We start from the raw sequence: 115,343 nt of genomic DNA, 5'->3' as shown, positions 1-115,343 counted from the left end.
CTATGTGTGCTTGTATTGCTGGATAAGAAGGATCGTTATGGTTATGAACTCGTTCAAGAGATTTCAAACCAAATTGAAATCTCCGAAGGATCTGTTTATCCATTATTAAGAAGGTTAACGAAAGAAGAGTATTTTACAAACTATTTACAGGAATCTCTTGAAGGTCCACCGAGAAAGTATTATAAGCTCACAGATAAAGGTCGTACATACCTATATCAACTAGTTGAGGAATGGAATGAATTCTCTAAAGGAGTCAATCAATTAATTAAGGAGGGAATTTCTCATGAATAAAAGTAAATTTTTATTAGTCTTAGGTGTAAATTTACAAAGTCTTCCAAAAAAATGAGAAAGAGGAAATATTGCAAGATTATGAAGAATATTTTTCAATGGATGTAATGGAAGGAAAGACAGAAGGTCAGATTGTAAAATCACTGGGGTCACCAAAACAACTATCTAAAGAATTACTAGCAGATTATTTTATTACAAAAGGAGAAGAAACCTCATCCACTAGAAATGTATTCCAAGCAATTTGGGCAGTAATTGGTCTTAGTTTTGTCAATCTATTGCTTGTGCTCGGTCCATTTCTTGGGCTTGTTGCACTTTTATTAGCAGGGTGGGTAACTGGTTTAGCCGGGATTGTCAGTCCGTTATTAGTATTTTCTAGCGCTATTGTGAATACCGGTACTTTTGAATGGTTTGATGTTTTCTTTTCAATGATATTATGTGGAGTTGGTTTATTCATCTCGGTTGGTATTTATTATGGAACAGTTAACATAAAAAGGGGATTCCTTCGTTACTTAAAATTTAATTTGTCAATAGTGAAAGGTGGTAATCAATATGATTAAAAAGTTATCTTTAATTGCTGTCCTTGTAATTATTATAGGCGTAATAGGAATTGTTGTAACTTATAGTTTAATGAATAATAAAATTACCATAGATGAAAAAAGGTTAATCAAAAATGAGCATATTACTTCCATAGAAATTGATGTAGATAATACAGATGTGGAATTCATCAGCATACCTAGTTCCGATGAAGCTAGAGTCGAATTAGTTGGTAAAGGTGTAGATAGCATATTGAATGAATTTTCAGTGAAAGACGAAGGAGAAACACTTGCTATATCCTTGCTGCCCGATAATAGTAAGTGGTTTAACTTTAACCTTTATGTTCCAACTATAAAATTGAAAATTTATATTCCAGAAAAAACGTATAGCAATGTGAATGTAAATGGATCTTCGTCTGATGTATTTTGGCAAAGTCTTAAAGCTGAATCAATTGGAATTTCAACTGACAGTGGCGATATAAATGTTAAGAAGATCAATTCTGAGGATGTAAATTTAAGAACAGTATCTGGTGATGTTACCATAGAAAATTTACAAGGAAGAATTAAAACTATAACAGATAGTGGTGATGTTTTAATAACAAATAACGAAATTCTAGATTCAATAAATGCTAAAACGGGTAGTGGCGACATTAATATTAGATCAAAGAAGGAGCCGACAGACGTTGAATTTGAAGTGAATACATCATCAGGTGATGTGAATTTATTTAATAAGTATCAAAACAACGCTAAGACAGGAAAAGGAGCTATACTAATCCAATTAGAAACTAATAGTGGCGATATTTCTGCTACCAAAAATTAAACAATGAAAATGAGCACGGAGAAAAGTGGTGGTAATTTTATAATTATTTTTCTTCCTCAATATAAAACAAAATCTTCTTTTCCGATATAACATATTTTGCTGAACGTTATTCAACAATCGGGCGCGATTCTTCAATAAGAAGATCGCGTTTTTCCGTTATAGGGCCATATTGTGGAATAAAATTTTTATTAAAGGAGGATTAACTTTTTGGTAAAAAAGATAAGTTTAGAAAATTTTGTTAATTAATTCAGAAAATTGAAACTTTGTGTTACCTTATCCGTATAACTAGTTAGGGACAATACCTATTCTTATTTAATTCAAAGGGGGAATTAAAATGCGAACTCAATACTCGCCTCGTCTAATCTTTTTAGTGCTCGCCATAGTAGCTCTTATCAGCATACCTGTTTTAGGAGCAATATTTCCTGTGTTCTATGTTCAAACATTTGTATTTGATAGATTGGCAATCATACTCTATCCGGAAGAAATCAATTTTAGACTAGTAATGGCTGCATGTTTTATTTTATTTATCGGATTAATGATTCCGGTAATTAAACAGAACAAACTCACTTTTAGCCTATCAAGTGTTATTATTGCAGGGGGACTCTTTGTTTTCTATTTATCGATTTTAAGTTATACATATATAGGAAAAGAAGAAGTGGTCTCAAATAAATTATTCGACGAAAAAAAATTTCAATGGTCTGAAATGCAAGAAGTAGTTCTCGAATATTATGTCGATGATATAGGTACGCATGAAGAATATATTTTTACTTCAGTTGGAGGAGATTCTATTCGAATTCCTTTAAACGATCAGTTCTTGCAAGAAGATAAAAGTGAAATTTATAGGGTAGCTAAACAATATAACGTGGAATTTATTGAACAGGAAAAAAAATAAAGTCCTTATACGAACTGCCCTTCAATTGCTAGATTATGTCTAATAATTGAAGGGCAGTTTTTATTAGTAAAGTTTTCTATGAACTATCTCACATGGAGTAAAGTTCTTATTAACATGACGTTCAACTAGGATTTACTTATTCAATAATCTGGGCGCGATTCTTCAATAAGAAGATCGCGTCTTTCCGTTTTAGGGCCATATTGCGGAATAAGTTTTTATGCAAAGTGAAATTATTTGGTATATCATTTAAAACAATAAAAATTATGTAGAAAGAGGTATATAATGAGCCTTTATCGTTATTTTGCTTCAAAAAAACCCTTACCGACTGTTATAGCTTTAGAAGAAAACCATTTTGGAGAACAGTTCGAAGTTCTTCCTTGCAGACAAAATCCTCCTATCGCGGCAGGAGGGCAAATTCAAAAGCCTAATATCTACAAAGTTAGAGGTAATAAAAATGAAACGTTTTTAAACCAACTTGTTGACTATATTAAGGACAATGTTGAAGAACAAAACCGAGTAGAATTTTGGTCAATATGGCACAGTGAAAAAGTGCCTTCTAGGAATATACATCGAATTAACCCACAACAAATAACGATTGAAGATTTAAGATTCTTAAATGAAAATGAAAATTGCTGTATTAAATTTTTCCCTAAAAATAACAAATAGCTTTATTGAAATGAGAAATAGGGATAAAATTTCCCAAAAACCGATTAAGCAGAAGTTTTATTTTCACTTATCTCGAACGACGGGGGAAAAACTTTAAGGCAAATGAAAAAGCACACCGAATGTTGCTTTGTAATAAAGTTCAATTAAAAATGCCTCACAAACCTTCTTTCAAAAAAGAAATATCTATTAGAAAGAAGGTTTGTTCATTTTCTAATTGTTTTGCTCAACAATCGCGCCCAGATTGTGGAATAAGGGGTGACACCTTATTATTGTTACCAAACGACGGTTTTGATTATATTACTTTCATCAATTGGTTTTAAAAATAAAAATGGATTATAATTCAAATAAATCTTGAGTTAGTTGGAGTCAGAAAATGAAAAATAAAAAAACAAAGAAGGAGAGGCATGACGGCCTTTTTAAAGAGTTGCTAGGGGATCTTACGAGTTCAATCTTATTTGAAGTGGCTTGGAACATTTTAATGTTTATTCCTAAAATGATTATTCGTTTAATAAAGAACATTTGATGAGTTAGATAGCGGAGGTGGTATTTAATTTGGAAAACAAAGAAATAATACTTAGTATTTTAAAAGAAATCAAGAATGGTACAACACCTGTTTATACATCATACAATTTAAGTTTAGATATGTGGGCAGAATTTATTGAATACTTAGATGATTTAAAGTACATTACAAATATTACTATCTACTGGTTTGGCAATGATGAATATTATGACGAAAGAGTACACTCTGTTGATCTAAGCAAAGCCAAATTAACACCTTTAGGAGAGAATTTTTTAGCCGAACAATTGAATTAAGCATACATAAAAAACTTAACGTTTCCGAAAGACACGATTGTTGTTGTATCAACATTCGTGCCTTTTCTTTTGAACATGAAGGTATTCTTTTATAACACTCTCCCTAAAAAAATCTTATTCAACAATATGGCCCGTTTGTTGAATAAGTGAAAACCTAAATTCATTCCCTACATTTTTTATCCACCTGTATTAAAAGACCACAGAGAGACATTGAAAAGAAATTTCAGCCAGCACCCATATCCCTTTAATTCCATCTTAAGTAACAATTAAAAAGCTTTCGATCTACAGCTTTTGATGCAATTTTTCCATAACTGTAATTTATGGCAAGTTATCCTAGTTTATTGCGATAAAGTTATTGTATTATATTTAAGTGTTGTAGGATGGCTAAAGCCCATTTATGAGAGCTGAAAGACTACAGAGTGGAGGGGAACCATGAAATTCTTCAAAAAGATGTCTAAATTTGAGCAAAGTAATTGGGGAAGTGGGGCCATGCTTGGCTTTTATACTTATATGTTGCTGCTTTTTATCAATTATATTTGTGGTTTAATATCGGAAAGTGAGCCCCTGACTTCAGGAATAATTTTTTGGTCTGGAATTTTAGTAGCCTTTGGATACGAGTTAGTACTAAATTTAAAGTCTAAGAAGGACATAAAAAATTAAACGGATAGGAGTCATTGCTTTAATAATCCATCGAAAAATCCTCTTATATTCAGATTCTTTTTCAGAAACCTACCATCGCGCTTTCCATAAAGTTTCAGGATATACATAAAAAATGGATAAATAGAATTCCAATAAAAATGCGTAAATCATTAATTTGAGAATATTTACGTATTTTTATTGTGCTTCTAAACTACAAATTAAAATTTTTTCCATATTTTTGGTTTAGATAGGTTTAATAGTTCGTTTTATTGTGTATTTACATAATATAAGCACTTTGTAAATTATTGTATTTGGTTGATATAAAAAATTAATAATAATGAGGAGAGATTCCCAATGAATAATATATTTGAAAAAGTAAATATCCGTAAAAATGTAGAGGTCCTTAGAAATGCTATGATTAAGTCTGGTATGGAAAATGGTTTAAACCATCCTACGACTGTTAGTTTAAGTCAAAAATTAGATAAGTTACTGAATGAATACACTGTAATTTTCAGCAATGAAGTTAGTGCCTAGCAGTTGTTACCTTACTTAATAGCAGGTGTTCATAATTAAATTAAAAGACATGAATGCTGTGTAAACACCAACTTTCGTGTCTTTTTTAAATGTTAGGGTTCATTTATTTATGGTAATATTAACTAAAAAACAGGTGAGGTAAATGGGATTCTTATTAAAACTTTTTAGAATTTTCTTCATTTTTGTAGTTCCGATGATAATCGTAGGGGCTGTTTTTAAGAATATCTATACATATATAGATATTGGTGCTGAAAAGTATAGTTGGATCAGTTTGATTGCAATTTTTATATTTATGTATGTATTGTATCGAAACAAATATCAATTTAATGGATGGGATGAGCGGAAACGGAAAGAAAAGTTATCAATAGGTATCTCATTAACCCTTATAACTCTTTCAGCAATTTTACTTTCGTTACCGTTCATTTTTAGCTATTTAAATATTTGAGGTTATAAAAAATATTTACAGAGAAAATAAAAACCGGTAAATGCTGTAGTAACAGTGTTTACCGGTTTTTTTGTAGCTGAATAAGGGAATTTAGAATTTTTCTTCCCGAGTAATCTTCTTCTCCTTTAATTGCACAATCATTTTACTAACTAATGTAGACAAGACTATAAACATAGTGATGGTAAAAATCCCCATAATTAAACCACTTACCCCAATATTGTAAAGTACACCTAAAAACATAAGAGACAAACCGCCTAAAATAGCTACGAGTATGCCTAACTTCTGACTACTATCCATATTCTCAACCTCATTCTTTTATATCCTTAAAATTTATGCTACACAAATATTATCATAAGACTTCTTTATTTACTAAAAAAAGGTAAAATAGTGTGTATTAGGATTTCCGCCATATTGGTGAAAATTGTTTTTTATATAAAATTTTCTTTATTTTTATTTAGCCACGTAATAGAAATTATTAAATCCTTCATATTGTACATCCTTTTAAACGAACTCACTGATTTGAAAAAAAGGGGGAGATTCCTTGCATCCAATAGAAATCATTCAAATATTGATAGCTAGTAGCATTGTAGTTCTTGCTTTTTTCATTTCTTTTTTTTCAAGGGGAAGCGAAGGAAAAATATTCAGTGGTTGGCTCTTTTTCTTATCGTGTCATTTAGCGTCATTTATTTCGTGCGTCCATTTTGGATCGATATGCAGATTGAAAAGAAAATGAGTTATATCCAGTTGCACTTGGAGAATAAATATCCTGATGAAACGTGGGAATTTCAAATTGTGCCTCATCGTGAAGCAGGCTATGAATCATCGAATCCGTATCTTATAGGGGTCGTATTTGAGAATGAACCACAGGTGGTATATAGCTATTTAGCTCGCAATAAATACGATATTACGATACAAGGATTTTCTACATCAGATCCCAATAGTGAATTTTTGCATCTGGAATAAAAATTATACGGATTTAAGTTGTTGGGATGAAAGTATAGATGAGGAGCATTCCTGTTAGAAGGATTTTCAGGGACTTGAAAACAAAAAAGCCCTCCTGTATGATGCTTGAGTATCAACGACTAAATTGACTCATTCATCTACGAGAGGACTATCTTAATGAATTCTAATACGAACCATAAAATTAATCAAGTTTCTGAAAATACACTCGTAATCGGCATTGACATTGCGAAGCACAAACATTTTGCCTGTGCTATTGATGATCGAGGCCGAGTGCTCCAAAAATCATTTCCTATTGCGCAGTCACGCATTGGATTTGAAAGCTTTTATGAGCGACTGCTTACGTTAAAAGATACCCATGAAAAACAGGAAATTCTAGTTGGTTTTGAGCCAACAGGACACTACTGGATGAACTTGGCGGCCTTTCTGACAAGCTACGGAATTCCATTCGTAATGGTCAACCCGATGCACGTCAATCGTTCCAAGGAGTTGGATGACAACCTTCAAACGAAGAATGACCAAAAAGACGCACTTGTCATCGCTCGCCTTATGCGCGACGGTCGCTTCAGCTATCCTCGATTTCTCGAAGGAATCGAAGCCGAGTTACGAAATGGTGCGACATTACGAACGAAAATCCAAGAAGATTTAAATGCCCTACAAAATCGCTTGATTCGTTGGTTAGATCGCTTCTTCCCGGAGTTTACACAAGTATTTAAAAGCTTCGGGAAAATGGCGTATGCGGTGCTCGAAATGACACCACTACCATCGGATATCAAAGGGAAAGCACCCGAAGAGCTACTATTCTTATACCGCCAGGTAGAAGGGATGAAAAGTCCCCAGCTACCAAAGGCAAAGCAATTAGTCGAGGTTTCGCAGAATTCAATCGGACTGACAGAAGGTTTAGTGATGGCCAAACTTGAAATCGCCACACTCCTTTCTCAAATGAAATTAATGCAAGCTCAGCTCGACGAATTAACGGCTCAATTAATCGAGCTTGCGAAACAAATGACGGATTATGAGTATTTGGCATCGGTACCGGGAATCGGGGACGTCACAATTGTCGATTTACTGTCAGAGGTTGGTTCTCTCACACAATATGCGCATCCACGCCAATTAATCAAACTAGCGGGACTCACATTGCGTGAAAACTCTTCTGGTCAGCAAAAGGGACAAAAACGGATTTCCAAACGAGGAAGACGCAAACTTCGCGCCCTCCTATTCCGAGTGATGATGCCGGTCATCTTGCATAATCCAGCCTTTAAGCAACTTCATGAATATTACACAACACGTACTAAAAACCCACTCCGCAAGAAGCAATCCATCGTTCTGCTTTGTGGGAAGTTACTAAAAGTTTTACATGCCTTGTGCAAAAAGAAAACCATGTTTAACGAACATCAAATGATAACCGATTTCGCCAGTCTTCAAACGGCTGCCTAAGCGTCACCACCGGAAGTCAAGACAAGAGGATGACACGGAGAAGCCGGCATTATTTATCCCATTCGACCGTTGAGTCATAGTCAAATGAGTCCCCTGAGGAGCATCGCCAGCCTCTGCCTTATGAATAGACCGAACGAAGGAATGTACGCGCACCAGACGCCTAGAGATATGGGAGGGTCCGTCATCATAAGCAACGCAGAGATCCAAAAGTGCATCGATATATCGCACAGGATCAGGAGAATTATTACCAGTTAATGGTTTCTCCTTTAGCGAAGCTTACAGTCAATATGTAAGAAAAATCAAGAATTACAAAATAACGATAGATGTACGAGTCGAAAAAAATATTTTTTGACGCTGAAAAATGGCGCAAGCCATTGATACATCAACATTTATAGAGGGAGGGAAAGTTATTAAAATAGTACATTCAGTTATAGGATTCTTCATTCTCATTGTCGGTATGTTTTTCTTTAGTATTACGGTAGAAGGCGAAATGGTTCAAACGATAGGATATAAACTTATGGGAATCGTATTTGTCACAATTGGGGCCTACTATGTATCTAAAGTAGCCAAGACTGGTTATAAGAAAAAGTAGTTGAGTAAGGGAACGAAGCATACTTGGCGTGACCTCATGAAAATGAGGAAACCTTAAGAATCACCCGCATAAGGAGGCAAATTGTGTATTTCAGACGATATGAGGAAGCAGAGAAGAACCTTGAACGAGCTAAGAAATTATTAAAGCGATTTGAAGTGTTGAGCCTTATCAATAAAGAGTTTACCTTGAATGAAATAGAAGGAATTTTTGAACGTAAGTACTTAGCGAAAGAAATAGAAAACGATCCTACATATATGGGGTTAATGAATGACCCAATGGTTAACGTAAATAACATTGTAAAAATGTATTCAATATCAGAACCGAATATATTAGAGGGGCTATATACTGAAGAAGAGCGTCAAACACAAAACGTATTGGCAAACGAAGAATTTATAGCAGAAACGGAAAGTGAATTATTATCCGTGAAAATTATGGAAGGGAAGTTAATTCGAATTGCACTAGAAAGCACAGATGGGCACAATTTGTCGGGATTTACCCAACAAGGTGAGTGCAAAAAAATTGCGGCAGAGTTGTTTGTAGTAGGAGCAAAAGTTACTGAAGAGGATATAGATATTAATGATGCCTGGTTTCAAGAATATCTAGAAGCATTAGTGTTATCAGGGTATCTATCTGATTTATAAATAAACTGTTTGAAATCCCATCATTATTTCTACAAGTGAACGATTTTCTTAAATAAGGGCATTCCATATTAAATGAATAATATGGAATGCCCTTTTTACATATACTGTCTTAATTTCCTGTTGACTAAGGATACATCTTTATCATTTTACTAATGTTGTTAAAATATTCCTATTTTTCTGTAAGCAAAATGATAATTAATAGTGCTCATGTATCTTTATTATGGTAAAGTTGAACAAATATAAATGAGGTGCTTACTTGGATATGCTTGCGAAAAAGAAATGCTTGGACGGTATACGGCTCCATAAAGTACGCACTAAGAAATTACAAATATTAATCGCTAAAACTACGAATATGAACGTTAAAAAGCATCTAACTAAAGGCTTAATCTGGCATATTAATTGCAAACGGGCATTACTCGAATTGCTGATCAATGAGAATTAATCTGCTAGAGGTTGCATTATAGGTAATTTTCATTTCCCCCCTCATTTCCTATAAATAATTTGAAGCGCTTGTTTAAAATTAGCAAGCGTAATTGTACCGAGTGAAGATATATCATTTTGAAAAAAATGTTGGACCATATATTTTTCAAGATGGTCAACGGAACTGATGTTAGCTTGTAAAACGAGTTGCATATAAGCCGTGAAAAATTCGACTGATTTATCGCCCGATTTGTGTATACGCATCAGTTTTGGTCACTAGCAAACAACTGGATTCTTGTTTCAATCGCATCGCGCACTGTTTGAAATACTAGCCATTTTTCTTTTTCAGTTCCACTCGCCTTTGCAGGATCATCAAATCCCCAATGTTCACGTTTTACATGCGGTGGTGTTACTGGGCATTTGTCAGCTGCATCACCGCACAGAGTCACAACAAGTGTTGCGTTATTTAAAATTTCTTGGTCGATGATATCCGAAGTTTGCTCTGAAATATCGATGCCTTTTTCTGCCATTGCTTTGACAGCATTTGGATTTAATCCATGTGCTTCAATCCCGGCACTTTTGATGTTCCAATCAGGTAAATACTTTTTGGCAAAACCTTCAGCCATTTGTGATCGACAAGAGTTGCCAGTACATAAGAAATATAATGTGTTTTTCATATAAAATTTTGCTCCATTCCTCAAAAGATAGATAGCGTGATATAAAGACCGACTAAAGTAAACAGTAAAATAGGAATCGTTAATAATATCCCTGTCCTGAAATACGTTCCCCATGAGATTTTAATGCCTTTCCCTGAAAGCACATAAAGCCACACAAGAGTTGCAAGAGATCCGATAGGCGTAATTTTTGGTCCTAGGTCAGAACCGATAACATTTGCATAAATAAGTGCTTCTCGTAATGTACCATTGGTAGTTGTTTCCGCAATTGCTAATGCATTGACCATCACAGTCGGCATATTGTTCATAACAGATGATAGAAGAGCTGCAATAAAGCCCATACCAACCGTTGCGACAAATAAACCTTGTTCTGCTGTCCATTCAATAAGGCGAGCGAGTACAGATGTCAAACCTGCATTCCCCAAGCCGTAAACGACAACATACATACCGATTGAGAAGAACACAATATTCCAAGGCGCACCTTTAACAACTGCTTTTGTATCGACAGCTCTACTTCGGCGTGCCATTACTAAAAAGAAGATTGCAATTACCCCTGCAACGAGTGAAACGGGGATGCCAATCCATTCGCTTGAAAAATAACCAATTACTAATAATGCGAGGATGAACCAAGATAACTTAAATAATTTCATGTCATTAATGGCAAGGCGCGGTTCCTTTAACATTGCTTCGTCATATACCCGTGGAATCGATTTATTGAAATAAAGGAGCAGCACAACAATAGTTGCCACAAGTGAGAATAAGTTAGGAATAAACATTCGTGAAGCATATTCAACAAAACCGATGTTAAAGAAGTCTGCAGAAACAATGTTCACTAAATTGCTGACGACAAATGGTAAGCTTGTCGTGTCAGCGATAAAGCCACTTGCCATAATAAATGGGAAAATCATTTTTTCACTGAATTGTAAGTTACGCACCATCGCCAATACGATCGGTGTCAAAATCAGTGCTGCTCCATCATTGGCAAACAATGCAGCGACAACAGCACCAAGTAAACTAACGTATACAAACATTTTGATACCACTGCCTTTTGCGGCACGTGCCATATGTAAGGCGGCCCATTCAAATAAACCGATCTCATCTAAAATCAATGAGATTAAAATAATGGCTATAAACGAGAGGGTAGCATTCCATGTAATGTTGATTACTGACCCAACATCAGAGAAGTCCACAATGCCTACAAGTAATGCAATGACAGCACCAGCCATGGCAGACCATCCAATATTCAGTCCTCTAGGCTGCCAAATAACGAAAATTAATGTGATGATAAAGAGAATACTTGCTAATACGAACATGAACTTCCTCCACAGCGACATCCATCATCAGCTTGTAATTCGTTAATCACAGCTTCGACAACAGGGGAAAGTTGTTCTGCAATTCGGTAATATTTCCACGTACCTTTTTTTCTTTCCAAAATAATGCCCGCATCTTTTAATTTTTTTAACTGTTGGCTCACAGCAGGCTGTGAAATACCAAGAACTTCAACAAAATCACAAACACATACTTCACCATTTTTCATACAAGCTAAAAGCGTAAGTCGATTTTTATCAGCCAAAGCTTTTAGTTGTTGTTCTAATAAATCCAAAGGAAACCCTCCAATAAATACATAAGTAATTGCTTATATAATATACATCAACATTGAATATAAGTAAATGCTTATGTATTAAAATCACCTTCATTTTGAAGAAGCTGTGAAGTGAAATTTAAAGGGGACGTAGTGAACAGCTATTTTCAAAAGTTATTCCAGAAGATTAATGAGGAAATTAAATGATAAAAAAGAAGCTCTAAAAGATAAGCAATACATCTAATGAAGATACTCAAAAGGTGCCGGCAAAAGCACCTTTTTTATTTTGTTGTTTTTTCAAAGGAAAAGTTCATGGCAAATTAAACAAAAGAAAAATAATATGTTAGGTTTTCTTACATTATTTCAATAAAATGATTGACTTGGAAAAAAATATCATTTATATTTGTCCTTAAGAAAGGAGGTTTCATAACATAACTATAAAAATTCATTAAAAATCATCTATAATTAATGAATTAATAAAAAAATCATATTTTTCTGTGTTAGATAATCTAACATAAAGTGGAGGCTGGTCAAATGAAAAAAGGTCAAAAACGTATGAATCAATTGTTAGCACCGATTTTAGCCGCATTATTATTTATTTCAATGTTTACTCCATCATCATTTGCACGTGCAGAAGAATTAGTCGAGAAAAAACCAGTAGTAACAGTTATTGCAACGGGTGGTACAATTGGCTCGTTAGGCACATCTCGAGTAAGTTATTTAAGTTATGGCCAATCTCGTATTGCCATTGAAGATATGGTTAAATATATTTCTCCGGAAGTTTTAGAATATGCAGACGTAAAAACAATTCAATTTGGAAACAGAGGATCAGGCTCTTACACAATCGATGAATTCCGTGAATTATCATTATTAATTGATGAAACATTAAAAACTTCTGATGGTGTTGTTGTAACGACAGGTACAGACACAATGGAAGAGTTCGCTTATTGGTTCGATCTAACAGTACAAAATCAAAAACCAGTTGTTTTAACAGGGGCGATGCGTCCTTGGGGGAATGCAAATGGCGATGTAACAATTGGTGGCGATGGCCCAATCAATTTATTAAATGCGATTAAATTAGCAGCTAGTCAAAACACATATTGTTACGGAACGGTATTAATGTTAAATGATGAAATTCATGCAGCACGTGAAGTAACAAAGACAAACACATACCGTACAGATACATTCCAAAGCGGTGAATATGGTATTTTAGGCTATATTGACGGGGACAACATTAACGTAGAACGTGCTCCAGCTCGTGTAAAAGCATGTAATACTGAAGCGTGGGCAACTCCTTTTGACTTAGCAGAAGTAAAAGATAAAGAATTACCACGTGTTGAAATCGCCTATACGTACCAAATGGCTGGTGGCGAAGTAATCGAAGCATTTGCTAATGCTGGTGTGAAAGGAATCGTAACAGCTGGAACAGGTGCAGGTGGAACTTCTTCTTTACAATCTGAAGCACGTAAAGCGGCAGCAGAAAAAGGCGTCGTTTTTGCTTCTACAAGCCGTGTAGGTTCGGGTGAAGTGTACGGTGGATCAGGTAATATTATTGCTGCAGGAGATTTACTAGCACAAAAAGCACGTTTATTGCTTTTATTAGGCTTAACATTCTCTGATGATACACAGCAAATTCGTACATGGTTTGAAACGATTGGTAACCGAAATTTTACAACGAAATAAAATTACAAGATGACTCCAATAAGTTGCTGGAGTCATCTTTTTTAGTGTTTAAAAACGAAACGCCTCACAACCCCGTATATTAATGTAGAAATTATCTAGCAAATATTTGTTATACTATTTTTGGAAGGAATGCCAACTTTGATATTCGTAGTATTAATAAGTTTAAGCGTAATTTTTTGTACCAACCTTTTAAAAATAATAAAATCAGTCCACTCTACTCATACATTTTGGCTGACGGCATCTTTTACGGTAATTGTTTGTAGTATTGCTTTAATTTCTATGATTGAATAATAAATTATAAAGTTTTGTAAGAAGGTGTGAAATTATGAAATTACCAAGACTTTCTCAAATACGTTTTCCCAAATTAATAGTCCACGCGCTGCTATTAATTATCATTTTGACAATCATGTCGATCATTACACAAGGCTTGATTAAATGGATATTTAATCTGAATTTCGCCCAAGTAGATGGACCTGCCAGTACTTTAGTTTTGATTTGGATGTTCTTTGCTGTTCAGAATAAAAAATATCAGAAAGACGTTTAACGCATAATTATATTATTAAAGTTTATAGCGGAAAGGTGAAAATACTATGCAAATTCGTTCAATGACCCGAAATGATATTACTAATATGGATATTTTAATGAATCAACTAGGCTATCCTTCTACCAATCAAAAAATCCAGGAAAGATTGGGTAAAATTTTGGATTTACCGAATTACGAAACGTTTGTTGCGGAGATGAATGGTGAACTAGTCGGTTTTGTAGGAATGTGTAAGCAAACTGCATATGAATTTGATGAGCCATATGTAAGAGTGTTGGCACTAGTAGTTCATGAAGATTATCGAAGAAAAAATATTGGACAGAAGCTTATGTCAGCAGTGGAAGATTGGGCAATAAAGAACGATTGTATAGCAATCACATTGAACAGCGGGAATCGAGAAGAACGAATCGCAGCGCATAATTTTTATAAAAAATTAGGGTATTTAGGAAAGAGTACAGGTTTTAGCAAAACTCTTAATAAATAACCCATCCAAAAAGGGGGGAAGGTTATTTTTACAAATAAATATATACGGGCTCTTGTATTTCCAAGTCTTTTGTTTATAAATATGACTATATTGGATATGTATAATGGTAACGGGATTCAATGGGGAGATAATCTTTTTCTCTTCTTATTTACATTAGTTTTTTACAACCTAATTTTGTATTTGCTTAAACGGTCTAAAGAAACACCCCCCTCAAAATAACGTTTTATTTGTGGAGTTATTACAGATCAAAGTGTACCCAGATTAAAGGTTGGCGATAAAAAATCGGTAAACGTTGTTGGGCAGCGTTTACCGTTTTTTTATGGGGATATTGGAGAATTTCACTCAAAAGGCTCCACTAATTTCTCTTCAGAAATTTTAAGGAATTCATTATATTGTTCATATCGTCTCTTTAAATTTATGTAGGCTTGTTCACGATCTTGAGTAGTGGATGCAGCTATATAATTTTTAATAAGATGAGAATAAGCTAGTACCGCATCATTATAAGGGACAAAATACTCTGCACGTATTTGAGGTTCTAATTGCAAACCTATTCCAGTGAAATTGAAAAAATCTCCAAACGTCTCATCTAAACGCTCTAGTTTTTCCATACGTTCTTCTTCATCATAGCGATCGGCTTCTTCATGAAAAGCAAGTATACGTTCTACCGGAATATTTATTCTACTCATTTCAAAATAAAGTAAACCGCGATAATCTTTAATTAATTGATTTTGTTGATATATCGTAAATATCATAAATAGTAGTATTAAACTAATAGGAATAAGCCATCTTTTTTTCACATCTCTACTCCTTTTACGAGAAAGTCTTTCGTTCGATTTTAACACTATACAGGGGAGAGAAGTAGAGAAGGCTATATTTTTTTGAAACTATCACTGCAATAAAACGTATTAGAACTAGAACTTTAGTTAAGCATTTGGAGAGGATATTTTTAATGAATACATATACATATAAACTGCCTTTAACAAAATCAAGTACGATAACGATTCAAATTTTAAATGACAAAAATGATCCGATTTATACAATGAAAAGAACATATAAAACAATTTTACATCAACTATTTGATTCGTGGATTGGTGAATATAAATTAATCTGTGAATATGAAGGTAGAAATCAAAATGGAGATTTAATTGTAAAATCGGGAATTAAGCATGCCTTGATTAAGCGATCTGAGTCAATTTTAGTAATGGGATCCGATGTATTCCGCGCACAAATAGAACATGGGGATATGATTACTCCAACTTACAATATAGCGGGTTCAGGTGTTCAATTGAAAGTTAAAATAGACTTTAACCAATACGTTCAATTTTATGAAAACGGAATAGTTATAGCCAAAATCCAACTCAATTTTTTAAACAAACAAAAGAGCGAGTTAGTAATAGAGGAGCTAGCAACCATTCAATGTCCATTATTCTACGCGATTTATGCTCAGATGTTTTATTTTGTAGGTGAATACTAAACCTAAACAAGTTAAAATTAAAATTTCAATTTAGGGATTATTTTGGAGCTAAAAAAGAGTCAAACATTTTTAAAAGCGTTTGTCTCTTTAATAAATTAACGAGTAAATTAAATCTACGTAAACTGTCTATAATTTTAATTCGTTGTTTCGTTTATAGAATTTGTTGTAAATCCCAATGATTCTAATAATGATGTGGGTGCTATTAAGTAATATAAGGAAATGGTTTTCAAAAAAAGTTAATTAAATCTGAAACTAATTTCCATTTTTTCCGTCAGTACAGCACACTACGGAAAAAGAGAGGAAGCTTGAGAATGAAAAAGAGACTATTTGCAGGATTGAGTGTACTAGTGCTGGCATGTACCTTGCCCATGACTAATACGTTTGCAGTAAGCGGAAAACAATTTTCAGATGTACCATCATCAAAGTACTTTGCCGAAGCAGTTTATGATTTGGCAGAACGGAATATTATTGGAGGCTATCCGGATGGTACATTCAAACCAGGAAACTCCATCACGAGAGGACAGGCAGCTGCAATAATTGCCAAACTGATTAAATTGGATACGGACAATGTGAAGAGTTCGGCATTTAAGGATGTAACGAAGGGGAACGGTTATTACAAAGCCATTGCAGCAATGGCAGAAAAAGGGATCATTAGAGGCTACGAGGATGGACGTTTCGGTCCGAACGATCCTATTACCCGTGGACAAATGGCTTCGATTCTTGTAAAAGCGTTCGATCTGCCACGCTATGACTTCTCATCGAATAAAAGTCCATTCCAAGATGTGAAAAGGGGAACAGGTCATGATCCAAATATTTTGAGCATCTACCGACTTGGCATAACGGGAGGAACATCTGCGGATAAATTCAGTCCGAATGTTTCCATAACAAGGGGTCAAGCGGCCAAAATGATGAAAGCTACAGAGGAAGCGAAATCACAGATTGTGACATTGCGGGCAAGCGACTACAAATGGGAGGAGTTTAAAATGTATGATTCCTATCAGGAGGATACGAATCTTTTCCATTCGGTTGCAGGGAGCAATGAACTAAATGGCAAAAAAGCAGATAAAATTCACTTAGTTCCGGTCAAAGAAGGGACGGGAACATTGCAGGCCGCTTTAGTGTATTCAGGGAATCCAGATAAGAAATACTATCGGAAATTTTATGTCCATGTCAAAGAAGTGAATGGCAAACTAAAGTTGACCCTAGAGGAGACGCAAGATTTTCTCACTACGCCAGCTATAATAGATGTAAAAGGTAAAAAAGATGTCCAAAACATTTCCCTTTCCACAATGGATGGAGAAAAGCTATCTGATAGTATAGCGTTCGAAAAATGTCCGACATACGGTTCATCCGATTGTTATAAGAGCGAAAGTACAAATGAATATAATACTGTTCAAATCGGAATTGATAAGCCAGGTCAATATATTGCCACTCTCCGCTTCGTTGATGGAGAAGAAGTTCGGTACGGGATTGAAGCGGTAAGTCTTACACCATCTTTCCGTTATAGTGTTCGAACACTAGAAGAAAAGCCAACTGCTACAATTGATTTTGGAACAGAAGACTATATGGGGAAGCATGTCCTACCAGCAGATTCAGATAAGATTGCCACGGTCACACGAGAAGGGGAAACCAACTTACTCCGCATTGAAGGAAAGAAATATGGACACTTTTCTATTAAGTTTCCGGATCATAAAAAGACCAATTTTATAGACGTTGGAGTAAAAGTCGGACAGATTGGCTCTATTATTAATGTCAATGCTTATAAAAATTATGAGGAGACATACTAACATAACCTCCAGAATGAAAGTTTAGGTATACATTCAAGAAGTACGAACGTTATTCAATCAACGTTCGTGCTTTGTTATGGACATTGGGTTATGCCCTCACTCCATTATTTTTTATTACCGTTAGCAAATCTATACGATAGAATTTCGCGATTTTCCTCTATGATTTCTTTATTTTTAGCGATCGTTTCCTTTATAGTTAAATGAATTTCATTATCGTAAATATCAAGGTGGTTTTTTAGTTTTGTATCTAAGTGAGGTACTGAAGTCTTATTCTTTTCCATATCAATTTAAACCTCCTTTTATAGGGATATAAATCTTTTCTTTAGAGACTACTGATTCCCTGTTCCATCATAATTTACTTTGCAAATCCTCTGAAAGCTTAAAGACCATAATGCGTTCTCCGGTTATTGTGCTCAAATCACTATAAAAACTGACCACTTCTATTCCTGTGATGCTTAGAATGGCTTCTTTTATTTCTTCCACACCTGATTCCACCAAGCTATTTCGCATTTTTTTGACTGACAATAGGCCCTCTTTATCTTGGCATACGGCATATTCAGCAGGTGTTAGAACCCCGCCTAACACCACAACTACCATATCTCGCAAAATATCCGATTTAACCGATACGGAACCGCGCCCTAAATAACTTTTCTCCCAATTCGTTAATACTTTACTGATTTCAGCTTCAAGAGCACCTTTTGTTTTATCCATCATGACTTCCATCCCTTCAATGAGTAATCGCGATACGTTTAATTTATAGTTTGTATTTCCTCTAGTTTTTTCCATAAGGTATATATAAATTTTATTTCTCTGCACCATTTCTAACAAGTCCAAAGCATTCATTTCTCTAAAAAACAAAAAAACCGACAATCTAAAATAATGGTTTCAAATATCAAACCATTTACTTTAAGAATTGTCGGTTTACTTTTAACTAACCTCTTTAAGGTCTTTTAAAATGTCTACCTACTGTTTATTATTCTAATTCCTTTTTGAATGGATAACCAATGTCCAAAATATTGACTACCAAACTAAGGATAAAAATTTACTTATAATATATAAAAATATTAATACTTCGTTAAATCTCTGTCAAGTTCAAGATAATTAATTTTATATGGAATGAAGAGCTATGAAAGGGTTCTCCGTAATAAGTATAAGTGCGGTTTTTTTCGTCTACGTTTATAATAAAAGAAAGGTGGTGATAACATGCTTGAAAAAAACATTGAAAAACAGCTAATTAATTTAATCCAAACTAAAATAAATCCGGATTTCATTATATTGTTTGGTTCATTTGCTAAGGGAACAAATCGTGATGATAGTGATATCGACTTAGCATATTTCAGCAAAGAGCAGTTATCATCTTACGAACGTTTTTTACTTGCAGGCGAGCTGGCCGAGATGGCTGGACGTGAAGTAGATCTAGTTGATATCAAGCAACTTGATACAGTGTTTACTATACAGATATTTTCACAAGGAATACCTATATATATTCAAGATGAAAATGAATTTACACGTCAAAAAATGCGCGCATATAGTATGTACGCAACGTTAAATGAGCAGCGTGCGGCCGTAATTGAAAGTATTAAAGAACGAGGAAGTGTTTTTGGCGATGAATGATATCATTTTAAATAAAACAGCTACAATTGAGCGTTGTGTCCATCGTATTCATGAAGTATATGAGGGGAATGCTGAGAATCTAAAAGATTTTACAAAGCAAGACAGTATTATTTTAAATATCCAACGCGCATGTGAAGCAAGTATAGATTTAGCCATGCATGTCGTAAGTGAAAGAAAACTTGGTGTCCCAAAAGCTAGTCGTGAAGGGTTTAAATTACTGCAAGAAGCAGGTTTAATAGAGGGACAATTAGCGAAAACACTTATGAATATGGTAGGTTTTCGCAATATTGCCGTTCATGACTACCAAGCACTAGAGCTTGAAATTTTAGAAGCAATTTTAGAAAAGCATATTAATGATTTCAAAGATTTCACAAAGGTAGTGTTACAACTTGAATCCTGAAGCAAAAACTGCAAAATATATAGAAAACTAGAAAACGAAGGAATCTAACATGGTTCCTTCGTTCTTTTTATAGATGCACTTATTTATGATACGCTTCACCGTAATAGCTCTAAATGAAACGTTGGATTTGCATTATGATTAAAGCAATTTGCCAATATATTTTTCAAAGCCTTTATAAGCATTCTTTTTGTGGCCACGCTTTACGAGCCATGCAAACAACTTGCGCTGCAACCAAAATGGAATACCTGCAACTAATGTATTTTGCATCGATAAAATTAAAGCAGTATGTGCGATATTTTTCGGATTACCTTTCGCATCACAAAGCCCATCATCAATTAAACCGTAATGAATGCGTACGGACTGCTCAAATTGACTTGGTGGTGTTAAACGTACTCGAAACACAACCGGCTTCTCATGATTATTTGTAAATGTATGTACGGTCTTTAATGTGACGAACTTTTTATCGCCCGGCTGTAATACATATTGTTCTTTTCCTAATGTCACCGTTAACTGACCTGAAACAACTTCAAACTCCTCTTCAAATTCATCGTGGCTATGTAATGGGGGACCATCCCCTTGTGGTGGCAAAGTAACTTCAATAGAGAGGTACTTCCCCTGTGTTTCCTCCGTTGTTTCTAAAAATGTAATTTGTTCACCGGTAATTTGGTGTCTTACGGTACGATCCATGTCTTTTATCCCCTATCCAAAATATTCATTATAATAACATAATTTTCTATTTAAAACACTTTTAATAATGAGCATTTTTATAGCAAAGGAACTTCCCTCACTAAAGGAAAGCATAGATAGTAGCAACCTCAATTTCTTGAAATTCCCAGCCTCCACGCAAGCAAGCGCTGTTTAACTTTGCCTGTTCGCGGGAAATTGAAGTACAAGAGTATTGGGGGAATTTCAATGAAAAAAGTTCAGAAGAAATGGGACAGCTGGAGTAGAAGGAAAAAGGTTATATACGTTCTTATACTTCTTTTCATTTTGCTATATATAGGGGTCATGTTATGGCATACATATAAACCGTTGCCAAAAGGTATTTCCTATGCAGGAGACTTGCATAGGACGGACAATATTGAAATGATTACGGATTTAACTTATGCGCAGGATATGGATGGTACGGATCGGAAACATGAGAATCATATATTTGATGAAGTGTATCGATTGATTGATGATGCCGAACAGTTTGTTGTGGTGGATTTCTTTTTGATGGATGGTTATTTTGATGAAGAAGAAGATTTCCCCCCAATCGCCGATAGCCTCTCTGATAAGCTTGCCGAGAAAAAGAAAAACAATCCGGATATGCCGGTTGTTTTCATTACCGATCCGCTAAATAAAGGTTACGGTTCCTATGAAACACCGTGGTTCAAGAAGATGCGTGAAGCAGGGGTGGAAATCATCTACTCCGATTTAGAACCACTGCGAGATTCCACACCGATTTATTCGGGCTTATACCGAATTTTTTTCCAATGGTTTAACCGCGACGGCGAAGGATGGATTGCGAACGCCATGTCGAGCAAAGCCCCAAATATGACTGCATCCTCCTATTTGGAACTGCTCAATGTGAAAGCCAATCACCGCAAAGCGGCCGTTTCGGAAAAGGAAGCGATTATCACATCATCAAACCCGCATGATGCAAGTGGTTTCCACGGAAATCTTGCATTGAAAGTGACGGGATCCGTTATAAACGATATTTTGGAGGCAGAAGAAGCGGTAACGCTCATGTCGGGTGGTCCGAAATTGCCGAGAGCTGAGATTCCCGAGCAAGAGGACGGTCAGTATACTGTGCAATATTTGACCGAGAGGAAAATTTTAGATGCCTTACTTGAAGATTTGGAGGCGACAAAAGAAGGGGATAAAATCTGGATTGGCATGTTCTTTGTTGCTGAGCGCGGCATTGTCAACGCTTTAACAGATGCAGTAAACCGGGGCGTGCAGGTAAATATGATTCTGGATCCAAATGAAAACTCCTTTGGTCAGAAAAAGTCCGGTTTGCCGAATCGACCGGTTGTCAACGAGCTGCTTGAAGATACAGATGAACAAATCAATATTCGCTGGTACAATACTGTCGTTGGCCAGTACCATACAAAAGTCATCTGGATTCAAACAGCGGAACAAACGATCATTTCAAACGGTTCTTCCAACTATACGGAACGAACATTGGATGATTACAATCTGGAAAATAACGTCCGCATACTCGCTCCGAATGATAGTGCGCTCGTCTTGGATATGGAACAATACTTCGAACGACTATGGAAAAATGAAGATGCGCTCTACACTTTGGATGTGCAAGAATTTCAGGATACCTTATCCTGGTGGCAGCGCTGGATTTACGCCGCTCAAAAAGCAATCAAAGTAACGACTTATTAATAGTAGAAAGCAACAAACGTCATGATGTTTGTTGCTTTTTTGTTAGGTCTTTATTTTTGATATAATAAGGAAAATAAAGGATATTTTAATGGGGAGGGATAGCGATTTCGAAGAAGAAAATATGGTTGCTATTAATAGTAGTAATTGCGGTAGTCTTAATCGTTTTATACAGTAAGCGCCAAATTGCTTTTATTGACGTCACTGAATTAAATACAACGACTATTGAGAGTGCTCAAACTTCATACCCGGAAGGATTGAATTGGCATAACCTTACTGCAGACGAACTTGAGCAACTGAGTGTACTATTGAATAGCCTGGAAGTGAGGAAGAAATTAATCCCTAACGTACAGGCGTTTAATGCTGATTCATATATCGTTATATATGCTAAAGAGCCGGAAACTACTTTTAGTATAAAATTTGATTACGAAAGAAATATAATCGGACTCATCGAAGGTCAGAAAACTATGGAACAGTATATTGTAGAAAGCGATTCAAAACTGTTTCAATTCGTTCAAAATCTCATTAATAACAATGTGAAGAAATTATAAAAGAGGGAGTCGAAAGGGCTTCCTCTTTTGCTTTAAGTAGGTGTACGATATCCCTTCTACTCCTCATTTTCAAACACCGTTATTTCCATTGCTGTAAATGTCAGCTTTTCAGACTCCACACTTGCTGTTGGCTCATCAAAATATACTGAAACGATATCATTAATATTTAATTCATCCAATGTTACTATTTCGCCAACCTGTGTTTTAATAATCGTTTCATCGGTTATTTTTATAACGCAAGAATACCCGATGTCATCTTTACTATGAGTGTTATTCGCTTTTTTCACAAAATCTGAACACCCAACATTGATGCGATTTTCTCCAATAGAACGGATTTCTCCGAAAAGAGAGGATTCATTGGAACAAGCCGTTAAAAGAAGGAAACTGACTATTAAAATTAAATTCTTCAATTAGCACCTCCATACACTCAGATAAGTATTTTTATTATCCTTCATTTTGTAATGAAAAGGAAACGTTATGGACAGGTAGTCACAGCATAGTAGGAAATAAAAAAACAGCGGGAAACTGCTCCCGCTGTTTTTTATAATTCTACCAATATAAAACATTGGTCATCGTGATTGTATTTACTATATATATTTTCTTTGTTTTCAAGTGCATGTTGAATGGTTTCTTTTGTTTTTGCTAATGGGTTCGAGATGGTGTCATTCAGCAAATGATTTAATGTGTTTAGCTCAAATGCTTCTGAAACACCGTCCGTATACATAAGAATTCTTGTCCCGGGTTTATAGCGCAATGTTCTTGACGTAAATTGAATGTTATCGAATGTTCCTAATGGCGGATTTGTTGTCTTTAGTTCATGCTGCACCCCGTTTTTTCCTTGCGCAATGGCAGGGGGGTGACCTGCATTAATATATTCAATCGTCTGTTCACTAATATCGATATTTAAGTAGATCGCTGTACAGTAATGCCAAGCGTCTTCATTATTTTGAAATAAGTTGTGCAGAAATTGGTCCAATTCTTTTAACACCATATCCGGTGCCACACCTTTGGAAATCAGTTTCTGGAACATCGATTGTAGCGACATCGTGATGAGCGCAGATGAAACACCGTGACCCATCACATCCAATAAAATAATCCCGTATTTTTGCGGTGTTATTTGATAAAATCCAAATATATCTCCGGATAAAGATTTGGATGCATGATAATAGGACAGGATCTGGATATTATCATTAATGATGTCTTTCGTTAATGCAGTTTCCTGAATTTTTTTGGCAATCTGTAAATCGCGTTCCGTTTCTCGCATGATTTTCGTATTGATTTGATTGGCCTGTTCGAGATCCTGTTGCTTTGTTTCTAATTCCAAAAGGGCCTGCTCTTTTTCCAAATAAGCATCTTCCATCATTTTTCTGGCGTTTATAAGCGCGTCTTCCAATGCACTGCGATTACGGATTGGAAAAATGACGCCGATGATCTGACCATTACCCTGGACCGATGCGTTTAATAAGATAGGAACTTCTTCTTTCATTACGGTTAGTAATGTCAGGAACATTTCCTCTACAGCGTGCTTCACTTTAATCAGCGGCACTAAATAAAGTTGACAAAAAATCTGAGAAGAAGGAGATAACAGCACATTAAAATGCTTTCCAATAAGATGCTCAGATGTATGATAGTGCAGCAAATTTAGCAATGTCTTGTTGATAGTAAGAATTTTACCTTCTGAAGATAAAGTGATAAACCCGCATGGAGCGTTTTCTATGAGTTCATCCATTTATATTGCCCACGCCCTCACCGATAAGGGGCACAGATTGCTCCAATAAATAATTTTTAATTAATTGAATTGTTTCCTCTGGGTCGCTCATATGTGGACAGTGACCAATCGCATTCATAAAGGCAATCGAACTGTTTGGCATATGCTCATGCAAGTACTCGCCAACTACCCTTGGCGCAATAACGTCTTCAGTACATTGTAAAATTAGGGACGGAACAGTTGCTTTCAAAATGTCTTTACGATTATCAGTAAAGAAACAAGCCTTTGCAAATGTATTCGCAAATAAAGGATCTGTTGAACAGAAACGATCCTCCAAATCTTTTGATACACTTGCTTTTGCAGTATTATTCAATAAAGTAATCGAGAAAGCATTCGCCCAACCGATATAGTTTTTTTCCATTAAATCCATTAAATTGAGTAAATCTTTCTTATCAAAACCACCGAAGTATGGAGGATCATTTAAATAACTTGGTGATGGAGCGATCATAATCATTTGTGAAAAATATTCTGGTTTCGATAGAGAAGCCAATAGACCGATCATACTGCTCACCGAATGGCCGACAAAAACAGCATCCTTTAAATCGAGAGCCTCACAAACATCTAATAGATCCTGTACGTAACCGGACAGTTCACCATATTTCTCAAGGTCAAAAGCTGAAATATCCGAGTTTCCAAACCCGACATAATCAAATAAAATTACTTGATAATCCTCTTCAAAAGCAGGGTAAACATCATTCCAAACTGTTTGGTCACACCCGAATCCAGCAGCAAATATTAATGATTTTTTACCTTTTCCACGAATATGTACGTTATTCCGTTTTACCGTTTTTTGGATCATGAACAACACTCCCTTCTTCTATTTCGAAAAAAATATTTTCATTCTATTAACTAGTAATTCTGGATGATATAAGAAGAGAAGTAAAGGGATAAGGTTTATTATCATAGGTTTATGATACTTTTTATACGTAAAATGATAAAATTCCTTTCATTTCATTCACGTATTAATACTTATTATTTGAATAAAATATCCATTTCTTTTTTAGAATGTGCTACATTATAAGAAAAAAGTGTTAATTAAGAGAGGGTAAACCAATAATGGGTTCGCAATTGACCATGTATATAACGCTTGTTTGTACGTCGGGAGTACTGAATTTGTACTTATGTCTCTATGCCTTTAGCAAACGTCATAAATATACGAATATCGCAAATTATTTTATTTTCTATACTGCAGCCATCAGCATCTACTGTTTTGCAACGGCTATGACTTTAATATCGACGACGCTCGAACAGATCAGCTTCTGGAATACCATTCTCTACATCGGAATGCCTACATCTGCCACATTGGGGTTACTTTATGTCATGAGCTATTTAGGCTTTAAGCTGACGGTCAGAAGAAGCATGTTCATCCTTCTTATTCCGTTTATTACGATTTTCATGGTAGCGACAAATCATTGGCATCATCTTCATTATCGAGTATTTGAACTGGATCCGAATTTAGGGGCGCCATTCGTTTATCAGGAGATTGGCCTTTGGTATATGGTACACGGTGTCTACACTTTTGCCAGTATGTTTATCGCCTTCTTGCTGTTGATTTCCCAGTGGAAGGAAACGGCGAAGGTATACCGTCCGCAATTGATCGCGTTAATGTTCGGCCAGCTTGTTCCGATAGTGACGGCGTTTCTTTATTTGAACGGATTGACTCCTGCTGGGGTGGATCCGGTACCGATGATTTTATGGGTTTCTTCATTATTATACTTGTGGGCGATCAGCACATCACGGCTGTTCCGGATTATGCCGATTGCGAAAGATACGATCTACAATAGTATTACGGACGGGGCCATTGTGTTGGATGCATCCTACCGACTTATCGAATTCAATCAGGCATCGAAAGCAATGCTGCCGAATCTGAACAAATCGATGTTCGGTCAAAACTTCGTGAAGTTTTGGAATGAACAGACAGGAGAGGAACTGCCATTCAAATTAACGACCGAACTTTCGGACGTTCAAGAAGTAAAGCTCTGTTCCGAACATGCGGACCGGGTTTATCAAGTTCGTATTACTTCATTGGAACAGGCGAGAAACAGTAAAGGTCTGTTGCTGGTTTTTACGGACATTACGGAGATTAAAAGATTGCAGGAAAAACTGGAGCAGCAGGCGTATTATGATGAGCTTACAAAGATTTACAATCGCCGCGCATTTTTACAGCAAAGTGAGCGGGATTTTCAGGAAGCGAAGGAAACAGGTTTACCTTTTACGGCTCTATTAATGGATATCGATCACTTTAAACGAGTGAATGATACGTACGGGCATCATATTGGCGACCAGTTGCTCGTGCACGTCGTAAATGCTTGCCAAACACGACTTTTGGAAAGCCATTTCTTCGCGCGGTACGGCGGGGAGGAATTCGTCATTGCGCTGAAGGGATTCACTGAAGCGGAAGGTGATATACTAGCCAACCAGCTTCGAACTGCCGTGGAGCAGACACCGCTTATGACCGAAGCAGGCAGTCTGACGGCTACGTTAAGTATTGGTGTCGCCGAAGTAGTGGACTGGACAGAGGAAACACTGTACCAGCTGCTGCATAAAGCAGATACCGCTTTATATGCGGCGAAAGAACAAGGACGTAACCGCGTGAAAGTATATGCGGCAAGTGATCGTGTAATTAGTTGATAGCGGAAAACCAGCATGGAGAAATTCGTGCCGGTTTTTTTATTTAGTGAAGGCAGGGCAATGTTTATAAGTAGGATTCCTTACTACCTTGAGTTGGGAGAATATGTTAGGATAGTGAAATAATCACTAAAAGAGGAGAGCGATTATGACACAGAATTCAAAGACGACTTCTATTAGTATTAGCTTAATTCTTGCTCAAACCGTGTTTATTGGATTTTTGATTAAAAATGTACAGCTATTGATTCATCAGCCGTCAATCGTTGCGAAATGTCTTGCGGGAAGTTCTTTTTTCATATTTTTGTTTCTGTTCATCGTCTCGTTATGGGCGACAATTAAATTATTTAAAGATAAAGATGCGTTGGAGCGTCATACATAAACAATGTAAAGCAGGGGGATTATGATGATTGGATATATTCTAACAGGGTTATTATTAATCTTTGCGATACGGAAATTTTATAAGCATAGAGCGGTTTTTAAACAGCTTTCAAAGAAGGAATGGCTTCAATTTGGCGTCAGTTTTTTAACGGCCTGGGCTGGAGCTGTATTCATCATTATAGGTGGCTCCAATATAACGGATAAGATTGAAATCACATGGTTAAAAAGCCTTTTGGAAATTGGAGTGATTTTGATTGGCTTGGCTTTGGCAGGAATCATTATGAGTAAATTCGTGCCGAAGAAAATAAAGGCGTTTTATTTGGAGAATTAGTGAAACGGGGAAAATTAAATTGGATGAAATGATTGGGTTTGCAGTAGTTGGGATGATTATTGCAGTGTTAATTTATGCTTTAATTAAACAAGTTAAAGAGACTAAGCAAAGCTTTAGCGGCGTGGGCAGTGCGTTGCGGAAACAAATGGCTAGAAAAAATATCGTGATGACTATAGCGTTGCTTGGAATTTTAGTATTTTACACATTAAATATCTTGAGTGTTATCTCCTCATCTATCCCGGTATCAAACAGCTTGACTGTACAGGGGACTTGGTTGAGTTTTCTAGTTTACTTTTTTGCAAGGATAGTCATGAAACCGGAGCTGGTGAATCAGCGTAGGAATTTAAGCCTTTATAAATAGGAGAGTGATGCGATGAGACAACGTTTTTCAAATTTAGACGAAGTTACTTCACTCGGGACATTTAAAGATGTCCTGAAATGGCAGCGATCAAAGCAAAAGAAAGTCGTCGATTACGAAGTGCCGCAATGTGAAAAAAAGAAAATTGCGTTTTTGCAAAGTAATCGTACCGAGCAGTCGATTACATGGATTGGCCACTCGACTTTTCTGATTCAAAAAGAAGGGCTCAATATGTTAACGGACCCAGTTTGGGCAAATTGGATGGGTGTAGCGAAACGGTTGACCGAACCGGGACTGCGGTTAGAGGAGTTACCGGATATTGATCTCATCCTCATATCGCATGCGCATTACGATCACCTGCACCTTCCGACGTTAAAAAAGCTGAAAAAACGAAACCCCAATGTATTATTCCTCATTCCGGAAGGACTCGGTTATTTGATGAAGCGTCATAGACTGCACAACTTTAAAGAGCTTTCATGGTATGACAAGCATGAAGCGAACACGCTTGAAATTCATTTCGTTCCTGCCCAGCACTGGACAAGGCGTATGCTTTGGGATACGAACACATCGCATTGGGGCGGCTTTGTGCTGCAAAAGGAATCGGATACGCAAAGTATTTATTACGCCGGAGACAGCGGCTATTTTAGAGGGTTCCAAGAAATCGGCGAACGCTTCAATATTCATACAGCTTTAATGCCGATAGGTGCCTATGAGCCGGAATGGTTTATGCATGCCTCTCATGTGACACCTGAAGAAGCGATCCAGGCATTCTGTGATGTCGGGGCAAAAGTGTTTATCCCGATGCATTACGGTGCGTACATGCTCGCAGATGATACACCGAAAGAAGCGATTGACCGGCTGCATGTACATTGGCAGCAGGCGGAATTGAAAAATGTGGAGCTGAAAACGTTGGCGATTGGGGAGACGTTTAAAAGCTGAATGAAAGACCCCTTGACGAAAAAATAGGTTCAAAGTAAAGTAATGTTAAATTCATCAAGCATTAGGTGCCCGTTACGGGAGAATAGGGAATAAAGTGAAAAGCTTTAGCGTAATCCCAACACTGTATGGAGGAGTTTCATAGCAAAACCCACTGGATGTCAATCTGGGAAGGGGCTATGGAACTGTGAATCTGAGCCAGGAGACCTGCCTAATACGCTTACTGTTTATAGACACTGGATATGTCTGTAGTTTATTTGTTATCGAATAAACTGCAGGCTATTTTTATGAAAACGAAAACCCCCTGCTATGCGGGGGGTTCTAAAAAGCTTTTAGCTATGGACAAAAAAAATACTCCAGTCGTACAATAAAATCAGGTCTGGTCAACCGATTACGTACGAAAGGAGTTCCAATATTGGATAATAAAAGTTTAGCACATACAACATGGAATTGTAAGTATCACATTGTGTTTGCGCCAAAATACAGAAGAAGAATGATCTATGGGAAAATAAAAGCAGATATCGGTAAAATACTACGTCAACTGTGTGAAAGAAAAGGCGTAGAGATTATTGAAGCCACAGCGTGTCCTGATCATATACATATGTTAGTCAGTATCCCACCGAAGCTTAGTGTATCTGCGTTTGTGGGTTATCTTAAAGGGAAAAGCAGTTTGATGATATTCGATCGGCATGCAAATTTGAAATATAAATATGGCAACCGAAAATTTTGGTGTCGAGGATATTATGTGGATACAGTAGGGCGAAACCGAAAAGTCATTCAGGAATATATAAAAAATCAATTGCAGGAAGATCTCCTAGAGGATCAAATGACGATGAAAGAATTCATTGACCCATTCACAGGAGAAGAACTAAATCGAAGAAAAAAATAAGTACACCGCTTTAGCGGTAGTCGGAAACGTAGTGCGGTTGGCAGACCTTTCAGAGCGTCTTTAGACGTGGGCCAGTAACCCAGCGTTTCACGCGCAGAGAAAACCACCAGTTCAACTGGTGGTTTTTATTTATTGTCAAAATTCATATTAATGGGGGAAACGAAACATGAAATTACTACAGCAAACAATTGAACAAATTCAAGAAATCGACCGAGAAATGGAAGACAAAGCACGCAAGTACCTAGACTCTTTAGCGAAGCCGCCTCAAAGTTTAGGAAAGCTTGAATCATTAGCAATGCAAATCGCTACAATTACCGGTGAACTTGCGCCGAAAATTGATAACAAAGCGATGATCGTCATGGCAGCAGACCATGGTGTATATGAGGAAGGGGTAACACCAAATCCGCAAAGTACAACGGTATTCCAAACACTATCCTTTCCGAAAGGGACGACAGGGATGTGTACGATTGCGAAAATAACGAACGCGAAAGTAATCCCGGTAGATATCGGGGTAAAAGAAGACTTGCCTCAAGACGCGGGAGTCATCATTAAAAAGGTGAAATACGGAACAGACAATATGGCAAAAGGTCCTGCAATGACGCGTGAAGAAGCGATTCGGGCAATTGAAGTCGGAATTGAAGTCGCGACAGAAGCTATTCAAAGCGGGGTCAATCTCATCGGTACCGGTGAAATGGGTATCGGCAATACGACGCCGAGCGCTGCGGTACTTTCGGTACTACATGGCTGTGACCCGCTGGAGGTAACAGGCTTCGGAGCTGGTGTTGGAACTGGCGGTATCGAGTATAAAGCCGAAGTTATTCGAAAAGCGATTGCGATGAATGAGCCGAATGCGGAGGATCCGATTGATGTTGTAGCAAAAGTAGGGGGACTGGAAATCTGCGGGATGGCGGGAATCTTCCTGGCAGCTGCCGCAAACCGTGTGCCGGTCGTAGTCGATGGGTATATTTCAACCGTTTCGGCATTGATCGCCTATAAACTGAATCCAAATGTAAAAGCGTATTTGATTCCTTCGCATTTATCGGAAGAGCCAGGTGCAAAAATTGCGGCCGAGCTTTTAGGACTGGAACCGATGTTGCATATGAATATGCGACTTGGTGAAGGCTCAGGTGCTGCACTGGCATTTCCGATTCTTGACGCGGCTTGTTCGATGATTACGAATATGGTCACGTTGGAAGAAGCAGCGGCACTTTTAATAGCTAAATAGAAAGGATTTATAAAGTAAATTTATAAAATAATTTTTAAGAATCGGGCTACATTAAAAGTAACAACTACTTTTGATGTAGCTTTTTTCTATGAATAAGGTTCTGCCATAAAATAAGTATATTTTTTCAGTCTATTCCATTTGATTTACCAGTAAAATACCAATAAGCGGAACTTTATCGTTTCTTCTGGTAAGGACAGTAATGATAAAGAAAAGCCCTGAACACAACGCGTAAATGTAATGTGCAACGAAAACATTACAGGCAGTGAATGAAGCTGATTTAATTTTACAGAAAATTCAGTTAAATTCAAGCGATTGTCCTGTCAAAACCCTTTACTCTGTAATATCCTATATTAACTAAATGTAAAAACATCTCCGAACTGTTAATAATCGCTAAAAAAGTGCTTATTTAATCGGTCTTGGAATAAAGTAACCGGTAAATAGGGTAAGGAAGGGTAAGACCAATAAAGAGGAGAGGCGGGAGGGGCATTAAAGGGAACGGGGTGATCACTATTTCTCCGTATGTGAAAGGTCGTTTTTGAATATATTCGAGAAAAGGATGAAGATAATATGAATCAAATTTTTAAAAAAGATGAGTTTATTATTATTCCTTTTTATAAAGGGCGAAAGCAGGAGTATATGGTCGTCAATACGAAGAAGGAATTTAAAAATGGACATACGCACTTGAAGTCATTTAAGATGGCCAAGTATTTGATCAATCTTGCGCGATGCCAAAAAATTAATTCCGGGTTAAGACCATATTTATTAACAAGCCTTACAAGAATATCAGCAGATCGTGAATATATTCAGAAATTGGAAGAGCTTCTAGCCGTGAAAAGAAGTAAAGGTTCCAAAGCGTCTTATTACAATAAAGCCATTTAATTTGTACCTAAGTATGGACAATAAAAATATAGACCGCTTTTTCAAGAAATTGAAAGAGCGGTTTTTTGCATGGAGCTCCTTAATTGAAACTCACATATGGAACTAAATCATTTTAAGTAATGCCTCTTCACCAATCATACCTTCTTCAATGCCGCATGCTCTTGCCTCGTATGTGATGGATTCCAGTGGAGCTTTAAGTAAGTCATCGATCGTTCGAACCCCAACTGCACGCCCGGCAATGATTTTCCGATCAGCCAATTTTTCATTCAACAGTCCGACATCGAGTGCACCACACATAATATACCCACGCTCATTCGAAATAGTCAGCAATGTTGTTTTAGGCAAATTAACCGTTACTGCAGTAAATAAATGACCTTGAAGATCAATCGTTTCCGTATAGACGATAACCTTCTCCCCCTTTCATATAAATCATATGAAACAATTGAAAAATGGTACTTGTTTTCGGGGAAATTGTGGGGGATGTTTTGAAATTTAGATGGGGAGGCTTAAGATTGGATTGAAAAACCTTTAATTTTCAAAGCTCTCCGCCAAACTCCCATGTTAAACTAATAAAAAACCACATCCAAAAGGAGGTCCTCCGATGCTAACCCGCCTAAAACAATCACTTACTTTCCGTCTTCTTATAACAATCAGCGGGATCGTATTTACGATTTGTGTGCTGTTTTTGTTGTTGATCAATCATTATTTGGATGAATCGGTACTGGAGGAGATGGGAGAAAAGGCGTTAACGAGCGCATACTTGATTGCTGAGCGGCCGGATGTCGTTGCTGCCTTTTCTACGGAAGATCCGTCTTCTATCCTTCAGCCGATTGCAGAGGATATACGAAAGCAGACCGGTGCGAGTTTCATCGTCATAGGGAATGAGCAAGGGATTCGCTACACCCATCCGAACCCTGAAAAGATTGGTCTGTCGATGGTCGGCGGGGATAATGATTCGGCGCTTATAAACAAAGAGTCCATTGTTTCTGTTACGACCGGTTCACTTGGGGAATCGATCCGCGGGAAAGTTCCGGTCCTCGTTGACGGCAATGTAGTCGGGGTAGTTTCGGTCGGATTTTTAACAAAAGATATACAAAGAACAATTGATACCGCCTTTTTCGGCTGGCTTCAAATCACGCTCCTGCTCGCGGTTTTCGGGATTGTCTGTGCGGTGCTGTTATCGCTTTATGTAAAAGATCAGCTGCTCGGTATGCAGCCGGCACAAATCGCCAAACTTTATTCGGCGTATCATACAATCCTCGAGGAAACGACAGATGGGGTCATCTTGACGACATTGAATAATGAAGTGGTAATCTCCAATTCACGTGCAAACGAACTCCTTTCACCACTGGCAGAAGGTATCTCATTACATAAGCTGTTACCGGAACGGCTCTTTAAAGAAGAGGTCATCCAGGCACTGGAAATTCCGTTACAGCAGCAGGAAATGATTATTTCCAAAACACCTTTGAAGCTCGAGAAGCAGCTCGGTTATTTATATATTTTACGGGCTAAGCTTGAGTACGAAACGGTGATTAATGAGCTGACACTGGTGAAGCAGCAGGCACGGATGCAGCGGGCAAAAACACATGAGTTTGCCAATAAATTGCACGTGATTCTAGGCTTGTTAAAGCAATCCCATATTGATGAGGCCATTGCTTTCATTAGGCAGGAGCAGCAAGATTCATCAAAACAGCAGCAGGCACTGGCCACACAGCCTTCAATATTGCTGCAGGCGTTACTCGAAGGGAAAATATCCGAAGCGAAAGAGCGCGGCATTACGATTATGATTGAAACAGAGGACGTCTTAATCGATTATAATGATGAAGAAGTGGATGCACTGCTGACCGCATTAGGGAATGTCCTGCAAAATGCGATGGATGCATTGGATCAAACAAATACACAAGACAAGCAAATTAAGCTGTTTATTCATCAATACCGCCATGAACTGATCATTGAAGTGCATGACAATGGACCAGGAATCGATGAAGAAACGGCAAATCATATATTTACCCTCGGGTATACAACAAAGGATGGGTATGATCGGGGTTACGGCCTGGCAATTAGTGAACAGGCACTTGAAAAAGTCGGAGGTTCCCTGTTGATAGAAGAAAGCGATTTAGGCGGGGCCTGCTTTTTAATTATTTTACAAAGGAAGTGATTCAATGGATATTTGGTTACTGGAAGATGATTTCCGCATTGCGGCGATTCATGCAGACTATATTAAAACGCTTTTGCCGAATGCACAAGTACAGCAATTTCTTACGGGTGCTTCTTTAAAGGAAGCACTCCAACAGCAAACACCACCAGCCATTCTGTTGATGGATTTATATATTCCGGATGTTAAAGGCTATGAACTGGTTGCCTATGTGCGGACACACTTCCCGAATATCCGTATCATTATGGTGACGGCAGCGGCCGAACGTAGTCATGTGGAAGCATTGTATGCATATGGGGTGTTCGACTATATTGTAAAACCGTTTGAGGAAGCGCGACTGCAAAAATCATTTCAGCGCTATCATCACATGCAATCTGCATTTCATAAGAAAACACACTTCTCGCAGCAAGATTTGGATGCGCTGTTTTACAGGCAAAATCATTCAACGGCTACTGAAAAAGTACTGCCGAAAGGAATCGATACGTTTACGCTTGAAAAGGTCATTCACTTATTTAATGAGCAAGAGTACACAAAATTAACGGCTTCACAGTTAAGCGAAGTCATCGGGACTAGCCGCTCCACAGCACGACGCTATTTGGAATATTTAGTGGAAATGAACATTCTGGAGACGAAGCTACTTTACGGTACAGTCGGCCGTCCGGAACGTAATTATGTGCTCCGTGAAACTTATGAACAAAATTAGCTTTATTGTTTTTATTAAATAAATGAGCACATTCTTCCACCTCCCATAGAATTGTCATAAGATTATAAGAATTCTAAGCAATGGGGGTTGTTGAATGTTAAGTATTATTGGGATTATTACGATTCTAGTTATCGTCGCGCTATTAATCAGCGGGCGTGTATCGCCAATTGTTGCAATGGTTCTTCCGCCGATCGTGGCGATGTTTGTTGCAGGTTATTCGTTTGATGATTTAGGGGTATTCTTCAATGATGGAATTAGTTCTGTAATCAGTGTTGCCATCATGTTTATTTTTGCAATTATCTTCTTCGGAATTATGCAGGATGTCGGTTTATTTGAACCAATTATCAATAAAATGGTAGCGCTCTCAAAAGGGAATGTCGTGCTTGTCGCGATTGTTACGGTTATTGTCGCGGTCATTGCACAGCTTGACGGTTCAGGTGCTTCTACATTCTTAATTTCGATTACGGCTTTATTGCCATTATATGTTCGTCTAGGAATGAACCCGTATTTACTTTTACTATTAGTCGGCGGTTCTGCGGCGATTATCAATATGATTCCATGGGGCGGTCCATTAGGGCGTGTCGCTTCTGTTCTTGAAACAGATGTAACAGAGCTATGGCATCCGTTAATTAAAATTCAGGTCATCGGTGTTGTGCTGATGCTGTTACTTGCAGTCTTTATGGGCTTCCGTGAAAAACGCCTTATAGCGAAACGAGCGCAAACAGGGGAAACGTTAAAATTTGATTTAAGCAACAGTATTTTAAATGCTGAAACAGATGATACATTAAAACGTCCAAAACTTATTTGGGCGAATGCGATTTTGGCCATTGTTGTTCTTGCGGTATTAATGTCGGGACTTTTACCGGCGGGCTTGGCATTCCTAATCGGTGTCGCGATTGCTTTACCATTGAACTACCGTACACCAAAAGAGCAGATGGGACGTATTCAGGCACACGCATCGAACGCATTGACGATGGCTTCGATCATTATTGCTGCAGGTCTGTTTTTAGGAATTTTAAACGGGACAGGCATGTTAACGGCTATCGCGAATAATGCCGTAAATATTTTACCAAGCTTCTTAGCACAGTACTTACATATTATCATTGGGGTACTGGGTGTACCGTTTGACTTGCTGTTAAGTACGGATGCGTATTACTTCGCATTGTTCCCGGTTGTTGACCAGATCGGTTTAACATACGGCATCGATTCATTATCGACTGCATATGCGATGATCATCGGTAACATCGTCGGTACATTCGTATCACCACTTGCACCAGCAGTATGGCTGGCACTTGGTCTATCAGGCCTGGAAATGGGTAAACACTTGAAGTTCTCATTCTTCTGGATGTGGGGATTGAGTATTGTACTATTATTCATCGCGATTTTAATGGGTGTTGTACAGATTTAAATAGAATAAAAATGAAAATGAAGCTTCTTTTATTAGGAGCTTCATTTTTTTATGTTTTTCAGGTTTATGCTAACATGTAACTAACAATGAGCAACGATCTAAAACAAAGAAGGTGGCATTTTGTCAGCAATCGAAATACTATCCTGGCCGTTCAAGCAAGAAAGCATCAACAAAATTAATAACAATGAACACTATCTGAACTACCCCGTCATCTATGTATTAAATGGCAATAAGGAAGCTTACATAGGGGAGACGGTGTATTTTAAAAGCCGGATGAAAGCTCATTTAAGTGCCCGAAAAAACGTCAGTCAGATTAACCTCATCAAGCATGAAAAGTTCAACCGTTCCGCAACCTTTCATTTAGAAACGAAGCTGATCAATTATTTTCTTGGTGATGAAAAATATACACTGCAAAACAAAAGTAAAACGGCGAGCGATTTTACGCACAATTATTACGACAAGCCGTATTATGATCAGCAGTTGTTTAAAGAAATCTGGCAGAGGCTGCACGAGCTAAAGCTGGTCGATCATGAACTGCATGTTATCGAAAACAAAGACATTTTTAAATTGTCGCCGTTTAAGGAACTATCGATCGAGCAGCTTGAACTGAAAGAAAAAGTGCTCGAATTTTGTGAGAAACAAGTAAGTGCCAATCCTGAAGAATACGGCAGTTTATTGGTCATTGAAGGCGAAGCAGGCGTAGGGAAAAGTGTTGTGTTAAGCTCGATTTTCAACACGATTCAGGAACGGGCGGAAGAAGCGTCGTCACCGCTTTATCAAACGGAAAATTACTTAGTCGTCAATCACGAAGAAATGTTCAAAACATATAAAGGGATTGCGAAACAGGTGAAGCATTTAAAGGCGAAAAACTTTGCGAAGCCGACTCCTTTAGTGAACTCGCTCCAAAAAGATAATAAAAAGGCAGACATCATTTTTGTGGATGAAGCGCATTTATTGCTTACAAAGCCGGATACGTATAATAACTTCCACGGCAACAATCACTTGGAGGAGCTATTAAAGTTAGCAAAAGTCGTCGTCATTATTTACGACCAAAATCAGGTGCTGAAACTGAAAAGCCTTTGGGGTGCAGCAACACTTGAACAATTAAAGAAACGAAGCACGTACACCGAAGAATATCAGTTAACGAACCAGTTCCGGATGCAGGCAAATGATGAGGTCATCAATTGGATCAATGCATTCAAAAACAAACAGCTGCTGCCGCTTCCTCATGATGAGAACTATGAATTCAAAGTGTTCGAGACAATGAAGGAAATGCATGACACAATAAAAATGCGCAATAGCGAATTCGGCTTGAGCCGGGTTGTTTCAACATTTGATTACTTGCATAAAAAAGATGGCGGGACGTATTATGTGAACGAATCCAATGGCGAATACAAGATGCCTTGGAATACGACAAGTACGAAATATACATGGGCGGAAAAACCGGAAACGGTGCATGAAGCAGGCTCGATTTATACGATTCAAGGGTTTGATTTAAATTACGTCGGTGTTGTGCTCGGACCGTCTGTTCAATATGATGCGGTACGAGACGAAATTGTCATCGACCCGAGCAAGTATATGGATAAAGGGGCCTACTCAGGTACAGAAGGCATTGCCGATGTGAACGAGGCGAAGGAAAAGATTGTACTGAACTCGCTTAATATTTTAATGAAGCGCGGCATTAAAGGGCTCTACATTTACGCTAGTGATGATGCATTACGAAATAAGTTGTTGGCCGGTCAAAATCGGGACAATAGGTAAATCATAGCCAGGTACACATAAGATTCCTCATGTACCTGGCTTTTTACCATTTTAATCGTAAATAACATTTTTCCCTTCATCACTTAACTTCTTTAAAGACGCAAGCATATGATCGATGACTTCATCGGAATGTCGCTCCCATGAACCTAACTCCGCGACTATTTTCAAAGGAGATTTCGAACGATAAGAGCGTGTTGGGTTTCCGGGGAATCTTTTGTCGGTAACGTTCGGGTCATTTTCGAATTCACCTAATGGTTCGACAATATAAATACGCTCTTTTGCTGATGATTTTGCCAACTCAGCACCCCATTTTGCAGCTTCCAATGTTGCCGTGAAATAAATATAATTAGATTTCTTATCTTGGTAGTTCGATAAATGTTGAGGCTCTAATAAATCCCCAATTTGCAGTTCTGCTTTCGTACCATGAAAAAAAGGACCTCGATCTAACACATCTGTTTGATCATTCATAGGACACACCCCTTTCGTTTTGTATATTTCAGTATAGTATGGAAATAGAAAAAGAGTAGTCTAAAAATAGGCACGTTAAAATGATATACTAATAGTAGAGAGTAATGAACGACATACATTTCACAGAAGTTTACATAGGGGAGTGACCGAGATGGAAACCGTATATTTTGCAGGGGGCTGTTTATGGGGTGTACAGGCGTTTATAAAAACATTGCCGGGTGTGACGTTTACAGAAGCGGGAAGAGCGAACGGAATGACAAACACTCTGGACGGCGATTATGACGGGTATGCCGAGTGTGTCAAAACCGAATTTGATCCGAATGTTGTATCGATGCAAGAACTGATGGGGTACTTCTTTGAAATTATCGATCCTTACAGTGTGAACAAACAAGGCGAAGATGTTGGCGAGAAATACCGAACGGGTGTTTACAGCGAAAACGAAGCGCACCTGATTGAAGCAAAAGCATTCATTACAGCGAGACCCGATGCTGACCGGATTGTAGTCGAAGTTCTGCCGCTCACAAACTATGTGAGAAGCGCAGAAGAGCATCAGGACCGGTTAACAAGATGTCCGGATGATTATTGCCATATTCCTGAATCGTTATTAACGAAATATAAATGAAAAATGAACCTTCCATCTCAAACTTGACTGGAAGGTTCATTTTTTTATTCTATGAAGCAAGGTCATTCAATCACATTCTTAACAAGTAAATTATTAATTTAACCATTTTGCGTCAAAATTTTACAGAATATTAACAACTTTATGATAATATAAAAGGGAGTTGGTTAGCCTTTGCTGATTGACCATAAATCGAATGTCTAGGAGGAGAAAAATGGTTAAAAATCGAAATGTACGTCTACTGTTTTCTTGGGTGCTTATTGTTTTCATTTTAATTCAGCCTCTTCAATCTACTGTCACGAATGCAGCTTCCGGGGACGGATCATCGTCGGCACCTTACTCGGTATCTCAGGCAATCAGCAATCAAAATAACTCCGTAAAAACTGTTCAAGGTTATATCGTAGGACAGCCTACAGCAACAACGACCGTCCTTACTAGCAATTTTCCAAATGACTATGCATTGGCTATAGCAGACAGTGCGAACGAAACGAATACCGCAAACATGATCTATGTACAAATACCAACTTCTTTCCGCTCTTCTTACGGCTTGAGATCCAATCCTTCGTTAATGGGGAAAAGCATTAAAATAACGGGGACATTGTCAGCTTACTTTTCTCATCCCGGATTAAAAAATGGTACAGCATTTACGTTACAGGAAGGAAATCCAACAACTCCTGATCCAACACCGGAACCGAATCCATCAACTGGCGGCTATTATGATGCGGCTATTGGAAAAACTGGTGCCGCTTTAAAAAGCGCTTTGCATAATATTATTGATGATCATACAGAAATTTCGTATGCGAATGTATGGACAGCTCTTCGCGAAACAGATGAAGACCCGAACAATCCGAACAATGTCATTCTTCTTTATACAGGCCGTTCTCAAAGTAAAACTACAAACGGCGGGAATGTGAATGACTGGAACCGCGAGCATGTTTGGGCAAAATCCCACGGCGGGTTTGGTACGTCAATGGGTGCAGGAACAGACTTGCATCATTTGCGTCCAACTGATGTGAGCGTTAATGGTACGAGAAGCAATCTTGATTTTGACAACGGCGGGAACGAGCATTCAGAAGCAGCCGGAAACTACTATGACTCGGATTCATGGGAGCCGAGAGACAGCGTAAAAGGCGATGTTGCACGTATGCTGTTTTATATGGCGGTTCGCTATGAAGGGGACAGCGGAGAAGTGGATTTGGAACTAAATAATAAAGTGAACAACGGCACGGCACCTTACCACGGGAAACTTTCGGTACTGCTTCAATGGCATAAACAAGACCCGGTCGACAATTTCGAACGGAACAGAAATGAAATTATTTATACAGATTACCAGCACAACCGCAATCCATTTATCGATCACCCAGAGTGGGCATCGGCTATTTGGGAATAAAATAACAAGAAATACTCCTCTTTAAGCATATATAAAGTAAAGGGGAGTATTTTTATGCTTCCTGTTATATAATTTATGGAAGGGAGTGTTATAAATGGGCGAAATAGACATAAGTAAAGAAGCGATCGAAAAGGATTTGGCGTTGATTAAAACGTGTTTAAGACTCATTAATCAAGCGGTGATTTTAAGGGAACGCAGTGGCGAAACCTTTACCCCTTCTGAAAATGAAGAATTACATATATTAATTTCTAAAATTGATAAGGACTTAAATGAACTTAAAGTGAACATAAATTATGATACAAGGTAAAGGGAGAGATTAGGAACGGTTTGAAATCCAGTCTTTTGCCTTAACGATGCCAACCAACTATAATGAAACGATAGATGGTTTTTAAAGGAGATTTTTTAATGAATACACGAATGAATACAAGATATAAAATTACACGTCATGACGAAGAAGGCAATCCAACGCTTAGCCTGCAGGAATGCCAAAACTTCTTTGCGACAAAATCGGATTTCGTATACCGAGATTTCTATAGTGTCACACAAGACGGTGTCAATATGAAAATTAACGGCCACTTCTTCATGTGGCAATATGAAGGCCAGGAAATACCATTCCGTTTTTACGAAAACGAGCTGTATGTTGCGGCGGCACACCGGGCAGTTATGGATAAAACGAAGGAAGTAGCGCGTGGTTTGGAAGCGAATTATATTGAAGGGTAATTTCTATTCAGACAGTTGGGACCGGTAATACGGGGCCGACTGTTTATTTTATTTTTGGAAAGAAGGTTTTATAAATGAATTTATTAATTTTAGGCGGAACTGGCCGGGTTGGAAGTCACATAGTTAAGACTGCACTTCAGGACGATCATCATGTAACGGTCCTCGTTCGTACACCGGAGAAAATTCAAATCAAGTATAACAATTTAACGGTTGTCCAAGGGAATGTGCTTAATAAAAGTGATATTGAGCAGGCGATACATGGGGCAGATATAGTGATGAGTGCACTAAATACTGATGGGGGAACGACGCTGACAGAAAGCATGCCGCTAATTATCGATGCGATGAAAAAGGGAGGCAATAAACGGATTATCTCAATCGGAACTGCCGGCATTTTGCAAAGTCGCGTAAGTCCTGAATTGTTGCGCTACCAGTCTAGTGAATCAAAGCGAAAAATCACTCGCGCTGCAGAAGAACATCATAAAGTATACGAGTTGCTGGAGCAGTCGGGACTTGACTGGACAATTGTCTGTCCTACCTATTTGCCTGATGGGGAACGGATCGGGAACTACCGGACAGAACGCGATTTTCTTCCGGTAGATGGAAGTCAAATTTCAGTCCCGGATACTGCACACTTTGCCTATAGTTTATTGCAAAGCGGCGACTTTATAAAAGCACGTGTAGGGATTGCGTACTAACCTAATTTGGCTGAAATCATTTTGAAAATACCGATGCCTGTAAGCTTCAATGTCATTTTTTCATTATGAGACAAGCTCTTCTCAACGTAAACAGACAGGTTGTCGATTTGGAATTCATTATAGTTGTGTACGTCTTTCGGCTTCCCTAAATGCGTCATCAATTCCTGGATGGGCGGGGCACAGCAAGCGTTCACCGAAATGGTTTTTACGGAAACAGGCTTGCCTTTAGTCTGCATCCATTTTTTCGTATTTGCATCGAGTTCGATTTGCATGAAAGGTTCCTCGCTTTCGTAGAAAAGTTCTAATATCACGGCTCAATGTTCTAATAAACTTAAAATGTTCTAATAAAACTGCGATCTTCTAATATATATGTACGATCTTCTAATAAGTGTTCCCGATGTTCAAATATGTGCGGCGGATGTTCTAATAAACCTCAGTGATGTTCTAATATAGCGAAAAATCTTCTAATATCCACCATATTCGATTCAAGTATCGCTGCTTCAATTTCTTCTAAGTTTAGGTTAAGATTAATTTGAGTCATATTAATTCCTCCTAATGTTTTGGTCGCACAATACATTTACCCAGGAATTGATATGACTTTTCACTTTTACACAATTATATATACATATTCAAAATCTTCTAATATCCACCATATCATAAATCCCAAAATATAAAAGAAACAAAAAACGAACGATTCGCACTCGTTCGTTTTAGGCTTTATGAAGACAAAATATTTTCAGCCAAAACGCGCTGCACCGCATAAATATTTGTCGCTTTGTTAAACTTCTTTTGCAGAGGAACACTATTGCCCGAAATCCAAATTTTCAGCTCTGCATCCAAATCGAATGTTCCGGCTGTTTCAATCGAAAAATTCGTAATGCTTTTATACGGAATGGACATGTACTCCGTTTTCTTGCCGGTCATCCCTTGCTTATCAACGAGGATCAAGCGTTTGTTTGTAAAAATAAACGTATCGCGAATTACTCTAAAAGCGTGCTGGACCACTTCATTACTCGTAATAATTTCGGCTACCTCTTTTTGAACATCTTCTGGCTTCAATTCACTTGCATTGCCCATCAACCCATCAAAAATACCCACTCTAATCACCTCATCTGTTTATCTCCAATATTTTTACCATTGCGTTAAAAGATATACTTAAAAACGATTGAGTTTATACCAAAATATTAATTTTGACAATTTTCTATTAAAATGAGTAAAAATATGTGAGTTGGGTATTAATGCTGTATACCAAATTTAAAGGAGGTATTCTATATGAATCACTTGAAAGCTTTGGTTATTAAATTTGTGATGATTGCGGCGGTTTTAGGTATTATTCTTGCAGGGATTTTTGATTTCGCATTTAGCGATACTTTAGTAATCAGTTTAGTGTTAACACTTTTGGCTTATGTTGTAGGGGATTTAGGAATTTTCCAAAATGCCGGTGCCCGCGCAGATCAGGATAAAAGAAATATCGTCGCAACGTTATCGGATGTACTTCTAGCAGCGATTGTTATTTACTTTATGGCACAAAGCTATTCTGAAAACAACGATAATATTGTAGCAGCTACCATTGTTTCGGCTGTAGTCATCGGTTTAGGGGAATGGTTCTTCCACAAATATATTGATAGACAAGTATTCGATAGTCCCCATGAAACAGATGCTCAAAGAGATTATTAATAGTTTCGTAATGGCGCTTTCCAATAAGGAGAGAGCTATTTTTGTACTAGATGTTTTTTACATAATGAACTAAGCATCACACATCCTAAAAAAGGAGGTGTAAAAAATGAAGGACAATCCGAAAAAAAATCAAGAGGAAGAAATGAAAATCCGGCAAGTAGAAGAAGTGTTTTGTTTTTCGCCGAATGACAGCAATGCGTTACTGGCCCATGCAGCGGAAGTTCAAACGACGGATGTGATTCCAATGGATGAGCTGAATGCATATGCCAAAGTCGACAGCACGACAACAACATTGAATAATTTGCACGAAGATAACACGTCCGCAATTTTAGATCGAAACGCACCAAGATAAGTGCCAATGAGAACATCAATTTGGAAAAAATTGATGCTCTTCAATTGATAGAGTGTACGATTTTAATTTAATTCAAAAAAAGAACACGGAAATTAATCCGTGTTCAATGTAATTATTTTCGAGTTGTCGTTGTTTCCCACATATCCTTCAGCCAAGCGTCAAACTGTGCGCCTTTTTCACCTTCATATGTGTTGTAAATATCGATACGCATTTTTTCTAATTTTACTTTGAAGTCTTCATACGTATGGTCCGCAGGCAAGCTTTTCTTAATGCGTTTGAAAATTTTGCGCAGGTCTTTGAACAATTCGCCTTTAGGTGCTTCCGACGGTTCAACTTGCTGACCCATTTTCTTTAACTGTTTCGCCGCAGCATCACGAACTTTCGTTACTAAATCCGCTTTCGCAACATATTCCAAAATTTTGATCGATTCATCCGCTTTAATTTTCGCTAATTCCTGTACTGCATCTAAACGTGCTTCCCAGTCTGCTGTACGATTTATGGCCTTCTTTAATTCACTGAAATTTTCAGGTAATTGTGGTGCTGTTTCTTGATTTTGTTGACTCATTATTTTGTCTCCTTTGTCATTGCCTTACTAGCAATGATCCGCTCCATCCATTATAGCATGAAAGCGAGGCAATTACTCGTTCTAGTGGATGCGCGGATACGATTGCAGTAAGGAAGATTTTCTAATAAAACGTTGCATTGTTCTAATATCCCGAAAAATGTTCTAATAAAAGTGAGATATTCTAATATAAATCCTATTTTTTCTAATAAGTGCCCCAACTATTCAAATAAAACACGCAAATGTTCTAATATCCCATTCAACTCTTCTAATAAGTACCCGAACTTTTCTAATAAAATCCCGGTCCGCTGCCGCACAATGTGAAAAACAATGCTTTCACCCCAAAAAAAAGCCCGACTAAACGAGATCTTCTAATAAACCCAGCCAATGTTCTAATAACCGGCGCAACTCTTCTAATAAGTACCCGAACTTTTCTAATAAAATCCCGCCGCGCTGCCGAACAACGTGAAAAACAATGCTTTCACCCCAAAAAAAGCCCGACTAAACGAAATCTTCTAATTAACCCCGCCAATATTCTAATAACCGACGCAATTCTTCTAATAAGTACCCGAACTTTTCTAATAAAATCCTACCCCGGCAACCGGCCAACGTGAAGATCAACGCTTGCCCTCAAAAAAGCGCCCGACTAACTTAGATTTTCTAATAAAATCCCGCCCCGCTGCCGCACAGCCTAAAAAATCCCGCGCACACACTCTAAAAAAGCACAACCTCAAACACGAAATCTCAACTCATTTCAGTTACACTCTTACTAAGCAATTGACAAAGGAGGAATTCGACCAATGTTTCAAAACAAAACCGTAATCATCACAGGGGCAGCGCAAGGAATCGGGCGCTCCGTAGCAACTCATTTTGCAAAAGCCGGTGCCAATGTGATCATCGCAGATATCGAACATGACTTAGGTGTCCAGCTGGCAGGCGAACTCCAAAAGGAAGGCTACTCCGCTATTTTTGCAGAGACCGATGTGCGCAGTGAAGAGAGCGTCCGTCAATTGATGGAAATGGCCGCAGCCCGTTTTGGAGAAATTCATATTTTGATCAATAATGCGGGGAAAGGGAAATGGATTTCACCGCTGGAATTATCGCTCGAAGACTGGGATGACATCATCAATACGAATTTGCGCAGTGTCTTTTTATGTTCGCGTGAAGCGGCAAAACGGATGAACAGCGGCGGGGCGATCATCAATCTTGCGTCAACGCGTGCGGTCATGTCCGAACCGAATTCAGAAGGCTATGCCGCATCAAAAGGCGGAATCCTGGCCTTGACTCATGCATTGGCAAGCTCATTCAGTGAGCTGAACATAACAGTAAACAGCATTTCACCGGGATGGATTGAAACAGGGGATTACGATGCCCTAAGACCCTCCGACCACAAACAGCATTTTTCAAACCGTGTCGGCAAACCGGATGATATTGCCCGCGCCTGTCTGTATTTAGCGAACCCGGAAAATGATTTTATTACCGGGACGGATCTGACAATCGATGGCGGAATGACGAAGAAAATGATTTACGAAGAATAGTAGAATGAATGGCGCTTTCCTGCAAGAAGGAACAGCGCCATTTTCCATTATAAATCGCACTTCTCGTTCTATCATCGTAATCTAATAGAGTTCTCAGTATTTTCTAATTTTGGGATGGTACATTTACAATTAATAAATTTTGGAGGGATGCCTAATGAAAATTGTAATTGTACCATCAGGGTTTAAAGAATGTTTGGACGCAGAGGATGTCGCATTAGCAATGGAACGTGGGGTAAGACGATTTGACCCGACCGTTGATTTGGAAGTAATACCAATGATTGATGGCGGGGAAGGGTTTGTGAAGACGATTGTTCGTTTAAAAAATGGAGAAATCGTATATAAAAAAGTAACCGGACCGGTCGGCAAAAAGATTAAAAGCTATTTTGGTATTTACACAGAAAACGGGAAACGGAATGCGGTTATTGAGATGGCGGCGGTGGCCGGTTTGAAGCTTGTTCCGCGTCATCAAAGAAATCCGTTGAAAACGACTACTTATGGTGTAGGGGAATTGATTGTTGCGGCAATTGATATGGGCATTGATAATATTCTGATTGGCTGCGGTGATTCGGGTACGTCGGACGGGGGTGCGGGAATGGCGCAAGCATTGGGCATTCGGTTTTTGGACGAAAATAAGCAAATCATCCATGTGAACGGCGGGGAAGACTTAATGGAAGTAGAATCTATTGATATGCAAAATGCAGATCCAAGGGTAAAGAACGTTTCAATCAATGTGGCATGTAACTGGAACAATATTTTATGCGGCGAAAAAGGGGTGGCGCATATATTTGGACCGCAAAAAGGAGCTACACCAAAACAGGTGGAACAATTAGCATCAGCGCTTGATCATTATGCGGATCTAATTGAACAGGCAACAAAAATGGATGTCCGTTCATTACCGGGCAGCGGGGCATCCGGCGGGTTAGGTGCGGGGCTAATTGCATTTGCGGGTGCCACATTGCATCAACGGTTCAATATCATCATGAAATATATCAATATAGAAGAAAAAATTCTGACGGCGGATATCGTATTAACAGCGGAAGGCAGTCTTGATTTTCAGACACCGAACGGGAAAATTCCTGCTGAAGTGGCACGCATTGCGAAAAAGAATCATATCCCGGTCATTGCGATTACAGGAACAATCGGAAAAGGCGCCAATCTGAACTATCATGCCGGGATTGATGCCTACAGCAGCATCATTCAAAAACCGATATCTTTGGAAAAGGCGATTAAAAAAGCACCGAAATGGATTGAGGAAAGTACGGAATCGGTTTTACGGAAAGTTTCAATTGGCATGGAAATAGCCAATAAAGAGAATAGAAAAGAAAGAGCGATTTAACATGCCTAGCAGAGTAGAAAGAAATAAAAAAAAGCAAAATCGCCTGAAAACAAAGATTCAATCGATGCCGAGAAAGACAGCGATCATTATTTCCATACACATTCTGATTCTGATTACGGTTATTTTCATACAAGATTTGGATTACAGTGCAAAAGTTGCTCTATTTGCATTCTTATGCGCGATGACATTATGGGTGACAACGAAATTTTCAGCAGGCTGGGTGGCGATGGCACTTATTGCATTTATAATTTTAATGAATGCAGCAGAGCCTGATTTATTGTACAGCTCATTATCCGAAAAAGTCGTGTGGCTCATGATCGGTGCGTTCATTATCGGGGAAGCCGTTAAAAAATCCGGGCTGGCCGAACGACTAACAATGTTCATCTTAAGTAAATCAAATAAAAAAGAGAATGTCGTGCTCGGGCTAAGTTCGGTATTGTTTGCATCGGCCTTCTTTATTCCTTCAACATCAGGGCGGGCAGCATTATCGATGCCGATCATAAAGCAAATAAGCGAAAAATTTACTTCCAAAGAACAAAGTGTTTTGGCGATTATCGCACCGGTCATTATTTTAATGAGTACATCGGCGACCTTAATCGGAGCAGGTTCCCATTTAATCGGCGTCGGTTTTCTCGAAAGTACGGCCGGTAAATCGATTTCCTACATCCAGTGGTTAATATGGGGAGTTCCGTTTGCACTTGTTGTAACATTGCTTTCATTAATCGTCATCAAATGGACATTGTGGCCGCGGGATAGTGCTGAGGAATTGGAAAGTGTTGAAACAACACCTTTAATAAAACCTTTAGAAAAAGATGAAAAAAAGACAATGATACTCATATTATTCTTAATCATCGGCTGGATGACGGAAAGCCTTCACGGGTTGGATATTGAACTGATTACAGTAATCGGTGCCATTCTTTTTATGATGCCGAACTTCGGGATTATCAGTTGGAAACAAGGAATGAATGCCGTTTCGTGGAATCTTGTAATGTTCGTTGCTGCAGCGACGGCGCTCGGTAAAGTATTGGTTGATACGGGGATTGTGGAATGGATGGAAAGTGAAATGATCAGCGTCCTGCATCTGTTTGTCGGTGCACCGGACTGGCTGATTGTACTAATGATCCTAACGATTACCGTGACAAGTCATCTATATATTACTTCCCATACGACTCGTGCCATTGTCTTCATTCCAGGACTGATTTTATTCAGTGAGTTAATCGGGGTCAACCCGTCAACTGTCGTGTTTTTAAGTCTGATCGGGATGAACTACTGTGTAACGGTGCCGGTCAGCTCGAAAGCATTGCTGCTGTTTTATGAGGAAGGGGATATTTCCTATGATGCGCGGAACCTCATAAAGCTTAGCGCCATTTTAATGCCCCTTTATATATTCATCATCATGCTGTTCTACTTTACTATTTGGCAATGGACAGGCATGCATTTATAAAGTCAGTGTCAATTTCCATTTAAGGAAATTGACAATTTTTTTCTGTATTTAACACGATTCCTAGCAATTATTAACTAATAGTTCTAAATTTAAAAATAGTTCAGAAAATAAAGATTGTTTTTATAATTACCCTGTTATAATATAAAACGTATTAAATAACTAGGGATTAATAGTGGAGGCAATTAGCATGAAAAAATTATTATCAATCGTTACATTATCAGCACTTGTTTTGGCAGCATGCGGTGGCGATAAAACAGAGGAAAACGCAAGCGAGGCAAAAAATAAATTAGAGGAAATCCAGGCAGACGGCAAAATTCAAATCGGTCTTGAAGGAACATTTCCTCCATTCAGCTTCCATGATGAATCAGGTGCACTAACTGGCTTTGAATATGAAATTGCCGATCAGATCGCAAAAGACCTTGGTGTTGAAGCAGAATATGTTGAAACAAAATGGGATTCTTTAATTGCAGGTTTAGATACAGATAAATACGATTTCGTTATTAACAACGTATCGATTACAGATGAGCGTAAAGAAAAGTACGACTTCTCAACGCCATATATGAAATCAGAAGCGGTAGTTGCAGTCCATACAGATAACACAGAAATTAAAGAGCCGGCTGACATGGACGGCAAAAAATCTTCACAAACAATTACAAGTAACTTTGCCCGCGATGCAGAAGCGCTTGGTGCAGAAGTAGTTGCTACAAATGATTTAATGAGTTCAATCGAGCTTGTTGTACAAGGCCGCGCAGATGGAACAATCCATGACCGTGTAACATTCCTGACATACTTGCAGGAACAGCCGGATACGAAATTGAAAGTGCTGGACGGTGCGATCAATTCAACTGATATCGCATTAATATTAAATAAAGAAAACGATGAGTTCCGTGAGAAGTTAAATGAAATTATTAAAGAACGTACAGAAGACGGTACATTCGAAGCAATTTCGGAAAAATATTTTGGTGAAAATGTTATTTCAAACAACTAATGGAAAGGTCGTTTCGACGGCCTTTTTTACGTGGATTTAACTATAGAAAGGAGTGTTAGTGGATGAGTAGAGAAATGGATATATTACTGAACTCGATCTGGCCGATTTTAAAAGCAGGACTTCTTGTTACCATTCCGCTATCGCTCATTGCCTTTGTCATAGCTTTAGTCATCGCAGTCGTGACGGCACTGGCTCGAATCTCGAACTACAAAGTATTACGCTGGATTTTCGGTACGTACGTCTGGGTATTTCGTGGAACACCATTATTGGTGACTTTGTTTATTGTATTCTTCGGTCTTCCGAAAGTGGGGATTACCCTTGATGCATGGACAGCGGCGATTATTACTTTCTCACTGAATACAGGTGCCTATGCATCCGAATCGATCCGGGCTTCGATTCTAGCCATTCCAAAAGGACAATGGGAAGCTGCAGAATCCCTCGGTATGACATATTGGCAAATGATGCGCAGAGTTATCGCACCACAGACCGTCCGAATTTCATTGCCGTCAGTAGCCAATGATTTTATCGATCTGGTAAAAGGAACATCTTTAGTTGCGAGTATCACACTGGCGGATCTATTCATGGTCGGGCAGCAAATTACCGCACGTACATATGAGCCGCTTATGATTTATTCACTTTGTGCGGTCATCTATTTAATCTTCATTAGTATACTGATGGTCATTCAAAGCCGCCTGGAAAAATACGCATCGAAGTATGTATAAGATTGTCAGGTGTAGCGCTAGAAGGGAGGGCTTATTATCGTACAATTTCAGCAAATGTCGAAGTTCTTTGGCGAGAACGAGGCATTGAAAAATATTAATTTAACATTTCATGAAGGCGAAACAACGGTTATTTTAGGTCCATCCGGTTCAGGGAAATCAACGCTGTTACGCTGCATCAATTTATTGGAGCGACCTGAGAAGGGAGTTTTGACAGTCGGCTACCAGACAGTTGAACTGAACAAACCGATTTCTCAGAAGAACCTGCTTTCAATTCGCCAAAATACGGCGATGGTATTCCAAAGCTTCAATCTGTTCCCGCATATGAAAGTGCTTGAAAATGTGATGGAAGGGCCGGTTACCGTTTTAAGGAAAGACAAAGCGGCTGCAAAACAAAAGGCACAGCAATTATTGGAGAAGGTTGGCCTGAGTCATAAAACAGACCAGTATCCATCGCAATTATCCGGCGGGCAGCAGCAGCGTGTCGCCATCGCAAGAGCATTGGCAATGGAGCCGCAGTTTTTGCTGTTCGATGAGCCGACGAGTGCACTGGATCCCGAGCTTGAGGGAGAAGTACTGAAGGTGCTGAAAGATTTAGCGGAAGAAGGCAAGTCGATGATTATCGTGACACATAACCTGAATTTTGCGCGCGAAGTGGCCGACCGGATTTTATTTCTGGAAAACGGTGAGATCGGCTATGACGGCATAACCGAAAACTTCTTTACAGCGAATAACAATGAACGGATTCAGCAATTTATAAAATCTATGCAATTTATCTAACTAGGGGGATTCAACATGACAACAGAGAAAACGAATGTAGAGAGCTTTGATTTAGACCATACGAAAGTAGTGGCACCATACGTACGACTTGCCGGTACGAAAACAGGAGCGAAAGGCGATGTCGTAACAAAATACGATATCCGCTTCAAACAGCCGAACAAAGCACATATGGAAATGCCGTCACTGCACTCTTTGGAGCATTTAATGGCCGACCGTATCCGCAACCATAGTGAAGATGTCGTTGATTTATCGCCAATGGGCTGCCAAACAGGCTTCTACCTGGCATTACTGAACTACAATGACTATGACGGTGTATTAACGATTATCGAAAATACCCTGCAGGATGTGCTGAAGGCAGATTCTGTTCCGGCATGCAATGAAGTCCAATGCGGCTGGGCGGCAAGCCATAGCTTGGAAGGCGCAAAAGCATTGGCTGAAGAATTTTTAGCCGGCCGCGCTGAGTGGCATATCGTGTTCGGTGAATAATTGATGAAGCAAGTCTCCTGTGAGGGCTATCTCGCAGGAGGCTTTTTTATGTGAAATATAACATTTTCGGCACCCCACCCCCCACCGTTAATGCAAAATTTAAATATTAAACGAAAGGCATCTTCTAGTTAGGAGATTCCATTTAAATTATAGGGGGAAAAGTTCGTAAACAAGGTTAAAATAGGCTAAATTGAAGTGGTGCAAATTTGAATTAAGAAGGGGAAGGGTACAATGAAAAGCGCAAAACCATTTTTAATGTTTCAAGGCGGTGTTGCAGAAGAAGCAATGAACTTCTACACATCCGTAATCGAGGACGCGGAAATTACGAGCATTGTCCGCTATGGAGCAAACGAAGGCGGAGACGAAGGAACAGTCATGCAAGCGACTTTTTCAATAAAAGGTCAGGAATTTATGTGCATTGACAGCAATTTGAAACATGAATTTGACTTCACCCCGTCGTTTTCTATTTTTATTACATGTGATACAGAAGAGGAAACCGACTATCTGTATGAAAAACTGCTTGAAGGCGGCCATCCGCTAATGCCAATCGGGGATTACGGTTTCAGTAAGAAGTTCGGCTGGCTCAATGACCGTTACGGCGTGTCGTGGCAGATTAATTTAGCTTAATGAAATGAGCCGGGTGTCATGCGTTGATTGATACCCGGCTCTTCATTTTCTAATAAAGGTCTGAGTTGTTCTAATATATTTTATAATCTTCTAATAAAAGTGAGATGTTCTAATATAAGTATCGGTTGTTCTAATAAGTCTGTCATATGTTCTAATATCGTCCGCAGATCTTCAAATATCCCGCCCGGAAGTTCTAATAAACGCTCAAATCTTCTAATAAAATCGGTAAGCCGGTGAAAACAGATCTCTATAAATAAATTGTTCTAATATAACCCGCAAAAGTTCTAATAACCGCACCAATTCTTCTAATAAAATCGATACAATAATACAAAAAATTCTCTAGCAAAAAATTGTTCTAATAACCCACCCAAATGTTCTAATAACCACCGAAAATCTTCTAATAAAACCGCCCCAACCTCAGCGACTCACCCCGCATTAAGCATCCCGCCAAACGCCCGGTTTTTCACCATCACTTTCAGCAAGCCATAGCCTAAAATTGCACCCGCAAACGAACTCATCATAAAGGCCGGGACAAAACCGAACAGCGCCGCTTCCTGACCTAAAAATAATATCGCAATCGGATAAGTAGCCATTGCACCAAGTAACCCTGTCCCGACCACTTCACCCAAAGCGGCAAACGCCAGCTTCTTCGTTTTCGCAAACAACAATGCCGCGAGAAGGGCACCAATCATGCTTCCAGGGTAAGCAAATAGACTGCCTGTCCCCATCAAGTTTCTTAACGTTGATGTAAGAAACGCCTGCAATACCGCATACCATGGACCGAGAAGTACGGCCGAGACGACATTGGCAAAATGCTGTATCGGAAAAATTTTCGCGAATCCTAATGGGATATACACCATACTGCTGAGAATCGTTGTAATCGCTGCTATAATCGCGGAGTATGTAAGCTTTCTCGTTTTATTCATTTCAACCATCCATCCTTTACATTAATTTTTGCAACAAAAAAACCACTTTCAATGAAGAAAGTGGTATCGTAGCCTATAAAAAAAATAAAAATAGGGAATCGACACTACTTTCCTACGCTAGTATTACCTAGATCAGGTGCAAAGGGTACTTCTCAGCCAAAAGGCGCCCCTAGTAGTTTGACGAGCAGATTATCTGCTTCCAATATTAGGTTAATTTCACAATAATCATAACATGACCACTTCACAATGCAAGCACTTTTTTGAAACTTACTCCCTTTGACCGAGTGCAATCACTGCTCATATCCGCCGCCATAATTAGCGGGCTGGGCGTGCTGCCAAGGGTTTGGCGGACCGATGAAAGTATTAGGTCGGACAGGTGCAACTGCCTGCTGCCACAGATTTTCATTCATGCCATAAGTATGGGCCATAATATTTGCCGGTGTCAGCTTAAGCAGGTCGGAACCTAAAATCACTTCAGGTGTCGGAGCATTAAAAATGGCAAGCAGATGCGTGTTGTTTTGCGTAGCAACTTCGTAATGCCACCACCCTTGAGGAACGTTCGCCACTTGACCGGGGCTAATCGGAAAATGCATCAGCTGTTTCGTAAAAGGATTCAAAATCGAAACAATCGCCCTTCCCGTGATACAGTAAACAAGTTCCGCCGCATTTTGATGGTAGTGCGGCTCAATGACATTATTGGCACTCAAATAAATATCAAGCAGCGATATATTATCCAGCGTATTCAACTGGTTGACACCCATTACATTAATAAAATTATGCTGGTCTTTAATGAACAACGGGTTTTTATTAAGATCGAATGTAAACTGCGGTTGCGCTGAAACATGATTCGGATTCAATCGTTCACCTCTTTTTTATTGTAGTTAAAGTATGCGATAATTTAACGGGGTGTGCCTATTGCCGATAGTAGCACGCCACTTAAAAATATGCATATAGCGCATTGATTAATGTAAAAATTAAAATAAACAGAGTAGCACCACATACAATAATTTCTGCAAAGTGGACGAGCATAACTCTTTCATCACTTAATTCAGCTTTATGAAAACCAAAGAAGTCCCCGTGACTGATAATATAAATAAACGTACTCACGACCATTAAGGAAGACATTAAAAATGAAATCGAAGGCAAAGAAGTAACGTAGCGCGGGTTGCCGCCTGTTTCCATATAGAGCGGAATATCCAATCCCTTGCTCAACACAAAACTGACAATGACCAGAATGTAGAGAATAAGCGAAATATTAAACGGATGTTTGCGGTAGTCGATCAGGTCAAGCATCACTTTTGTCTTCCCGTGATACTCCCAGTCCGCATCGTCTTCGGTTCTTTCACCTTTCAGCATGTAAATGATACCGGCTACTACAAGCCCCGAAAACAAATACCATTCCAGCATCGTAAAAAGCAGCAGCCAGCTATAAAATGGTGCGATTACAAGCGGGAGAATAACGAGGCCGATCACCCATTTATTAAAGGGCAGATTCGTCATGAGCCATTCGTTCAAAGCATCCCGTTTATCTTTCAGATGTACTTTTTCCGGCTGCAGGTAACTGAAGAGACGACTCATGACAAATGTGCCTCCTACAACCGCTAACCCGATTCCGAAAACAACATAGGAAGCTTTCGGATAATCTATGACATTTTCATAATTAAGGATGATCCAGTTCCCGCTTATAGCAGTGGTCAATATCCCGATAAACATCATATATAAAGAGAAGTTCCTCATTTCTCCACCTCCATTTGTTATATTCTACGACGACGACTGGAAATAGTTTTAAACAGAGTTCTAATTACGACCTGCATTGTTCTAATAAACAAAAAAATGTTCTAATAAAAGAGCGACTTTCTAATATACCAATGAGTTGTTCTAATAAACAGCAGACATCTTCAAATAATGCACCCCAATATTTTAATACCCGGCCAACATTTTCTAATAACCGCCCCAACTCTTCTAATAAAACCCCAAAACAAAAAGCGATCGCACAAATAGAAACGTCAACTCTTACTGTGCAGTCGCTTTTTTCAAAATCAGTTGCAGTATTTCATTGGCACAAATCGCATCCGCATCAGCAGTATGGTGGTTAAGAAGCGGGATGTGATATGTTTCGGCAATGACATTTAAATTATTCTTCGGGCTGTCCAAATATTTGCGTGCAAGCAGTACCGTACAGGCAGCCGGATTCGTTGGGCGAATGCCATTTCGGAAAAACTCGAGTGCGAGAAAGCTGTACCAGTCAAACCCGATATGGTGACTGACAATCGGCAAATCCGCTAAAAAATCTTTAAAGGAGCGAATGACAGGGGAGATCGTTTGCTCTTTTTTCACACGTTCATTTGTAATCCCATGAATATGAGAATTTTTGATTGGTTTTTCCGGATTCACAAACCGGTGAAAAAGATCCACCGCTTCTCCATTACGTATTTTTAGCGCAGCGATCTCCACGATTTTATCACCTCTGGCAGCTGAACCTCCCGTCGTTTCAATATCAACGACGACATATTCAGGCGCATGCTCCAACAGATCCACCATCTCCGCAACCTTTAACCGTGGACTGTACGTTGTAATAAACTTTCTTAAATACTGTACGGCGAGCTTCGTATTGTAATAATGGCCATAGCGCGTTCGGGCAATATAGCCGTGCTGTTCCAGTTCATCAATTGCTTCTGCCGGATAGCTCGCGGCCAATGCTTCATGTTTGGCAAAGCCCACAATCGAGCATGTAATCATGATGCGGATATGCAGCCGTTCGATGTCCATAAACTTCACCTCTTATTGGAACGTTTGTTCTATAATTGAACCATATATGAAGGGAATAATAAATAAAAAAGCTGACCATAACCCGAAAATTCAGCAATGGTCAGCCTGTCACTATTCAGAAAACGGATTTGGTACTGGCTGCAGACGCGCTCGGACTGTTACAAGCAGGGAACATTGAATGATTCTTGAACCGTTAAAGAGATTGTGTTCGCCTACTGTCGGTATTACCATATTCCTATCGTTCTCTTATCCAAGAAAGTAATTCTGGCAAAATATTTACACAATGATATCTCACTACAGGTCAGTAATGAATTAATAAGACTACATATAGAGGAGAGGAAGTTCATATTTATTCCTTTATTTGGATTTAATTAACGCAGTTTTCCTTATAAATTGTTCAAAAATACTGAATATTACTTCTCTAAATCAGCGCTAAACCAAAACTTAGGTCTTTCTGTTGGAATGTTTGAATGTCTCTTGACGTTGTAAAATGTTAGGCCTATCATTGCTAATAGAATCAATTGATAATGATTATCATTATTGATTGTTAATTCTAATAAGAAATCAAGCTGTCTTTACATAACTGTATACGTGAAAGGAAGTGTTGAAGTGAACTTTCAGGAGTTAAGAGGGAAAGTTGCACTTGTGACAGGTGGGGCCCAGGGAATTGGCGCAAGCCTTGTCAAAAGCTTGGCTACATTAGGAGTAAAAGTTGCTGCAATAGATTATAACGAGGAGAAATTGAGAAGCCATGTGAATGGTTTAATAGAGCAGGGCCACGAAGTTTTCGCCTATCCTGCAGATGTCGGGGATAGTAACGCCATTGATGCAGTTGTCGAGAAAGTGGAAAACGAAATCGGACCAATCGAAATGCTCGTCAATGTAGCAGGTACGTTGACTACAGGACCGGTTGGATCATGTACTGACTGTGACTGGGCAAGGGTTTTTTCAATTAATACGACAGGTGTGTTTTATGTTTCAAGAGCGGTAAGCCGTTATATGATTCAAAGAAATGCAGGTTCAATTGTAACAGTCGGATCCAATGCCGCTAGTGTACCGAGAATTTCGATGGCGGCCTATGCAGCATCAAAAGCGGCAACGGTCATGTTTACAAAATGTCTTGGTCTAGAGCTGGCAGAGCATAATATACGCTGCAATATCGTTTCACCGGGCTCGACGGATACGGACATGCAACGTTCGATGTGGTCCGATGATGATGGAGCTGAAGTTATGATTAAAGGAATGCCTGAAACGTATAAAGTAGGGATTCCGCTGAAAAAAATTGCACAACCGGACAATATTGTCGGCGCGATTCTGTTTTTCCTGTCCGAGTACTCAAGCCATATTACGATGAGCAACCTTGTCGTGGATGGCGGCGCGACATTGGGAGCGAGTTAAGTATGTCTTTCAAATTCAGAGCAGTGAAACGAAAAGGAGCGGTAATATGGTTAGCAAACAAAAGGCACTAATCGAACAAGAACTTTTAGATGAGTATGAAGTTGGTGACTTTTTCATTGAAACACCAAAAAGAACGATATTAGGCAAAGGTTCATTCATGCACGTGCCAGCGGGTGAAGCACGTCAAAACCAGATGGAAGGATTGTCCTATAGGGTGGCGAGCGCGTTGAAGAAGGCGAAAGAACAAGGACATCCACGACCTGTTGTAACGGGCGCGGTGCCATTTGATTACTATAAAAAGGCATGTTTACTTGTTCCGGAATCTATCCAAATCGCACCATCATTGCAGCAGGAGGAAAGGGCAGTGACCACTTCAGCATCTGTTACTGTGAATCGGCTCGTATCCAATCCATCACCAGAGCACTATAAGCAGGGTGTCATGCAAGGCATTGAAAGAATAAAATGCGGCGAACTCGATAAAATTGTGCTGGCACGTTCACTGGAAGTAAGTCTCAATGAGCCGATCGACCTTCCGCAGCTGTTACGAAATCTTGCGTATCAAAACAAACATGGATATACGTTTGCAGCGCCGATTGAAACCGGAAATCAAAAAGCTTCGCTCATCGGGGCTAGTCCGGAGCTGCTTGTTTCAAGACAAGGGATGTACGCCATTGCGAATCCATTAGCCGGCTCAAGACCTAGAAGTGAAGATCCGGTAGAGAACCAAAGACGTGAAGCGGAACTGCTTTCGTCACCAAAGGATTTACATGAGCATGCGGTCGTAGTGGAAGCGGTCGTCAAGGGATTGCGTCCATTACTAAAAACGATGGAAGTCCCGGAAAAACCGTCAGTCGTGTATACGGAAACGATGATGCATCTTTCGACTGTCATTAAAGGTGAGCTCCTGAAAGCGGATATCTCATCGTTGGATTTAGCTATTGCCCTGCAGCCTACACCAGCTGTTTGTGGCGCACCAACGGAAAAGGCAAGACAGGCAATCACAGAAATTGAACCGTTTGACCGAGGCTTCTTTACAGGCACAGTCGGTTGGTGTGATGCTGAAGGCGATGGGGAATGGGTTGTGACGATTCGCTGTGCAGAGGCAAATGGCGATTCATTGCGGTTATTTGCGGGAGCAGGCGTTATGGGCGAATCGAAGCCTGAAGAAGAATTGGCTGAGACAGGTGCGAAATTCCAGACAATGCTTCGCGCAATGGGCATCGATACAGAGCAACTGAAGGATATTTAAACGTTTAATTACATGAAATACAACAAGGTTTCATCAACAAAGAAAAAGGAGTGATTTAGATGGCTATTCCAGCGATCTCATCATATAAAATGCCAAAAGAAAGCAATCTTCCAAAAAATAAAGTAGGTTGGGAAGTCGATCCGAACAAGTCTGTCCTACTCATTCATGATATGCAGCAATACTTTATCGATTACTATGAGAAGGATTCATCATTAGTTCGTGAAATGATCGCCAACATAAAAGCAATCCGAAAACAATGCGATAAACTTGGCATTCCAGTTGTCTATACGGCACAATCGGGAAATCAAAAACCAGAAGACCGCGCATTACTGACTGATTTTTGGGGAACAGGACTAAAAGACGATCCGAACATTACAAAAGTGATCGATGAATTGGCGCCGGGCAAGGCCGATATCGTTTTGAAAAAATGGCGCTACAGTGCATTTAAGAAATCTAATTTACTGGAAATGATGAATGAACAAGGCCGAGATCAGTTAATCATTTGCGGGGTTTACGCCCATATCGGTTGCCTTATGACTGCTGGAGAGGCTTTCATGTCGGACATTAAGCCGTTTTTCATTGCCGATGCAGTAGCTGATTTTACACAAGCTGAGCACGAAATGGCGATCAACTATGTGGCAGGCCGCTGTGGGGCAGTTTATTCTACAGCCCAAATTATGGACCAGCTCAAGCGTGAGGCGTCTGCAGAAACAGAGCTCGTATAACAATGAACAGGTGGTGGAAATTTTCACTGCCTGTTTTTTGCATTTATGATAGAAGCAAGTTTTTTTGAAGAATAAACAGGGAATTGGTTACCGACAATGTTTTAGACAAAAGGAGATGAAGTAGATGACAAATTCGGTGCCAAAGGAAGAAGGAATTGACCACAGCCTGAATCTTATGAGAGAAGGCTATTTGTATATTTTAAATAGAAGACAAAGCTTTCATTCCGATCTGTTCGAAACACGATTGCTTGGAAAAAAGGCGGTCTGTATGGGCGGAAAGGAAGCGGCCGATCTTTTTTACGATAACAGTAAGTTTAAAAGGGCAGGTGTTGCACCAAACCGTGTTGCCGAAACATTATTCGGCAAAAAGGGTGTACAGACACTGGATGGAGATGCCCATAAGCACCGGAAAAAGATGTTTATGTCCATAATGTCCCAGGACCGACTTAGAAAACTGAATGAAATTGCCGCGAAGCAGTGGGACACGGCTTTAACTAAATGGCAGGGGATGGACGACGTTGTTCTTTACGAGGAAGCGCTGGAAATCATGTGCCGTACTGCCTGTGAGTGGGCGGGGGTACCGGTCGAAGAGAAGGACATGAAAAAGCTTGCCGACGATTTTAGAGCGATGTTTGAATCGGCAACGGCAATCGGACCATCGCACTGGGCTGGCAGACATGCACGAAACCGGGTGGAAAAGTGGATGGGGAACCTCATCGACCAAGTGCGCGAGGGGAAACTGAATCCTGAAGAAGGCACAGCACTGTATACATTTTCATGGCATCGTGATTTGGAAGGGAATCTTCTTGATCAGGAGGTCGCTTCTGTAGAAGTAATCAATATATTAAGGCCGATTGTAGCGATTGCGGTCTATATTACTTTTTCAGCATTGGCTGCCCACCATTATCCGGAAGAGCGGAAGAAGCTTCAAACCGGCAACGAAAAAAATACACAGATGTTTGTGCAGGAGGTGCGCCGCTTTTATCCATTCTTCCCTTTTGCCGCCGCGGAAGTGAAGGCAGATTTTACATGGAAGGATTATACGTTTGAAAAGGGTACATTAACTTTATTGGATTTATACGGAACGAATCATGATACGAATATTTGGGGGAATCCCGAAGTGTTTCAGCCGAGCCGTTTTGAAAACTGGGATGGCAGTCCGTTCAGCTTTATTCCGCAAGGGGGCGGCGATTACTATTTAGGCCATCGCTGTGCGGGGGAATGGGTGACGATTGAGATGATGAAAGTGAGTCTTGATTTCCTAGTTAACCAAATGTCATACGATGTTCCGGAACAGGATTTAAGCTACAGCAAAGTAAGCATCCCAAGCTTGCCTAAAAGCAAAGTGATGATTAAGAATGTCCAGCGAGTATAAGAGAAAAAGCCTGTAACCTTTTACTTGGCTACAGGCTTTTTAAATGCTAATTCGCTAAATCAATTTCTCCAACCTTTTCCTGAAAAACGTTTCAATTTGTGCCCATTGAACGTGTGTTACGGACTCCAGAGAATCCTCCAAACAGACAGCTGCACTGTAACCAGGTGCAAGGAAAAAAGGAATGGTACGGGCTTTTACACGTGAGGCGGGGTGATGAATCGATCCATCTTGCCGGATCGTTGCCTCCATTAAAGAAACGTGTAAACCAAACCCTTTATATTTCCCGTAACTTTCCTTAGCAGTCCAGAGGGAATAGAAAGCTTCCTGTTCAAGAAGCTTATAGAGATGATTCTCCTCTTCGCTCCACAATGCTTGAAAGAGGGAGAAATCCCTTGTTACCTGCTGCTCCACATCAATTCCAACCGGAAAATCACTAATGGCACATGCCACATAACTTCCGGAATGGGAGAGATTGAAGTGAAGGTCTTGTCCTAGTTGGTATTTACCGTTTGAATCTTTAGTAAAGCGAACTTCCGATAATTCCTTTTCGTAAGTCGTCATCAACATCATCTTCGTCAGTAAATGGGCGCAAACCGTCCGCAACTGATCTTCCGTTTTCCGCATGCGTCCAACACGCTCTACCACGTCGTTTTCCAAAAAGGGAAGATAACGTTGCCAATCAGCAGGCATCTCGTTGATCTTGCAATAGGCGATGGTTGTCATGCTTTTTCTCCCTTTAGAATAGTTGCCTGTTCTTTCGCAATTAAAGAACAGCCGAGTCCTGCCAAAAGCAGAACAACCGTAGCAACGAGGGCGTACTGATAAGAAAGAATCTCTGAAAAGTAGCGACCAGACACGGTTAATGTCGTCGCCACAAGTGCAATTCCTACTGCAGCTCCAACGCGGTTAAGCATATTGTAAAGCGTTGTCGCCTTGCTCATCTGACTTTTCGCTACATGATGAAAGGCGGAAAGTTGCGAACCGATTACACTATGCCCTAAACATATTCCGACAGCAAACATCAATGCGCGTAACAGCCAAGGATTTGCTGAAGGACCAAGAATGGCGATACAGCAGAAAATCATTACCGTACCGATCAAACCGAGACGTACTGTAAGCAGCATTCCGAAACGCTTGGAAGTTCGAGGCAGTAATTTGGATGCGACCATCAGCCCAAGTGCTTCGGTAAACGTAATAAGTGAGCTTTCCAGAGCAGAAGCCGAGTACGCGTACTGATACATGAGCGGGAACAGATACAGCATCCCCATCAGGGCGCCCATGGAACACATCGCGACGAGACTCGATGAAAGGAAAAGCGGTTGTTCATACAGACGCACATCCAGCAGCGGCTCTTTTATTTTTCGTTCATATACGTAAAAACTACTTAATAAAAATATACCAACAATCGCACAAAAGACGACCGTAATGGAAACACCGTCTGATGCAATAAGGCTCAGAGTGAGCATTAACAGCGGCAACCCGAGTGCAATGAGCATATAGCCCAACGTATCAAATGGTGCTTCAAAAATCTCAAATTCCGTTAAGGCAAAAAGTCCGATCAGGACAATGACGATACCAAACGGAATATTAATGAAGAACGCCCAGTTCCATGATAAATACTCCGAAAACAGTCCGCCCACTAGGGGGCCAATCGCCGGTGCAAAGGCGATTGGCAATACTAATGAACGCGACAGATTTTGTCTTTCCGGTGGAGGAAATGTCCGAAACAGCAGTGTCATGCTGACAGGTGTAATGATTCCTCCTGCCAGTCCCTGCAGCACGCGCGCTAAAATAAGGGCCTGCAAGCTTCCCGCCAATCCGCAAAGAAGAGAGGCGAGTGTAAATAGACTGACAGAGAGTACATACATTCTTTTCACGCCGAACCGATTGCTTAAATAGCCGGCAGCAGGCAATGCAACAGCGATGCTGACAAGGTAGCCGATATTAATGCCGTTCGTTGCCCCCGGTGGTACACCGAATTCAACAGCTATCGTAGGAAGAAGCACATTGACAATCGTTCCGTCGATTGAAACCATGAACATCGCCACAACATACAGGGCGATGATGACTGCTCGCTGTGCTTTCATCCCAGAACACTACGGAGACTTTTAGGTCTCATATCCATCCAATTTTCTTCTATATAGAGTTGGCATAATGGTTTTAAAGCAGGGCCATATACGACCTCCCATCCGGCAGGGACAGGAATGACTGCTGGCCATACTGAGTGCTGATCTTCCGCATTTCGCAAAACGTAATATTCACGATCTTCTTGTTCAAAAGGGTTAGACATACATTTTTTTCTCCTTTACTAAGTACTTGATTAATGTTTGGCCGATTTCATTCAATGGGATGGACTGACACATATCTTTATGGCGACAGGCAATATCAATCTGTGTAAGCTCTCCTTTGATATACGGATTCCACGAAGTAGCATCAACGTCCGGGATCCAATCTGGCACAAGTGTAGATTTATAAAATAAAGCATCGCCATTATACGTTTCTTGCTGATGATTTTTCAGTAACTGAATCGAGTTTTTATACACTTCTTTTAAGCGCAGAAACGTCGATTCATCTAATGTTGCAATTGCGCTGCCCTCTGCTTTTAGAGCATCCATTACATATTCCTGTGTCACTTCATCTTCTATGTCAGGTTCATACCCGGCTAGGGCAAGAAGTGCCACAAGTGCCTCCTGTTCTTCCGTCAGCTCCACTGGCGGGGTGAATGTGAACGGGTAGGCATCCATAATGCATAGAAGCGACAGTTCTTCTCCCTGGCGTTCCAGCTGGACAGCCATTTCCTGTACGACATTTCCGCCAAGTGACCATCCGAGTAGACGATATGGTCCTTTTGGTTGAATTTCTTTGATGGCTTCAATATAGCCGAGCGCCATTTCGGTTAAAGAACCCGGTAGTTCACAATCTTCGGCAATCCCTTTTGCTTGAATGCCGTATAGGGCAAACTCCGGCGGCAGATTTTTTAGCAGTCCTGCATAGCACCAGCTTAACCCTCCTGCAGGATGAACAGCAAAAATCGGTTGCTCCCCGCTGCGTAACGGCAGTACGGTGTTCAATGCCTGTGATTCTTTTCCTTTTTGCAGAATATGAGCGAGTCCGGATACAGTAGGTGCTTCAAATAAATGCCCGATTGCCAGCTCTTTCCCGAATGCCTCGCGAATGCGTCCGATCAGCTGTACGGCTAATAACGAGTGGCCGCCAAGTTCGAAAAAGCTGTCCTCTGTGCCGACCTGTGGCAGATTGAGTACTTCGCAGAACAGTTCACAAAGCAATGTTTCCTGCGGTGTTTTCGGCAATACAAGCTCCTGCAATGTAATGACAGGTGCAGGGAGCTGCTTCGTATCCAGTTTTCCGTTTGCTGTAAGCGGCATCTGCTCCAGGGAAGTGCAGCTTGATGGAACCATATAGGCCGGCAGTGAACGGGAGATGAATTCTTTCAACATTTGCTCGGTTACATCCGTACCTTGCTCCGGAACATAGTAGGCAGCCAGGCGGACATCATCTTTTCGATCTTCTCTCGCAATGACAGCTGCCTGTGCGATTTGCGGATGTTTCAGAAGCACTTGTTCAATCTCGCCAAGCTCAATGCGGAAACCACGTATTTTCACTTGGTGGTCAATGCGTCCGATATAGTCCAGATCGCCGTTTTTCGTCAAGCGAGCCAGATCGCCTGTACGGTACATCCGGCTTCCCGGAGGTCCATACGGGTTGGCGATAAAACGTTCTGCCGTTAAGGAAGCACGGTTTAAATAACCTTGTGCCAAGCCTTCGCCAGAAACATACATTTCGCCGACAACACCGGGAGGAACAGGTTTTAACTGCCCATCAAGGACATAAATATTTAAATCAGGAATCGCCGTGCCGATCAGACTATTCGCCTGTGACTGGCTCAGTTCTTCATTTACACTTAAGTAGCTGACATGGACAGTTGTTTCGGTAATGCCGTACATATTCACAAGGGTAGGTGCATCTTCCGGGTGTCGGTCATACCATTCCTGTAAACGCGTCAGGTTAAGTGCCTCCCCGCCAAATACAATGTAGCGTAGTACCAGTTGTCCGGACAGTTCGGGATGCTCTTTATCAACGGTCATGAGCTGATAGAAGGCAGATGGTGTCTGGTTCAGTACCGTAATTTTCTTGTCTGCAAGCAATGCCAAAAAGTCGATAGGCGAGCGGCTGACATTGTACGGTATGATTACGAGCTCACCGCCATATAACAGGGCACCCCATATTTCCCATACGGAAAAGTCAAAGGCATAGGAATGGAACAGCGACCAGCGATCTTCTTCGTTAAAATGAAACCATTCATCTGTTGCATCAAGTAAGCGGATGACGTTCTGGTTCGGAATAACCACACCTTTTGGGCGGCCAGTTGAACCGGAAGTATAGATAACATAGGCCGGATTCATTGAATGAGTGTTTCGTTCCATGTTCTCAGAAGGGAATGCAGTAAGTAAAAGCTTCTCCATGACAAGTACTTCCATCGCTCCCGTCGTTTCTGCTGACAGATTTAAATCTTCGGTTGTAATTAAACAGCTCGGGTTTGCATCATTTAAAATATAGTCAATACGGTCCTGCGGATAAACCGGATCAATCGGCACATAGGCAGCGCCGGCTTTTAAAACGGCTAAAATGCTGACAATCATATCGGTTGAACGCGGCATTAACAGTGCGACAAATGTTTCGGATGTAACGCCTTTTTCCAGTAAAAGATGTGCCAACTGGTTCGCTTTACGGTTCAATTCGGTATAAGTAAGCTCTTCGTTTCCGTCACTGACAGCAATTCGTTCGCCATGCATTTCCACAATCGCTTCGAATTGTTCGGCAATAGTTTTTTGCTTGCTTACATGGCCTTTCGGATTCCAGTCAAGCAGAATTTTTTCCTGTTCCTGTTCCAACAGCACATTCAATTCTGAAATGGCCAGATTATGCAACGCCTGCTGCAGGACGTTTACATAGCGTTCCATAAGATCGGTAACTGTTTTCGCTTCATATAAATCTGTTCGGAATTCCACCTGTACTTCAATTCCATTAGGCTGCTCGGCTAGATATAGCTCCCGCATCTCGATATTCAAATCGAATTTCGGCTGCCCAACCGTATGCAGCTGAATGTCGGCATTTTGGCCTTCCATTACAAGTGATGGCTGAGGCGTGTTCTGTAAGGTGAACATAATCTGGAAAATCGGATGCTGTGAAGGGACACGAGTCGGTTTTAATGTTTCGACAATATGGTCAAAAGGAACATATTGGTGCTCCATCGCCTCAATCGAGGTTTGTTTTACGCGTTCCATTAATTTTGTGAAACGAGGATCCCCGGAAGTATCCGTCCGTATCGCCACCGTATTGATGAACATACCGACATTTGCCAGCAGTTCTTCCTGATCACGGCCGGCCATTGGACTACCGAGAATCAGATCTTCCCCTGCACCGAGCTTTGTCATGAGGGCCAAGAATCCGCTTTGTAGCACCATATAAAGAGTTGCCTGTTCATCTTTCGCAAGCTGCAGCAATTGTCCGTGAAGCGCGGAATCGATTGTAAACGTCAAAGTTTCGCTAGTCGGTTTCCCCTGCAATTGACACTTTCCATCCCGGACAAGCTCAATTTCATCCGGAATATGCTTCAGTTTTTCCTTCCAATAATTCATGTTGTCATCTGTATAAACACCGTGCGTTTGCTGCCAAACCGCAAAGTCATGGTATTGAATCGTTAACGGCTCCAGCTCATGGCCTTCATAGGCAAGCTGCAGATCTTCGGTGAATGTTGCAAGTGACCAGCCATCCGCACTAATATGGTGGAAAACAACGACCAATGTGTTCAAATTGATGAGCGTCACACGGAAGCCGGGTTCCTGTTTCAAATCAAAAGCATAGCGAGTGCACGCATTAATTTGCGCCGGCACCTCTTCCAGGCTTACTTCCTCAATCAGCACTTTCGGCGTATCCTCAATGATTTTCTGATAGGGCACCCCATCCACTGCAGGATAAACCGTACGTAAAATAGCGTGTTTTTCTACAACTTTACCAATGGCTTTAATCAGTTTTAATACATCAATCGGCTGATCAAATGTATAAACAAGCGGAATATTATAAGAAGCACTTGATTCCTCCAGCTGCTGGATAAACCATAAACTGCGCTGTGCATGCGATAATGGGATTTTTTCAACTTGCTGTCTGTCGATTCCAGCGAGCGTCTTTTTCTTTGCTTTATCCACTGCTTGTGCCAGCTCTTTTACAGTAGGCTGATTGAAAATGACAGAGATCGATAAATCGATAGCAAATGTTTTCCGTATTGCCAATAGCAGCTCGGTTGCTAGCAGGGAATGCCCTCCTAGCTGGAAGAAGTTTTCATCGGTTCCCACTGATTTGAGATTCAAAATATTTTCAAAGAGTGTACAAATCGTTTCTTCGGTACGCGTAGTCGGTTTCACTTTTGCAATAATCGAAACATGAGGTTGCGGCAGCTCTTTCCGGTCGACTTTTCCGTTATTCGTTAATGGGAAGGTTTCCATGAAAACAAAATGAGCAGGTACCATATAATCCGGCAAACGTTCTCCTAGCTGTAGTCTGCATTGTTCCTCTGTTTCATTCCCAACTACATAGGCAACGATTTGTTTTTGACCCGGCTGATCTTCACGAATCATCACAACGCTTTGTTCAATTGAAGTGATTTCTTCAAGCGCATTTTCGATTTCACCTAATTCAATACGGAAGCCGCGAATTTTGACTTGGTGGTCGGCCCGGCTAACATAATGAAGGCTTCCATCCTCCTGCCACACAACTAAATCGCCAGTCCGGTACATACGTTTTCCCGACGCAAATGGATGTGCAACAAAACGTTCTGCCGTTAAGGTTGAACGGTTATGATAACAGCGCGCCAGTCCGTCACCAGCAATATACAATTCTCCAACGACACCAACCGGAACGGGCTGCAGCATGCTATCGAGCACATACATATCAGTCCGGTCGATTGCATTACCTAATGAAGGAGTATCTTGCGGGCGAATTTCCGTGCAAGTTGACCAGATTGTTGTTTCGGTAGGTCCATACAGATTGTGAACGGTTGCTCCTGCTTCCAGTAGTGCCTGCGCAAGGCTTTTCGAAAGCGCTTCACCACCGACAAGTACAGTAAGTCCTTTCAGCGCGTCTTTTGCGTACTGTACCATCATCTGCCAAACAGTCGGTGTTGCCTGCATGATGGAAATGTTTTGCTGCTTGATCAGCGACTGCATCACAACCGGATCCTGTACCTGTTCTTTTGTCGCCAGATGAATAGATGCCCCGTACAGCAGCGGTAAATAAAGCTCCAAGGCCGAAATATCAAAAGAAATCGTTGTAATCGCCAGTAAATTGTCTTTTTCAGATAATGTAAATCGATGCTGCATCGCCTGTAAAAAGTTAACCAGGCTCGTCATTTCAACAACGACACCTTTTGGATTTCCGGTAGATCCGGACGTATAAATCATATAAGCCGTTTGTCCAATACAAGTGGCAATCAGTTCGTAAATTTGCTTCGAAGGGTGTAACGGCACAATCGGTGTTCCTTCAGCAATAAATGAAGCCTCACCATTTACGAGCACAATTTTAGGACGAGCATCCTCAATCATATAAAGTAGCCGTTCTGCCGGATAAGCAGGATCCATTGGAATGTAGGCAGCACCTACCTTGAAGCAGGCAAGCATCGCTGCGACCATTTCACTCGAACGGTCCATGCAAATTCCGACAAAGTCTTCGAGCCCAATGTCATGCGCTTTCAGCTGATGGGCAATCCGGCCGACAAGCAGATCCAGTTCTGCATAGGAAATCGATGTATCATTCATCTGGACAGCGGTCGCACCAGGCATATTTTCCATCTGTTTTTTGAACAGTTCATACACAGTGGCATTTTTCAGCTCACTGACAGGACCTTGTTTTGCCTCAAACATTGCATTTTCTTCTTGCACTAGCAATGGCAAGTTAAATAGTGGAGAGTCAGCTTGATCTACCAATAACTCAAGCAACTGCAGGAAACGCGCGGCATGACGTTCCACTTCTGCCTGTTCATAAAGCTCCGAGTTGGCTACAAGATCAAACTGCATTCCGTTTGGCGTGCTATAGAAATTGAAAGAAATATCTTCCACAGGCCCTGTCACAACTTTCTTGTGCTCTACCTCGACATTTCCGAACAGATAGTTTTCATAAAAAGGCATGAAATTAATTTCCGGACCATACAGCTGGTCATCGGTTGTCAGCCGCAAATCACGGCGCAGCTGTTCTTGACGGTACAACTGATGCTGCTTCATCTCTGTCATGAAGCTTTTCACATTTATACATAGCTGTTCAAAAGTTTCTTCAGTCGTGAACGTTGCACGCAAAGGCAAAACATTTACCCGTGTACTTGGTACGGACAGTGACTTATGACCAAAACGGTTCATCAACGGAATGCCGACAATCACATCCTCTGCCTGTGACAACCGTTTTGTATAGGCAATAACTGCGGCGGTAACGACTTCCTGTATGTTGACGTGCAGCTGCTTACTGTATGTTTCCAATTTCGTCCATGTAGTGGCAGCAAGGGAAGAGGGGTGTAAAATAATCTGACCCATTCGGCCACTCTTTTTTTTGCTGAGCGAAATGACTTCGGTTCCTTGCATTTTGGATAACCAGTAGGCAGCATCAGCCGTTGCCTTATCGGAAGTTCTGTACTTCACTTCCTGCTCTACCATCTGAACATAGTCACCAAACTGCTTTGTGTATGATTCATGATGAAGCAAAGCCGAATAGCGCTCGGAAATTTGCTGGAACAGTAACCGGAAACTATACGCATCACTGACAAGATGGTGAATGCGCAAATAAAGGAAGTGTTCCTCGGCAGACACCGAAAATAAAATAGCACGTACAAATTTATCCTTTGTTAAATCAAGCAATGTTCCGACATCTTCCTGCATATGTTGAAACGCTTCAGCCATTGGACAACTAACCTGTTCAGAATGAAATTGAACCGAAGAAGGAATCGTCTGGAAAAGTGAGCCTTTTTCCTCCGAACATTGGATATGTAGTCCAACCGCACTTTCAATTGTGGCATTGACTGCCTGTAAAAGCAGGGTAGAGTCCACCGGAGCCTGAATATGTAAGTATTCGGCTGTATTGTATAAAGGGCTTTCCGTTAAATGGTGGGCATACCAAATCCCTGCAGCAGCTTCCGTTAAAGGGAAACGTAATTCAGCCATTCGACTCAACCTCCGTAATCTGCCGAAGATTGTTTGATCAGACGATGCCACCCGTAGATTGTTGGCTCATCGGCAAGCTGTATGAATGTAAGTACAAAGCCTTTTTGGCGAAGTTCTTCAACGATCGTCATCATCGTGATGGAATCGATTCCGACATCCAGTAAATAATCTTCATCAGAAATCGTATCAATCGGTTCTGTCACATATTGAGCAACAAGTTTGCGCAGCTGTTCCATTGTAAAATCAGTTTGAGATGTCATATTATCAACCTTCTTTTCTTAATATTCTGTACTTTAGCGTTGTAATTGCTGTTCAAGTAAAAGGCGTAAATCCTTTTTCGAAACTTTGCCTAGATGGGTCAATGGGAATTTCTCTACAAATAAAATTTCATCCGGAATTTTATAAGTAGCCAGTCCGCGCTCACGCAAGAATGACTTCAGCTGGCGTTTTGTTACATCCGTATTCCTTAGAATAATGAAGGCACAGCTTTTTTCACCCATATAGTAATCGGGCATTCCGACAATTGCAGCATCATGGACTGCTGGGTGGGCAAGCAGCATATTTTCCACTTCTTCCGCCGCAATTTTTTCCCCGCCGCGGTTAATTTGATCTTTTGCCCGGCCTTCTACGATCAAATAACCATCTTCCGTGCATCGGACAATATCACCAGTCCGGTAAAAGCCATCTTTTGTGAACGCCTTTTCATTATGTTCAGGCGCTTTATAGTATCCTTGGATCGTATAAGGTCCGCGTGTCAACAGATGACCTGTTTCTCCAACCGGCAATTCCTGGTCTTCATCATCCACGATTTTCACCTCGTCATATGGGGACATCGGGCGACCTTGCGTATGAATGACAATTTCATCAGGATCATCCAATCGAGTATAATTGACCAAACCTTCCGCCATCCCGAATACTTGCTGCAGTTGACAATCAAATACAGGACGCACACGTTTCGCTGCTTCAGCACTGAATTTCGAGCCGCCGACAAGCATGACTTCCAGGCTCGATAAATCATCCGTATGATTCGGCTTCACATCCAGCCAATGCAGGGCAAGGGACGGAACAAGCGGTACCATTGTCACACGGTGCTTTTCAATAAGCGGGAAAGCAACATCCGGACTAGGCGAAGGACTTAAAACGATTTTACCTCCAGCATAAAGGACTCCTAATATTCCCGGGGAACTCATCGGATAATTATGAGAAACCGGTAGCACAACCAAAAATACTGTCTCTTCGGTCACCTGGCATTGTTCAACACTCAACTTAATCGTGTACATATACTCGTCATGCGTTCTCGGAATCAGCTTGGAAAGTCCTGTACTTCCGCCAGATAGCTGCAGGAAGGCTACTTCGCTCCCTCGAACTTCAGGAAAATCGATAGATTGTGTACTGAATAATGAATCAAATGATACAAACTCCTGCGCCTCGCCAAGAACGATGACATGCTCCAGCGAATGAACTGCTTGCTGAACTTCTCGCGCAAGACCTCGGTAGTCAAATCCACCAAAATGATCCATTACGATATAAGCCTTCGCTTCTGCAAATTCGCAGAAGTATCGAATCTCATTGGAACGGTGAGAGGGAAGTGAAAAGACAGGCAGTGCACCAATCTTAAATAGGGCAAATACAATTTCTACATACCCCGCCACATTCGGAAGCTGTACAACGACTCGATCCTCTTTCTGAATCCCAAGCAGTAAAAGACCGGCTGCCAACTGGTCCACACGCTCATTAAGCTGTGCATATGTAAGTGATCGTTTCTCATCCATAACCGCCACATTGTCAGCATATTGCCGAGCTCGATCTTCAAGCATCTGGCCAAAAGTTAAACCTGCCCAGCAACCAGACTCCCGATAAAACTCAGCTCGCTCAGCAGGCCACGGTGTAAAACCATCTAACATGGGCTGAAACCTCCTATAATAAATCTTCAATTATCAATATACCGATAATGATATTGATAATCATTATCAATATACTGTAACGGCTATGCTACTCCTTTAACGATTACTCGTCAACAATTGCTGAACAATTTGATTCAATTAGACCAATCGCTCTGGTTCTTTCGGCTTTTTTCTATTTATTATCATGGACTTAAAGAGGGATCTGTAAAATACAGGCGGATAGTTACCTAAAAATTAGGGAAGTGTGTCATAAGCAAAGTGAACTGTAACCTTTTTGTAACTCTTTCTATAGGTGTTGGCTATATAATAAACTTATTCCAATTTATAGTGTTTTGAAAAGTTAGGGGTGCGTATGCACATGAGAAAAGGCATTGGATGGATAACGATATTATTGATTACATTGCTTGCGGGATGCGATCTTGTAAAATCCCCGAATGAGTTAATTACTTCACCACAGCAGCAAGACGAGCAAAAAAGAAATATGGAACAACAGCTGAGAGCATTGTTGCCACCTTCCAGTGAACTCGTCACACCTGTGCAAAGCGACATAAACCAGTCCATTTTTATCGAGGATCTGGATGGCGACGGACAGCAAGAAGCCATTGTCTTATACAGAAATCCACAACAGAAATCGCAAGTCCATATCGTTGTTTTACAAGAAGAAGATAGTGAATGGCAGGAAGCAACGCATATTGAACCAGATGGGCAGGCAATCGATTACTTCGGACTTCATGACTTGGATGAAGACGGGGTCATGGAAGTAGTAGCGGGTTTGGGAGAAAGTGAGTTTGAAACGAAAAAACAGCTGATGATTTATATATGGCAGGACAGGAGCTTGAAAAAGACGGTCGAACGCAGTTATGAAGGGCTTGATATTTCAGATTATAATACTGATGAAAGATTGGAACTTCTACTTGTGGACGGTGAAAGAAGAGCATTCTATACTGCCGAATTATTCCACTATGAATTGGGCGATTTAGTGTCCCTATCTGCAGTTTCTTTAAACAGCTATGCATTTCATCAGCGGATAAAGAGCGGAAAACTAAATGACGGGAATCACGCATTATTTATCGATAGTGCAATTGGTGTGAACGCTATGCTAACCGAAATTGTTGCATATGACGGTACTAAACTGATAAAGGTAGGTGCTGAACAGGGTGATCTCGCATTTAAATCGCTGCCTTTATACAGCGCGGATATTAATGAAGATAACATAGTGGAAGTCGGTGAAACATATTTGCCGCAAGGGTGGATAGAAGAAGATCCAACTGAAACCCCGTACATCGTGAGCTACGTCACCTATTCCATCAATGGTACTTCTAAAAAAACAGCAGAACGGGCTACCAACCTGGAACATACTTTTTATATAGATATTCCGGAAAAATGGCACGGAAAAGTAACCATTAAGTCGATAGAAAACGGCATCCAACTTGTATCCCTGGTCAACAATAAACTGCTTTTTGAAGTGAAATGGACAAATAAAGAAACAACCAATTCCGCTCATACAATAATAAAAGAAACAAAAGATATGATTTATTATACGACGTTAGAAGAACACCCGGATTTTCCTGTTGAAACATTTCATTTGGAACAATTCGAGTTTTAAGCGGGGGGAGAAATATGACAAACATCCTAGTTGTTGAAGATGAATTATCCATTCGCAGTTTTGTCTCATTAAGTTTGAGAAAAAAAGGCTATGAAGTGGTGGAAGCCGAATCAGGCGAACAGGCATTACAATTATTTGAAAATAGGAGTTTTGATGTTGTTTTGCTCGATTTAATGTTGCCGGGAATCGATGGATTTGCAGTGTGCGAAAAGATCAGGAAAATGAATCAAAAGGTAGGCATCATCATGATTACGGCCAAAACACAAGAGAAGGATAAAATTGAGGGCCTTGTAATAGGGGCTGATGATTATTTATGTAAACCGTTTAGTCTGGAGGAATTGGAAGTAAGAATTTTTTCGCTCTTGCGTAGAATGAATGTCGCTGACGGGGCAACATTCAAAAAAAGCGATCTGCTGATTACAGGGGACTTTAAAATGGATTTAGGAAACAATAAATTTTACAGTTCTGATGAAGTAGTAAAATTGACACCGACTGAATTTTCCCTGCTGCATTTTCTAATGGCGCATCCAAATGAATTGTTTACAAGGAATGAGTTATTGGATGTTGTGTGGGGCGAACATTATGTAGGTGAATTAAAAGTAGTGGATGTCAACATTAGACGGATACGCCAGAAAATAGAAAAGGATCCTTCCTCCCCAATGTATTTATGTACAGAATGGGGACGCGGTTACCACTGGAAGGTCGGCGAATGAAACGGAAAGTCATTCTATATTTCATGATTATCATTATTTTGACATTAACCCTTGTGATGACAGTGTTTTGGGGGGCAATGACAAAGTATTATCACCAAGGAATCGCCAATACGTTTCAACAACATGTTGAAGCTTTACATCCAAGGTGGGCAAATGAAATCGAGCTTACTTCTGACAGAATAAAAGATTTCAGTGACTTCGTTGTAAAAAGCTTTGAGTTTGACGGTGCAGAACTGCAGCTGTTAAATAGCAATGGTGAAATGATTCAGTCTTCTACAGGTTTTTATGAAGACATCAGCTATACAGTGAATCCGAATCTTTTTTCTTCCTATAGCCCTTATTATGAAAAGGAGGAGCTTGAACAGACAGAAGAGAAAGTTTTGGCAACATATATCCCGCTGATTCTTGACGGGAAAGTGATAGGCGTACTCCGTTATACGACGTCATTAACAGAGACCAACCTTCTCATTCAAAGCCTGTTGGGATACGGCATTTTACTTTGTCTCGGAGTTGCGGCAATAGTCTTTCTTGTAGCCCTTCAGCTTGCCCATTCGATTGTGAAGCCATTTAATGAAATCATTCAATTTACAGAGACAATGGCGAAAGGCCAATTCGAAAAAAGAATCAAGGAAGATTTTCCGGATGAATTAGGCGAAATGTCAAAAACACTGAACTATATGGCGGATGTGATTGTCAAAACGGACCAGTTAAAGAATGATTTTATCTCTTCGATTTCCCATGAACTTCGGACACCGTTGACAGGAATAAAAGGGTGGGCTGAAATGCTGGAGTCACCGGAAGGGTTAACGGAAAAAGAAATCAGTTTTGGTTTACGGATGATCAACGGTGAATCCGATCGCCTCATAAAATTGGTGGAGGATCTTCTGAACTTCTCAAGGTATGAGTCAAACCGAATGGAGCTGCATCCGACAAAGTTTGCCTATGAGACACTGGTTGAAGAAGTGACATTACAACTGCAAAGTAAGGCGAATGAAAAGAATATACACATGAAACTTATTAGTACGCCAGTTAACATTTACGCCGATGAACATAAAATCAGGCAAGTATTATTGAATATACTCGAAAATGCGATTAAGTTTTCACCTCCCGATAGTGAAATAGTGATTAAGCAGTACGAATTGAACGGGAAGGCGGTTTGTATGATTCGAGATGATGGAATTGGAATAAAGGAAGAACAATTACAGCATATTATGAATTCTTTTTATAAAGCCGATGTGAAATCCGTTGGTGCCGGACTTGGATTAGCAATTTCCCGTACAATTATTTTAAAGCATGGCGGGACAATCAAAGTGAATAGTGCTTACGGAAAAGGTACGGAAGTTTATATTGAATTGCCCTTAAATAGTAGCCTGTAAGAGAGAGAAGGAAACCAACATGAAGAAATTAGTAGGAATGTTTACTGCTTGCTTATTGCTGGCCGGCTGTGGTACCGAAAGTGAGGAGAAACTAAAAGACAAGATCATCGTAGCGATGGAGAATGAAGAATATGAAAAAGCACTTACACTAATCGATGAAAATAGCGAAACCGATGAAGAGACAAAAGTTTTATCTGCTCAACTTCAGGCATTTAAAGAAGTGAAGAATGCAGAGGACCAGGCTGATTGGGACCATGTTTTGGAAAAAGCATACTCGCTGCTGGAAATCCCGGCCTTGGATAATAGTTTGAAAAAAGAGCTGGAAGATATGATTGTAGAAGCAGAAACGGAAATTAATAAAAGTATCAGAGAAAGCTTTGAACAAAATTCCGTGAACGGTGACGAAGAAGGAAATCCCCCGCCTGGAGAACCGGAAGATTTATCTGTCAGCATGAAAGAAAAGTACCTCGCTAAATTAGCGGAGGTAGAAAAAAGTGTGAAAGAGTTTGATGAAACTTTTGATCAAGGGATACAGGTAGAAATGACTGCAGCGGAGGGAGAAATATTCTCGGCATGGGATAAGCTGTTAAATGAAATCTACGCAGATCTAAAAAAAACCTTGCCGCCTACTAATATGGGTAAACTAAGAGAAGAGCAGCGAGACTGGCTGGTATATCGCGATGAAAAGGCGACAGAGGACGCATTACAATATAAAGGCGGATCGATGGAAACGCTACAGTACGTAAGCACACAAGCACAGTTAACAAAAGAGAGATGCTATGAATTGGTCGATTTATATATGAAATAGAAAATGAACGAGACTGTGGGGAGGATTCCTTGCAGTCTTATTTTAAAGTTCTCTCTGATGTTCTAATATCACAAAAATTCTTCTAATAAAACTCGGAAGTTCTAATAACCCCCCTTAGCTCTGATGAACGGTCATGCGAAAAATATTATATTCGAATGCGTTGCAATAGTATTTTAGAAAATAATAAAAATTAGTAGTAAATCCAACGTATACCGCCAAAATAGTTATAGAGAGATAGTAACATTCATAGTAAGGATGTTTAAAAATAGAATAATATGGGTATCTTCTCTTCAATGTACTTAAAGAGGTGAACATATGAAAGGGAAATATTTTTCGAATACTGTATTTACAGTATCAGCAGCATTTATTTTAATTTGTGTTATTTTTGGGAGTGTGGCACCCGATGCCTTTAGTAATATTGCTACATATTTATTTAATTTAACAACCGACTATTTTGGATGGTTTTACTTGCTGTCCGTATTTATTATTATTGTCTTTCTTTTAGTACTGGCAATCTCCAAGTTCGGGAAAATTCGTCTAGGCGGAAAAGATGCAAGACCGGAATTTAAGTTCCATACATGGATTGCGCTACTGTTTGCGGCAGGTCTAGGTATCGGATTAGTTTTCTGGGGTGTTGCCGAACCGATGAGTCATTATTTTAAAACACCGTTTAACGATGTTCAAGCGCAAACAACAGATGCTGCCCGTCTCGCAATGGGTTATGCTTTTTTCCACTGGGGAATTAGCCAATGGTCAGTATTTGCGATTATCGGTTTAGTTATGGCCTATATGCAGTTCAACAAAAAAAGGGATTTATTAATATCTACGGCGTTAGAGCCTGTCACAGGAACAAATCGCGGCATTAAAAATACGGTAGATATTTTGGCTGTTATTGCTACTGTAATGGGTGTTGCCACATCAATCGGCTTAGGTGTTTTGCAAACGAACGGTGGTCTAAATGCCGTCTTTAACACACCGATTTCAATTTGGGTACAGTTAGCAATCATAGCTGTAGTTTTCATTGGATATATGGCATCTTCCATAAGTGGCCTACAAAAGGGGATTCGTATATTAAGTAATGTAAATATGTACTTAGCCATAATCTTACTGTTATTTGTTTTTGTTACAGGCCCTACAGTTTTCATCATGGAAACTTTCGTTTTAGCGATCAGTGATTATATTACGAATTTCGTCCAGTACAGCTTACGTTTGCAGCCGTATGCCGGGGGAACGTGGGTAAAGGACTGGACAATTTTCTATTGGGCGTGGGCGATTGCCTGGTCACCATTTGTCGGGTCTTTCGTAGCGCGCGTATCGAGAGGACGTACCATCCGTGAATTTATCGTAGGGGTTTTAATCATTCCACCGGTAATTTCTTGTTTCTGGATCGCGGTATTTGGCGGTTCAGCACTTTACTTTGATCTGAACAAAGGCACAACAATCGCCGAAGCCGTTAATACTGATTTGACTGTCGCCTTGTTCCTGATGTTGGAACAGCTTCCGTTAACAACGATCGCTTCTATTTTAGGGATTGTGTTAATTGTCATTTTCCTTATTACTTCAGGCGACACAGCCACATTTATTATGGCAAGTATGACGGATAAAGGGACATTGAACCCTCATAACAGATTAAAAGTAATATGGGGTGTATTAATCGCTGCGATTGCAAGTGTACTATTGTTTTCAGGCGGACTTGAAGCATTGCAAACGGCTTCACTTATATCAGCACTTCCTTTTACAGTCGTCATGCTCTTACTCATTGTCTCCTTCTTTAAAATGATCCGACATGAAATTATTCCTATTACGAAGCGGGATGTCCGTCGTCATAAACGGATTATGGAGCATATTGAAAAAACTGAAAGCGAAACTAAATTAAAAAAATAAATGACAGACCGGGCACTGCTCACCTGAATTGTATAGGTGAAGCAATGCCCTTTTTTCTAGAAGTAGTCCAAAGACTTTTTTGAAAGAAAGTTTAATTATGTATGAGGCGGGTAATTGTTAGGGGAACGCCAAAACACAATCTAGGAGGAATTACAAAATGAGTGAAATGAATAACATCAACAAGAAACTTGAAGAATTATCTCCTGAAAAAAAGGATCAGATTTTAGAAAGCTTTTCAACGTTCAAAAGTTATTTGAACGACCAGCTTGCTAAAGGTGAACGACTTGGTTTGAGCGATGATATGTTGGCTAAAGGTGCAAAGTTTGTAGCGGATCATTTAGCTAAAAACGAAGAACCTCGAAACAGTGAAGAGAAAGTGCTACAGGAATTATGGAAAGTAGCAGATGAAAGCGAAAAGAAATCATTAGCTAGTGTGCTAGTGAAAATGGTACAAGCAGATTAATTCGTTGGATTGAAGGATAGCAGTATCTAACACTACAAATAAACGCAAAAGCTGATGTTCCAGCTTTTGCGTTTTTCACGTTTTCTACACTTTAAACTGATTGATTTGTTCTTGAATACCGACAGCGCCTTCGCTCAATGATTGAGCGACATCGTTAATTTCCTGCATTGTAGCAGTTTGTTCTTCAACTGCCGATAGGACAATACCAACTTCACCTGCAGCACTGTTAGCTGCATGGGCCATCTCAGCAACAGATGCCGCAACTTCCTCAGTACTTGCGGAAATTTGTTCGGACGATGCAGATACTTCCTGAATTTGAGCAGTCATCTCTGTAATCGACCCGACAATATGATTAAATGAAACTTGCGCATTTTGTAAGTAAATAACACCTTGATCGACATTTTGAACCGTTGCATTGACGCTTTCTTCAACTTCTCTCGTATCTTCCTGAATCGTCGATGTTAAGCCGGCAATTTGTGATGCCGAGTTTTTCGACTGCTCAGCCAGTTTGCGCACTTCGTCAGCGACAACGGCAAACCCTTTACCATGTTCTCCGGCACGGGCCGCTTCAATTGCCGCATTAAGAGCAAGCAGGTTTGTCTGGTCTGTAATATCCGTAATCACTTTCGTAATGTTTTCGATTTCGGCAGATTGTCTGCTCAGCTGCTTAATTTTTTCTTTTGTTTCATAAGAAGACTGCTGAATGACTGACATTTGCTGTTCAGCTGTGTGTAGCGTGTGACCGCCTTCTCCTGCGATTGTCTGCATATCCATTGCATGTGAGTTCAATACTTGCGCGGCTTCAGCGATTCGGCTTACACCTTGAGCTGTTTCATCCATTGCGATTGCACAATCATTTCCGATTGCTGCAGCATGACTACCGCCTTCAGCAACGGTTTCCACACGTTTAGCAATATCAGCGGAAGTAACCGACACTTCATCGGTACTGCTCGCCAGCTGTTCGGAAGCTGCTGTTGCACTAGAAACATTCAGCGATACATTATTGATTAAGTTGGAAAGGCTGGCTTTCATTGCATTAAAGGCAGTCGCAAGCTCCTTAATCTCATCTTTTGATTTGACATGAATATCTTCCTCGCGTAAATCGCCGTTTGCAATTACATTTGCCGCATTTGTTAATCTGCGTAACGGGCGGGTAATGCTGATGGTAATAAAAAAGCCTAAGCATGATGCAAGTAAAACACCAATTACGGAAATCGTAATCATCATCGTTTTACTGATACCTGCACTTGCTGTAGTTTCATCACTTGTCGTATTCATTTGTTCCTTTTGAAAATCAACCATATTGTTGATAGTTTGCAGGATATTGCGGTTTGTTGGTACAGCAAACTCAAATAGCATATTAGTGGCTTTTTCGATCTCATCGCTATCCACATAGTCAATAATTTGAGATACATAATCATTATATAAAACTTCATTTTCTTTTAGAGTAGCGATTTGTTCCTGCATTTCAGCGGTTTTGAATAATCCTTCGATGGCGCTGACTGTATTTGAAATCGTCTCTCTTTGAGTAGTAAGGCTTTCTAAATCAGCTGGGTCCTGGCGTAAAACATAAGAGCGGACATACAGCCCTTGTAATGATGTTGCATTTTGAATTACCGAAAGTTCCGTTACTTTATATACTCGATCTTCTATTACGAACGAATAATCCTCATCAATTTCAGTCATTTTCATGACAGAAAAAGCTGAGAGAAAAATAAGAATCAAAACAACGATACCAAAGCTCCCGAACAATTTCTTTCCAATTTTCATAATTTAATTTTCCTCCGAATGTCATAGTTAAAATATATCTATAACTTCGGTTTAAATTTAAAGTAATTAAGGCTAATTTTTAGGGGAGTATGTAGTAATTTAGACTAAAAATGAAGTTTGGGAGTTAAGTAAAATTTATTATGGTTTAAGCAGGATATTTTGTCATATAACATTTCTGTTTATGGAATCGAATTGCTGAGGTTGGTTTTTCTAATAAATTGTGGGGATGTTCTAATATATCGAAAAGTTTTCTAATAAAAGTCCGATGTTCTAATATAAGTGCCGGTTGTTCTAATAAGTATCCGAGATGTGCTAATAAAGGCGATGTATGTTCTAATAACGACTCGTGATCTTCTAATATCAGGTTCAACTCTTCTAATAAAACATGAAACCGTACCCCGCAACTCGCTACATAAGCAAAACAACCCTATACTTTAAACACGTTTAAAGATAACTTCTAATAAACTTAACAGATGTTCTAATAACCACTCGTGATCTTCTAATATCAGATTCAACTCTTCTAATAAAACATGAAACCGTATCCCGCAACTCGTAAAATAAAGAAACTTCGCCATACTCGAAGCCCGTTTATATAACTCTTCTAATAAACTTAACAGATGTTCTAATACCCTCCGCGGACTTCCAATATCGGTATCAATTCTTCTAATAAACCCAGCCCATCCACCCCAACCCAATAAAAAAACCGAAACCCTATTAAAGGATTTCGGTTGGAACATAATATTAAGTTCTAAACTTCGCCACAATACCTTGCAGCTCTTCAGCTAGATGAGCAAGGGAACCGGCTGCAGTATTCACTTCCGACATCGAAGCAAGCTGCTCCTCAGAAGCGGATGCTACCGACACAGCATTGTCTGCAGTAGTTTCGGAAACCGCAGCCATTTGCAGTGACTGCTCTGACACCGATTCCATTTTCGAATGGATGCTGTCAGATACAGCGGTAATTTCATTTACCTGATTTTGTACTTGCCCAATAATAGCAAGAATCTCGTCAAACGTTGCCTTCGTATCATGCGAAATTGTAATCCCGGCATTGACGCGTTCTTTCACTTGCTGGATCGATGAAACGGTTGTCGTCGTATCATTTTCAATTTCAGCAGCAATACGCGAAATATCGGATACGGACTGCTTCGTCTGCTCGGATAATTTCTTCACTTCATCCGCCACAACAGCAAAGCCTTTACCAGCTTCACCCGCACGCGCTGCTTCAATTGCAGCATTCAGTGCAAGCAGGTTCGTCTGATCGGAAATATCCTGTACAAGCTTTAAAATATTTACGATTTCAGTCGTACGGCTAGCAAGAAGTGTTAACGAATCCGCTGTTTCTTCTACTGTCGACTGAATGAGGTTCATTTGAGATACGGTGTTTTCTACATACACCGAACCTTTCTCAATTTTTTCATTAGTTGAAATAGACAATGCGGTCGCCTGAGTTGCCTGATTCGCAATTTCTTCAGCTTCTTCCAGTACTTTCTGTGCAAAGGCGGCAGAGGAGCTCGACATTTCTTTTTGCTTGTCCGCTGCGTCCGATACATTTTGAATGGAAGTGGAAATCAGTTCCGTACCAAGCATTGTTTCATCGGCACTGGCCATCAGCTCCTCGGCAGATGCTGCAACCTGATCTGAACTGTCCGATACATGCGTAATGATTTCCTTTAAGTTGCCTGTCATTTGGCGGAATGAAGTTTGCAGTTCACCAACTTCATCATCAGCCTCCTGATCTTCAAACTGCACATTTAAATTCCCAGCAGCAATTTCTTTGGCGCCTGTCGTTAATCGACCGATGCGGCCAACAATTCTGTTTGTGAAATACAGTGCCGACACGACACTTACGATAATAAGCACGATAGCAGAAATAATGGAAATCCATGTAATCGCATTTATTTTATTGCCAAGCTCTTGCTGCATCGCCGTATAGTTTGCACTCACATCGCGTTTCAGCTCGATTACATCATTGACGATTCCTCGCGTACGCTGGGATTGACGCTTAATTTCCGCGACATTTGTTTCCTGTAGGGAAGCGGCAGTCGCTTCGGAAATTTTTGCGAACTTTTCTTCAAACTGTCCACTAATTTGACGTTGGCGTTCTGTTGAAAAACTGCCTTTCAGATTGTTATAAACTTCTTCAGTTCTCGCTAAATCCGTTTCGATATTATATTTGTTGTTCTCGGATACATTGATCGAATAGACGCTCAATGATTTTTGCAGGCTTTGAACCGAGCTGTTTAATTCCTCAACGGCAACTAAGGAATCCACGACTTCTTCCGTTGATGCGTTCAGGCTCATAAGCTGGCTAATATTATAGCCGATAATACAGACAGCCAGTAGCAGCGGTACCAATGCCAACGTTAATATTTTCTGTTTTAATTTCACTGTTGTACGATCCTTTCTTCTACTTAATCGTCACTTGACCGTCCGCAAGCTCCTGCTGTAACTGTTCAATTTGCTTTTGTTCCTGTGCAGTTAAATTCACAACACGGATTGGTGCAAGACTTACACCATTTTCTTTAATGCCAAGCACTTTATCTTTTTCCGAAAGTGTCCCTGTTTCCGCGATTTCTTTAATTGCCTCATAAACAGCAGTATCCACCTGTTTTAGCATCGAAGAAACAATCGTATCCTCAGCAAGGAAAAACTGATCGCTGTCCACACCGAATGCATGTACACCGGCTTCCTGTGCCGCCAAAATAGAGCCGACCCCTGTAAAACCGGCAGCAGGATAAATATAATCCGCACCTTGCTCAATCATATCGCGGGCAATCGAAGCACCTAGCTGATCATCCCCGAAATCACCTGCATATTCGGATAACACTTCTATGTCAGGTTTTACTTGTTTGGCACCTGCTTTAAATCCGGTTTCAAAACGCTCGATTACTTCATTTTTAACACCACCGATAAATCCGATTGTATTACTATCTGTTTTCATCGCAGCGAGTGCCCCTAGCAGATAGGAACCTTCATCTTCTTTAAAAGTTATATTGTGAACATTCGGCAGGTCAGACACTGCGTCGATTAATATAAATTGCTCGTCCGGATTAGCAGCAGCTACTGCTTCCATATCCTCCTGGACTGTAAACCCGATCCCAATAATCAGATCCTGTCCTTCCGCAACGAGTTCTTCCAATCCTTGCTTATATGTACCGGTAAATTCAAGTTCACGGTAATCAAACGTAATATCTAGTTCATCGCGTGCTTTCTCAAGACCTTCAAAAGCAAGATCTGAAAACGACTGATCGCCAAGTCCTGCATCTGACAGCATGACACCAATTTTCACCCGTTCCTTTGTCTCTTCCTCTGACTTCTGTGAGCAGGCAGAGAGCACGACTACAACGAGAAGACTTATAAAAAACAACCATCTTCTTTTCATTCCATCAGTCCTTTACAATAAATACATTATGTAGAAGTTCGACCTCCAACATTTACAATTTTAACGTATACTTGTCATTTAATAAATGAAATAAAAAAATTTTGCATATAATTAACAATTATTAGGAAGTTCTCTCTGAAGATGGTTTTTATTAGAAGAAACCTGCGGAATATTAGAAGAAGTGCGAGTGATATTAGCTAATCAGACGGTCATATTAGAACAACGCACCCCCTTTTTAGAACACCAGTCGAATATATTAGAAAACCGTAACTTTATTAGAAGAAATAAAAATATTTTAGAACATCTCAAAATATATTAGAACTTCCCACAGTTATAAATAGAAAATTCTTAAACCAGAGTTGACACATTATGGAAGCATACGGTATAGTGTAGTAATTAAAAAAAGGGAGAGAACTTTATGAAAGGCATCATATATTCTCAGCAGTTTGCACAATTACATCTTCATATTAAGTAGTCTTGCTATCTTTATTAAATTTTTAATAATGAATAGGAAGACTTTTTCGCATTGAATCGTATAATAAAGCCGCTTTGGAGCTTTATCATTATACGATTTTTTTATTTCTCAAAAATAGGAGGATTCGTATGAAAAAGATGGACTATCAAAACGTAAGAGGAACACAGGATTATTTGCCAACGCAGGAAGTCATCAGACGCAACATTCGGCGCACATTAGAAGATACGTTTATATTGTATGGATGCAAGCCATTGGAGACACCGATATTAAACTATACAAAGTTAATGGCTTCCAAATATGCAGGTGGGGCGGAAATTTTAAAGGAAATGTACACATTAACAGATCGAGGGGAACGTGATTTAGCACTCCGTTATGATTTAACGATACCTTTTGCGAAAGTGATTGCGATGAACCCACAATTATCAATGCCTTTTAAACGTTATGAAATCGGGAAAGTCTTCCGGGATGGGCCGATAAAAGCAGGAAGGTTTAGAGAGTTTACTCAATGCGATGTGGATGTTGTTGGCATCGAGTCCCAGTCAGCAGAGGCTGAACTGATGATGATGACAATTGATGCATTTAACAAGTTGAATATTGAAATGGTGATTCAATTCAATAACCGCAAGCTATTGGCAGGATTACTGCAATTTTTTGAAGTTCCTCAAACAAAATTAAACAGCGTCATTCTTATACTCGATAAGATGGAGAAAATAGATCAAATCACTTTACTGAAAGAACTGGAAGAACAGAACCTATTACCTTCCACAATTGAATTGATTAAGCAATTTTTGAACGCTAATCCGACACTCGCATATTTCGAGAAGTACCGTATGGAGAATGAATTAATTAAGCAAGGCTTTGAAGAATTAGTGGAGCTGATAGATTATTTACAAGTTTTAAATGTCGGAGAGAGTTGTGTATTTAACCCCTTTTTAGCCCGTGGTCTGGAAATTTATACAGGAACGATTTATGAGCTGTTTCTAAAAGATGGTGCCATTAAATCAAGTATTGGAGGCGGCGGTCGGTACGATAATGCCATTGGAGGCTTGATCGGTTCAGAGGAAAAAATTTCGACTGTCGGCATTTCATTTGGTTTGGATGTTATTTATACAGCGATGGAGCAAAGAGAAATTCATGCCAACGAGGCGTTAGTAGATATTTTTATTATTCCATTAAATACGGAAAAAGAAGCAATGCGTTTAGCATGGCAATTACGCCAGCAAGGAAATCGTGTAGAAGTCGAATTAAGCGGAAAGAAATTGCGAAAAGCGATGGAAAAAGCAAATCGTGAAAAAATCCGGAAAGTAATTATTTTAGGAGAAAATGAAATTCAGAGCGGACGATATGAGTTGAAAGATATGCTAACAGGTGAAATTGAGCAATTTGAAATACTTTAATTAGGAAGGGAAGAGAAGTCATGATTATTCGCAGAGCAACTATAAGTGATGCACCGGGGATTGCCAAAGTCCATGTTGATAGTTGGCGAACTACATATAAAGGCATTATTCCCCAGAGCTTTCTGGATGGGCTAAGCTATGAGCAACGTACAAAACTTTGGGAGAACAATATTTCAGATAAGCCTAGTATGATATTTGTTGCAGAAAATGAGGGAGAAATTATTGGTTTTGTCACAGGGGGCAAACGTAATACAAATGAAGAGGCAGGAGCAAGCGATTTAACATCGATTTATTTACTTGAAGAATGGCAAGGCAAAAGAGTCGGGAAAAAACTACTGAATCAAATTATGAATGTCTTTTTAGAGCAGGGTTATCAAAAAATCTATGTTGAAGTTTTAGCAGAGAATAAAACAAGACAGTTTTATCAATATTATAGTGCTGAGTATGTTAAAACCGTTCAATTAAATATAGCAGGTGAGATATTAAATGAAGAGATTTATGTATGGAATAATGTAGAAAAAGTAATCCAGCAGTCTAAATAAAATATTTACATTTTTTGGCTTATTTCAAATAATATTATTGAATAATTGTAAAATTATGTTATTATTTTACAGTACGATAAAGCTAAAAACCTATCAATTCCCTAATTATTAGGATAATAGAAATAAAAAATTAGGAACTAAAACATGCTACATTCCTTAGTAGTCATGTTATACTAAATGTTGTCAGACATTTCAGTTAAAAGGGGAGGGGGCCCGGTATGGAATTTAATCGAAGAACGAAACAGAATGTATTATTGCTTTGGTTAGCTACTGGGCTACCCCTTATTTACGGATTATATTTTCTGTTTCCAAGTCAGCCGATTGACTGGGAAATTTTCGTCTATTTGTCTATTTTCGCGCTCATTACAACAGCGATACCATTCCAAATTAGGAATACGACGATTATTCTTTCCCAATGGGTGACATTGGCAGCCTTTTTGCTGTATGGTGTCGGGGCAGAAATGCTGATCGTACAGTTAAGTATTTTGCCGATTATTTACCAGATGAGAAATCATAAAGATGCATTTTACCGCATTATTTTTACTTCGTGGATGTTTGCCTATACGTCGTTTTTCGCTGCTGGCATTGTACATTTAGCAGGGTTTGAAGTAGGGAATTCGAATTTAACGCATTTACTGCTTTACGGAACAGTATTTGTCGGCTTGCATTTGTTTATCAATCATACGATTTTGTATGTGCGTGACCGTTTTACAGGAGAAAACGAAAAGTTTTTCAGTGAACATATATTATGGGATTATGGCAGTGCGACTATTACGATCCCGTTTGCAGTTACACTAGTTATCTTGATTAATAGTATAGGGGCACCAGCGATTTTCCTGCTCGGCATTCCGTTTTTTGCGATAACGTTTATTGCAAAAATGTACAATATTTCGGAACGGGTCAACCATTCGCTCAGTAAAGCAAGCGAGTTTGGTCATGAGCTTGCAGATCGATTAAGCGCACAGCAAATTATTGAACTGTTTATGCACCGGGTAAGTCAGCTGTTTGCACATGATGCAATGTATCTTGTCGACCATATTCAGGGAAAATACGTGATATTGCGTGCACGAGTAGATGGAAAGGATATCGAAATTCAGGCTGATTCCGATTCAATCCGCGATTCTTTTATTCATATTTGTTTCCAGACGGAAGACAAGAAAGTGTTCTCCAGTGCAAAAGAATGGGAAAAAGATGCACCTGATTTTATTCCTCTTGATATGAACAGTGTCATGATTGTTCCTATACACCGTAACCAGAAAACAGAAGGAACACTCGTCTTAACAGCGCGTAAAAAGAATGCATTTGAAAAGTATCAGATGGATATCGTTCACTTACTGTCCACGTATTTTGCCGTGTCACTTGAAAAAGCGAAGTATTTCAGCGCGGCAGTTGAGAAAAGTGAGACATGTGCATTAACTGGTCTCTATAATTATCATTTTTTAGATAAAAGACTAGTGATGGAGCAGGAACGCATCATAGCGAACCCCCATCTGCAGTTTTCATTGCTAATGATGGATATCGATTATTTCAAACGAATTAATGACACGTATGGCCATCATGCGGGTAATATTATCCTTCAAAATTTCGCGAAGCTGCTGGAAAACTTTGTTCCGGAAGAAGCGGTTTTGGCAAGGTATGGGGGAGAGGAGTTTGTCATGCTGTTGCCGCATATGACGAAGGAAGAGGCAGTGCAATTAGGTGAAGAAATTCGTCAATGTGTGGAAGTAACACCATTTTTAATTGAATCCGATTTAGCCGAAGAAGGTCAGAAAGAACTGGTATTTGTAACAGTGAGTATCGGTGTTTCAAACGTACCGGACGACACGAATGAAACAAAAGGGCTTCTGCGCAACGCCGACCGTGCCCTTTATATCGGAGCAAAACAGGCAGGGCGTAATAAAGTTGCTGAGTATTCACGTTAGAAAAATCCCTCAAGATTTTTTCCTTGAGGGATTTTTCCATTATAGTATTTGTCGATTCGTATTACTTTTTCAGTGAAAAATATAAAGCGTAATAGTGTATCCGAAAAGGTCAATGTGAGGATAGGTTCTTATAGTGCATTAATAAAAGATGCCTCAGTTTTTTCGATGACTTCTTCCACTGTAACACCTTCCTGTAATCCAACTAAAGTCATTTGATCATCTTTAAAATCAAATACGGCTAAATCAGTAATCAAGCGATGTACAACACTTCTTCCTGTCAGGGGTAAAGAACATTCTTTTTTTACTTTAGATTCACCGTATTTGTTAGTATGTTCCATAATGACAATTACCTTTTTAGCGCCTACGACTAAATCCATAGCACCGCCCATACCTTTTACAACTTTTCCGGGTATCATCCAGTTGGCAAGGTCACCTGATTGTGAAACTTCCATGCCACCTAAAATTGCTAAATCAATATGCCCGCCGCGAATCATGCCAAAGCTGGTGGCACTATCAAAATAAGCTGCGCCTGGTCTTGCTGTAACAGTTTCTTTGCCGGCATTAATCAGATCTGCATCGACTTCATCTAAGGTTGGATAGGGTCCTATTCCAAGTAAGCCATTTTCAGATTGTAAAAATACATTGAAATCTGAAGGGATTTCATTGGCGATAAGTGTTGGCATTCCAATTCCTAAATTTACATACATCCCATCTTCAATTTCCTGGACGGCAGTTTTAATAATCTTCGTACGTGAATCCATTAGTTTTCCTCCCTTAGCATCATACGTTCAATACGTTTTTCAAAATGGGGGCTATGAATAATACGTTGAACATAAACACCCGGTAAGTGGATTTCGTCAGGATTTAAATCACCAATTTCTACAAGTTCCTCTACCTCGACAATGGTAATTTTACCGGCAGTCGCCACAAGAGGGTTGAAATTACGAGATGTTTTTCGAAATTGTAAATTACCGGATTTATCTGCTTTCCAAGCTTTTACAAGAGCAAAGTCTCCCTGAATTGCATTTTCCAATATATACGGTTTTCCGTTAAATTCTTTCACTTCTTTACCTTCTGCAACTGGGGTACCGACACCGGTGGCTGTATAAAACCCGGGGATTCCTGCGCCGCCTGCTCGGATCCTTTCCGCTAAAGTACCTTGGGGAGTTAGCTCTACATCTAATTCACCAGATAAAAATTGCTGTTCGAATGTTTTATTTTCACCAACATAAGAAGCAATCATCTTTTTAATTTGACGGTTTTTTAAAAGGATACCAAGACCAAAGTCATCTACCCCGCAATTGTTGCTGACAACTGTTAAATCTTTGATATTCTTTTTTTGAACAGCACTGATAAGGTGTTCAGGAATACCGCAAAGGCCAAATCCACCTACTAATAATGTTGTGCTATCTTTAATATCTTCAACAGCCTTATCAAAAGATTCAAAAACCTTATTCATAAACTAGCCTCCTAAATAGCTATAACTTTTAATGCTTACACTTCTAATTCAAGAAGGGAGTAACTTAATGATTTACCATGTGTATCCATTGTTAAAGAGGTAGTAACGCCTGTATCAAGTGCTTGGTGGCAAATAAATTGAATAGCGCCAATAGATTCAAGTACATATCGCTCAATTTTGCCTAATACGATTCCTTCGAGATGTTGTTTTAACACATCCACTGTAAGTTTTTCTACTAGAAGTGGCAGATCCTCCTGTTTATAGGCAATGACTGACATCGTCAAAGAATTCCCTTTATCACCGGTTCTGCAATGTGCTAAGTTATACAGTTTCATTAGAATTACACTCCTTAAACAACGTATTCAGCACTACTTCCTGTTCATCAATAAATGTTGAAACGATACCTACTAATTCCACTACGTTCTTACGTGCACCGCCGCCTCCAGCAGGCCCATTCGTATATAATGCCTCTACTTCTTCTCCTACAAGGCTCGCATAGTTCGGATTATTTGTTTTTCCGGCTATTCTAAGACGGATTTCATATGGATCGGTATCTCTAAATTCTTTACGATGTGCTGAATTGAGTCCAATTAAATCTACACGGAAATCAGAGTATAAATGCCCGATACGTGTACGAATTATTTCTCCGGCTAATTTTGCACGAGGAACAGCATTAGGTCCTGCATAAGTAATTTCGCCTTCACCGATCAATCCTGCATTATATCCGATGCTGACTTTGAGCGTTTCGGGTTTTCCTACTGCAGAAACCCCGGATACTTTAATGTGATCCTTTTTTAAATACTCAAATTTTACTTTTGAAAAATCAGCGATAATATCAGGAGTATAGTAGGCATGTGGATTCAATACCTCATAAAGCAGCTGTTCCTTCATCGTCGCAAGGCTAAGCTCGCCACCTGTTCCCTCAACTTTACTGAATATAGCTGTCCCGTCTGAATCTATATCAGCAAACGGGAATCCGAGTGTTGCCATACCTTCTATATCCTTAATACCTGGATCTGCAAAGTATCCGCCCGTGAGCTGTCCTGCACATTCCAATAAATGACCAACGACTGTGCCTTGAGCAATTTTATCTAATTCGTCCAGCGACCATCCGAATTCATGAATCATTGGTGCAACGAATAGGGATGGATCTGCTACGCGTCCTGTAATGATGATTTGGGCATCAGACTTTAGGGCATCCAATAAAGCTTTAGCACCAATATAGGCATTAGCTGAAAGAATCTCTTCATAATCCCCGAGCTTTTTCCCCGACTCCCAAATATCATAGTTGTCAGTCAGTTTACTTAAAACATCATCACCAGTAACGATGGCTACTTTTACATTGATATTTAGTTCTTGTGCAATGGAAATGATTTTTTCGGCCCCGGCAATGGGGTTGGCAGCACCCATATTTGAAATAATGCGCGTTTTCTTGTTTGCTAATTTTGGTAAAAGAGAACGCATTCTTTTTTCTAACAAGGGATCATAGCCTAAATTGTTGTTTGCAAGCTTTCTTTTTTGAGCCAAGGCAATTGTTCTTTCCGCCAAACATTCCAATACTAAATAATCTAAATTACCTTTTTCCAATAGTATTTCTGCCGGTTCAATTCGGTCTCCGGCAAACCCTGTTCCTACACCTATTCTCATGCTTTTCACCTCAAATTGAAATTGCTCCGATTAATAATGCAACAACAGTCATAACAATCGTTGTCATGAATGCCCATTTAAAAATAAACTTTTGATGATCTACTAAATCAACTTGCGCCAATCCTATTAAAATAAAAGTTGAAGCCGTCAATGGACTTAAAGGGAAACCTACTGTCATTTGACCTAATATTGCAGCGCGTCCGATTTCAAATGGATCAATGCCCAAATTTGCAGCAGTTTCTGCAATAACGGGTAACACGCCAAAATAATATGCATCTGGTGTGAATACTAAACTAAGGGGCATCGATGTAATGGCTACTATAACGGGTAAAAATCTTCCCATAGATTCTGGTATTAAACTAACAAATGCCAAAGCCATCTCTTCAATCATTCCAGTACCATTTAAAATCCCCGTAAATATACCCGCTGCGAAAATCATTGTAGCGACCAGAATAACACTGCTGGCATGTGCAGCAATTCGGGATTGCTGATCTTTTTGGTTTGGATAGTTCACCATAAGTGCTATTACAAAAGCAATGATAAATACCACAGGCATCGGCAACCATGCACCTACTAGTAATACAAGCAACGAAATTGTTAAAAGAAGATTGAACAGTACAAGTTTTGGACGACGATATTTCATTTCTTCTTCAGATAAATTCAATTGCAGCTCTGTTTCTTCAAGTGTTAAAACACCTAAACGCTTACGTTCTTTTCTTCCTATTAAATAAGAAGCGAATAATACCCAAGCAATTCCTGCTATCATTGCGGGGATAACAGGGTTAAATATGTCACTAGCTTCTCCGCCCAATACTGTCATGGCACGGGCTGTCGGACCGCCCCATGGCACAATGTTCATAACACCAGCCCCAAGAGCAACTACACCAGCCAATACTAGCCTGCTGATTCCTAAACGATTATAAATAGGCAGCATCGCTGAGATTGTAATAATGAATGTTGCAGAACCATTTCCATCCAGGTGAACAAGCATTGCTAGTACAGCTGTACCCATTACTACTTTAAGAGGATCACCTTTGACTATTTTTAAAATAAAGCGAATCATAGGATCGAATAATCCAGCATCTAACATAATACTAAAGAATAAAATCGCAAATACTAACATTATTCCAGTTGGAGCAACGGTAGTTAAACCGTTTAGCATCATTTCCCCTAGGTCTAACCCGAACCCGCCAATTAATCCGAAGACTATTGGTACTAAAACTAACGCAACTATAACTGATACTTTTTTAGAAAAAATTAGAATCAAAAAAATTCCGATAGTTAAAAAACCTAATAAAGCCATATGTAATTCCTCCGTTTTTTGCTCTAAATTTAATTAAAATTCTATATTATGTATGAAAAATAGTAAAATGAATAAAGAGACTTCTTAGTATTCCAAAATGGAATACTAAGGTTTAAAGGAATCTATTTTATTAATAAAACTTTGTAGAGCGAAGGATTTATAGGAGTCTTTCAAAGTAATGAAAACTAATGACCATAAGAGTGGTTTCCCTTTTAATTTAATTAATTTAATATCAGGATTCACATTTTTGGAATAGATGGATTTTGGTAATAATGTAACAGCATTATGGGAAGCTGTAAGTTCCAAAATCAAATCCCATTGAGAGCTTTTATATAAAATGTTTGGGAAAAAACCATTTGTTTTACATGCATTGATGATATAGTCATGTAATGTAAATTCCTCGGAGAAAATTATGAACTTTTCATTCTTTAATTCTGAAATCGCAAGTTCTGAACGATTTGCTAAAGGGTGATTCTTGTTTAAAAAAACATAAAATTCATCCTCAATAAAGGGATAAAAGTTGTAATCATCTTTTGTTAAGTGAGTTTTTACAATAAGGGCAATATCAACTTTTCCATCATTTAAAATTTGTTCTAATTTTTTTGCACCACGTTCGAACAATTCAATTTTAATATTGGCATGTGATTCATAATATTCTTTTGCGATTTTAGGGAAAAATAAGGTTCCTATCAACTGAGGAATGCCTAGCAAGATTCTTCCGTTCTCAATATTTTTCGTTTGATTAATCAATAAATGGAGATCATCTACAGAGTTAATGATCTCGCGGCCTTGTTGATAAACGATTTTCCCGATATCTGTTAGATGTAATTTATTTTTGATACGAATAATTAGCTGGCTCTCAAATTGAGTTTCTAATCGTTTTACACTTTTACTTAAAGACGATTGTGTAACATACATTTCTTCGGCAGCTTTTGTGAAACTACTATGATCGACAACTTTAATAAAGTTTTTCAAATCTCTTATTTCCATAATGTCCATCCCCTTAATGCCATTAATAATAGAAATATTAGTAAATTTATGGCTATATAATGTATAATATCATTTTTTGAATATGAATTTTGGTATTATGGGTGATGTTTTCTTTTAGCGTAGCAAAGCAATTATTTTTAAGTAATAAACCTAAATCATACTAATTACATATGGATTAATGTATGATGGAAGTACAATCTTTAAAAATTCTGTTTAACAGTTTGTAACAATATCGGAGGAATGAAAGATGGCAAAAATCTACGTAATCCATGAAAATGATGATTGGACGCGTCACTTAGTAAATCGATTAGAAGAATTAAACTTACCATATGAAACTTGGCATTTGGATGAGGGAATCGTCAACTTAACAGAGGCCCCACCGGAAGGCGTATTCTACAACCGTATGAGTGCTTCATCACATACGCGCGATCACCGTTATGCACCTGAACTGACAGGCGCGGTACTGGACTGGCTTGAATTCCACGGAAGAAAAGTACTGAATGGCAGCAATGCACTTCGCTTGGAGTTAAGCAAAGTAAAACAATACACGGCGCTGGAAAAGCATGGAATCAAAACACCGAAAACAATTGCGGCTGTTGGAAAACAGCAAATTGTTGAAGCTGCAAAAGCGCTGAATATCGTACCGTTTATTACGAAGCATAATCGCGCAGGAAAAGGGTTGGGTGTACAGCTGTTCTATTCAATCGCCGCGCTTGAAGAGCATTTGGCAAAACCGGATTACGAAGAGCCGGTTGATGGGATTGTGCTGATCCAGGAGTATATCGAATCACCTGAATCGTATATTACACGTGTTGAATTTATCGGCGGCGAGTATTTCTACTCAGTGCAAGTCGATACATCGGAAGGCTTCGAGCTTTGTCCTGCAGATGTATGCCAAATTGGCGATCTGTTCTGTCCGGTAGGGGAAGAGCCGAAAGAACAGCGGGCAAAATTTGAAATCGTCGAAAACAATGAAACAAAGCTGCTTGAAAACTACGCAAATTTCCTGAAAGACAGTGGAATTGATGTAGCGGGCATTGAATTTATCCGCAATGCAAAAGGCGAAGTATTTACGTATGATGTCAACACAAATACGAACTACAATCCGGATGCAGAGGCAAAAGAAGAAAAGTATGCGATGCTGCAGCTTGCGAAGTTTTTAGGTCAGGAACTTGAAAAAGTAACGGCTCAAAAAGTGAAATAATAGAAAAAGTCCAATGAAGCGGCGCAAAGTACTGCACATTCTTCATTGGACTTTTTTATTTATATTTCTTATGCTGCTTCATTCGTTTTACTAAGAAGCCGCCTTTAAAAGATTTCGGTTCATAGGAAATAATGAATGCGGATGGCTCATGATGCTGAACAAGCATAAATAATTCCTTTTCACGGTTTCGTTTTGTTAAAATTTCATATTTATAGCGCTGGCTGTCACGGCCTTCACCAACGTATGTCGTTAACGCAAATCCTTCATTACGTATAACCTGGATCAGCTCGTCATTACGGTTTTGCGTATTGATCGTTACATAAATATAGCCAATCGCAAGCTTTTGCTCGATGCGCGTCCCGATAATAATCCCTAGACCAAAACCGACCGCATAAACGACCATTGCAAGAAAACCTTGGTCTCCGCTGAAAACGAGAGACAGACCAAACACATAGATGAGCATTTCAACGATCCCGATTATGGAAGCGAGCGTTGTAATATTTTTAACTAAAAAGATAGTACGCAGTGTGAATAAAGGAACGTAAAGTAGCTGCAATAATAGTATAAGCAAAATTTCTTTCATCAGATCGAATCCTTTTCATTAAATAATATGCTCATCATAATATGTATACTCTTACAAATGCAATAGATAAGATTATACAGTGTAGCGTGATGCCCGCGTATTATTTATCTTGTTTACTACCACTTTTCCCAATAAAGTAGAGTCTATGCAAAATTTCTCAAAAAAAACATAACTTATATGTTTACCCATCCCTCTTTTGTGGGAAACATATATGAGGATAATTTTTAATAAATTATTCGCAATTAAATATTGCCCCTCAGGCAGAAAAAATCGTGTAGCATTTTTCCGGAACAAGTCTATTAATCCTTTATTTTTATATGAATGATGCTAAGCGTATAAGACTAATAGACTGAAATTGTAACATGAAAGCCTCCGCATTTCTTTTACCTGTTGTTTTCTGTATAATTATGTAGAACGGGCAATGAATTTAATGCTTTATCTAAAAAAATAGAGAGAAGTTGATGTAATGACCATTCTTGTTGTAGACGATAACCAAGTTAACCTCTTCGTTATTGAAAAAATATTGAAAAGTGATGGTTATGAGAAGTTTGTTTCCGTACAATCTGCAAAAGAAATGTTTGACTACCTAGATCCATCCAATGCTCCTAAGTGCTATGACATTAATGTTATTTTATTGGATGTTATGATGCCAGAGATGGACGGAATTGAAGCTTGTCGTATTTTAAAACAAAATCCTCAATGGAAAGATATCCAGGTGATTTTCGTCACTGCACTTGAAGACAAGGTGAAGTTGTCGGAAGCTTTAGATGTTGGCGGCATTGATTACATAACAAAACCAATTAATCGAATAGAGTTATTAGCCCGTATCCGTGTCGGGAAAAGGCTGAAAAAAGAACTGGACTGGCATACAAATCAGGAAAAGATTATCCAAAGAGAGTTGGATCTGGCAGCCCGTGTCCAACAAAGCCTTTTAAGCCCACCTGTTCATGAACCGAATATTTCGATTACCGCTTCTTATTTGCCATCGTCGAATCTGGCAGGCGATTTATATTATTGGGACAAGCTCGATGAAGACCGCTATGCTGTCATGTTATTGGATATGATGGGGCATGGTGTCTCTGCATCGCTTGTTTGTATGTATATTTCCTCTGTTTTGCGTGAGGCCATTAAAAAGCTGACAGACCCTAAGCTTGTTATAGCTGAGTTGAATCGATATATGAATTTACTGCAAAATGAAAAAGAAAATATATTGTATTATTTTACCGGCGTGTATTTTATTATCGACACGAAGAAAAAGACAGTAGAATATGTCAATGCCGGTCATCCAAATGGCTATGCTTTAGTTGATGGCGAAAAGACGGTACCGATTACGTCGACAAGCTATGCGGTAGGATTTGTTGAAGATATCAAAATTGAGAAGGCGATTATTCCATATGATTCGTCTATTCAAATTGTTCTCTTTACAGATGGGGTATTGGAAGCGATGGGTCCGTGTGAGCTGGAGTCTGATAAAGAGTTGAGTAAAATTGCGAGTACCCACTGGTCGACGGACATTTCACCGATCGATTATTTAGTGAAAGGCGAACAGCAGCATAATCAGCCGGATGATATGTGTGTTCTATTATTGCGTGCCAATAGTTAATAAACGGATTTAAATATAAGAACTCAATTTTTCTCTTGTAGAAAGATTGAGTTTTTTGCTGTTTCATCTCATCCAAAATAAAAAATGGCACATCCGTAATAGATGTACCATTTTTTTGCTTATTCAATGCTAAAATCTTTTTTGATAGATGCGTTCCGTTGCGTTAACGGTGCGGTATTTGGATACGAGCGGCGTAAACTGCAATGTTTCTTTATCGCCTAATCCCAGATATCCGCTTCTTGTTAAGCTATCGTAAAAGAGATGATGCACTTCATGCTGCAGCTCAGGTGTAAAATAAATGAGCACATTACGGCAGATGATCACATCAAATTCCTGAAACGATTTATCTGTAGCCAGATTGTGCTGGGCAAACATGATATTTTCCCTTAAGCAAGGATGGAAAGAAGCAAAGCTGTCATCTGTTTTATAGTATTGGGAAAAGCTTTCTGTCCCGCCAGCTAAAATATAATTCTTCGTATAGGCTTGCATTTTATGAAGAGGGAAGGCCCCATGCTGTGCCTTTTTCAGCACATCTTCGTTCATATCGGTCGCATACATCATCGTACGATCCAGCAGACCTTCTTCATGCAGCATGATAGCCATTGAATAAACCTCTTCGCCTGTTGCACAGCCCGCATGCCATATCCGAATTTTATCAAGCTGTTTCAGTTGCGGAATAATCTCTTCCCGGAACGCCCTGAAAAACGAGGGGTCCCGGAACATTTCTGTTACATTAATCGAAAAGTCATTAAGCAGCACTTTCAATAACTCTTTATCGTAAATAACCGCTTCGGTTAATTGAGAGATTGAAGAAAAATTGTTAAGCCGCATGCGATGTTCAATGCGTCGTAGTATTGATTGTTGATTATACTTTCGGAAATCATATCCAGATAATGAGTAAATCGCTTCTAATAACAAGCGTATTTCTAACTTCTTTCTATACATTTCGTAAACGTTCCCCACTTGTGAGCCATACCGTTAGTACGGAGAATAGTTGTTCCAAGTTTAGAGGCTTGCTTATATAATCGGAAGCCCCTGCTTCAAATGCACGATCTTGGTCTTGTTTCATCGCTTTTGCTGTTAATGCAATAATCGGCAGCTCATGTAATTGTAAATCTTTACGGATGCGCTCCATTGCTTCGTAACCGTCCATTTCAGGCATCATAATATCCATCAGAACAGCATCCACGCGTGTCGCCGTCTGTAAAATGTTCAGACATTCCACACCATTAGAAGCTTCTATAATGTGAACACCTTTATGCTCCAATGCTTGACGAAGCGCATAAATATTACGGTAATCATCATCAACAATCAAAATATGCTTATCTTCAAATATTGATTTAGGTTCCCCCATTGGAAACGCAGGAGTCTCTTCTGTATAAACCGCTTCCTGTTCAGCAATGCTCGAATGTACAGCATTCCCTTCAGGTAAGCTTGGCAAGTAAACTGTAAACGTACTGCCTTTACCTTCAGTACTTGATAATGTAATCCAGCCACCAAGAAGTTTTGTAACTTCACGGCAAATCGATAGACCTAAGCCAGTTCCGCCATATTTGCGAACAGTTGCGCCGTCCGCTTGCTGGAACGATTCAAAGACAAGGCTTTGTTTGTTTTTCGGAATACCGATACCTGTATCTGTCACACTAACTGCAATCCATGTGTCGCTAAGGTGTCTCATGTCAGGTGTTAGACGTGCTTTATCCACCTTCACCGTTACCGAACCTTCCTCAGTAAACTTCAGTGCATTGGAAAGCAGATTATTTAATACTTGATGGAATCGTTTTACATCCGTATGGAAAATTTCAGCAAGATCGTTTGCAACTTCCACAGATAATTCCAGGCCTTTTTGGTTCGCTACAGGCTGGAATAAACTTTGAATATGCTGTGGAATTTCATATACATCCATCTCTCTGAACCATAAATCCATTTTTCCGGCTTCAACTTTTGATAGATCCAGAATGTCATTAATCAGGTTCAGCAAATCTTCACCTGAATCATGGATTACTTTTGCATATTCCAATTCATCTTCAGATAAATGATGTTCATGGTTTTCCGCCAACATTTCAGACAAGATTAAAATACTGTTCAGCGGTGTACGCAATTCATGGGACATATTCGCAAGGAACTCGGATTTGTAATTTGAGCTTTGACGCAGCTGTTCTGCACTCTGTCTTAACTCAACCTGTACTTTTTCCAGTTCATGCGTTTTCTGTTCCGCATCACGTGTACGTTCTTCTAAACGTTCATTAATCGTAGTCAATTCTTCAGTTTGCATTTTCAGTTCTTCAGATTGTGTTTGAAGCTCTTCTGACTGAACTTGCAATTCTTCTGTCATTGCCTGTGACTCATTTAATAGACGAACAACTTCCATACGACCAATAATACTGTTAATCGTTACACCTAAATGTACAACAACTTCTTTAATAAGATCACGATGCTGTTGGCTATAAGGCTTAAGTGAAGCTAATTCAAAAACAGCGACAACTTCTTTTCCGAAAAGTACAGGAACGATAATACCGTTCGATATCGGAATATTTCCAAGTGATGTTTCCAAGTAGTGGAAGCTGTTATCTTTGTTGTCATAGCTTAATACACGTTTTTCTTTTACACTCTGACCGATGAAGCCTTGTCCAACCTCGAAGCTGTCACGACCTACATCATCGCCAGTTTCCGCGAAGGCAGAAATTTTATTGAACTTGTTACGGTTGCGAATATCCTGAATGAAAAATGCACCGTATACCGAATGGGTACGAGTCGTCAACGATTTCAGTAATACGTCGCCCAATTCATCAAGTGTATCGACACCTTGGTAGGCTGTTACAACTTCGGCCAAGTTCGTTTGGTACCACTGACGGTTTTCCATTGTCGTAAGAAGTGAATTCGTTGCCAGTACGAGATCTTGCACTTCATCGTTCGTTTTGGCAGTAATACGTTTTCGTACTTTACCGTCAGAAGCATTCATATCCTGGATCGCTTCTGTTACTTCGTTGATCGACCCGGCAATATTACGTGAAATAATTGTGAAAATAACGATCGTTACTGTCGCAATTAGCGTTAAAATTGCAAAAAGACTATAAGTTAATGCCGTGTTTTGATCATTAAGCTCTGTAACTTTTGCTTGAATCGCTTCTGTTTCAAACGTACGGAAAGCGGTGAAATCCTGCTGCAATTCACTAATGGCCATGCTGCTTTGTGTACCGTTGAACATGGAAAGGATTTCTTCATTATCATTAGCAACTATTGCGTTCATTAGAGGTTGTCCGATATTTTGAATCCAATCTTCGATACCGCTATGAACTACTTCCAGCTGTTGCTGACCGCTTGAAAAGCTATTAACAATGGTGTTTAACTCATCATAGGATGCTTTCCATGTTGCGATTTCTTCATTATATTTATTTAAATGCGTTTCATCGACTGTTATTAAATAGCGATGTAAGGAGGATTCCATATTAAGAATTTGGCGTTCCAGATTATTTGACATCATACGCATTTGAGAATCATATTTAATGATTCCGTTTCGTTCTTTTTGTAAACTTGTTATTTGGTTATTTAAGACAAGCACCGCAACGATTAAACATACTATTAAAATAATATATCCACTCGTAATTTTGAAGCCAATGCCCAATTTACGTTTAATCTTCATTATGTTCCTACCCTGCCTTTATATAAAATTACTATCAACTCAGTATACTATAACTTAGTAGAGTGTACGAATATGATGATTTAAAAAGCAGAAAGAATTTTAATGTTAAATCGTTAATCAAATCAATTCGTATCAATTTTCCCGTAAACTCCACCACCACCCCCGGTTATGGCAATTTTTCCTTTTCTCGATAAGTCGATCAGCACTGCGAGTTTTTCGGGAATGACGTTTTTCAATTCTTCCAATGAAGCCTCATGCAAAATATTCATCTCGGTTCCAAACGCATCCAGCATCTTATCGATTGTTTTCGATCCGATACCCGGAATGAAGTCGAGTGGAACTTGATGAATATACGGAGGTCTGCTAATTTCAAGCTGCGGGTTATCCGTTAATTCCACAATTCTTTTTGCAACGCCTTTGATCAGCTGTTCTTTTCCGCAATGAGGGCAGCGGCTATGACCTTCTTCTATTAATTGTTCACCGCAGTTGGCACATACCGTTTCATGATATTTGCCGAGAAGGGGATTGAGTCCATAATTGGCGATGATTTGTCTGCCTTCAATTTGATGGAGCGCTTTTCTCAGCTCTTCAAAATTAGCATCTATTACCCGGATTTTCTGATATTCACGGGCAAGCTTTCCTAAAGAATGTGCATCCGAATTAGTCACAAAACTATACGGGGCCAATTCACTGATTCCCTTAACCATCATCGTGTCCGAACTTAAACCAAGTTCGATTCCATCAATCAGATTCGGATCAAATACTTCCGTTAAGCTGCTTTTAACACCTTTCCCAAAAAGACTTTTAAACGGGGTAAATACATGGGCCGGTATAAACAGCCCGCCAAGTTCACGGACCTTTTCCTGCAGTGTCCGGGCATCAAGACGTGTCCGCTGTGTGCTCAAATGAATATTTTTCTGATGAAGCTGGAGCCAGCCGGAAAACTCCTTCATCTTCGTAAGTGTTGGGATATAACAAAGAACATGGATCGGTCCATGACAATTCACATCATTAATCTCGATTTCCGTTCCTAAAATGAGGGTCGTATTTTTATAACAAATGCCGCCTTCCGCCAATTCTGTCGCTTTTTGTTCTTGTAGAAGCTGTTCAACTTCTTCGATGACTTCCGGTGAATGACAATCGATAATGCCGATTAAATCCAATCCTTTTCTAGATGTAGCGGTTTCCAATATATTTGTCAGGGTCAAGTTTTTACTTCCTGTAATTTTGACTGCCCGTCCTTTATAAGTACGCCCAATATGTATATGTAAATCCGCATAAATTTCTTTCCACAAAGTACACACATCCTTAAAAGATTCGTTTAATCAAATATACCCGAAATTCGAAGTTTATTTACAGGGGAGGGGGAGTTTATTTACAGGAAATTATTTTAAGGGGGGTTCATCCGAAATAAATCATTAGCGGGTACAATAAAAAATCCTGCTGACAAGTGAAATTCCAATCAGCAGGACAGTCTCAAAATATTTTAGTTAAATAATGGATTTTATCGCTTGCCATTTTTCCATTACGACAGCTTCCTCAAATGTACTGATGATTCGATAGTTTTCATCGTCCAAAATGCGGTAATGCTTACTTAACAGATTTTGCTGAAGACGGTGATTTTTATATTCATCAATGTTCTTCCACCATATATAACCACCCATCGTTTTTTCACGTGGGGTAATGATGACATTATGGGCGGTAAGCTCGATGACTTCCATCGGATCGCCGCCAATGCGGTTTTGCAATGTTTCACTGTGACGGAACAGGGCACAGATTGCAATCGTCGTTGTCCAGTTAGCATATGTGCGTTCTTTTTCAATCTGTACGAGTGTCTTTTTAGAAATGCCCAAAATTTCGGCCATTTTATCTTGCGTATAATTATTTTCAGTACGGATAAGTTTCAAACTTTCCGATGTTATTTGTATGATAAAATCTCGATCCATCGAATCACCTCGTGTAATAATACACTAAATATAACATAATGCCATTTTCATTTCGACGGGTTGAAATGAAAAATAGCCTGAGCACAATCGCCCAGACTATTTAAACTAACAATTCTATTCGTCTTTTCCTTTTCCGAGAAGCTTGTTTGAAATGACAAGTCCGATTGCCCCGATAATGATGAATGAAATCGAACGAATCAGAATGTCGAGCTCGGATAAATCGAAGAAAATCATTTTAATAATTCCGAAGAACAGTAAGCCAATACCGACCATTTTCAAATTCGAATAGCTGCGTTTTGCTGCAAGGAACAGCGAGAAGCAGGCGATGATGAAAATGAATACCGTATTTAGAATGACCGCTGAGCTCCAATTGATGAGATCATGGAAATTCATGAAATTCGTAATACTGAAGATCCATATAATCGAAATAATCATACTGGCAATCGTCAATTTCTCTGTATTTTGGCTGAAAAACGTTTTGTAGTTTTTATAAATCCATCCTTGTTCCCAAGCATCTGCAACAATTGCCCACAGAATCGCAAAGTAAAGAATGCGGACGATAATTGCGACAAGAACTGCCTGGTCGTCAACCCATACAGTGGAAAGTAAAACAAGTCCCGCAAATCCGTATACCCCAGTAGCAAGCCAAGGCAGAAATTTGCCGACAATACCACGTTTAATAACTAAAACTGCGGCAAAAGCAAACGCGATGACACTAAATGCTAAAAACGTTGTATAATGCTGCGGCATATACGCCCAGTCCAGCTTCCAAACATAGAGCAGAGCAACTAAATATAGCAGGCAAGGATAAATATCTTCCAGTTTGAAAAGTCTCTTTTTCTCTTCAGCCGGTGCAGCTTTATACTGAAGCAGTACTTTATAAAGAACGACAAGCATGGCAATGACAAGAACCATGTTCAAATGCCTTAATGAGAAGAACGGCTCCACTTCATAAAACATTAAAACGAAAAAGGCGAGTAAAGAAAACGTAATACCCTTAACCCATTTCATGAAGACAATCGCATGCTTTAGCGCAACGACCAGTCCGCCAAATGCCACGACAATCATCAGCAGCAGTGACATTTCACTTGAAATATTAAGCTGGGTAATAATATTCAGCAGCACAATAGCCGACAATGTGCCGAACATATCAACCATCAGTCGGTCCGCACGTTTAAATACGATATATAAAGCACCAGCTACAATCGCCAAGAACAATACAAGAGCGATAAGTAACGGTGTCTCTTCACTAGGAAGAATTCCGTTTATCAATGATAAGATGATGACCGTAAAGGTGAATAGTAAACTAGCATGCAATTTATTATTGCTAGAATACAACCGCAAGAAACTTACTAGAAACAGACTGAAAACCGCAATAATCGCAAATGCAAAAAAGATAAGACGTTCATCATGGAAGATCGAAACAACCGCCAGTGCTAAAACTGAAAAGGCGGTCCCGATATAAAGGGCTCTGCGCTGTTTATGCTTCAAAATCCCGATTTGCACAACGGCGAACAGCAGCACGACGAAAATGCCGATAATCACTCCGCTAAACTGCATGTATTCCAGTAAATACGGCAGTAATAGTGACGTAAACACAACGAGTGCCGTCAATGCTTCATTTCCTTTAACATAGCTGATGAAAACTCCGTAAACAATGTAGATCAGTGCAAAAACGAGTGCGACATATAAACTGAGCACGTCATATAATATTGCTCCCGCAGCCGTTGTTAAAATCCCGACAATGAAGGCACCGCCGTATAGCGATAACGCAACAACCCGCGATCCTTTTTTCTTTTTCTCCATATAATAGGCACATGCGCCAAGACCGATCGATAATACAAAGCCGGCAATAATTTTGATGCTGTCTGATAAAAATCCGTAATCACTCACGAGTTTCAAGCCCCAAAGGACACCGAGCACTAAAATGACGGTAAAGATGCGCGGCAATGCACGAGTAAACAGTTCTTCCAGTGACCGCTTTTCCTTTTTGGGAATCGGGTCTTCTTTCGGAACAGCAACGGTATCTGGTACGGGTAGTTTTTTCCGGACAAATGGTTTTACTGGTTCTTTTTTGACAGGTGCAACTTCAACTTGTTCAATTTTCACATGCTGCTTTAAATGCCGTACTTCTGTTTTCAAGGAGCGTACTTCCTGTTCCAAAGCCGCGATCCGTTCCAGCATTTCTGTATCTCTTTCCACACAATCACCTCTTTCAACAAAAGTAATGATACTCTATTAGTGTAATTTTACACTTTTACATTGTGGAAGTAAATCGTTTTCGGAAAATTCATGCACTATAAAGCTATTCTATCAATAATGAACGGGGAATCTAATACAACGACGATTTATGAGATTGGCATGCATATTATTTATCATTTGAAACTATAATTAAGTAATATAGAAATAAATAAAGAAAATTAGTAGGGGGTAATATGAGTAATTTAATTATTTTTTCCATCATTTTTCTAATCGTCCTAGTAATTTTTATAAAGCTTTTACGTTCCTTTACCGCACAATTATATATTCGCAGTAGAATACGAAAAGGTATCAAACAGCATATTAAACAAATAAAACTGGCAAAAGGAAATAAGCAACAGCTTTTTGACGTATATAAAAGTGTTTATAATAACGCGACATCAAAACCAAATCGATTATTTGCCTCCAGAGACCGAGATAAGTTCGAACTGAAAGCAAATACAGAATTAAATCGTATGACAAGAAATCCTTTTACAAAACTGTATGCAAGTGCCTTAACGTATTCGAAAGGGCTGTTTACCTGTCTCTTTCTCCTCGCGACAATTCTTTCAGGCGGAATTTTGAAAGACGAAGTAAAAGCCTCTTCATTGACATTGCCGACAGTTGACGAAAACATTCAACTGAAACTGAATGTTAACTTGGAAGATAAAATCGATCAGATCGTGACAAGCTTTATGCAAGGTGAAAATAAACTGCAAAGCTTTAACTTTCAGGATTTGGCGAATAAGAAAGTCGTTCCGGTTTATGATGTAAAAGATTTACCGCAGGCAGTAACAAATGTAGAGCAGTTAGGCCAGGCAATCGCCCATCATATGTCGCAGTTTGAACATCAGTTTACGGTGTACTATGAGGGGGATGTCTCCGATTTTGAAACGACAATCGATGAAGTATTTGCATGGCTGGAAAAAAATGAACCGTATTTATGGGCGGTCATGGGCGAGTTCTCAACACGTGCCAAATACTATGGCAATAAAGTGGAATGGAATGCAACGGTCAACTATGATTTGACTGCAGAGGAAAATGCCATTGTTCTCGGGAAAATCGATCAAATTATCAATACAATTCCGGACAATGCAACGGAATCGGAGAAAGTGAAATTTGTAAATGATTATTTAGTCGTGCACACAGCGTACAATGTGAACAGTAAAGCGAATCCCCATACACCGTATTCTGTATTAATGAATGGCGAAGGTGTCTGTGAAGGATATGCATTGGCCGCTTTATTAATGTTTGAAGCACTCGATATCGAGGCGAAATATGTTGTCGGAAATGCAGGGGGACCACATGCCTGGAATTTGGTGAAAGTGGATGGACAGTGGTATCACCTTGATATTACATGGAATGACCCGGTTCCGGATCAGGGAGATCGAGTCCATTACCAGTATTTCCTTATAAGCGATGAGAAACTTTCAAAAGACCATGAATGGATTAAATCGGATTATCCGAAAACTGCTGTAAATGATTACCTGTAAAAAATAATATTGACAAAGAAATGTATTAACCACATAATACACTTATTAGGTGTATGAAGTGCTTAATACATTTTTTTATGCATACTGTATTAAGAGGTTAGTACAGAGTACAGTTCGTAGCGGTATTTTTTTGCGGATAGTGTACTAAGGGAGTAATACACGAAAGGAGCTGAATAAGGTGGATGTGAAATTCAATAACCGGGATCCTGTGTATGTGCAGGTTATCCGTCATTTTAAAGAGCAAATTGCAAAAGGTTCGTTTGCGCCAGGCCACGTCATACCATCAAGACGGGAGTTGGCCAATCAGCTCAAAATCAACCCGAATACAGTGCAGCGCGCCTATAAGGAAATGGAGGAGCAGAAATTGATTTATACAGAAGGTAATATGCCAAGTTGCATTACGAAAGATGAAACGGTACTAAAAAGTGTTCGTGAAGAATTAATCAGTGAAGCGGTGCAAGTATTTATCAGTTCCATAAAATCAATCAATGCGCCACTTCCCGAAATAATGGAGCTCGTACAGAAACAGTATGAGGAGGCGGAGCAGCGTGATTGAAGTAAAAAATGTCTCTAAAAAATATAAAAGAAAGCAAGTATTGAAAGATATGAGCTTTACTGCAGAAAAAGGGCAAATTACATGCCTGATCGGAATTAACGGTGCAGGAAAAACGACCATTATGAAATCAATTATGGCGCTCACGCCGATTGACCGTGGCGAAATATTAATCGATGGCAAAAAAATCAGCAAAGACGCATACGAAAAAATTACGTATATTCCAGACCGCCTCACAATGTCACCAAACTATACAATTGCACAAAGCTTCGAGTTTATGGCCGATTTTTATAAAGTATGGAATGAACAGCGGGCAACAGAACTTCTTGCCTTTTTTCAACTGGATCCGAGCGATAAAATTTCAAGCTTGTCAAAAGGGAACACGGCAAAAGTCAATTTACTGCTTGGCTTGGCATTAGATGTGGACTACATACTGATGGATGAGCCGTTTTCAGGAATCGACATCTTTTCAAGAGAACAAATTGCGAACGTCTTTACGAGTCATTTAATTGAAAACCGCGGCGTCATTATTACAACACATGAAATTAATGATATTGAGCATTTAATCGACAAGGCGGTGCTCATTGGAGACGGCCGAGTATTAAGAGAAATGAATGTAGAACAGATGCGGGAAACAGAAGGCAAATCCGTAGTCGATGTAATGCGGGAGGTGTATGTCGGATGAATCACTATATAAAACTCGTCAATTTCGAAGTGAAGCGATTTAGCAAATTCTTTCTAGCTTTAATAATTGCGGTAGCAGCAGCCCAAATTATCGGCGCCATTCTTACGTCTTTACATTATGTAGACAATGCGGAGACAACGATGCTGCGTGAGCAAATGGCAGTAAGCGAGTATATTCAAAACTACGGAGCCTACTCACTGCAAAACTTTTTATATTCGGAATACTTCATTCTATCTATTGTATTTGCAGCAGCTTTACTTATGATTTATGTCTTTTTCATTTGGTATCGTGACTGGTTAGGAAAATCATCGGTTATTTATCGTTTACTCATGCTCCCTACAGCACGTCTTAATGTATATTTCGCCAAATTTACAACGATATTGCTCTTCGTTTTTGGTTTATTGGGGATGCAGATTATTATATTGGAAGTCGTGAAACGAATCATTCGCTCGATTGTCCCGGAACAACTGCATTTGGATCTGAGCATTATTTATATTTATTCTTCTGATGTGCTGGAAATATTATACCCGAATTCACCGTTACAATTTATTTTCTATTACGGACTAGGGGCAGCACTGATCGCAATCATTTTTACTGCCGTTTTATTTGAACGAAGCTATCAACTTAAAGGGATTTTCTTTGCACTGATTTATATCGTTATTTCAGTGATTGTTATAATCATTCCAGTTATCATTCAGGAAATTACCGACTTCTTTTATATAAATGAAATTATTTTAATGACCATTGGAAGCAGTATTTTAGCAATTGCGCTTGCGGTTTATTTGGCAGATTATTTATTAAGACGAAAGATTAATGTGTAGAGGAGGGAAATGCATGAAAAAATATTGGCAACTCCTTTTAATTGCAGGAGTGATCGTTGTAACGTTAAGCGTGCACTACATACAAGTAGTAAATGCAAAAAACACGGATTATAAATTTACATTTGAAAAAATTTCAGGTGACGATAACTATTTAGATTCGGTCGTTATCGAAGCAAATGTTGATTATGGGGCGGGATATGGTTCAGTTCTTATTAGTGAAGAAGAAACGACATTAATGGATTCTTCCCCTTATAATAGAAGACCGCTAGTATTTCAGAAACTAATTGACGAGCATAAAAGCTTTATGCGCGGAAAAGCACTCATTGCAAATAATTATTTTGAAGACGACACGAAGCTAGTTTTTGTGAAAGACCCAGAAGAAGCCTGGAAGGTAAAAGAAGGCGAAACATACAGCTATAAGGTTGACGTATTGGATAAAGTGAAGGACACGACAAGTTCATTTGAAATCAAATCACAATTGAAAAGCAGGTTGAATTGGGTTTTCTACATTGATATAACGGTTGTCGATAATGAGCTGAAACTTCTTGTAAAGCAAGTAAATCATGATGGAAGGGAACAGTTGTATCAAGTCATGATTGACCTGAAAAAGCAACAGCTGTTGAGCGAAACTTTGATTGAGGAAGTGGCAAGTGACGAAAACACTAGGGCCAGTATCGATTCCTATAATACGAATTTTAACTTAGGGCATGAAAGATACCATGTTTATTCAGTAAATTCTTATGATCAAAAAAATCCGGAACAACATATACTTTCACGTGAATTCCACGCACTCAATACAGAAACGAATGAAGTGACAGCTATTCAGTTACCAGAAGGTTTGGAACAAAAGCTGCAATCGATTGCAGTCGATGATAATTACTTAGTTATCGCATATACAGAAAGTACAGAAAAGGTAATCTACCGCTACAATATCGGACAGCAGCGATGGCTTGAACCGTTGAAGTTCCCGCAACCGATGAACTCGAATATTGAACTAAATGGTATGTCAGCAATCAATGGGAAATTATACGTAATGAATGAAATGGATGACAATTACGTACTTCAAATTTTCGATGTCGAAAAAGGGATAGTATTATATGAAGGAAAGCTTTCTAATAATAATATAAAACAAAATTATTCTATTTGGGCAGATAATTTTTATGATTTAACCGAATAATAGAAGCTCATTGAACTTGGCTGCCAACTGATTTTGGAGCTAAATAATAGTTAGACGCTTAATTGAGGCAAGTTGGGAAATTTCCGGCAAGCAATGATTAAGCGTCTTTTTTATATTACAGTTCGTATGTCAGATATATTCGTTTGCCGAAAACCTTTATTTTTTTCGTTATTCCTTACATAAATTGCAATTATCAAAGATTAATATAGTTTTAAATAAATATTGACGGAATATTCTCGCTTATTTACACTGAGAAAAATGAGATGGTATAGGGAGACAGCTAGAACTATACAAAGGGAGAGGGTATGTTGTGTTTAAATGGAAGAGCAAAGAGCAGTTAAGGCAATTATTAGGTGAACTTGTACAAGTGCAAAGTGTATCGGGTTCCCAGGCTGAAAAGGATTTTCCTGAAGTTGTAGTGAGTAAACTGTCGGAGCTGGCGTATTTCAAAGAATACCCTGACCATTTAAATCGAACATATTTGAGTGATGGGCGCAGTTTCATTAGCGCATTGGTCAAAAAAACTCCGGTTACGAAAAAGACAGTCGTGTTAGTTAGTCACTTTGATGTGGTGGATGTACAGGATTACGGGAAGTGGAAACAATATGCTTTCGATCCTGAGAAGCTGACTGAACAATTTTACTCGGTGAAAGATAACTTGCCGGAAGCAGTACGAGTTGATCTAGACAACGGAAACTGGTTATTCGGCAGAGGCACGATGGATATGAAGTGCGGGCTTGCTTTGCATATGTCCATTGTAGAACAGGCGACATACGAAGAATATGACGGCAACATTCTTTTATTGACCGTTCCTGATGAAGAAGTAAACTCTGAAGGAATGCGGGCAGCGGTTCCACAACTTGTACAGCTAGCGGAAAAATATAATCTTGAATATACGACGATTTTAAATTCAGAGCCGATGTTCAGCAATTTTCCTGGGGACCTAAATAATTACTTCTATACCGGCTCAATCGGAAAAGCATTGCCGGGCTTTTTATGCTACGGGAAGGAAGCCCATGTCGGGGAACCGTTCGGGGGACTGAATGCGAATTATATGGCATCGGTCATCACAGCTGAAATGGAATTAAATATGGACTTTTGCGAAAAGGTGGGCGTAGAAACGACACCGCCACCAACGAATTTAATTTACCGTGACTTGAAAACGGAGTATTCCACTCAAATTTCGCACCGGGCTGTAACCTTGTTTAATTTATTTTTATTTGAAAGAAGCATGACAGATGTTGTATCAATGCTTCAGCAAAAAGCGATCAATGCGGCAACTGAAATCGAACAGTCCTATATGAGCAAAGCGACAAAGTATTCACAGCATACGGAGTTTACACCGCAGCAGCTTAAAGTGAAGGTCATGACGTATGAGGAAATTTACGACTATGCGCTGGAGAAATACGGCGAAGAGCGGGTTGAAGAGCTTCTATCAAACTGTGACAGTGAAAAAGACGATCGGGAACGAACGATTGATCTTGTTGACCAATTAGCTGCGTTATGTAATGAACTGGCACCGATGATTGTCATTTTCTTTGCACCGCCATTTTATCCTGCAATCAGTTCCGGCAAAACGAGACTCATCAGCAATCTTGTAAATGAATTGAAGGAATACTCGCATGAAACATATAATATGAAGTTTACAGTTCAAAACTACTTTGCCGGAATATCGGATTTAAGCTATGTAGGGTTGAATAATGAAAACAGTTCGATTGAATCGCTTATAAACAATATGCCGATGTGGGATAAAGGCTACTCGCTGCCGATCGATGATATGAAAAAGCTGAATGTACCGGTGCTGAACATCGGTCCGGTAGGGAGAGACCCGCATAAATGGACAGAAAGACTGGATGCGGATTTTGCGTTTGGACCATTAGTCGATCTCCTTGATTTGACGATCGCAAAGTTATTCGCGGCGCATTATGAGGTAAATGAACAAATCTTGAGTAGTTAATAATCTGCCTTTAACGTTTATCGTTAAATTTGTGATACAGTGGGAATACTAACCGCGAACTAAAGCGGAGTTGGAGGCTTATGATGACAAATACAGTAGATGAATTATTAGAATCGCTAGTGGCAGCGACAGTAAATAATGAAGTGAAATGGAGTAAAGGTACGGAAGCGTTGGAAGATGTGTTGGAAGAAGTTTATGGCAACACGGCAAAGCTTTATTACTTCTTTGATGAAGAAGAAGGTTCAAACATCGTGTTAGCAACGTATCAATATTACGAAGGGGAAGTAGAAGCCGATGAATTTTTAAAAGACGGCATGAGCCTGTTTGTCATCGACGCAGATGATTTTGAAATTTTAAATGAAGTAACAGATGAAGATGCGGACGATGCAAATCTATTCCCGGCTTTAATGGAAGCAATTGAAGAAGCGAAGTAAGGTGGGTTAATGTAGCGGGTGTGGACGGTTTAGGATCGTCTGCATCCTTTTTTTTGAGTTGGTGTTCGGGATTTATTAGAACAATAGAGTGGTTTATTAGAAGAAATTCAAGTGATATTAGAAGAACTGGGATGGATATTAGAAAATCCGTAAATTTGAGGTGCAGGAGAATCTTTATTGCCGGTAAAATCAGCGAGAAGAAGCTATGTCTGAATTTTATTAGAACATATGAGCGGGTTATTTGAAGATTGAGACAGGATATTAGAAGAAGTACATAACTTATTTGAACATCCGGGACACTTATTAGAACAAACCGCATTTATATTAGAAGATCGGCAATATATTAGAACAAATAAATTTATATTAGAACTTCTGCAAATATATTAGAAGATCCGGCCCCACACCCCCCAAACCCCACCAAAAAACGCCCGGTAACAACCCCCGGGCGCCACACTCAAACAATCAACTATCGTTAGCTATTCAACAGCTCAAACCCTTTCACCGCTAACGGCACTTCACCAAAAGGCTTCTGGTCGAACTGTTCCTCGATATAAATTTCCGCCAGCATCTGCTCACGTTCACCGGCCGTTTCGCCATGCTTTACCGCGACAACCGCTTCATATAGACAGGCAAGCTGATGCATAAGCGGTTTCGCCTCAAGTGTTTGCATAGCCGGATCCAAAGTGACAAACACTGCAAAACGCTGCTCCACGACAGAGGCCAGCTGCTGTAAATACGGATGATTCGTCTGCTGTAATTCATTCAGCAGCGTATTATGCGCATTTTTTTGCACGAGACGAATGAGCTCGTGTGCCAAGATGTTCGCAGTTCCTTCCCAAACAGTCAATACTTGCGCATCGCGAAGCAGGCGAGGGAGCACGAAATCCTCAATATAGCCGTTCCCTCCATGAAGTTCAATCGCTTCATGCGTAAACTCGATCGCCCATTCGGCCGTTTCCTTTTTCACTAATGCAATTAACAGGCGGACGAGCTGCTGTTCTTCCTCTGAAGCATTCCGGCGGACCACTTCATCATAGCGCGACACTAAATCGAACAACGCGACCAGTGATGCATGCCATTTAGCGTGCAGTCCCCCTAACGAATGCTGCACCATCGGAAACTCGGCAACTGTCTGGCCAAACGCAATACGCCCGTTTGTATAATGGACCGCTTCATCCAGTGCGCGTTTCATGATGCCGACAGAAGCTGCGGCATTGCAGATCCGGGATAGGTTAAGCGCTTCGAGCATATAGTAGATGCCTTTGGACGGATCCCCGACAACATATGCTTTTGCACCGTTAAACTCGACCTCTCCGGATGGAACTGCTTTTACACCAAGCTTATCTTTCAATCGGCGGATCGTAATATGATTAAGCTCACCGTCGTCGTCACGCCACGGTACAGCAAACAACGTTAAGCCGCGCGAACCCTTTTGGGAATTAGTAGTCTGGCGAGCGAGCACCATCGCAACACCGCACATCCCGGCATTTGAGGCAAAGTACTTTTCGCCGTATAAACGCCATTCACCTTGTTCAAGTCGCGCTTCCACGACGTTCGCTCCGACATCGGATCCCCCTTGACGCTCCGTTAAAAACGTAGCCCCTTCAAATAAATCCGTATCGCCTGTTGCACAAATATGCGGCATAAACTTCTGCTTCAGCTCTTCAGATGCATAGTGCTCCAATAAATAAGCCGTCGCCATCGTCAATGTGACAGGACAGTAAAAACCGGGCTCAGTTTGCGATAGTAAATAACCTTGCGCAAAGCTGTATACATAATTGCCTTTATGACCTAATTCGGGAATGTCTTTATGCACATAGCCGACAATCCCTGTACCATAAGTTTCGGCAACCGTTTGTTTATAGCCTTCGTTTACAATAACTTCACTCACTTCATCACCGTATGCATTATAGCGGCGCAATCTTGGTTCGCCTTCGCGGTCCGTCACTTTGGCACGGGCATCAATTGGTCCGGCACAAAGCGCACCGAATGCCGTCAGCTTTTCATCCGCATAATGGTAAAAAGACGGCGAAAGCTTCTGCTGTAATAGCTGATGCAATGTTTCGTCAAATTCATAAAAGTTCTGGCTCTTTTCACGTTTATTGGCTAACACTTGCATTTGCTTCACCTCGTAGCTGCTGTTTTAATATTTTCCCGGAAGCATTGCGCGGAAGTGCTTCAGCTTGTTCGAAGATTTTCGGAATTTTAAATGCGGCAAGTTTCCCTTCTAAATGCTTGCGAATTTCCTGCTCGGAAAACAGGAACTTTCGCACAGTAAACCGCTTTTACAGTTTCGCCCCATTCAGGATGCGGTACGCCGAACACCGCTACTTCAAAAATTGCGTCATGCAGCAGCAGCTGATCTTCAATTTCTTTTGGATAAATATTGACACCGCCGGAAATAATCACATCTTTTTTACGGTCAACGATGTATATATAGCCTTCCTCATCAATGCGGGCTAAATCGCCTGAACGTACCCAGCCATCAACGAAAATGTTTTTCGTTTCTTCCGGATTTTTATAGTATTCTTTCATATTACCTTCACCATATAAGATGATTTCGCCAATTTCTCCAGGAGCCACATCTTCATTTAATGCGTTAATGACACGCAGTTCTGTTCCAAATGGTGCTCGTTTGCCGATGCTTCCTGCTTTGTGAGGGTGGTCGGCAGCATGTAAAATCGAACCGCTCGGACCGGCTTCCGTTAAACCGTACACACATACTAAGTTGTCCGTATTAAACTGCTGTTGAATATATACAACTTCTTTTTCAGAAAGTGGCGCGCCTCCGTACACCCACCATTTCATTGACGACAGGTCCGCATTTGCGATGCGCGGTGAGCCGGCAGTCAGAAGGTAGGCAACAGGTGCGCCGAAGCAATGAGCCGGCGATTTTATTTACTTGGTCATCCAGCTGTTGATACGTCGTTTCCTGACCGAGACTAATGACAGCAACTTGATTCGGATACTTTCTTGCATGACGAGCTAACAGATTAGAAATATTCATGATTGGTCCTCCAATAATAGAATTAGTTT

Annotated in this window: 111 protein-coding genes, 2 pseudogenes and 2 riboswitches (2 of these 115 running past the window's edge); of the genes and pseudogenes, 69 read left to right on the top strand and 44 right to left on the bottom strand. The window is 39.6% G+C overall.

What is annotated here, in order from left to right; genetic code table 11:
* The 8 genes from MKY27_RS13925 to MKY27_RS13890 all read left to right on the top strand — a co-directional run.
* On the top strand, positions 1–291 hold the 3' portion of the coding sequence (locus MKY27_RS13925) for a PadR family transcriptional regulator (RefSeq protein WP_339195843.1). 33 nt of this gene lie to the left of the window's left edge; the window shows 291 of its 324 coding nt (coding positions 34–324); the start codon falls outside the window, past its left edge; it ends in the stop codon at positions 289–291.
* A gap of 68 nt (positions 292–359) precedes the next feature.
* Positions 360–845 (top strand): DUF1700 domain-containing protein, encoded by a 486-nt coding sequence (locus MKY27_RS13920; protein WP_339195841.1) that lies wholly within the window; start codon positions 360–362, stop codon positions 843–845.
* Complete coding sequence (locus MKY27_RS13915) at positions 838–1,641, top strand: DUF4097 family beta strand repeat-containing protein (RefSeq protein WP_339195839.1); 804 nt, start codon at positions 838–840, stop codon at positions 1,639–1,641. Before MKY27_RS13920 ends, MKY27_RS13915 begins: the two co-directional genes overlap by 8 nt.
* A 334-nt stretch (positions 1,642–1,975) precedes the next feature.
* Entirely contained in the window at positions 1,976–2,533 is a 558-nt protein-coding gene (locus tag MKY27_RS13910) for a hypothetical protein (protein WP_339195836.1), read from the top strand.
* A 282-nt stretch (positions 2,534–2,815) separates the two neighbouring features.
* Positions 2,816–3,199, top strand: a complete 384-nt coding sequence (locus tag MKY27_RS13905; protein WP_339195834.1) for a hypothetical protein — start codon at positions 2,816–2,818, stop codon at positions 3,197–3,199.
* Positions 3,200–3,751: 552 nt separating this feature from the next.
* Complete coding sequence (locus tag MKY27_RS13900) at positions 3,752–4,012, top strand: hypothetical protein (protein ID WP_339195831.1); 261 nt, start codon at positions 3,752–3,754, stop codon at positions 4,010–4,012.
* Positions 4,013–4,444: 432 nt separating this feature from the next.
* Entirely contained in the window at positions 4,445–4,672 is a 228-nt protein-coding gene (locus tag MKY27_RS13895) for a hypothetical protein (protein ID WP_339195830.1), read from the top strand.
* 333 nt (positions 4,673–5,005) lie between these two features.
* On the top strand, positions 5,006–5,185 hold the full coding sequence (locus MKY27_RS13890; protein WP_339195828.1) for an aspartyl-phosphate phosphatase Spo0E family protein: 180 nt from the start codon (positions 5,006–5,008) through the stop codon (positions 5,183–5,185).
* Positions 5,186–5,720: 535 nt separating this feature from the next.
* On the opposite strand, the gene MKY27_RS13885 is transcribed toward MKY27_RS13890, so the two are convergent.
* Complete coding sequence (locus tag MKY27_RS13885; RefSeq protein WP_339195826.1) at positions 5,721–5,927, bottom strand: hypothetical protein; 207 nt, start codon at positions 5,925–5,927, stop codon at positions 5,721–5,723.
* A gap of 351 nt (positions 5,928–6,278) precedes the next feature.
* Between MKY27_RS13885 and MKY27_RS13880 the strand changes: the two genes are divergently transcribed.
* The 4 genes from MKY27_RS13880 to MKY27_RS13865 all read left to right on the top strand — a co-directional run bounded on the left by MKY27_RS13880 (position 6,279) and on the right by MKY27_RS13865 (position 9,260).
* The gene (locus tag MKY27_RS13880) at positions 6,279–6,593 is read left to right on the top strand and encodes a hypothetical protein (protein ID WP_339195823.1); all 315 of its coding nucleotides are present in this window, start codon (positions 6,279–6,281) and stop codon (positions 6,591–6,593) included.
* A gap of 156 nt (positions 6,594–6,749) precedes the next feature.
* Positions 6,750–8,027, top strand: coding sequence for an IS110 family transposase (locus MKY27_RS13875; RefSeq protein WP_339194687.1), 1,278 nt, complete (start codon positions 6,750–6,752; stop codon positions 8,025–8,027).
* A gap of 361 nt (positions 8,028–8,388) precedes the next feature.
* Positions 8,389–8,619 (top strand): hypothetical protein, encoded by a 231-nt coding sequence (locus MKY27_RS13870; protein ID WP_339195820.1) that lies wholly within the window; start codon positions 8,389–8,391, stop codon positions 8,617–8,619.
* Positions 8,620–8,702: 83 nt separating this feature from the next.
* Positions 8,703–9,260 (top strand): hypothetical protein, encoded by a 558-nt coding sequence (locus tag MKY27_RS13865; protein ID WP_339173191.1) that lies wholly within the window; start codon positions 8,703–8,705, stop codon positions 9,258–9,260.
* A 683-nt stretch (positions 9,261–9,943) separates the two neighbouring features.
* Here the strand turns inward: MKY27_RS13865 and arsC are convergent.
* Genes arsC through MKY27_RS13850 form a run of 3 tightly spaced genes read right to left on the bottom strand, consistent with a single transcriptional unit; the run spans position 9,944 to position 11,957 of the window.
* Entirely contained in the window at positions 9,944–10,357 is a 414-nt protein-coding gene (gene arsC / locus MKY27_RS13860; RefSeq protein WP_339173189.1) for an arsenate reductase (thioredoxin), read from the bottom strand.
* Positions 10,358–10,377: 20 nt separating this feature from the next.
* The gene (locus tag MKY27_RS13855) at positions 10,378–11,667 is read right to left on the bottom strand and encodes an arsenic transporter (protein WP_339195819.1); all 1,290 of its coding nucleotides are present in this window, start codon (positions 11,665–11,667) and stop codon (positions 10,378–10,380) included.
* On the bottom strand, positions 11,655–11,957 hold the full coding sequence (locus MKY27_RS13850) for a metalloregulator ArsR/SmtB family transcription factor (RefSeq protein ID WP_339173184.1): 303 nt from the start codon (positions 11,955–11,957) through the stop codon (positions 11,655–11,657). The genes MKY27_RS13855 and MKY27_RS13850 overlap by 13 nt, the downstream gene beginning before the upstream one ends.
* Positions 11,958–12,470: 513 nt before the next feature.
* Here MKY27_RS13850 and MKY27_RS13845 point away from each other — a divergent pair.
* Both MKY27_RS13845 and MKY27_RS13840 read left to right on the top strand, forming a co-directional pair.
* The gene (locus MKY27_RS13845; protein ID WP_339195817.1) at positions 12,471–13,619 is read left to right on the top strand and encodes an asparaginase; all 1,149 of its coding nucleotides are present in this window, start codon (positions 12,471–12,473) and stop codon (positions 13,617–13,619) included.
* A 590-nt stretch (positions 13,620–14,209) separates the two neighbouring features.
* Positions 14,210–14,644 (top strand): GNAT family N-acetyltransferase, encoded by a 435-nt coding sequence (locus MKY27_RS13840; protein ID WP_339195814.1) that lies wholly within the window; start codon positions 14,210–14,212, stop codon positions 14,642–14,644.
* 338 nt (positions 14,645–14,982) lie between these two features.
* Here MKY27_RS13840 and MKY27_RS13835 read toward each other — a convergent pair whose 3' ends face one another.
* Positions 14,983–15,441: a hypothetical protein gene (locus MKY27_RS13835; RefSeq protein WP_339195811.1), complete on the bottom strand. Its 459-nt coding sequence runs from the start codon at positions 15,439–15,441 to the stop codon at positions 14,983–14,985.
* Positions 15,442–15,593: 152 nt separating this feature from the next.
* Between MKY27_RS13835 and MKY27_RS13830 the strand changes: the two genes are divergently transcribed.
* On the top strand, positions 15,594–16,118 hold the full coding sequence (locus MKY27_RS13830) for a hypothetical protein (RefSeq protein ID WP_339173174.1): 525 nt from the start codon (positions 15,594–15,596) through the stop codon (positions 16,116–16,118).
* 311 nt (positions 16,119–16,429) lie between these two features.
* A complete protein-coding gene (locus MKY27_RS13825) occupies positions 16,430–17,905 on the top strand; it encodes an S-layer homology domain-containing protein (RefSeq protein ID WP_339195809.1) in 1,476 nt (491 codons plus the stop codon).
* Between the two features lie 104 nt (positions 17,906–18,009).
* On the opposite strand, the gene MKY27_RS13820 is transcribed toward MKY27_RS13825, so the two are convergent.
* Both MKY27_RS13820 and MKY27_RS13815 read right to left on the bottom strand, forming a co-directional pair.
* Positions 18,010–18,186, bottom strand: coding sequence for a multidrug transporter (locus MKY27_RS13820; RefSeq protein WP_339173169.1), 177 nt, complete (start codon positions 18,184–18,186; stop codon positions 18,010–18,012).
* A gap of 67 nt (positions 18,187–18,253) precedes the next feature.
* The gene (locus MKY27_RS13815; RefSeq protein ID WP_339199736.1) at positions 18,254–18,616 is read right to left on the bottom strand and encodes a DUF2294 domain-containing protein; all 363 of its coding nucleotides are present in this window, start codon (positions 18,614–18,616) and stop codon (positions 18,254–18,256) included.
* A gap of 492 nt (positions 18,617–19,108) precedes the next feature.
* Here MKY27_RS13815 and MKY27_RS13810 point away from each other — a divergent pair, with 492 nt between their 5' ends.
* Positions 19,109–19,519 (top strand): nucleotidyltransferase domain-containing protein, encoded by a 411-nt coding sequence (locus tag MKY27_RS13810; RefSeq protein WP_339195807.1) that lies wholly within the window; start codon positions 19,109–19,111, stop codon positions 19,517–19,519.
* Positions 19,512–19,919, top strand: a complete 408-nt coding sequence (locus MKY27_RS13805) for a DUF86 domain-containing protein (RefSeq protein WP_339199734.1) — start codon at positions 19,512–19,514, stop codon at positions 19,917–19,919. The genes MKY27_RS13810 and MKY27_RS13805 overlap by 8 nt, the downstream gene beginning before the upstream one ends.
* Before the next feature lie 138 nt (positions 19,920–20,057).
* Here the strand turns inward: MKY27_RS13805 and MKY27_RS13800 are convergent, their stop codons facing one another.
* Positions 20,058–20,606, bottom strand: a complete 549-nt coding sequence (locus MKY27_RS13800; RefSeq protein WP_339195805.1) for a cupin domain-containing protein — start codon at positions 20,604–20,606, stop codon at positions 20,058–20,060.
* 225 nt (positions 20,607–20,831) lie between these two features.
* On the opposite strand from MKY27_RS13800, the gene MKY27_RS13795 reads away from it, so the two are divergent.
* Both MKY27_RS13795 and MKY27_RS13790 read left to right on the top strand, forming a co-directional pair.
* A complete protein-coding gene (locus MKY27_RS13795) occupies positions 20,832–22,295 on the top strand; it encodes a phospholipase D family protein (RefSeq protein ID WP_339195802.1) in 1,464 nt (487 codons plus the stop codon).
* Between the two features lie 125 nt (positions 22,296–22,420).
* The gene (locus tag MKY27_RS13790) at positions 22,421–22,843 is read left to right on the top strand and encodes a hypothetical protein (protein WP_339195801.1); all 423 of its coding nucleotides are present in this window, start codon (positions 22,421–22,423) and stop codon (positions 22,841–22,843) included.
* Between the two features lie 56 nt (positions 22,844–22,899).
* On the opposite strand, the gene MKY27_RS13785 is transcribed toward MKY27_RS13790, so the two are convergent.
* The 3 genes from MKY27_RS13785 to MKY27_RS13775 all read right to left on the bottom strand — a co-directional run bounded on the left by MKY27_RS13785 (position 22,900) and on the right by MKY27_RS13775 (position 25,410).
* Positions 22,900–23,253, bottom strand: coding sequence for a hypothetical protein (locus MKY27_RS13785; protein WP_339173153.1), 354 nt, complete (start codon positions 23,251–23,253; stop codon positions 22,900–22,902).
* Between the two features lie 131 nt (positions 23,254–23,384).
* Positions 23,385–24,572 carry a SpoIIE family protein phosphatase gene (locus tag MKY27_RS13780; RefSeq protein ID WP_339195799.1) on the bottom strand — a complete coding sequence of 396 codons (1,188 nt, stop codon included), beginning with the start codon at positions 24,570–24,572 and terminating at the stop codon, positions 23,385–23,387.
* Positions 24,565–25,410, bottom strand: a complete 846-nt coding sequence (locus MKY27_RS13775) for an alpha/beta hydrolase (RefSeq protein WP_339195797.1) — start codon at positions 25,408–25,410, stop codon at positions 24,565–24,567. The genes MKY27_RS13780 and MKY27_RS13775 overlap by 8 nt, the downstream gene beginning before the upstream one ends.
* Before the next feature lie 257 nt (positions 25,411–25,667).
* Between MKY27_RS13775 and MKY27_RS13770 the strand changes: the two genes are divergently transcribed.
* From MKY27_RS13770 to MKY27_RS13735, 8 genes are all read left to right on the top strand, one after another.
* Positions 25,668–27,242, top strand: coding sequence for a histidine kinase N-terminal 7TM domain-containing protein (locus MKY27_RS13770; protein WP_339195796.1), 1,575 nt, complete (start codon positions 25,668–25,670; stop codon positions 27,240–27,242).
* A 145-nt stretch (positions 27,243–27,387) separates the two neighbouring features.
* A complete protein-coding gene (locus MKY27_RS13765; protein WP_339195794.1) occupies positions 27,388–27,618 on the top strand; it encodes a hypothetical protein in 231 nt (76 codons plus the stop codon).
* Positions 27,619–27,642: 24 nt separating this feature from the next.
* Positions 27,643–27,948 (top strand): hypothetical protein, encoded by a 306-nt coding sequence (locus MKY27_RS13760; protein WP_339195793.1) that lies wholly within the window; start codon positions 27,643–27,645, stop codon positions 27,946–27,948.
* Between the two features lie 28 nt (positions 27,949–27,976).
* Positions 27,977–28,309, top strand: a complete 333-nt coding sequence (locus MKY27_RS13755; protein ID WP_339176645.1) for a 4-aminobutyrate aminotransferase — start codon at positions 27,977–27,979, stop codon at positions 28,307–28,309.
* Between the two features lie 12 nt (positions 28,310–28,321).
* On the top strand, positions 28,322–29,245 hold the full coding sequence (locus tag MKY27_RS13750; protein WP_339195790.1) for an MBL fold metallo-hydrolase: 924 nt from the start codon (positions 28,322–28,324) through the stop codon (positions 29,243–29,245).
* A gap of 46 nt (positions 29,246–29,291) precedes the next feature.
* Positions 29,292–29,472, top strand: a riboswitch (cobalamin riboswitch).
* Between the two features lie 185 nt (positions 29,473–29,657).
* The gene (gene tnpA, locus MKY27_RS13745) at positions 29,658–30,131 is read left to right on the top strand and encodes an IS200/IS605 family transposase (RefSeq protein ID WP_139377765.1); all 474 of its coding nucleotides are present in this window, start codon (positions 29,658–29,660) and stop codon (positions 30,129–30,131) included.
* Positions 30,132–30,297: 166 nt separating this feature from the next.
* Positions 30,298–31,356 carry a nicotinate-nucleotide--dimethylbenzimidazole phosphoribosyltransferase gene (gene cobT / locus MKY27_RS13740; protein ID WP_339195786.1) on the top strand — a complete coding sequence of 353 codons (1,059 nt, stop codon included), beginning with the start codon at positions 30,298–30,300 and terminating at the stop codon, positions 31,354–31,356.
* Positions 31,357–31,923: 567 nt separating this feature from the next.
* The gene (locus MKY27_RS13735) at positions 31,924–32,235 is read left to right on the top strand and encodes a hypothetical protein (protein ID WP_339173127.1); all 312 of its coding nucleotides are present in this window, start codon (positions 31,924–31,926) and stop codon (positions 32,233–32,235) included.
* A gap of 102 nt (positions 32,236–32,337) precedes the next feature.
* On the opposite strand, the gene MKY27_RS13730 is transcribed toward MKY27_RS13735, so the two are convergent.
* On the bottom strand, positions 32,338–32,640 hold the full coding sequence (locus MKY27_RS13730) for a DUF1805 domain-containing protein (protein ID WP_339199732.1): 303 nt from the start codon (positions 32,638–32,640) through the stop codon (positions 32,338–32,340).
* Between the two features lie 196 nt (positions 32,641–32,836).
* On the opposite strand from MKY27_RS13730, the gene MKY27_RS13725 reads away from it, so the two are divergent.
* The 4 genes from MKY27_RS13725 to MKY27_RS13710 all read left to right on the top strand — a co-directional run bounded on the left by MKY27_RS13725 (position 32,837) and on the right by MKY27_RS13710 (position 38,262).
* A complete protein-coding gene (locus MKY27_RS13725; protein ID WP_339195785.1) occupies positions 32,837–34,393 on the top strand; it encodes a sensor histidine kinase in 1,557 nt (518 codons plus the stop codon).
* Between the two features lie 4 nt (positions 34,394–34,397).
* Positions 34,398–35,093: a response regulator gene (locus tag MKY27_RS13720; protein ID WP_339195784.1), complete on the top strand. Its 696-nt coding sequence runs from the start codon at positions 34,398–34,400 to the stop codon at positions 35,091–35,093.
* A gap of 94 nt (positions 35,094–35,187) precedes the next feature.
* Positions 35,188–36,501 (top strand): citrate:proton symporter, encoded by a 1,314-nt coding sequence (locus MKY27_RS13715; protein WP_339195782.1) that lies wholly within the window; start codon positions 35,188–35,190, stop codon positions 36,499–36,501.
* A gap of 120 nt (positions 36,502–36,621) precedes the next feature.
* Positions 36,622–38,262 (top strand): DUF2075 domain-containing protein, encoded by a 1,641-nt coding sequence (locus tag MKY27_RS13710; RefSeq protein ID WP_339195780.1) that lies wholly within the window; start codon positions 36,622–36,624, stop codon positions 38,260–38,262.
* A 51-nt stretch (positions 38,263–38,313) separates the two neighbouring features.
* Here MKY27_RS13710 and arr read toward each other — a convergent pair whose 3' ends face one another.
* The gene (arr, locus tag MKY27_RS13705; protein ID WP_339195778.1) at positions 38,314–38,730 is read right to left on the bottom strand and encodes an NAD(+)--rifampin ADP-ribosyltransferase; all 417 of its coding nucleotides are present in this window, start codon (positions 38,728–38,730) and stop codon (positions 38,314–38,316) included.
* A 151-nt stretch (positions 38,731–38,881) separates the two neighbouring features.
* Here arr and MKY27_RS13700 point away from each other — a divergent pair, with 151 nt between their 5' ends.
* The 5 genes from MKY27_RS13700 to MKY27_RS13680 all read left to right on the top strand — a co-directional run bounded on the left by MKY27_RS13700 (position 38,882) and on the right by MKY27_RS13680 (position 42,154).
* A complete protein-coding gene (locus tag MKY27_RS13700) occupies positions 38,882–39,352 on the top strand; it encodes a peptide-methionine (S)-S-oxide reductase (protein WP_339195776.1) in 471 nt (156 codons plus the stop codon).
* Between the two features lie 211 nt (positions 39,353–39,563).
* The gene (locus tag MKY27_RS13695) at positions 39,564–40,739 is read left to right on the top strand and encodes an endonuclease (RefSeq protein WP_339195774.1); all 1,176 of its coding nucleotides are present in this window, start codon (positions 39,564–39,566) and stop codon (positions 40,737–40,739) included.
* A 94-nt stretch (positions 40,740–40,833) separates the two neighbouring features.
* Positions 40,834–41,046 carry a phosphoglycerate mutase gene (locus tag MKY27_RS13690; protein WP_339195772.1) on the top strand — a complete coding sequence of 71 codons (213 nt, stop codon included), beginning with the start codon at positions 40,834–40,836 and terminating at the stop codon, positions 41,044–41,046.
* A 98-nt stretch (positions 41,047–41,144) separates the two neighbouring features.
* Positions 41,145–41,459, top strand: a complete 315-nt coding sequence (locus tag MKY27_RS13685) for an excinuclease (RefSeq protein WP_339195770.1) — start codon at positions 41,145–41,147, stop codon at positions 41,457–41,459.
* A gap of 74 nt (positions 41,460–41,533) precedes the next feature.
* On the top strand, positions 41,534–42,154 hold the full coding sequence (locus tag MKY27_RS13680) for an SDR family oxidoreductase (RefSeq protein WP_339195767.1): 621 nt from the start codon (positions 41,534–41,536) through the stop codon (positions 42,152–42,154).
* Here MKY27_RS13680 and MKY27_RS13675 read toward each other — a convergent pair.
* Together MKY27_RS13675 and MKY27_RS13670 are read right to left on the bottom strand one after the other, a co-directional pair.
* Complete coding sequence (locus tag MKY27_RS13675) at positions 42,151–42,426, bottom strand: CC/Se motif family (seleno)protein (RefSeq protein WP_339195765.1); 276 nt, start codon at positions 42,424–42,426, stop codon at positions 42,151–42,153. The two genes, MKY27_RS13680 and MKY27_RS13675, sit on opposite strands and share 4 nt — an antisense overlap.
* 445 nt (positions 42,427–42,871) lie before the next feature.
* Positions 42,872–43,252 (bottom strand): PH domain-containing protein, encoded by a 381-nt coding sequence (locus MKY27_RS13670; RefSeq protein ID WP_339195763.1) that lies wholly within the window; start codon positions 43,250–43,252, stop codon positions 42,872–42,874.
* Positions 43,253–43,426: 174 nt separating this feature from the next.
* Between MKY27_RS13670 and MKY27_RS13665 the strand changes: the two genes are divergently transcribed.
* Together MKY27_RS13665 and MKY27_RS13660 are read left to right on the top strand one after the other, a co-directional pair.
* Entirely contained in the window at positions 43,427–43,831 is a 405-nt protein-coding gene (locus MKY27_RS13665; protein ID WP_339195761.1) for a DUF2512 family protein, read from the top strand.
* A gap of 106 nt (positions 43,832–43,937) precedes the next feature.
* Positions 43,938–44,183 (top strand): cAMP-binding protein, encoded by a 246-nt coding sequence (locus MKY27_RS13660; RefSeq protein WP_339195759.1) that lies wholly within the window; start codon positions 43,938–43,940, stop codon positions 44,181–44,183.
* 112 nt (positions 44,184–44,295) lie between these two features.
* On the opposite strand, the gene MKY27_RS13655 is transcribed toward MKY27_RS13660, so the two are convergent.
* Positions 44,296–44,748 carry a HEAT repeat domain-containing protein gene (locus MKY27_RS13655; RefSeq protein ID WP_339195755.1) on the bottom strand — a complete coding sequence of 151 codons (453 nt, stop codon included), beginning with the start codon at positions 44,746–44,748 and terminating at the stop codon, positions 44,296–44,298.
* 797 nt (positions 44,749–45,545) lie between these two features.
* On the opposite strand from MKY27_RS13655, the gene MKY27_RS13650 reads away from it, so the two are divergent.
* The 8 genes from MKY27_RS13650 (at position 45,546) to MKY27_RS13615 (ending at position 52,663) form a co-directional block, all read left to right on the top strand.
* On the top strand, positions 45,546–46,283 hold the full coding sequence (locus MKY27_RS13650; RefSeq protein ID WP_339195752.1) for an SDR family oxidoreductase: 738 nt from the start codon (positions 45,546–45,548) through the stop codon (positions 46,281–46,283).
* A gap of 154 nt (positions 46,284–46,437) precedes the next feature.
* Positions 46,438–47,619: a glycerate kinase gene (locus MKY27_RS13645; protein ID WP_339195751.1), complete on the top strand. Its 1,182-nt coding sequence runs from the start codon at positions 46,438–46,440 to the stop codon at positions 47,617–47,619.
* A gap of 1 nt (position 47,620) precedes the next feature.
* Positions 47,621–49,063 (top strand): SLC13 family permease, encoded by a 1,443-nt coding sequence (locus tag MKY27_RS13640; RefSeq protein WP_339195747.1) that lies wholly within the window; start codon positions 47,621–47,623, stop codon positions 49,061–49,063.
* 187 nt (positions 49,064–49,250) lie between these two features.
* Positions 49,251–50,051: a transporter substrate-binding domain-containing protein gene (locus MKY27_RS13635; RefSeq protein WP_339173086.1), complete on the top strand. Its 801-nt coding sequence runs from the start codon at positions 49,251–49,253 to the stop codon at positions 50,049–50,051.
* A 62-nt stretch (positions 50,052–50,113) separates the two neighbouring features.
* Positions 50,114–50,773: an amino acid ABC transporter permease gene (locus MKY27_RS13630; protein ID WP_339195745.1), complete on the top strand. Its 660-nt coding sequence runs from the start codon at positions 50,114–50,116 to the stop codon at positions 50,771–50,773.
* Between the two features lie 84 nt (positions 50,774–50,857).
* Positions 50,858–51,550, top strand: coding sequence for an amino acid ABC transporter ATP-binding protein (locus MKY27_RS13625; RefSeq protein WP_339195743.1), 693 nt, complete (start codon positions 50,858–50,860; stop codon positions 51,548–51,550).
* A 15-nt stretch (positions 51,551–51,565) separates the two neighbouring features.
* Entirely contained in the window at positions 51,566–52,036 is a 471-nt protein-coding gene (locus MKY27_RS13620) for an S-ribosylhomocysteine lyase (RefSeq protein WP_339195740.1), read from the top strand.
* 231 nt (positions 52,037–52,267) lie between these two features.
* The gene (locus tag MKY27_RS13615) at positions 52,268–52,663 is read left to right on the top strand and encodes a VOC family protein (protein WP_339195738.1); all 396 of its coding nucleotides are present in this window, start codon (positions 52,268–52,270) and stop codon (positions 52,661–52,663) included.
* A 425-nt stretch (positions 52,664–53,088) separates the two neighbouring features.
* Here the strand turns inward: MKY27_RS13615 and thiW are convergent, their stop codons facing one another.
* The 4 genes from thiW to MKY27_RS13595 all read right to left on the bottom strand — a co-directional run bounded on the left by thiW (position 53,089) and on the right by MKY27_RS13595 (position 56,358).
* Positions 53,089–53,589, bottom strand: a complete 501-nt coding sequence (thiW, locus tag MKY27_RS13610) for an energy coupling factor transporter S component ThiW (RefSeq protein WP_339195736.1) — start codon at positions 53,587–53,589, stop codon at positions 53,089–53,091.
* A 92-nt stretch (positions 53,590–53,681) separates the two neighbouring features.
* Positions 53,682–53,770: riboswitch (TPP riboswitch) on the bottom strand.
* 109 nt (positions 53,771–53,879) lie between these two features.
* Entirely contained in the window at positions 53,880–54,446 is a 567-nt protein-coding gene (locus tag MKY27_RS13605; protein ID WP_339195735.1) for a cupin domain-containing protein, read from the bottom strand.
* Positions 54,447–54,525: 79 nt separating this feature from the next.
* Positions 54,526–55,326 carry a nucleotidyltransferase gene (locus tag MKY27_RS13600; protein ID WP_339195733.1) on the bottom strand — a complete coding sequence of 267 codons (801 nt, stop codon included), beginning with the start codon at positions 55,324–55,326 and terminating at the stop codon, positions 54,526–54,528.
* A gap of 276 nt (positions 55,327–55,602) precedes the next feature.
* The gene (locus MKY27_RS13595; RefSeq protein WP_339195731.1) at positions 55,603–56,358 is read right to left on the bottom strand and encodes a 3'-5' exonuclease; all 756 of its coding nucleotides are present in this window, start codon (positions 56,356–56,358) and stop codon (positions 55,603–55,605) included.
* A gap of 609 nt (positions 56,359–56,967) precedes the next feature.
* Here MKY27_RS13595 and MKY27_RS13590 point away from each other — a divergent pair.
* The 4 genes and pseudogenes from MKY27_RS13590 (at position 56,968) to MKY27_RS13575 (ending at position 61,105) form a co-directional block, all read left to right on the top strand.
* Positions 56,968–57,756: a 2,3-dihydro-2,3-dihydroxybenzoate dehydrogenase gene (locus tag MKY27_RS13590; protein WP_339195729.1), complete on the top strand. Its 789-nt coding sequence runs from the start codon at positions 56,968–56,970 to the stop codon at positions 57,754–57,756.
* Positions 57,757–57,802: 46 nt separating this feature from the next.
* A complete protein-coding gene (gene dhbC / locus MKY27_RS13585; RefSeq protein WP_339195728.1) occupies positions 57,803–59,005 on the top strand; it encodes an isochorismate synthase DhbC in 1,203 nt (400 codons plus the stop codon).
* 59 nt (positions 59,006–59,064) lie between these two features.
* Positions 59,065–59,721: pseudogene (locus MKY27_RS13580) on the top strand (isochorismatase family protein); the annotation flags it as partial.
* A 133-nt stretch (positions 59,722–59,854) separates the two neighbouring features.
* Positions 59,855–61,105, top strand: a complete 1,251-nt coding sequence (locus MKY27_RS13575; protein WP_339195726.1) for a cytochrome P450 — start codon at positions 59,855–59,857, stop codon at positions 61,103–61,105.
* Positions 61,106–61,159: 54 nt separating this feature from the next.
* Here the strand turns inward: MKY27_RS13575 and MKY27_RS13570 are convergent, their stop codons facing one another.
* The 6 genes from MKY27_RS13570 to MKY27_RS13545 are packed head-to-tail and all read right to left on the bottom strand — an operon-like array spanning position 61,160 to position 72,230.
* Positions 61,160–61,828, bottom strand: a complete 669-nt coding sequence (locus MKY27_RS13570) for a 4'-phosphopantetheinyl transferase superfamily protein (protein WP_339195724.1) — start codon at positions 61,826–61,828, stop codon at positions 61,160–61,162.
* Complete coding sequence (locus MKY27_RS13565) at positions 61,825–63,192, bottom strand: DHA2 family efflux MFS transporter permease subunit (protein WP_339195721.1); 1,368 nt, start codon at positions 63,190–63,192, stop codon at positions 61,825–61,827. The genes MKY27_RS13570 and MKY27_RS13565 overlap by 4 nt, the downstream gene beginning before the upstream one ends.
* The gene (locus tag MKY27_RS13560; RefSeq protein WP_339195718.1) at positions 63,189–63,395 is read right to left on the bottom strand and encodes an MbtH family protein; all 207 of its coding nucleotides are present in this window, start codon (positions 63,393–63,395) and stop codon (positions 63,189–63,191) included. The genes MKY27_RS13565 and MKY27_RS13560 overlap by 4 nt, the downstream gene beginning before the upstream one ends.
* The gene (locus MKY27_RS13555; RefSeq protein ID WP_339195717.1) at positions 63,388–70,326 is read right to left on the bottom strand and encodes an amino acid adenylation domain-containing protein; all 6,939 of its coding nucleotides are present in this window, start codon (positions 70,324–70,326) and stop codon (positions 63,388–63,390) included. The genes MKY27_RS13560 and MKY27_RS13555 overlap by 8 nt, the downstream gene beginning before the upstream one ends.
* A gap of 5 nt (positions 70,327–70,331) precedes the next feature.
* A complete protein-coding gene (locus MKY27_RS13550) occupies positions 70,332–70,586 on the bottom strand; it encodes a phosphopantetheine-binding protein (protein ID WP_339195715.1) in 255 nt (84 codons plus the stop codon).
* 33 nt (positions 70,587–70,619) lie between these two features.
* Positions 70,620–72,230 carry a (2,3-dihydroxybenzoyl)adenylate synthase gene (locus MKY27_RS13545; RefSeq protein WP_339195712.1) on the bottom strand — a complete coding sequence of 537 codons (1,611 nt, stop codon included), beginning with the start codon at positions 72,228–72,230 and terminating at the stop codon, positions 70,620–70,622.
* Positions 72,231–72,588: 358 nt separating this feature from the next.
* Between MKY27_RS13545 and MKY27_RS13540 the strand changes: the two genes are divergently transcribed.
* The 6 genes from MKY27_RS13540 (at position 72,589) to MKY27_RS13515 (ending at position 79,080) form a co-directional block, all read left to right on the top strand.
* The gene (locus MKY27_RS13540; RefSeq protein WP_339195710.1) at positions 72,589–73,836 is read left to right on the top strand and encodes a VCBS repeat-containing protein; all 1,248 of its coding nucleotides are present in this window, start codon (positions 72,589–72,591) and stop codon (positions 73,834–73,836) included.
* Positions 73,837–73,850: 14 nt separating this feature from the next.
* The gene (locus tag MKY27_RS13535; RefSeq protein WP_339195708.1) at positions 73,851–74,549 is read left to right on the top strand and encodes a response regulator transcription factor; all 699 of its coding nucleotides are present in this window, start codon (positions 73,851–73,853) and stop codon (positions 74,547–74,549) included.
* A gap of 77 nt (positions 74,550–74,626) precedes the next feature.
* Positions 74,627–75,925, top strand: coding sequence for a HAMP domain-containing sensor histidine kinase (locus MKY27_RS13530; protein WP_339195706.1), 1,299 nt, complete (start codon positions 74,627–74,629; stop codon positions 75,923–75,925).
* A 19-nt stretch (positions 75,926–75,944) separates the two neighbouring features.
* Positions 75,945–76,733, top strand: coding sequence for a lysozyme inhibitor LprI family protein (locus MKY27_RS13525; RefSeq protein ID WP_339195703.1), 789 nt, complete (start codon positions 75,945–75,947; stop codon positions 76,731–76,733).
* Positions 76,734–77,048: 315 nt separating this feature from the next.
* A complete protein-coding gene (locus tag MKY27_RS13520; protein ID WP_339195700.1) occupies positions 77,049–78,617 on the top strand; it encodes a BCCT family transporter in 1,569 nt (522 codons plus the stop codon).
* Between the two features lie 157 nt (positions 78,618–78,774).
* The gene (locus MKY27_RS13515) at positions 78,775–79,080 is read left to right on the top strand and encodes a DUF3243 domain-containing protein (RefSeq protein WP_339195697.1); all 306 of its coding nucleotides are present in this window, start codon (positions 78,775–78,777) and stop codon (positions 79,078–79,080) included.
* 84 nt (positions 79,081–79,164) lie between these two features.
* On the opposite strand, the gene MKY27_RS13510 is transcribed toward MKY27_RS13515, so the two are convergent.
* From MKY27_RS13510 to MKY27_RS13500, 3 genes are all read right to left on the bottom strand, one after another.
* Positions 79,165–80,850 carry a methyl-accepting chemotaxis protein gene (locus MKY27_RS13510; protein ID WP_339195695.1) on the bottom strand — a complete coding sequence of 562 codons (1,686 nt, stop codon included), beginning with the start codon at positions 80,848–80,850 and terminating at the stop codon, positions 79,165–79,167.
* Between the two features lie 741 nt (positions 80,851–81,591).
* Positions 81,592–83,241 (bottom strand): methyl-accepting chemotaxis protein, encoded by a 1,650-nt coding sequence (locus MKY27_RS13505; RefSeq protein ID WP_339195693.1) that lies wholly within the window; start codon positions 83,239–83,241, stop codon positions 81,592–81,594.
* Between the two features lie 19 nt (positions 83,242–83,260).
* The gene (locus MKY27_RS13500; protein ID WP_339195690.1) at positions 83,261–84,235 is read right to left on the bottom strand and encodes a BMP family ABC transporter substrate-binding protein; all 975 of its coding nucleotides are present in this window, start codon (positions 84,233–84,235) and stop codon (positions 83,261–83,263) included.
* 603 nt (positions 84,236–84,838) lie between these two features.
* On the opposite strand from MKY27_RS13500, the gene MKY27_RS13495 reads away from it, so the two are divergent.
* The 3 genes from MKY27_RS13495 (at position 84,839) to MKY27_RS13485 (ending at position 88,571) form a co-directional block, all read left to right on the top strand.
* The gene (locus tag MKY27_RS13495; protein WP_339195687.1) at positions 84,839–86,107 is read left to right on the top strand and encodes a histidine--tRNA ligase; all 1,269 of its coding nucleotides are present in this window, start codon (positions 84,839–84,841) and stop codon (positions 86,105–86,107) included.
* A gap of 20 nt (positions 86,108–86,127) precedes the next feature.
* A complete protein-coding gene (locus tag MKY27_RS13490; RefSeq protein ID WP_339195684.1) occupies positions 86,128–86,649 on the top strand; it encodes a GNAT family N-acetyltransferase in 522 nt (173 codons plus the stop codon).
* Between the two features lie 218 nt (positions 86,650–86,867).
* Positions 86,868–88,571, top strand: a complete 1,704-nt coding sequence (locus MKY27_RS13485; RefSeq protein ID WP_339195681.1) for a sensor domain-containing diguanylate cyclase — start codon at positions 86,868–86,870, stop codon at positions 88,569–88,571.
* 128 nt (positions 88,572–88,699) lie between these two features.
* Here MKY27_RS13485 and MKY27_RS13480 read toward each other — a convergent pair whose 3' ends face one another.
* The 6 genes from MKY27_RS13480 to MKY27_RS13455 form a co-directional block, all read right to left on the bottom strand.
* Positions 88,700–89,332 (bottom strand): 3-oxoacid CoA-transferase subunit B, encoded by a 633-nt coding sequence (locus tag MKY27_RS13480; RefSeq protein WP_339195679.1) that lies wholly within the window; start codon positions 89,330–89,332, stop codon positions 88,700–88,702.
* Positions 89,332–90,030: a CoA transferase subunit A gene (locus tag MKY27_RS13475; protein WP_339195678.1), complete on the bottom strand. Its 699-nt coding sequence runs from the start codon at positions 90,028–90,030 to the stop codon at positions 89,332–89,334. Before MKY27_RS13475 ends, MKY27_RS13480 begins: the two co-directional genes overlap by 1 nt.
* 35 nt (positions 90,031–90,065) lie before the next feature.
* Positions 90,066–90,365, bottom strand: a complete 300-nt coding sequence (locus MKY27_RS13470) for a hypothetical protein (protein WP_339195677.1) — start codon at positions 90,363–90,365, stop codon at positions 90,066–90,068.
* Complete coding sequence (locus MKY27_RS13465; protein WP_339195676.1) at positions 90,352–91,677, bottom strand: acyclic terpene utilization AtuA family protein; 1,326 nt, start codon at positions 91,675–91,677, stop codon at positions 90,352–90,354. The genes MKY27_RS13470 and MKY27_RS13465 overlap by 14 nt, the downstream gene beginning before the upstream one ends.
* 10 nt (positions 91,678–91,687) lie before the next feature.
* Positions 91,688–92,980 (bottom strand): citrate:proton symporter, encoded by a 1,293-nt coding sequence (locus MKY27_RS13460; RefSeq protein WP_339195673.1) that lies wholly within the window; start codon positions 92,978–92,980, stop codon positions 91,688–91,690.
* A gap of 105 nt (positions 92,981–93,085) precedes the next feature.
* Positions 93,086–93,970, bottom strand: a complete 885-nt coding sequence (locus tag MKY27_RS13455) for a LysR family transcriptional regulator (protein ID WP_339195671.1) — start codon at positions 93,968–93,970, stop codon at positions 93,086–93,088.
* Between the two features lie 247 nt (positions 93,971–94,217).
* Between MKY27_RS13455 and MKY27_RS13450 the strand changes: the two genes are divergently transcribed.
* Complete coding sequence (locus MKY27_RS13450; RefSeq protein ID WP_339195667.1) at positions 94,218–95,174, top strand: alpha-L-glutamate ligase; 957 nt, start codon at positions 94,218–94,220, stop codon at positions 95,172–95,174.
* Positions 95,175–95,229: 55 nt separating this feature from the next.
* Here the strand turns inward: MKY27_RS13450 and MKY27_RS13445 are convergent, their stop codons facing one another.
* Positions 95,230–95,757 carry a DUF2179 domain-containing protein gene (locus tag MKY27_RS13445; protein WP_339195664.1) on the bottom strand — a complete coding sequence of 176 codons (528 nt, stop codon included), beginning with the start codon at positions 95,755–95,757 and terminating at the stop codon, positions 95,230–95,232.
* A 466-nt stretch (positions 95,758–96,223) separates the two neighbouring features.
* On the opposite strand from MKY27_RS13445, the gene MKY27_RS13440 reads away from it, so the two are divergent.
* Positions 96,224–97,360, top strand: a complete 1,137-nt coding sequence (locus tag MKY27_RS13440) for a fused response regulator/phosphatase (protein WP_339195661.1) — start codon at positions 96,224–96,226, stop codon at positions 97,358–97,360.
* A gap of 129 nt (positions 97,361–97,489) precedes the next feature.
* On the opposite strand, the gene MKY27_RS13435 is transcribed toward MKY27_RS13440, so the two are convergent.
* From MKY27_RS13435 to MKY27_RS13415, 5 genes are all read right to left on the bottom strand, one after another.
* A complete protein-coding gene (locus MKY27_RS13435; RefSeq protein ID WP_339195659.1) occupies positions 97,490–98,305 on the bottom strand; it encodes a protein-glutamate O-methyltransferase CheR in 816 nt (271 codons plus the stop codon).
* A complete protein-coding gene (locus MKY27_RS13430; RefSeq protein ID WP_339195656.1) occupies positions 98,298–101,003 on the bottom strand; it encodes an ATP-binding protein in 2,706 nt (901 codons plus the stop codon). Before MKY27_RS13430 ends, MKY27_RS13435 begins: the two co-directional genes overlap by 8 nt.
* 122 nt (positions 101,004–101,125) lie before the next feature.
* Positions 101,126–102,298, bottom strand: coding sequence for an endonuclease Q family protein (locus MKY27_RS13425; protein ID WP_339195653.1), 1,173 nt, complete (start codon positions 102,296–102,298; stop codon positions 101,126–101,128).
* Between the two features lie 195 nt (positions 102,299–102,493).
* Positions 102,494–102,949, bottom strand: coding sequence for a helix-turn-helix domain-containing protein (locus tag MKY27_RS13420; protein ID WP_339195651.1), 456 nt, complete (start codon positions 102,947–102,949; stop codon positions 102,494–102,496).
* Positions 102,950–103,063: 114 nt separating this feature from the next.
* Positions 103,064–105,151 carry a DUF2339 domain-containing protein gene (locus MKY27_RS13415; protein WP_339195650.1) on the bottom strand — a complete coding sequence of 696 codons (2,088 nt, stop codon included), beginning with the start codon at positions 105,149–105,151 and terminating at the stop codon, positions 103,064–103,066.
* Positions 105,152–105,384: 233 nt separating this feature from the next.
* Between MKY27_RS13415 and MKY27_RS13410 the strand changes: the two genes are divergently transcribed.
* The 7 genes from MKY27_RS13410 to MKY27_RS13380 all read left to right on the top strand — a co-directional run bounded on the left by MKY27_RS13410 (position 105,385) and on the right by MKY27_RS13380 (position 112,307).
* The gene (locus MKY27_RS13410; protein WP_339195647.1) at positions 105,385–106,680 is read left to right on the top strand and encodes a transglutaminase domain-containing protein; all 1,296 of its coding nucleotides are present in this window, start codon (positions 105,385–105,387) and stop codon (positions 106,678–106,680) included.
* Between the two features lie 178 nt (positions 106,681–106,858).
* The gene (locus MKY27_RS13405) at positions 106,859–107,236 is read left to right on the top strand and encodes a GntR family transcriptional regulator (RefSeq protein WP_339172995.1); all 378 of its coding nucleotides are present in this window, start codon (positions 106,859–106,861) and stop codon (positions 107,234–107,236) included.
* The gene (locus tag MKY27_RS13400; protein ID WP_339195644.1) at positions 107,229–107,918 is read left to right on the top strand and encodes an ABC transporter ATP-binding protein; all 690 of its coding nucleotides are present in this window, start codon (positions 107,229–107,231) and stop codon (positions 107,916–107,918) included. The genes MKY27_RS13405 and MKY27_RS13400 overlap by 8 nt, the downstream gene beginning before the upstream one ends.
* A complete protein-coding gene (locus tag MKY27_RS13395) occupies positions 107,915–108,739 on the top strand; it encodes a hypothetical protein (protein WP_339195641.1) in 825 nt (274 codons plus the stop codon). The genes MKY27_RS13400 and MKY27_RS13395 overlap by 4 nt, the downstream gene beginning before the upstream one ends.
* Before the next feature lie 13 nt (positions 108,740–108,752).
* On the top strand, positions 108,753–109,916 hold the full coding sequence (locus MKY27_RS13390; RefSeq protein ID WP_339195639.1) for a hypothetical protein: 1,164 nt from the start codon (positions 108,753–108,755) through the stop codon (positions 109,914–109,916).
* Between the two features lie 310 nt (positions 109,917–110,226).
* On the top strand, positions 110,227–111,873 hold the full coding sequence (locus tag MKY27_RS13385) for a M20/M25/M40 family metallo-hydrolase (protein WP_339195637.1): 1,647 nt from the start codon (positions 110,227–110,229) through the stop codon (positions 111,871–111,873).
* A gap of 83 nt (positions 111,874–111,956) precedes the next feature.
* Entirely contained in the window at positions 111,957–112,307 is a 351-nt protein-coding gene (locus tag MKY27_RS13380; RefSeq protein WP_339172981.1) for a hypothetical protein, read from the top strand.
* Positions 112,308–112,779: 472 nt separating this feature from the next.
* Here the strand turns inward: MKY27_RS13380 and MKY27_RS13375 are convergent, their stop codons facing one another.
* From MKY27_RS13375 to MKY27_RS13365, 3 genes and pseudogenes are all read right to left on the bottom strand, one after another.
* Entirely contained in the window at positions 112,780–114,426 is a 1,647-nt protein-coding gene (locus MKY27_RS13375) for an acyl-CoA dehydrogenase family protein (RefSeq protein ID WP_339195635.1), read from the bottom strand.
* A pseudogene (locus tag MKY27_RS13370) lies at positions 114,407–115,190 on the bottom strand (AMP-binding protein); the annotation flags it as partial. The pseudogene MKY27_RS13370 and the gene MKY27_RS13375, both read right to left, overlap by 20 nt.
* Positions 115,191–115,310: 120 nt before the next feature.
* Positions 115,311–115,343: the final stretch of a MerR family transcriptional regulator gene (locus MKY27_RS13365; RefSeq protein WP_339195634.1), read on the bottom strand. It continues 351 nt past the right edge of the window; the window shows 33 of its 384 coding nt (coding positions 352–384); the start codon falls outside the window, past its right edge; it ends in the stop codon at positions 115,311–115,313.

It is taken from the genome of Solibacillus sp. FSL R5-0449 (assembly GCF_037975215.1).
Classification (GTDB): Bacteria; Bacillota; Bacilli; order Bacillales_A; family Planococcaceae; genus Solibacillus.
The sequence above is the reverse complement of the archived record's forward strand: the minus strand, read 5'-3'. Positions and strand labels throughout refer to the sequence as shown.

Bases quoted from the DNA above. Each gene is read 5' to 3' on its own strand.
- MKY27_RS13690 (WP_339195772.1), top strand. From the start codon at position 40,834: ATGGGCGAAATAGACATAAGTAAAGAAGCGATCGAAAAGGATTTGGCG.
- MKY27_RS13450 (WP_339195667.1), top strand. From the start codon at position 94,218: ATGGCAAAAATCTACGTAATCCATGAAAATGATGATTGGACGCGTCAC.
- MKY27_RS13570 (WP_339195724.1), bottom strand. From the start codon at position 61,828: ATGACAACCATCGCCTATTGCAAGATCAACGAGATGCCTGCTGATTGG.
- MKY27_RS13495 (WP_339195687.1), top strand. From the start codon at position 84,839: ATGAAAAAGATGGACTATCAAAACGTAAGAGGAACACAGGATTATTTG.
- MKY27_RS13775 (WP_339195797.1), bottom strand. From the start codon at position 25,410: ATGATCCAAAAAACGGTAAAACGGAATAACGTACATATTCGTGGAAAA.
- MKY27_RS13845 (WP_339195817.1), top strand. From the start codon at position 12,471: ATGAAAAAAGGTCAAAAACGTATGAATCAATTGTTAGCACCGATTTTA.
- MKY27_RS13885 (WP_339195826.1), bottom strand. From the start codon at position 5,927: ATGGATAGTAGTCAGAAGTTAGGCATACTCGTAGCTATTTTAGGCGGT.
- MKY27_RS13660 (WP_339195759.1), top strand. From the start codon at position 43,938: ATGAAGGACAATCCGAAAAAAAATCAAGAGGAAGAAATGAAAATCCGG.
- MKY27_RS13550 (WP_339195715.1), bottom strand. From the start codon at position 70,586: ATGACATCTCAAACTGATTTTACAATGGAACAGCTGCGCAAACTTGTT.
- MKY27_RS13890 (WP_339195828.1), top strand. From the start codon at position 5,006: ATGAATAATATATTTGAAAAAGTAAATATCCGTAAAAATGTAGAGGTC.
- cobT (WP_339195786.1), top strand. From the start codon at position 30,298: ATGAAATTACTACAGCAAACAATTGAACAAATTCAAGAAATCGACCGA.
- MKY27_RS13725 (WP_339195785.1), top strand. From the start codon at position 32,837: ATGCTAACCCGCCTAAAACAATCACTTACTTTCCGTCTTCTTATAACA.
- MKY27_RS13805 (WP_339199734.1), top strand. From the start codon at position 19,512: ATGAATGATATCATTTTAAATAAAACAGCTACAATTGAGCGTTGTGTC.
- MKY27_RS13825 (WP_339195809.1), top strand. From the start codon at position 16,430: ATGAAAAAGAGACTATTTGCAGGATTGAGTGTACTAGTGCTGGCATGT.
- MKY27_RS13375 (WP_339195635.1), bottom strand. From the start codon at position 114,426: ATGCAAGTGTTAGCCAATAAACGTGAAAAGAGCCAGAACTTTTATGAA.
- MKY27_RS13395 (WP_339195641.1), top strand. From the start codon at position 107,915: ATGAATCACTATATAAAACTCGTCAATTTCGAAGTGAAGCGATTTAGC.
- MKY27_RS13525 (WP_339195703.1), top strand. From the start codon at position 75,945: ATGAAGAAATTAGTAGGAATGTTTACTGCTTGCTTATTGCTGGCCGGC.
- MKY27_RS13540 (WP_339195710.1), top strand. From the start codon at position 72,589: ATGAGAAAAGGCATTGGATGGATAACGATATTATTGATTACATTGCTT.
- MKY27_RS13760 (WP_339195793.1), top strand. From the start codon at position 27,643: ATGATTGGATATATTCTAACAGGGTTATTATTAATCTTTGCGATACGG.
- MKY27_RS13695 (WP_339195774.1), top strand. From the start codon at position 39,564: ATGGTTAAAAATCGAAATGTACGTCTACTGTTTTCTTGGGTGCTTATT.
- dhbC (WP_339195728.1), top strand. From the start codon at position 57,803: ATGGTTAGCAAACAAAAGGCACTAATCGAACAAGAACTTTTAGATGAG.
- MKY27_RS13800 (WP_339195805.1), bottom strand. From the start codon at position 20,606: ATGGATCGTACCGTAAGACACCAAATTACCGGTGAACAAATTACATTT.
- MKY27_RS13630 (WP_339195745.1), top strand. From the start codon at position 50,114: ATGAGTAGAGAAATGGATATATTACTGAACTCGATCTGGCCGATTTTA.
- MKY27_RS13565 (WP_339195721.1), bottom strand. From the start codon at position 63,192: ATGAAAGCACAGCGAGCAGTCATCATCGCCCTGTATGTTGTGGCGATG.
- MKY27_RS13430 (WP_339195656.1), bottom strand. From the start codon at position 101,003: ATGAAGATTAAACGTAAATTGGGCATTGGCTTCAAAATTACGAGTGGA.
- MKY27_RS13455 (WP_339195671.1), bottom strand. From the start codon at position 93,970: ATGGAAATAAGAGATTTGAAAAACTTTATTAAAGTTGTCGATCATAGT.
- MKY27_RS13460 (WP_339195673.1), bottom strand. From the start codon at position 92,980: ATGGCTTTATTAGGTTTTTTAACTATCGGAATTTTTTTGATTCTAATT.
- MKY27_RS13675 (WP_339195765.1), bottom strand. From the start codon at position 42,426: ATGCAAATCGAACTCGATGCAAATACGAAAAAATGGATGCAGACTAAA.
- MKY27_RS13700 (WP_339195776.1), top strand. From the start codon at position 38,882: ATGGAAACCGTATATTTTGCAGGGGGCTGTTTATGGGGTGTACAGGCG.
- MKY27_RS13500 (WP_339195690.1), bottom strand. From the start codon at position 84,235: ATGAAAAGAAGATGGTTGTTTTTTATAAGTCTTCTCGTTGTAGTCGTG.
- MKY27_RS13480 (WP_339195679.1), bottom strand. From the start codon at position 89,332: ATGGATTCACGTACGAAGATTATTAAAACTGCCGTCCAGGAAATTGAA.
- MKY27_RS13715 (WP_339195782.1), top strand. From the start codon at position 35,188: ATGTTAAGTATTATTGGGATTATTACGATTCTAGTTATCGTCGCGCTA.
- MKY27_RS13615 (WP_339195738.1), top strand. From the start codon at position 52,268: ATGAAAAGCGCAAAACCATTTTTAATGTTTCAAGGCGGTGTTGCAGAA.
- thiW (WP_339195736.1), bottom strand. From the start codon at position 53,589: ATGAATAAAACGAGAAAGCTTACATACTCCGCGATTATAGCAGCGATT.
- arsC (WP_339173189.1), bottom strand. From the start codon at position 10,357: ATGAAAAACACATTATATTTCTTATGTACTGGCAACTCTTGTCGATCA.
- MKY27_RS13680 (WP_339195767.1), top strand. From the start codon at position 41,534: ATGAATTTATTAATTTTAGGCGGAACTGGCCGGGTTGGAAGTCACATA.
- MKY27_RS13470 (WP_339195677.1), bottom strand. From the start codon at position 90,365: ATGAAACTGTATAACTTAGCACATTGCAGAACCGGTGATAAAGGGAAT.
- MKY27_RS13910 (WP_339195836.1), top strand. From the start codon at position 1,976: ATGCGAACTCAATACTCGCCTCGTCTAATCTTTTTAGTGCTCGCCATA.
- MKY27_RS13465 (WP_339195676.1), bottom strand. From the start codon at position 91,677: ATGAGAATAGGTGTAGGAACAGGGTTTGCCGGAGACCGAATTGAACCG.
- MKY27_RS13490 (WP_339195684.1), top strand. From the start codon at position 86,128: ATGATTATTCGCAGAGCAACTATAAGTGATGCACCGGGGATTGCCAAA.
- MKY27_RS13855 (WP_339195819.1), bottom strand. From the start codon at position 11,667: ATGTTCGTATTAGCAAGTATTCTCTTTATCATCACATTAATTTTCGTT.
- MKY27_RS13645 (WP_339195751.1), top strand. From the start codon at position 46,438: ATGAAAATTGTAATTGTACCATCAGGGTTTAAAGAATGTTTGGACGCA.
- MKY27_RS13515 (WP_339195697.1), top strand. From the start codon at position 78,775: ATGAGTGAAATGAATAACATCAACAAGAAACTTGAAGAATTATCTCCT.
- MKY27_RS13475 (WP_339195678.1), bottom strand. From the start codon at position 90,030: ATGAATAAGGTTTTTGAATCTTTTGATAAGGCTGTTGAAGATATTAAA.
- MKY27_RS13655 (WP_339195755.1), bottom strand. From the start codon at position 44,748: ATGAGTCAACAAAATCAAGAAACAGCACCACAATTACCTGAAAATTTC.
- MKY27_RS13765 (WP_339195794.1), top strand. From the start codon at position 27,388: ATGACACAGAATTCAAAGACGACTTCTATTAGTATTAGCTTAATTCTT.
- MKY27_RS13595 (WP_339195731.1), bottom strand. From the start codon at position 56,358: ATGGACATCGAACGGCTGCATATCCGCATCATGATTACATGCTCGATT.
- MKY27_RS13420 (WP_339195651.1), bottom strand. From the start codon at position 102,949: ATGGATCGAGATTTTATCATACAAATAACATCGGAAAGTTTGAAACTT.
- MKY27_RS13830 (WP_339173174.1), top strand. From the start codon at position 15,594: ATGAATACATATACATATAAACTGCCTTTAACAAAATCAAGTACGATA.
- MKY27_RS13435 (WP_339195659.1), bottom strand. From the start codon at position 98,305: ATGTATAGAAAGAAGTTAGAAATACGCTTGTTATTAGAAGCGATTTAC.
- MKY27_RS13640 (WP_339195747.1), top strand. From the start codon at position 47,621: ATGCCTAGCAGAGTAGAAAGAAATAAAAAAAAGCAAAATCGCCTGAAA.
- MKY27_RS13485 (WP_339195681.1), top strand. From the start codon at position 86,868: ATGGAATTTAATCGAAGAACGAAACAGAATGTATTATTGCTTTGGTTA.
- MKY27_RS13915 (WP_339195839.1), top strand. From the start codon at position 838: ATGATTAAAAAGTTATCTTTAATTGCTGTCCTTGTAATTATTATAGGC.
- MKY27_RS13810 (WP_339195807.1), top strand. From the start codon at position 19,109: ATGCTTGAAAAAAACATTGAAAAACAGCTAATTAATTTAATCCAAACT.
- MKY27_RS13510 (WP_339195695.1), bottom strand. From the start codon at position 80,850: ATGAAAATTGGAAAGAAATTGTTCGGGAGCTTTGGTATCGTTGTTTTG.
- MKY27_RS13380 (WP_339172981.1), top strand. From the start codon at position 111,957: ATGACAAATACAGTAGATGAATTATTAGAATCGCTAGTGGCAGCGACA.
- MKY27_RS13870 (WP_339195820.1), top strand. From the start codon at position 8,389: ATGGCGCAAGCCATTGATACATCAACATTTATAGAGGGAGGGAAAGTT.
- MKY27_RS13820 (WP_339173169.1), bottom strand. From the start codon at position 18,186: ATGGAAAAGAATAAGACTTCAGTACCTCACTTAGATACAAAACTAAAA.
- MKY27_RS13650 (WP_339195752.1), top strand. From the start codon at position 45,546: ATGTTTCAAAACAAAACCGTAATCATCACAGGGGCAGCGCAAGGAATC.
- MKY27_RS13665 (WP_339195761.1), top strand. From the start codon at position 43,427: ATGAATCACTTGAAAGCTTTGGTTATTAAATTTGTGATGATTGCGGCG.
- MKY27_RS13755 (WP_339176645.1), top strand. From the start codon at position 27,977: ATGATTGGGTTTGCAGTAGTTGGGATGATTATTGCAGTGTTAATTTAT.
- arr (WP_339195778.1), bottom strand. From the start codon at position 38,730: ATGAATGATCAAACAGATGTGTTAGATCGAGGTCCTTTTTTTCATGGT.
- MKY27_RS13750 (WP_339195790.1), top strand. From the start codon at position 28,322: ATGAGACAACGTTTTTCAAATTTAGACGAAGTTACTTCACTCGGGACA.
- MKY27_RS13445 (WP_339195664.1), bottom strand. From the start codon at position 95,757: ATGAAAGAAATTTTGCTTATACTATTATTGCAGCTACTTTACGTTCCT.
- MKY27_RS13600 (WP_339195733.1), bottom strand. From the start codon at position 55,326: ATGAGGAACTTCTCTTTATATATGATGTTTATCGGGATATTGACCACT.
- MKY27_RS13555 (WP_339195717.1), bottom strand. From the start codon at position 70,326: ATGGCTGAATTACGTTTCCCTTTAACGGAAGCTGCTGCAGGGATTTGG.
- MKY27_RS13720 (WP_339195784.1), top strand. From the start codon at position 34,398: ATGGATATTTGGTTACTGGAAGATGATTTCCGCATTGCGGCGATTCAT.
- MKY27_RS13735 (WP_339173127.1), top strand. From the start codon at position 31,924: ATGAATCAAATTTTTAAAAAAGATGAGTTTATTATTATTCCTTTTTAT.
- MKY27_RS13440 (WP_339195661.1), top strand. From the start codon at position 96,224: ATGACCATTCTTGTTGTAGACGATAACCAAGTTAACCTCTTCGTTATT.
- MKY27_RS13545 (WP_339195712.1), bottom strand. From the start codon at position 72,230: ATGTTAGATGGTTTTACACCGTGGCCTGCTGAGCGAGCTGAGTTTTAT.
- MKY27_RS13575 (WP_339195726.1), top strand. From the start codon at position 59,855: ATGACAAATTCGGTGCCAAAGGAAGAAGGAATTGACCACAGCCTGAAT.
- MKY27_RS13905 (WP_339195834.1), top strand. From the start codon at position 2,816: ATGAGCCTTTATCGTTATTTTGCTTCAAAAAAACCCTTACCGACTGTT.
- MKY27_RS13875 (WP_339194687.1), top strand. From the start codon at position 6,750: ATGAATTCTAATACGAACCATAAAATTAATCAAGTTTCTGAAAATACA.
- MKY27_RS13520 (WP_339195700.1), top strand. From the start codon at position 77,049: ATGAAAGGGAAATATTTTTCGAATACTGTATTTACAGTATCAGCAGCA.
- MKY27_RS13620 (WP_339195740.1), top strand. From the start codon at position 51,566: ATGACAACAGAGAAAACGAATGTAGAGAGCTTTGATTTAGACCATACG.
- MKY27_RS13770 (WP_339195796.1), top strand. From the start codon at position 25,668: ATGGGTTCGCAATTGACCATGTATATAACGCTTGTTTGTACGTCGGGA.
- MKY27_RS13635 (WP_339173086.1), top strand. From the start codon at position 49,251: ATGAAAAAATTATTATCAATCGTTACATTATCAGCACTTGTTTTGGCA.
- MKY27_RS13560 (WP_339195718.1), bottom strand. From the start codon at position 63,395: ATGTCTAACCCTTTTGAACAAGAAGATCGTGAATATTACGTTTTGCGA.
- MKY27_RS13895 (WP_339195830.1), top strand. From the start codon at position 4,445: ATGAAATTCTTCAAAAAGATGTCTAAATTTGAGCAAAGTAATTGGGGA.
- MKY27_RS13410 (WP_339195647.1), top strand. From the start codon at position 105,385: ATGAGTAATTTAATTATTTTTTCCATCATTTTTCTAATCGTCCTAGTA.
- MKY27_RS13535 (WP_339195708.1), top strand. From the start codon at position 73,851: ATGACAAACATCCTAGTTGTTGAAGATGAATTATCCATTCGCAGTTTT.
- MKY27_RS13530 (WP_339195706.1), top strand. From the start codon at position 74,627: ATGACAAAGTATTATCACCAAGGAATCGCCAATACGTTTCAACAACAT.
- MKY27_RS13685 (WP_339195770.1), top strand. From the start codon at position 41,145: ATGAATACACGAATGAATACAAGATATAAAATTACACGTCATGACGAA.
- MKY27_RS13815 (WP_339199736.1), bottom strand. From the start codon at position 18,616: ATGGATAAAACAAAAGGTGCTCTTGAAGCTGAAATCAGTAAAGTATTA.
- MKY27_RS13780 (WP_339195799.1), bottom strand. From the start codon at position 24,572: ATGGATGAACTCATAGAAAACGCTCCATGCGGGTTTATCACTTTATCT.
- MKY27_RS13840 (WP_339195814.1), top strand. From the start codon at position 14,210: ATGCAAATTCGTTCAATGACCCGAAATGATATTACTAATATGGATATT.
- MKY27_RS13795 (WP_339195802.1), top strand. From the start codon at position 20,832: ATGAAAAAAGTTCAGAAGAAATGGGACAGCTGGAGTAGAAGGAAAAAG.
- MKY27_RS13390 (WP_339195639.1), top strand. From the start codon at position 108,753: ATGAAAAAATATTGGCAACTCCTTTTAATTGCAGGAGTGATCGTTGTA.